Source organism: Vibrio sp. SSH13-20 (genome assembly GCF_040104475.1).
Taxonomy (GTDB): Bacteria; Pseudomonadota; Gammaproteobacteria; order Enterobacterales; family Vibrionaceae; genus Vibrio; species Vibrio harveyi.
This window is the reverse complement of the sequence record NZ_JBECOU010000004.1, coordinates 402,780-518,122: the sequence shown is the minus strand read 5'-3', so window position 1 is coordinate 518,122 and position 115,343 is coordinate 402,780. Positions and strand designations below refer to the sequence as shown.

At 45.4% G+C, this 115,343-nt stretch carries 101 protein-coding genes (1 of these 101 only partly in view); 65 read left to right on the top strand and 36 right to left on the bottom strand.

What is annotated here, in order from left to right; genetic code table 11:
* From ABMY42_RS14385 to ABMY42_RS14365, 5 genes are all read right to left on the bottom strand, one after another.
* Window positions 1–16, bottom strand: the 5' portion of a protein-coding gene (locus ABMY42_RS14385) for a MerR family transcriptional regulator (protein WP_005449888.1). It extends 494 nt beyond the left edge of the window; 16 of the gene's 510 nt are visible here — the first part of the coding sequence; the start codon lies at window positions 14–16; its stop codon lies beyond the left edge, outside the window.
* Between the two features lie 180 nt (window positions 17–196).
* Window positions 197–1,690, bottom strand: a complete 1,494-nt coding sequence (putP, locus tag ABMY42_RS14380) for a sodium/proline symporter PutP (protein WP_005449887.1) — start codon at window positions 1,688–1,690, stop codon at window positions 197–199.
* A 137-nt stretch (window positions 1,691–1,827) separates the two neighbouring features.
* A complete protein-coding gene (locus ABMY42_RS14375; RefSeq protein ID WP_349266461.1) occupies window positions 1,828–2,535 on the bottom strand; it encodes a 1-pyrroline-5-carboxylate dehydrogenase in 708 nt (235 codons plus the stop codon).
* 11 nt (window positions 2,536–2,546) lie between these two features.
* On the bottom strand, window positions 2,547–5,678 hold the full coding sequence (gene putA / locus ABMY42_RS14370; protein ID WP_274879106.1) for a bifunctional proline dehydrogenase/L-glutamate gamma-semialdehyde dehydrogenase PutA: 3,132 nt from the start codon (window positions 5,676–5,678) through the stop codon (window positions 2,547–2,549).
* Between the two features lie 400 nt (window positions 5,679–6,078).
* Window positions 6,079–6,891 carry an AraC family transcriptional regulator gene (locus ABMY42_RS14365; protein WP_005449884.1) on the bottom strand — a complete coding sequence of 271 codons (813 nt, stop codon included), beginning with the start codon at window positions 6,889–6,891 and terminating at the stop codon, window positions 6,079–6,081.
* A gap of 774 nt (window positions 6,892–7,665) precedes the next feature.
* On the opposite strand from ABMY42_RS14365, the gene ABMY42_RS14360 reads away from it, so the two are divergent.
* The gene (locus ABMY42_RS14360) at window positions 7,666–8,385 is read left to right on the top strand and encodes a helix-turn-helix transcriptional regulator (RefSeq protein WP_009696508.1); all 720 of its coding nucleotides are present in this window, start codon (window positions 7,666–7,668) and stop codon (window positions 8,383–8,385) included.
* A 68-nt stretch (window positions 8,386–8,453) separates the two neighbouring features.
* Here the strand turns inward: ABMY42_RS14360 and pdxH are convergent, their stop codons facing one another.
* Window positions 8,454–9,089 carry a pyridoxamine 5'-phosphate oxidase gene (gene pdxH, locus ABMY42_RS14355; protein ID WP_005449881.1) on the bottom strand — a complete coding sequence of 212 codons (636 nt, stop codon included), beginning with the start codon at window positions 9,087–9,089 and terminating at the stop codon, window positions 8,454–8,456.
* Window positions 9,090–9,217: 128 nt separating this feature from the next.
* Here pdxH and ABMY42_RS14350 point away from each other — a divergent pair, with 128 nt between their 5' ends.
* The 8 genes from ABMY42_RS14350 to ABMY42_RS14315 all read left to right on the top strand — a co-directional run bounded on the left by ABMY42_RS14350 (window position 9,218) and on the right by ABMY42_RS14315 (window position 20,433).
* The gene (locus ABMY42_RS14350) at window positions 9,218–11,161 is read left to right on the top strand and encodes a cache domain-containing protein (protein ID WP_349266460.1); all 1,944 of its coding nucleotides are present in this window, start codon (window positions 9,218–9,220) and stop codon (window positions 11,159–11,161) included.
* Complete coding sequence (locus ABMY42_RS14345; protein WP_050933809.1) at window positions 11,154–12,380, top strand: response regulator; 1,227 nt, start codon at window positions 11,154–11,156, stop codon at window positions 12,378–12,380. The genes ABMY42_RS14350 and ABMY42_RS14345 overlap by 8 nt, the downstream gene beginning before the upstream one ends.
* A 113-nt stretch (window positions 12,381–12,493) precedes the next feature.
* Window positions 12,494–13,885 carry an HlyD family type I secretion periplasmic adaptor subunit gene (locus tag ABMY42_RS14340; RefSeq protein WP_005449876.1) on the top strand — a complete coding sequence of 464 codons (1,392 nt, stop codon included), beginning with the start codon at window positions 12,494–12,496 and terminating at the stop codon, window positions 13,883–13,885.
* Window positions 13,886–14,000: 115 nt separating this feature from the next.
* On the top strand, window positions 14,001–14,684 hold the full coding sequence (locus tag ABMY42_RS14335; protein WP_017189818.1) for a transglutaminase-like cysteine peptidase: 684 nt from the start codon (window positions 14,001–14,003) through the stop codon (window positions 14,682–14,684).
* Between the two features lie 5 nt (window positions 14,685–14,689).
* Window positions 14,690–16,603 (top strand): LapD/MoxY N-terminal periplasmic domain-containing protein, encoded by a 1,914-nt coding sequence (locus ABMY42_RS14330; RefSeq protein WP_026000294.1) that lies wholly within the window; start codon window positions 14,690–14,692, stop codon window positions 16,601–16,603.
* Window positions 16,604–16,619: 16 nt separating this feature from the next.
* A complete protein-coding gene (locus ABMY42_RS14325) occupies window positions 16,620–18,734 on the top strand; it encodes a type I secretion system permease/ATPase (RefSeq protein WP_005450056.1) in 2,115 nt (704 codons plus the stop codon).
* A gap of 391 nt (window positions 18,735–19,125) precedes the next feature.
* The gene (locus ABMY42_RS14320; protein ID WP_349266505.1) at window positions 19,126–19,713 is read left to right on the top strand and encodes a mechanosensitive ion channel family protein; all 588 of its coding nucleotides are present in this window, start codon (window positions 19,126–19,128) and stop codon (window positions 19,711–19,713) included.
* A gap of 135 nt (window positions 19,714–19,848) precedes the next feature.
* Entirely contained in the window at window positions 19,849–20,433 is a 585-nt protein-coding gene (locus ABMY42_RS14315; protein WP_009696515.1) for a flavodoxin family protein, read from the top strand.
* A gap of 62 nt (window positions 20,434–20,495) precedes the next feature.
* Here ABMY42_RS14315 and ABMY42_RS14310 read toward each other — a convergent pair whose 3' ends face one another.
* The gene (locus tag ABMY42_RS14310) at window positions 20,496–22,121 is read right to left on the bottom strand and encodes an ABC transporter substrate-binding protein (protein ID WP_349266459.1); all 1,626 of its coding nucleotides are present in this window, start codon (window positions 22,119–22,121) and stop codon (window positions 20,496–20,498) included.
* 171 nt (window positions 22,122–22,292) lie between these two features.
* Here ABMY42_RS14310 and mpaA point away from each other — a divergent pair, with 171 nt between their 5' ends.
* Complete coding sequence (gene mpaA / locus ABMY42_RS14305) at window positions 22,293–23,003, top strand: murein tripeptide amidase MpaA (RefSeq protein ID WP_349266458.1); 711 nt, start codon at window positions 22,293–22,295, stop codon at window positions 23,001–23,003.
* Between the two features lie 84 nt (window positions 23,004–23,087).
* Here the strand turns inward: mpaA and ABMY42_RS14300 are convergent, their stop codons facing one another.
* Both ABMY42_RS14300 and ABMY42_RS14295 read right to left on the bottom strand, forming a co-directional pair.
* On the bottom strand, window positions 23,088–23,627 hold the full coding sequence (locus ABMY42_RS14300) for an outer membrane beta-barrel protein (RefSeq protein WP_005450047.1): 540 nt from the start codon (window positions 23,625–23,627) through the stop codon (window positions 23,088–23,090).
* A gap of 155 nt (window positions 23,628–23,782) precedes the next feature.
* Window positions 23,783–24,682: a LysR family transcriptional regulator gene (locus ABMY42_RS14295; protein WP_047514647.1), complete on the bottom strand. Its 900-nt coding sequence runs from the start codon at window positions 24,680–24,682 to the stop codon at window positions 23,783–23,785.
* Between the two features lie 92 nt (window positions 24,683–24,774).
* Here ABMY42_RS14295 and ABMY42_RS14290 point away from each other — a divergent pair, with 92 nt between their 5' ends.
* On the top strand, window positions 24,775–25,428 hold the full coding sequence (locus tag ABMY42_RS14290) for a CatB-related O-acetyltransferase (RefSeq protein ID WP_017818304.1): 654 nt from the start codon (window positions 24,775–24,777) through the stop codon (window positions 25,426–25,428).
* A 75-nt stretch (window positions 25,429–25,503) separates the two neighbouring features.
* Here ABMY42_RS14290 and ABMY42_RS14285 read toward each other — a convergent pair whose 3' ends face one another.
* Window positions 25,504–27,183, bottom strand: a complete 1,680-nt coding sequence (locus ABMY42_RS14285; protein WP_005450044.1) for a FapA family protein — start codon at window positions 27,181–27,183, stop codon at window positions 25,504–25,506.
* A 530-nt stretch (window positions 27,184–27,713) separates the two neighbouring features.
* Here ABMY42_RS14285 and ABMY42_RS14280 point away from each other — a divergent pair.
* The 10 genes from ABMY42_RS14280 to ABMY42_RS14235 all read left to right on the top strand — a co-directional run bounded on the left by ABMY42_RS14280 (window position 27,714) and on the right by ABMY42_RS14235 (window position 40,174).
* On the top strand, window positions 27,714–28,232 hold the full coding sequence (locus tag ABMY42_RS14280) for a sigma-70 family RNA polymerase sigma factor (protein ID WP_005450041.1): 519 nt from the start codon (window positions 27,714–27,716) through the stop codon (window positions 28,230–28,232).
* A 1-nt stretch (window position 28,233) separates the two neighbouring features.
* The gene (locus ABMY42_RS14275; protein ID WP_047514641.1) at window positions 28,234–29,172 is read left to right on the top strand and encodes a FecR family protein; all 939 of its coding nucleotides are present in this window, start codon (window positions 28,234–28,236) and stop codon (window positions 29,170–29,172) included.
* Between the two features lie 105 nt (window positions 29,173–29,277).
* Window positions 29,278–32,370: a TonB-dependent receptor gene (locus tag ABMY42_RS14270; RefSeq protein ID WP_349266504.1), complete on the top strand. Its 3,093-nt coding sequence runs from the start codon at window positions 29,278–29,280 to the stop codon at window positions 32,368–32,370.
* 179 nt (window positions 32,371–32,549) lie between these two features.
* On the top strand, window positions 32,550–33,866 hold the full coding sequence (locus ABMY42_RS14265; protein ID WP_049535171.1) for a PKD domain-containing protein: 1,317 nt from the start codon (window positions 32,550–32,552) through the stop codon (window positions 33,864–33,866).
* 149 nt (window positions 33,867–34,015) lie between these two features.
* Entirely contained in the window at window positions 34,016–35,428 is a 1,413-nt protein-coding gene (locus tag ABMY42_RS14260) for a PKD domain-containing protein (protein ID WP_349266457.1), read from the top strand.
* 206 nt (window positions 35,429–35,634) lie between these two features.
* Window positions 35,635–36,360, top strand: coding sequence for a Slam-dependent surface lipoprotein (locus ABMY42_RS14255; RefSeq protein ID WP_005450033.1), 726 nt, complete (start codon window positions 35,635–35,637; stop codon window positions 36,358–36,360).
* A 64-nt stretch (window positions 36,361–36,424) separates the two neighbouring features.
* Window positions 36,425–37,903, top strand: coding sequence for a surface lipoprotein assembly modifier (locus tag ABMY42_RS14250; protein WP_349266456.1), 1,479 nt, complete (start codon window positions 36,425–36,427; stop codon window positions 37,901–37,903).
* Between the two features lie 154 nt (window positions 37,904–38,057).
* Entirely contained in the window at window positions 38,058–38,918 is an 861-nt protein-coding gene (gene exbB / locus ABMY42_RS14245) for a tonB-system energizer ExbB (RefSeq protein WP_017818307.1), read from the top strand.
* A gap of 3 nt (window positions 38,919–38,921) precedes the next feature.
* Entirely contained in the window at window positions 38,922–39,353 is a 432-nt protein-coding gene (gene exbD, locus ABMY42_RS14240) for a TonB system transport protein ExbD (protein WP_005448827.1), read from the top strand.
* Window positions 39,350–40,174 carry an energy transducer TonB gene (locus ABMY42_RS14235; RefSeq protein WP_038898407.1) on the top strand — a complete coding sequence of 275 codons (825 nt, stop codon included), beginning with the start codon at window positions 39,350–39,352 and terminating at the stop codon, window positions 40,172–40,174. The genes exbD and ABMY42_RS14235 overlap by 4 nt, the downstream gene beginning before the upstream one ends.
* Before the next feature lie 105 nt (window positions 40,175–40,279).
* On the opposite strand, the gene ABMY42_RS14230 is transcribed toward ABMY42_RS14235, so the two are convergent.
* The 3 genes from ABMY42_RS14230 to ABMY42_RS14220 all read right to left on the bottom strand — a co-directional run bounded on the left by ABMY42_RS14230 (window position 40,280) and on the right by ABMY42_RS14220 (window position 44,616).
* Window positions 40,280–42,301 (bottom strand): GNAT family N-acetyltransferase, encoded by a 2,022-nt coding sequence (locus tag ABMY42_RS14230; protein WP_005448829.1) that lies wholly within the window; start codon window positions 42,299–42,301, stop codon window positions 40,280–40,282.
* A gap of 115 nt (window positions 42,302–42,416) precedes the next feature.
* Complete coding sequence (locus ABMY42_RS14225; protein ID WP_029790505.1) at window positions 42,417–43,391, bottom strand: ParB/RepB/Spo0J family partition protein; 975 nt, start codon at window positions 43,389–43,391, stop codon at window positions 42,417–42,419.
* Between the two features lie 7 nt (window positions 43,392–43,398).
* Window positions 43,399–44,616 carry an AAA family ATPase gene (locus ABMY42_RS14220; protein WP_005448834.1) on the bottom strand — a complete coding sequence of 406 codons (1,218 nt, stop codon included), beginning with the start codon at window positions 44,614–44,616 and terminating at the stop codon, window positions 43,399–43,401.
* Between the two features lie 1,239 nt (window positions 44,617–45,855).
* Here ABMY42_RS14220 and ABMY42_RS14215 point away from each other — a divergent pair.
* Window positions 45,856–47,826: a replication initiator protein RctB domain-containing protein gene (locus tag ABMY42_RS14215; protein ID WP_152163981.1), complete on the top strand. Its 1,971-nt coding sequence runs from the start codon at window positions 45,856–45,858 to the stop codon at window positions 47,824–47,826.
* Between the two features lie 323 nt (window positions 47,827–48,149).
* Here ABMY42_RS14215 and ABMY42_RS14210 read toward each other — a convergent pair whose 3' ends face one another.
* Genes ABMY42_RS14210 through ABMY42_RS14200 form a run of 3 tightly spaced genes read right to left on the bottom strand, consistent with a single transcriptional unit; the run spans window position 48,150 to window position 50,400 of the window.
* A complete protein-coding gene (locus tag ABMY42_RS14210; RefSeq protein WP_349266455.1) occupies window positions 48,150–48,617 on the bottom strand; it encodes a transcriptional regulator in 468 nt (155 codons plus the stop codon).
* Window positions 48,617–49,549: an ATP-binding cassette domain-containing protein gene (locus ABMY42_RS14205; protein ID WP_017818310.1), complete on the bottom strand. Its 933-nt coding sequence runs from the start codon at window positions 49,547–49,549 to the stop codon at window positions 48,617–48,619. The genes ABMY42_RS14210 and ABMY42_RS14205 overlap by 1 nt, the downstream gene beginning before the upstream one ends.
* A complete protein-coding gene (locus ABMY42_RS14200) occupies window positions 49,546–50,400 on the bottom strand; it encodes an ABC transporter ATP-binding protein (RefSeq protein ID WP_050908194.1) in 855 nt (284 codons plus the stop codon). The genes ABMY42_RS14205 and ABMY42_RS14200 overlap by 4 nt, the downstream gene beginning before the upstream one ends.
* A 361-nt stretch (window positions 50,401–50,761) precedes the next feature.
* Between ABMY42_RS14200 and ABMY42_RS14195 the strand changes: the two genes are divergently transcribed.
* Window positions 50,762–50,959, top strand: coding sequence for a hypothetical protein (locus tag ABMY42_RS14195; RefSeq protein WP_005448843.1), 198 nt, complete (start codon window positions 50,762–50,764; stop codon window positions 50,957–50,959).
* A 166-nt stretch (window positions 50,960–51,125) separates the two neighbouring features.
* Entirely contained in the window at window positions 51,126–52,184 is a 1,059-nt protein-coding gene (ribA, locus tag ABMY42_RS14190) for a GTP cyclohydrolase II (RefSeq protein ID WP_009702145.1), read from the top strand.
* Window positions 52,185–52,279: 95 nt separating this feature from the next.
* Here the strand turns inward: ribA and ABMY42_RS14185 are convergent, their stop codons facing one another.
* Entirely contained in the window at window positions 52,280–53,035 is a 756-nt protein-coding gene (locus ABMY42_RS14185) for a transporter substrate-binding domain-containing protein (protein ID WP_017189801.1), read from the bottom strand.
* Window positions 53,036–53,103: 68 nt separating this feature from the next.
* On the opposite strand from ABMY42_RS14185, the gene ABMY42_RS14180 reads away from it, so the two are divergent.
* The 3 genes from ABMY42_RS14180 to ABMY42_RS14170 all read left to right on the top strand — a co-directional run bounded on the left by ABMY42_RS14180 (window position 53,104) and on the right by ABMY42_RS14170 (window position 56,185).
* Window positions 53,104–55,029, top strand: coding sequence for an ATP-binding protein (locus ABMY42_RS14180; protein ID WP_005448856.1), 1,926 nt, complete (start codon window positions 53,104–53,106; stop codon window positions 55,027–55,029).
* A gap of 94 nt (window positions 55,030–55,123) precedes the next feature.
* A complete protein-coding gene (locus ABMY42_RS14175) occupies window positions 55,124–55,333 on the top strand; it encodes a DUF3283 family protein (protein ID WP_005448858.1) in 210 nt (69 codons plus the stop codon).
* A gap of 135 nt (window positions 55,334–55,468) precedes the next feature.
* The gene (locus tag ABMY42_RS14170) at window positions 55,469–56,185 is read left to right on the top strand and encodes a YebC/PmpR family DNA-binding transcriptional regulator (protein ID WP_017189799.1); all 717 of its coding nucleotides are present in this window, start codon (window positions 55,469–55,471) and stop codon (window positions 56,183–56,185) included.
* A gap of 83 nt (window positions 56,186–56,268) precedes the next feature.
* On the opposite strand, the gene rodA is transcribed toward ABMY42_RS14170, so the two are convergent.
* The 3 genes from rodA to ABMY42_RS14155 form a co-directional block, all read right to left on the bottom strand.
* On the bottom strand, window positions 56,269–57,351 hold the full coding sequence (gene rodA / locus ABMY42_RS14165; RefSeq protein ID WP_005428884.1) for a rod shape-determining protein RodA: 1,083 nt from the start codon (window positions 57,349–57,351) through the stop codon (window positions 56,269–56,271).
* 304 nt (window positions 57,352–57,655) lie between these two features.
* Window positions 57,656–58,666, bottom strand: a complete 1,011-nt coding sequence (locus tag ABMY42_RS14160; RefSeq protein WP_050908377.1) for a DUF2955 domain-containing protein — start codon at window positions 58,664–58,666, stop codon at window positions 57,656–57,658.
* A 10-nt stretch (window positions 58,667–58,676) separates the two neighbouring features.
* Window positions 58,677–59,726 carry an HlyD family secretion protein gene (locus tag ABMY42_RS14155; protein WP_047514603.1) on the bottom strand — a complete coding sequence of 350 codons (1,050 nt, stop codon included), beginning with the start codon at window positions 59,724–59,726 and terminating at the stop codon, window positions 58,677–58,679.
* A 119-nt stretch (window positions 59,727–59,845) separates the two neighbouring features.
* Between ABMY42_RS14155 and ABMY42_RS14150 the strand changes: the two genes are divergently transcribed.
* From ABMY42_RS14150 to ABMY42_RS14115, 8 genes are all read left to right on the top strand, one after another.
* Window positions 59,846–60,766, top strand: a complete 921-nt coding sequence (locus ABMY42_RS14150) for a LysR family transcriptional regulator (RefSeq protein ID WP_274877375.1) — start codon at window positions 59,846–59,848, stop codon at window positions 60,764–60,766.
* 84 nt (window positions 60,767–60,850) lie between these two features.
* Window positions 60,851–61,519: a hypothetical protein gene (locus tag ABMY42_RS14145; RefSeq protein WP_005383200.1), complete on the top strand. Its 669-nt coding sequence runs from the start codon at window positions 60,851–60,853 to the stop codon at window positions 61,517–61,519.
* A gap of 9 nt (window positions 61,520–61,528) precedes the next feature.
* Window positions 61,529–62,227: an ABC transporter ATP-binding protein gene (locus ABMY42_RS14140; protein ID WP_005448872.1), complete on the top strand. Its 699-nt coding sequence runs from the start codon at window positions 61,529–61,531 to the stop codon at window positions 62,225–62,227.
* Complete coding sequence (locus ABMY42_RS14135; protein WP_110414915.1) at window positions 62,215–63,483, top strand: ABC transporter permease; 1,269 nt, start codon at window positions 62,215–62,217, stop codon at window positions 63,481–63,483. The genes ABMY42_RS14140 and ABMY42_RS14135 overlap by 13 nt, the downstream gene beginning before the upstream one ends.
* Window positions 63,476–64,261, top strand: a complete 786-nt coding sequence (locus ABMY42_RS14130) for an outer membrane lipoprotein-sorting protein (protein WP_349266454.1) — start codon at window positions 63,476–63,478, stop codon at window positions 64,259–64,261. The genes ABMY42_RS14135 and ABMY42_RS14130 overlap by 8 nt, the downstream gene beginning before the upstream one ends.
* 45 nt (window positions 64,262–64,306) lie before the next feature.
* Window positions 64,307–65,653 (top strand): hypothetical protein, encoded by a 1,347-nt coding sequence (locus ABMY42_RS14125; RefSeq protein WP_349266453.1) that lies wholly within the window; start codon window positions 64,307–64,309, stop codon window positions 65,651–65,653.
* A complete protein-coding gene (locus tag ABMY42_RS14120; RefSeq protein WP_017818319.1) occupies window positions 65,654–66,676 on the top strand; it encodes a sensor histidine kinase in 1,023 nt (340 codons plus the stop codon).
* Window positions 66,677–66,691: 15 nt separating this feature from the next.
* On the top strand, window positions 66,692–67,483 hold the full coding sequence (locus ABMY42_RS14115) for a LytTR family DNA-binding domain-containing protein (protein ID WP_045371237.1): 792 nt from the start codon (window positions 66,692–66,694) through the stop codon (window positions 67,481–67,483).
* A gap of 139 nt (window positions 67,484–67,622) precedes the next feature.
* Here the strand turns inward: ABMY42_RS14115 and ABMY42_RS14110 are convergent, their stop codons facing one another.
* From ABMY42_RS14110 to ABMY42_RS14095, 4 genes are all read right to left on the bottom strand, one after another.
* A complete protein-coding gene (locus ABMY42_RS14110; RefSeq protein ID WP_005448882.1) occupies window positions 67,623–68,117 on the bottom strand; it encodes a peptidylprolyl isomerase in 495 nt (164 codons plus the stop codon).
* Between the two features lie 122 nt (window positions 68,118–68,239).
* Complete coding sequence (locus ABMY42_RS14105) at window positions 68,240–69,901, bottom strand: methyl-accepting chemotaxis protein (protein ID WP_005448883.1); 1,662 nt, start codon at window positions 69,899–69,901, stop codon at window positions 68,240–68,242.
* 175 nt (window positions 69,902–70,076) lie between these two features.
* Window positions 70,077–70,463 (bottom strand): DUF393 domain-containing protein, encoded by a 387-nt coding sequence (locus tag ABMY42_RS14100; RefSeq protein WP_009696545.1) that lies wholly within the window; start codon window positions 70,461–70,463, stop codon window positions 70,077–70,079.
* Window positions 70,464–70,504: 41 nt separating this feature from the next.
* Window positions 70,505–71,278, bottom strand: a complete 774-nt coding sequence (locus ABMY42_RS14095; protein WP_033006986.1) for a DUF4344 domain-containing metallopeptidase — start codon at window positions 71,276–71,278, stop codon at window positions 70,505–70,507.
* A gap of 198 nt (window positions 71,279–71,476) precedes the next feature.
* Between ABMY42_RS14095 and ABMY42_RS14090 the strand changes: the two genes are divergently transcribed.
* Together ABMY42_RS14090 and gltS (ABMY42_RS14085) are read left to right on the top strand one after the other, a co-directional pair.
* Entirely contained in the window at window positions 71,477–72,109 is a 633-nt protein-coding gene (locus ABMY42_RS14090) for a CatB-related O-acetyltransferase (protein ID WP_009696547.1), read from the top strand.
* 560 nt (window positions 72,110–72,669) lie between these two features.
* Window positions 72,670–73,905 carry a sodium/glutamate symporter gene (gene gltS / locus ABMY42_RS14085; RefSeq protein ID WP_050935241.1) on the top strand — a complete coding sequence of 412 codons (1,236 nt, stop codon included), beginning with the start codon at window positions 72,670–72,672 and terminating at the stop codon, window positions 73,903–73,905.
* 90 nt (window positions 73,906–73,995) lie between these two features.
* Here the strand turns inward: gltS (ABMY42_RS14085) and ABMY42_RS14080 are convergent, their stop codons facing one another.
* The 4 genes from ABMY42_RS14080 to ABMY42_RS14065 all read right to left on the bottom strand — a co-directional run bounded on the left by ABMY42_RS14080 (window position 73,996) and on the right by ABMY42_RS14065 (window position 76,773).
* Window positions 73,996–74,514 (bottom strand): RNA methyltransferase, encoded by a 519-nt coding sequence (locus tag ABMY42_RS14080; protein WP_005448887.1) that lies wholly within the window; start codon window positions 74,512–74,514, stop codon window positions 73,996–73,998.
* A 203-nt stretch (window positions 74,515–74,717) separates the two neighbouring features.
* Window positions 74,718–75,548: a hypothetical protein gene (locus ABMY42_RS14075; protein WP_069687910.1), complete on the bottom strand. Its 831-nt coding sequence runs from the start codon at window positions 75,546–75,548 to the stop codon at window positions 74,718–74,720.
* Entirely contained in the window at window positions 75,548–76,405 is an 858-nt protein-coding gene (locus ABMY42_RS14070; protein ID WP_069687909.1) for an ABC transporter ATP-binding protein, read from the bottom strand. The genes ABMY42_RS14075 and ABMY42_RS14070 overlap by 1 nt, the downstream gene beginning before the upstream one ends.
* Window positions 76,402–76,773: a GntR family transcriptional regulator gene (locus ABMY42_RS14065; protein WP_050902345.1), complete on the bottom strand. Its 372-nt coding sequence runs from the start codon at window positions 76,771–76,773 to the stop codon at window positions 76,402–76,404. Before ABMY42_RS14065 ends, ABMY42_RS14070 begins: the two co-directional genes overlap by 4 nt.
* Before the next feature lie 447 nt (window positions 76,774–77,220).
* Between ABMY42_RS14065 and gltS (ABMY42_RS14060) the strand changes: the two genes are divergently transcribed.
* On the top strand, window positions 77,221–78,447 hold the full coding sequence (gltS, locus tag ABMY42_RS14060) for a sodium/glutamate symporter (RefSeq protein WP_020195065.1): 1,227 nt from the start codon (window positions 77,221–77,223) through the stop codon (window positions 78,445–78,447).
* 244 nt (window positions 78,448–78,691) lie between these two features.
* Window positions 78,692–79,447 carry a hypothetical protein gene (locus tag ABMY42_RS14055; protein ID WP_349266452.1) on the top strand — a complete coding sequence of 252 codons (756 nt, stop codon included), beginning with the start codon at window positions 78,692–78,694 and terminating at the stop codon, window positions 79,445–79,447.
* 51 nt (window positions 79,448–79,498) lie between these two features.
* On the opposite strand, the gene ABMY42_RS14050 is transcribed toward ABMY42_RS14055, so the two are convergent.
* Window positions 79,499–80,275, bottom strand: a complete 777-nt coding sequence (locus ABMY42_RS14050) for a hypothetical protein (RefSeq protein WP_349266451.1) — start codon at window positions 80,273–80,275, stop codon at window positions 79,499–79,501.
* 659 nt (window positions 80,276–80,934) lie between these two features.
* Between ABMY42_RS14050 and ABMY42_RS14045 the strand changes: the two genes are divergently transcribed.
* From ABMY42_RS14045 to ABMY42_RS13990, 12 genes are all read left to right on the top strand, one after another.
* On the top strand, window positions 80,935–81,627 hold the full coding sequence (locus ABMY42_RS14045; protein ID WP_349266450.1) for an AraC family transcriptional regulator: 693 nt from the start codon (window positions 80,935–80,937) through the stop codon (window positions 81,625–81,627).
* A 604-nt stretch (window positions 81,628–82,231) separates the two neighbouring features.
* On the top strand, window positions 82,232–83,677 hold the full coding sequence (locus ABMY42_RS14040; RefSeq protein ID WP_349266449.1) for a TrkH family potassium uptake protein: 1,446 nt from the start codon (window positions 82,232–82,234) through the stop codon (window positions 83,675–83,677).
* Between the two features lie 63 nt (window positions 83,678–83,740).
* Window positions 83,741–84,841, top strand: coding sequence for a hypothetical protein (locus tag ABMY42_RS14035; RefSeq protein ID WP_349266448.1), 1,101 nt, complete (start codon window positions 83,741–83,743; stop codon window positions 84,839–84,841).
* Between the two features lie 170 nt (window positions 84,842–85,011).
* On the top strand, window positions 85,012–85,845 hold the full coding sequence (locus ABMY42_RS14030; RefSeq protein WP_349266447.1) for an AraC family transcriptional regulator: 834 nt from the start codon (window positions 85,012–85,014) through the stop codon (window positions 85,843–85,845).
* A gap of 459 nt (window positions 85,846–86,304) precedes the next feature.
* Window positions 86,305–87,213, top strand: coding sequence for an urease accessory protein UreD (locus ABMY42_RS14025; RefSeq protein ID WP_045455679.1), 909 nt, complete (start codon window positions 86,305–86,307; stop codon window positions 87,211–87,213).
* A gap of 77 nt (window positions 87,214–87,290) precedes the next feature.
* The gene (gene ureA / locus ABMY42_RS14020) at window positions 87,291–87,593 is read left to right on the top strand and encodes an urease subunit gamma (protein WP_009696559.1); all 303 of its coding nucleotides are present in this window, start codon (window positions 87,291–87,293) and stop codon (window positions 87,591–87,593) included.
* Window positions 87,594–87,603: 10 nt separating this feature from the next.
* On the top strand, window positions 87,604–87,924 hold the full coding sequence (locus ABMY42_RS14015) for an urease subunit beta (protein WP_009696560.1): 321 nt from the start codon (window positions 87,604–87,606) through the stop codon (window positions 87,922–87,924).
* Window positions 87,925–87,935: 11 nt separating this feature from the next.
* Window positions 87,936–89,639 (top strand): urease subunit alpha, encoded by a 1,704-nt coding sequence (ureC, locus tag ABMY42_RS14010; RefSeq protein WP_009696561.1) that lies wholly within the window; start codon window positions 87,936–87,938, stop codon window positions 89,637–89,639.
* A gap of 19 nt (window positions 89,640–89,658) precedes the next feature.
* On the top strand, window positions 89,659–90,168 hold the full coding sequence (gene ureE / locus ABMY42_RS14005; protein WP_009696562.1) for an urease accessory protein UreE: 510 nt from the start codon (window positions 89,659–89,661) through the stop codon (window positions 90,166–90,168).
* The gene (locus tag ABMY42_RS14000; protein ID WP_228558695.1) at window positions 90,119–90,865 is read left to right on the top strand and encodes an urease accessory UreF family protein; all 747 of its coding nucleotides are present in this window, start codon (window positions 90,119–90,121) and stop codon (window positions 90,863–90,865) included. The genes ureE and ABMY42_RS14000 overlap by 50 nt, the downstream gene beginning before the upstream one ends.
* 30 nt (window positions 90,866–90,895) lie before the next feature.
* Window positions 90,896–91,510 (top strand): urease accessory protein UreG, encoded by a 615-nt coding sequence (gene ureG / locus ABMY42_RS13995; protein WP_009696564.1) that lies wholly within the window; start codon window positions 90,896–90,898, stop codon window positions 91,508–91,510.
* Window positions 91,511–91,708: 198 nt separating this feature from the next.
* Window positions 91,709–92,761 carry a DMT family transporter gene (locus tag ABMY42_RS13990; RefSeq protein WP_050935939.1) on the top strand — a complete coding sequence of 351 codons (1,053 nt, stop codon included), beginning with the start codon at window positions 91,709–91,711 and terminating at the stop codon, window positions 92,759–92,761.
* A 113-nt stretch (window positions 92,762–92,874) separates the two neighbouring features.
* Here ABMY42_RS13990 and ABMY42_RS13985 read toward each other — a convergent pair whose 3' ends face one another.
* A complete protein-coding gene (locus tag ABMY42_RS13985; RefSeq protein ID WP_349266446.1) occupies window positions 92,875–93,651 on the bottom strand; it encodes an AraC family transcriptional regulator in 777 nt (258 codons plus the stop codon).
* 273 nt (window positions 93,652–93,924) lie between these two features.
* Here ABMY42_RS13985 and ABMY42_RS13980 point away from each other — a divergent pair, with 273 nt between their 5' ends.
* Genes ABMY42_RS13980 through ABMY42_RS13970 form a run of 3 tightly spaced genes read left to right on the top strand, consistent with a single transcriptional unit; the run spans window position 93,925 to window position 96,682 of the window.
* On the top strand, window positions 93,925–94,686 hold the full coding sequence (locus tag ABMY42_RS13980; protein WP_281187813.1) for an ABC transporter ATP-binding protein: 762 nt from the start codon (window positions 93,925–93,927) through the stop codon (window positions 94,684–94,686).
* 9 nt (window positions 94,687–94,695) lie between these two features.
* On the top strand, window positions 94,696–95,685 hold the full coding sequence (locus tag ABMY42_RS13975) for an ABC transporter substrate-binding protein (RefSeq protein ID WP_152441974.1): 990 nt from the start codon (window positions 94,696–94,698) through the stop codon (window positions 95,683–95,685).
* Entirely contained in the window at window positions 95,678–96,682 is a 1,005-nt protein-coding gene (locus tag ABMY42_RS13970; RefSeq protein ID WP_026000287.1) for an iron ABC transporter permease, read from the top strand. Before ABMY42_RS13975 ends, ABMY42_RS13970 begins: the two co-directional genes overlap by 8 nt.
* Window positions 96,683–96,810: 128 nt before the next feature.
* On the opposite strand, the gene ABMY42_RS13965 is transcribed toward ABMY42_RS13970, so the two are convergent.
* Window positions 96,811–97,038, bottom strand: coding sequence for a PAS factor family protein (locus tag ABMY42_RS13965; RefSeq protein ID WP_281187814.1), 228 nt, complete (start codon window positions 97,036–97,038; stop codon window positions 96,811–96,813).
* A 1,464-nt stretch (window positions 97,039–98,502) separates the two neighbouring features.
* On the opposite strand from ABMY42_RS13965, the gene ABMY42_RS13960 reads away from it, so the two are divergent.
* On the top strand, window positions 98,503–99,768 hold the full coding sequence (locus ABMY42_RS13960; protein WP_349266445.1) for a Rid family hydrolase: 1,266 nt from the start codon (window positions 98,503–98,505) through the stop codon (window positions 99,766–99,768).
* Between the two features lie 68 nt (window positions 99,769–99,836).
* On the opposite strand, the gene rnk is transcribed toward ABMY42_RS13960, so the two are convergent.
* On the bottom strand, window positions 99,837–100,229 hold the full coding sequence (gene rnk, locus ABMY42_RS13955) for a nucleoside diphosphate kinase regulator (RefSeq protein WP_009696573.1): 393 nt from the start codon (window positions 100,227–100,229) through the stop codon (window positions 99,837–99,839).
* A gap of 214 nt (window positions 100,230–100,443) precedes the next feature.
* Window positions 100,444–101,268 (bottom strand): AraC family transcriptional regulator, encoded by an 825-nt coding sequence (locus tag ABMY42_RS13950; RefSeq protein WP_281187816.1) that lies wholly within the window; start codon window positions 101,266–101,268, stop codon window positions 100,444–100,446.
* A gap of 799 nt (window positions 101,269–102,067) precedes the next feature.
* On the opposite strand from ABMY42_RS13950, the gene ureG (ABMY42_RS13945) reads away from it, so the two are divergent.
* The gene (gene ureG / locus ABMY42_RS13945) at window positions 102,068–102,691 is read left to right on the top strand and encodes an urease accessory protein UreG (RefSeq protein WP_033008130.1); all 624 of its coding nucleotides are present in this window, start codon (window positions 102,068–102,070) and stop codon (window positions 102,689–102,691) included.
* An 874-nt stretch (window positions 102,692–103,565) separates the two neighbouring features.
* Window positions 103,566–104,270: a carbonic anhydrase family protein gene (locus tag ABMY42_RS13940; RefSeq protein ID WP_199478855.1), complete on the top strand. Its 705-nt coding sequence runs from the start codon at window positions 103,566–103,568 to the stop codon at window positions 104,268–104,270.
* Window positions 104,271–104,836: 566 nt separating this feature from the next.
* On the opposite strand, the gene ulaG is transcribed toward ABMY42_RS13940, so the two are convergent.
* The gene (ulaG, locus tag ABMY42_RS13935; RefSeq protein ID WP_005448892.1) at window positions 104,837–105,904 is read right to left on the bottom strand and encodes an L-ascorbate 6-phosphate lactonase; all 1,068 of its coding nucleotides are present in this window, start codon (window positions 105,902–105,904) and stop codon (window positions 104,837–104,839) included.
* A 124-nt stretch (window positions 105,905–106,028) separates the two neighbouring features.
* Window positions 106,029–106,784: an HTH-type transcriptional regulator UlaR gene (gene ulaR, locus ABMY42_RS13930; protein ID WP_281187817.1), complete on the bottom strand. Its 756-nt coding sequence runs from the start codon at window positions 106,782–106,784 to the stop codon at window positions 106,029–106,031.
* A gap of 386 nt (window positions 106,785–107,170) precedes the next feature.
* Here ulaR and ABMY42_RS13925 point away from each other — a divergent pair, with 386 nt between their 5' ends.
* The 8 genes from ABMY42_RS13925 to ABMY42_RS13890 all read left to right on the top strand — a co-directional run bounded on the left by ABMY42_RS13925 (window position 107,171) and on the right by ABMY42_RS13890 (window position 114,232).
* A complete protein-coding gene (locus ABMY42_RS13925) occupies window positions 107,171–108,931 on the top strand; it encodes a PTS ascorbate-specific subunit IIBC (RefSeq protein ID WP_005434683.1) in 1,761 nt (586 codons plus the stop codon).
* A gap of 123 nt (window positions 108,932–109,054) precedes the next feature.
* A complete protein-coding gene (locus tag ABMY42_RS13920; protein WP_009702554.1) occupies window positions 109,055–109,531 on the top strand; it encodes a PTS sugar transporter subunit IIA in 477 nt (158 codons plus the stop codon).
* Between the two features lie 9 nt (window positions 109,532–109,540).
* On the top strand, window positions 109,541–110,233 hold the full coding sequence (locus ABMY42_RS13915; protein WP_009696581.1) for an L-ribulose-5-phosphate 4-epimerase: 693 nt from the start codon (window positions 109,541–109,543) through the stop codon (window positions 110,231–110,233).
* A 4-nt stretch (window positions 110,234–110,237) separates the two neighbouring features.
* Entirely contained in the window at window positions 110,238–111,059 is an 822-nt protein-coding gene (locus ABMY42_RS13910; protein WP_005434688.1) for a Cof-type HAD-IIB family hydrolase, read from the top strand.
* A 5-nt stretch (window positions 111,060–111,064) separates the two neighbouring features.
* On the top strand, window positions 111,065–111,712 hold the full coding sequence (locus ABMY42_RS13905) for a 3-keto-L-gulonate-6-phosphate decarboxylase UlaD (protein WP_045415095.1): 648 nt from the start codon (window positions 111,065–111,067) through the stop codon (window positions 111,710–111,712).
* Window positions 111,713–111,720: 8 nt separating this feature from the next.
* On the top strand, window positions 111,721–112,602 hold the full coding sequence (locus ABMY42_RS13900) for an L-ribulose-5-phosphate 3-epimerase (RefSeq protein ID WP_187993373.1): 882 nt from the start codon (window positions 111,721–111,723) through the stop codon (window positions 112,600–112,602).
* A gap of 183 nt (window positions 112,603–112,785) precedes the next feature.
* Entirely contained in the window at window positions 112,786–113,214 is a 429-nt protein-coding gene (locus tag ABMY42_RS13895) for a hypothetical protein (protein ID WP_005434695.1), read from the top strand.
* A 151-nt stretch (window positions 113,215–113,365) separates the two neighbouring features.
* Window positions 113,366–114,232: a phage antirepressor KilAC domain protein gene (locus tag ABMY42_RS13890; protein ID WP_009706731.1), complete on the top strand. Its 867-nt coding sequence runs from the start codon at window positions 113,366–113,368 to the stop codon at window positions 114,230–114,232.
* 126 nt (window positions 114,233–114,358) lie between these two features.
* On the opposite strand, the gene nagB is transcribed toward ABMY42_RS13890, so the two are convergent.
* On the bottom strand, window positions 114,359–115,159 hold the full coding sequence (gene nagB, locus ABMY42_RS13885; RefSeq protein ID WP_005448902.1) for a glucosamine-6-phosphate deaminase: 801 nt from the start codon (window positions 115,157–115,159) through the stop codon (window positions 114,359–114,361).
* Window positions 115,160–115,343 lie beyond the last annotated feature (184 nt).

The window sequence follows — 115,343 nt, the reverse complement described above, 5'->3', positions numbered from 1 at the left end:
GGGTTACGGTTAGCATAGTGGCTCCTTTTGTCGGTACAGACATAGCATCAGCCCTACACTGATAGACGGGTCAACACGTTTTTCACTATACCTCAGAAACTCTCTAATTGAGGTATTGGTGCGTCATTCAAATCACCATCGAGTAAGCACAAAAAAGCCCGCGACGAACGCGGGCTTTGTTTTTAATTGAGAGGAATTAGTCTAGCTCAACCAATTTCTTCTCGTATTCTTTGTGTTGCTCAAGCACTTCTTGCGCTGCACCACCTGTCAACTTACTTACAACAATGATCGCAATCGTTGAGAAGATGATGCCCGGTACGATTTCGTACACATCGAACCAACCGCCTGTTAGCTGTTTCCAAACCACGATAGTCACACCACCGATTAGGATACCTGCTAGTGCGCCGTTGCGGTTCATACCGCTCCAGTAAAGGCTAAGCACAACTGCTGGACCAAACGCTGCACCAAAGCCTGCCCAAGCGTAAGATACAAGACCGAGAACAGAGCTGTCTGGCGTCATTGCTAGGAATAGCGCGATAAGAGAAATCACGATAACGCCCACACGACCAATCATTACCACTTCTTCAGACGTTGCATCCGGCTTAATCACTTGCTTGTAGAAGTCTTCTGCTAGAGCAGATGACGATACTAGAAGTTGTGAATCCGCAGTACTCATTACCGCCGCTAGGATTGCCGCCAATAGGATACCGGCAATCACTGGGTGGAATACCGTGTTCACCAATAGCATGAAGATTTTCTCACCATCTTCTAGTTGCGTACCAGGGTGACCTGTTACCCACACTAGACCAACAAGACCAACTAGCATTGCGCCCGCCATAGAAAGCGCAGTCCAACCTACAGCGATACGACGCGCTGTTGTTAGGTCTTTGTTCGAACGAGAAGCTTTAAAACGCGCTAGGATGTGTGGCTGACCGAAGTAACCTAGACCCCATGCCACCAACGAGATGATCGCGATAGCCGATAGAGGCTCGCCTTTCGTATCGTTCCATAGCGTTAGTAGCTCTGGGTTAATGTTGTGCATGTCCGTCGCCAATTGACCTAGACCACCATCCATCACAGCAACTGGCACGATCATTAGTGCTGCTGCCATCAATAGACCTTGCACCAAGTCCGTCCAAGATACCGCTAAGAAACCACCGAATAGCGTGTAAGAAACCACACACACCGTGCCAATGATAACGGCAATGCTGTAATCCAAGCCGAATACGGTCTCAAACAGTTTGCCCCCTGCTACCAAGCCTGAGCTGGTGTAGAAAAGGAAGAATAGAAGAATGAAGAACGCAGAGATTGTCTGAATCAGTTTCGACTTATCGTTAAAGCGACGCGACAGGAATTCAGGCAGCGTTAGCGCATCAGTTTGAATGCTGTACGTACGTAGACGTTTTGCACTGATTAACCAGTTTAGCCATGTCCCCACAAGCAGACCACCTGCTAGCCAGAACGCTTCAATACCTGCTGCATATGCATACCCCGGAAGACCGAGTAGCAACCAGCCACTCATGTCTGATGCGCCTGCAGAAAGTGCCGCTGGCCATGGACCAAGGCTACGACCACCTAGGAAGTAGTCTGATGAATTGGAAGTCCTCTTATACGCGTAAACGCCAATGGCAACCATAATTAGTAAGTACGCCACAAAAGTGGTCGTGATAGCAAAGCTATTTTCTATCATTTGATAGTCCTCGTTATAATTATTTCCTTCCTTGCCTGCTTTGATATTTTGCCATCGCAGCAATACATCAAAGTAAGAGATACCAACCCGAGTAAGCTCTCAGGCTCTTTTGGTTCAGATTGGTATCACAAGTCAGGTTAGTGGGAGTCGCTTCCCAACTCGAGTAGAGTTGCGTTACCGCCCACCGCTGTAATATTTATCGTTCGAGTACGCTCGGTAATGAAGCGCAACGACAGATGAGGATCATGAGTCAATGTCGGTGACTCTAAATCCGTTTCAGAAACTAAGCCGACGATGGCACCGTCACGCTTAGCCAGTTGCAGGTTAAGCGCATGCTCAACCTGTGAATGCCCAACATAACCCACACTACGTACGTCGCTGTCTAACAACGGGGAAGACGCATCGTACGCAACCACTTGGACTAAGTTAGATGGGAAGTTTGCTGACGCCACAGCATGCTTAACCAATTGAGTAAGCTCTGTATTGTCACTACAAATCACCACGCTGTTGCCTGCAATCAGAGCACAGGTGATCATTGCAAATGTGCTGTTCAGAGCGTTCTCGGTATTTGCTAGATTGTTTTCACAAACAACCAAAGCCACACCGCGACCCGCTGCGTACAGCTCGTTAGTTTCACCCGTAGGCCCCACTAACTGATGAGTTTCTGCTAACAGAGTAGACGCTTGCTGCAAGTGGTAAGACACCACTTTGCCAACCACGCTATGCTGCTCTTCAATCGCAGATTTAAATGCCAGCAAATGCTCACATTTGTAATCAAAATCGGCCAGATTCCACTGCTCCCACGCAGAGAATGCATCTTTAAAAAACGTGATCTGATGAACCATAATGCGACTCCTTACGCCTTCTCTGCTTGAACAAGATGTTGTTTAGTAAAGCGGTATAGGTAGTGAGGACCACCAGCCTTCGGACCTGTACCCGACAAACCTTGACCACCGAATGGCTGAACGCCAACCACCGCGCCAACCTGATCACGGTTGATGTAGCAGTTACCCACACGAGCGTGTTTTTCAATCCAACGGTAAGTGGTTTCGTTACGGCTGTGGATGCCCATTGTGAGACCAAAACCAGTTTGGTTAATTTGCTCAACCACGTTTGGCAACTCAGACGCTTTAAAGCGAACAATGTGTAAGATGGGACCGAATTGCTCTTCTTTCAGAACATCAATGCCCGAGATTTCGAATGCACTTGGCGACACAAAATCACCATGCTGACACGCTTCGTCCAATTGCAATTGAGCAACTTTGGTTTGCGTGCTTGTCATGTGCTCTAGGTGAGCAAGTAGTTTATTTTTCGCATTGCTGTCGATAACCGGACCCACATCCGTTTTGTGCAGGTAAGGAATACCAACATGCAGTTCATTCATCGCACCTTGGATAAGGTTGATGATGCGATCTGCAACGTCTTCTTGAACGAACAGAACGCGCAGAGCAGAACAACGTTGACCAGCAGAAGCGAAAGCGGAACGAATCACGTCACGCACAACTTGCTCTGGCAGTGCCGTACTATCCACAATCATGGCGTTTTGACCGCCAGTTTCCGCGATAAACGGTACTGGCTTCGCGCTACGCTCGGCAAGCGTCACATTGATGCGTTGCGCCGTCGCTGTCGAACCGGTAAATGCCACACCTGCAATCGCATCATGAGACGTTAGTGCATGACCAATTTCACCACCACGACCCGGCAATAGCTGAATCACGCCCGCTGGGAAGCCGGCTTCTAACATCAATTCAATCGCACGCGCCGCAATTAAGCTGGTTTGCTCAGCTGGCTTAGCCACAACTGTGTTCCCTGCAACCAATGCCGCTGTGACTTGACCAAGGAAAATCGCTAATGGGAAGTTCCATGGGCTGATACAAACGAATACGCCCAAACCTTCACGGCTAGACATGCGTTTCACGCCATCAAAACCTTCCAATTCGAACGGCTGAAGGTTTTGTGCTTGTTTCGCGTAGTAACGACAGAAGTCGACCGCTTCACGCACTTCATCAATGCTATCGTGAATCGTCTTACCCGCTTCTTGGTGACAAATTGCCACCAGTTCAGCCAAGTTTTCTTCCATCAGATCCGCAAGCTTATCTAGGCACGCCGCTTTTTGTTCAATTGCGGTGCCTTTCCACTCTGGGAATGCAGCATCAGCCGCTTCGATTGCAGCGGAAACATGATCAAGGTTTGCGAAAGCCACCTGACCCACTTCAATACGACGATCGTAAGGGGCAGTAATGATCTCTGCGGAGTTTTCCTTGATCATGCTTTCGGCATGTTTTTCGCCGTTGATGATCGGACCCGCAGTCCACTTCTGAGTTAGGAAGCTTTCAACCTGCGCTTCAAACGGCTTCGCTTCGCTGTCGATATCAACGTTCACACCGTATGAGTTTTTGCGCTCTGGGAAAATGCCGGTTGGCATTGGGATTTGACCGTTGTGCAAGGTCTCAAACGAGGTCAGCACATCAACAGGGTGATGCGTCAGCTCTGAAATTGGACAACGCGCGTCCACCAAACGGTGCACAAACGAGCTGTTCGCGCCGTTTTCTAGTAAGCGACGAACCAAGTAAGGCAGGAGGTCCGCATGGCTACCGACTGGCGCGTAAATACGTACTGGCTGACCATAAGTGTCCATCACATGGTTATAAAGCGAATCGCCCATACCATGCAGACGTTGGAATTCGTAATCTTTGTGCTCTGCCATTACAGCAATCGCCGTAACAGTGTGTGCGTTGTGACTAGCAAACTGCGGGAAGATATTACCGCGCACGCCTTCACTCAGTAGGAAACGCGCACACGCTAGGTAAGCAACATCCGTCGCTTCTTTGCGCGTGTAAACAGGGTAGTTCTCGTAACCCGCTTGTTGCGACCACTTGATTTCGCTGTCCCAGTACGCGCCTTTTACTAGACGAAGAGGGATCAAATCACCCTGCTCTTTCGCCAGACCGTTTAGCCATACGAGTACAGGTAGTGCACGTTTCGAGTAGGCTTGAACTACTAGGCCAAACTTGCCCCAGCCTTTCACTAGGTCGCTGCGGTACAGCTTTTCAAACAGTTTGAGTGACAGCTCAAGACGGTCCGCTTCTTCTGCGTCAATCGTGATGGCAACATCCACCTCAATAGCGCGCTTAAGCAGTTGCGTTAAGGTGTCGTAAAGCTCTGTCATCACGCGTTCTTCATTCGCCACTTCGTAACGTGGGTGAAGTGCAGAAAGCTTGATAGAAACAGAAGGTGCAGGGCTTGTGTCACTGCCGTACGTTTCACGACCAACGGCTTCGATCGCCATTAGGTAGTCTTTGAAGTACTTGCTTGCGTCTGCTGTGGTCAGCGCCGCTTCACCCAACATATCAAATGAGTAAGTGAAACCTTTGTCGCGCATTGGGCGACCGTTCTTCTGCGCTTCTTCAATCGTACGACCACGTACAAACTGATGACCCATGATCTTCATTGCCTGATACATGGCTTTACGAATCACAGGTTCTGAGAATTTATTTACCAGACGGTTTACAGCCTGACCTGGGCTCTGGGTTTCTTGCTCACCAAGACCAATCACTTTACCTGTTAGCATTAAGCCCCAAGTTGAAGCGTTAACGAAGACAGAATCAGAACTCTTAAGGTGAGATTTCCAGTCAGCAACGCTTAACTTATCTTTAATCAGTGCATCCGCCGTTGCTGAATCAGGAATACGCATCAATGCTTCTGCAAGACACATCAGTAAGATACCTTCATGAGTATCTAAGCTGTATTCCAGCAATAGCGCATCAATCATCTGAATTGACTTCTTATCCGCACGGATGGCTTCGATAAGCTGGGTTGTTTGGGTCGTGATTGCCGATTTTTCTTCCGCTGTCGGCGTTGCTAGTGGCAATAATTGCTCTAGCCATTGAGACTCGTCCACCATGTACAATGGCGAGATCAGTGACCACAACTTATCAAGCGGCTGCTCGATAAATTCCGGTGTTAACACGTTCGTTGCTGTAAACATGCGTTTTCCTCAATCTCTCTCCTCGAAAACCGCTTCGAGGATCATCAATGGCTGGCAGTGTATTTTGAGCCCGAGAAGAATACTTGTCAAAAACTCCGAGCTTTTTGCTAAAAACTCGCTTTTATAACAAAACATCTACATAGTCACACGCAAATACATAATATATTGTGTTGTAAAAATTCATCTTTGCATGTCATTTACAACAAAAGCAGGCGGGTTTTGAGCAATTTCTGTTTGAATAAGAAGGATTTAGATTGCGCTTTTGTGAGGAATGGACAAAAACATTGAAATTTTCCGGAGAATTACGCAAAAAAGTTCGACTTTCCTGTGCAAAACACAAGCACAAAAAAGCCGCGACTCATACGCGGCTTCGCTCAAATAAGCAACTTGATGAGCAGTGTTAGCCAACCTGTTTCTTATACTGAGAAGGTGATAATCCTTGTAAACGAGTAAAGGTATGAGTGAAAGTACTTTGGCTTGAGAAACCGGTGAATTCGGCAATTTGCCCCAACGTTAAGTGACCTTGTTCAATCAAATCGCGCGCCATATCGATGCGTTTGCCGAGCACGTACTGATGCGGCGTAATGCCCATCTGATCTTTGAATAAGCTATGGAATTGGCTTTCACCCAAAAATACGCTGCCAGCCAATTGCGCCACGCTGATTTTGTGGCTCAAGTGCTGTTCGATGTAACGGTCAATCGCTTCCAGATCAAAGCGTGACTCTTTCCTTGAGGTTTCAAATGCTGATATATGACGCTGCATAAGAGCGATCACGGTGTCATTACACGCACGGCTAAGCAGTAAATCGTCTGGATGATTACGCATCTCTTGCACCAGCATTTGAATCAGCTTTTGAATCTGACCATCCAATTGGAAGTAAAGATGAGAGCGTTCTAGGTTATTGATTTTTTGCAACATCTCAGGATCATCGTTGGCAGGCTTTGGCATATTAAGCACCAAGATGTCTGATTGATGAATCACGCCACCGAAAGCATGATCAGAAGATGCAGTTACGATGCAACCTTGCCCCGGACCAACCAAATTGCCCTGACCACGAACTTCGAATTCTGCTTGTCCCTTTAAACCGATCACGATCTGTGTGTAAGCATGATCATGGCAATCCATATAAGACGGAAGCGTGATCAACTCTGCTGGTTTAGGCAGCATGATCTCTTTATATAGCGGGGCTTTCGGGTTATCTGAATCACTCATTTCAAACAGTCGTCTTTACACAGTCGGCTTATATCTTGGCATCATATACCTTCTCTGTTGGGTTGCAAATCTTCCCCAATCCAATCGCACAAGATCAAATCAACACGATCATTGCGCTCTACATGATCATAGTTCCGGAACGATGATCATGTAAGAGAAACTTACGGTCAATGTGCAACCAATTTTTTTAACAAAAACGGACAGATAGCCAAAATTACCAAAGATGAGACAAGCCAATAGCAAAGATCTTTGGGGTTGAAATGCACACCAATGTAAGCAACAAGGTAAAAACTACGATCGAAAGCGCGCGAAATGCCCGAAAAACAGGAGCATAGAGGGATTTCCCCCCTTACTAATATGCTCACAATTCAATACATTAGACCTCGAGCTCTAGGATGCATACGACCCTGAGCTCATCGGTATCTACTTGATACCTCTAACTTACTTAGCAGACCCTCGCTATGTAATTTAGAACCTCTTCTACACGTCGACAAGATTATATCTTGTGTTGCCAGCCCGTCTTCAGGCTGGCTTTTTTTTGTCTCACGCCAATGAAAACAATGGCATAAGCTGATAATATATCGACCATCTCACCGTATCCTGACGTTAATCATCACGCTGAGTTATCCTGATCGACCTTCTCTCTTCCAGTTCCATCTGGCGCGATTCTCGAAAGCATGATCAAGGCAGTGTTGTAATAAAAACGCGGGATAAGCGAAGTGAGAATACTGACCTGCAATCAAGCAGGCGATATGTAGCAGTAGTGAGTCCCTTGTGAATATTCCAGTCAATACCATAGAACAGTCGCTCCTTCGACAGCTACCGGGTTGTTGGGGATGCAAAGATAAAGATTCGGTATTCCGCTATGTGAATCAGGAATACGCAGAATTGATAGGCTACGATTCACCTGAAGTCTGTATAGGCAAAACAGACTTTGAGGTCGCAAGCCCTACCATTGAATGTGCAAAAGAGTTTCAAGAACAAGATAAGCACGTGATTGAAACAGGCGAGTCGCTAAAGATCCTTGATATCCACCCTTATCCAGATGGTCATTGGCGAGCGCACATTTTTACTAAGACGCCTTGGCGAGACGACGACGGCAACATCATTGGCACCATATTTTATGGTCGCGAACTTACTGATACTGCCGTCATCGAAGTGGGATATTGGGTATGCAGAGCCATCGGTGGCACGCCCAACCAGCAGTCCATCTTTCGTTTTTCTAACCTGAAACCCGAGCCAGAAAAGCTGACCTGCCGTGAGCAAGAGACTCTGTTCTTGTTGCTGTATGGCAAAAAGCCGCAATTCATCTCACAGGTCATGGGGATTTCAACCAAGACCGTAGAAGGGCATGTTGCTCGTCTGCGTACTAAGTTTGAAGCCAACAGTAAGAACGAACTTATCGACAAAGCCATGGAGGCAGGCTACGGATCGATTGTGCCGAAAACCCTGCTTAAACATCAGCTTTCTGTCGTGCTTAACGGTGAACGTTGATTCGCCATTGGGTAAACACAAAAACACCGCCTATTGAGGCGGTGTTTTTTATCTCTTTGTCAAAGCCATTACGGCGCAAGGCGATCGATGTCCCACTCGCCTTCTTGATTTGAGAACAAGAAACGGTCGTGCAGACGATGTTCACCACCTTGCCAGAATTCAATGCTTTGCGGCTTGACGCGGAAACCACCCCAGAAGGACGGCATCGGGATTTCACCCTTGGCAAACTTCTGCTTCAACTCTAGGAATTTACCTTCCAATACACCACGTGCAGAAATACGGCTACTTTGTTTGCTCGCAATCGCAGCCAATTGGCTGTCTTTCGGACGAGAAGTGAAGTACTTCATGTTCTCCATCGGCGTTAGCTTTTCTGCCACACCTGTGATGTGAACCTGACGCTCAAGTGGATGCCATGGGAAATGCAGGCTGATGTTGCTGTTGTGCTCAAGCTGCTGCGCTTTACGGCTGCCCAAGTTGGTGTAGAACACAAAGCCATCTTTATCGACGTTTTTCAGCAGCACAATGCGTTGAAACGGCATGCCATTTTCGTCCACTGTCGCGACCGTCATTGCGGTTGGATCAGTCAACCCTGCTTGTACCGCTTGCTCTAACCATAGGTTAAATTGATCAATCGGATCTGCTTTTAAATCTTTACGACGTAGGCCACCTTTTGTGTACTCACGACGAATATCAGCAAGTTCCATCTTCACTCCTTCACTCGTTTTTGTCGATTGTGCGCCCGATGATAGGGAAATTCAAGGAAAGCAAGCGAGAACCCTGATTGCGGTTTTGTGTTATGTCACGTTGTCGCAGCAGCTCACAGCATCACTAAATGCCTTTTGATAACATGGCGTTAAAAACTAGTGAGCCAATCGTGAACCTACTTAACCCCAAAGCTCTGCGCCATTTTTTATTGGTCTTGCTCGCCATCGGTCTGGTCGGGCTGATGTTGACTCATAAATACGCAACCCAGCATCAACATGATCAGTGGCAAAATAAGCTGCAAACTCAAGCTTCGCAGGTTGCACAGGAAATCGATTATGAACTGGCAAAGTTTGAACAAATCCCGAACTTGCTCAGCCATGACCCAAGATTACTCGCAGCGGTCAAAGAGGGTAAACCGTCAGAATCCTTCAATTTATTGCTCGCTGATTGGTTAGCACAAAGCCTCGCTGACACTATTTACGTGCACAATAAAACCGGTTTGGTGATCGCATCGAGCAACTATCAACAAGACGACAGTTTCGTCGGTTCTAATTTTGCCTTTCGTCCTTACTTTCAACACGCATTAAATGGGGAGAAGGCTCAATACGTTGCCCTCGGGGTTCGCTCCAATAAGCGCGGATATTTCTTCTCATCGCCACTTTGGGTCGATGGCGAAGTCGCAGGCGTAATAACAGTTAAAGTCAATTTAGAGCAACTAGAACAGCGCTTGGCACAAGACGATGGCGATTTACTGGTTGCGGGTGTGCACGACGTGGTATTCATGAGTAACTTGCCCGATTGGCGCTATCGTGCTCTGTTCCCATTATCTGAACAAGCAAAACAAGAGCTCAATCAAACTCAACAATACGGTGATACCCTTCCTCAATATCGTGGCGAGCTCACTGGGCAAAGCGGAGTCAATCAGTTTGAAAACAACCAACTCTTGGTGTCACCCAACTACCTTGCTTACGCGACCAATCTGTTTGACAAAGGTTTTCGCGTCATTGCACTGATTAGCCAACAAGAAGTCTTCACCGCTGTATTGCAAGCCGACATAGTTTATCTGCTGCTGTATGCGCTCGTGGGGTTAATTGCGTTGGCATGGTTCCAAATGCTGGTCAACAAAGCACGTCTTGCCAATGTCAATGCCAGCTTGGAAGAAAAGGTAACAGAGAGAACTTTCATCCTCAGCCAAGCCAACCACAAGTTACAACAAACCGTGCATCAATATGAGCAGAGCCAACAAGAACTGAAGCAAACGCAACAAGAGCTAACTCAAGCGGCAAAGTTAGCGCTACTTGGTGAACTGTCTGCAAGCATTAATCACGAAATCAATCAGCCACTGGCTGCGCTGCGGACTTACACCGAAAACTCGCAGCGTTTAATGACAATGGAGCGTTACCCAATGGTGGCGGACAATCTGGATAAGATGCTGTCGCTCAACGATACCATGGCCGAAGTCATTGCACGCTTAAAGGTCTTCACGCGTAAGACGGATGACAACCTACACAGTGAGGTATCGGTTCTACACGATGCGGTGCACAACGCGACACGTATTCTGAGCAGTAAGCTGATCAAACAGGGAGTGACGCTTAAAGTGCCAGCCATTGAATACGACGTAAAACTCGCGATTCACAGCGTCGAGCTTGAGCAAGTGCTGATCAATCTATTCCACAACGCAGCTCAAGCTATGGAAGGGTATTGTATCGACCCACAGATTTCGATTGCCGTGCAGTGTGACCAGAGTAACTGCGATATTTTGGTTTCTGACAACGGCCCCGGCATGTCAGAACACGCCTTAGCTAAGATTTTCGACCCGTTTTACACCACCAAGCCAGAGGGGCTCGGACTGGGTTTAACCATCTCAAAACGCATTTTGGAGAGCTATCAAGGCTCACTCAGCGCTTATAATCATGATGCTAATAGCGATGATGCTGATAGCGATGCCGATTATACCCGTCACGCTCACAACCAAATGGGTACACAATCTCAGCTATCAGGTGGGATGACTTTTGTCGTCAGCGTACCTCTCGTTTCACTTCATCCAGCAGAGGAAGACTCTCATGCATAACCCTGTTTTCTTTGTCGATGATGAGCCACATATTCGTGATGCGGTTACTCAAGCGTTATTGATTGAAGGAATTGACGTCACTTGCTTCCCAAATGCAGTTGAAGCGCTGCGCGTGATTGATCCCAATACGCCAGCACTGATCATCACCGATATCCACATGCCAGTGATGAATGGGTTAGAGTTCATGCGCACCCTGTTAGGCAAAAATAATCACTTTCAATTTATCGTATTAACTGGGCATGGTGATGTAAAAACCGCGGTCGAAGCGATGAAGAGCGGTGCGTATGACTTTCTTGAAAAGCCATTCTCTACCGAGCAACTATTAAAATCGCTCAACAATGCCGGCGATAAACTGGTCTTATTGCAAGAAAACATCTGGCTAAAGAAAGAGCTCGACATGCAAACCCATGTCGGTCCAAAAATGATTGGTCACAGTCAAGCTATGGTCGACATTCGCCGTGCGCTGATAAGCGCCCCACTCCACCAGCCGCTCATTTTTGTCGGTGAAGATGGCACAGGGCGAAGACTCGCTGCTCAGTTTGCTCACGATATCCATGCGACCGCAGAAAGTGAGTTGATTGCCGCATCCGGTGAAGACTTATACGAGCTTTCACATGAAGCATTAGACAAAACCATACATCATCTTACAGACGGTAAAAGCCATTGCAGTTTGTACTTACACAGCGCCGAGCATATATCGGAAAAACAGTGGCAATGCTTGTTTAACCACCCGAAACTGCAACGCGTATTTGGTGCTGCAAACACCGTCGACAAAGGCATTGAAAGCTCAGTAAAGATGATTCGGATGCCGAATTTGAATGAACGCAAAGAAGACATCGGTCCCTTATACAAACACTTCGTGCGTCATGCAGCGAGTCGCTATCAGCTCCAACCCCCTCAGATTAGTCTGAATGAAGTGAAGCGGATTACGGAACTCGATTGGCCAGAAAACATCAAACAATTGAGGCAGTTTGCCGAATTAAGGGCATTGAAACCGGACGCGTTTCGTATGGAGGATTGGAACAGCGAAAAAAGCATTGAAATCCAAAGTATGACCCAACGCACAGAACACTTTGAATATTGCTTGTTGTTTGATGCCTTGCAACGACATAGAGGCAGACTCAAAGAGGTTCAACTAGAATTACAAGTGTCGCGCAAAACCTTGTACGACAAACTAAAAAAACATCAGTTGGACAAAACAAAGTTCAAGGCACAGTAAATGAGGGGGGACTTACCCCTTTCACACATTTTTATTAGCTGAGTATGCTGACATGCTCCGTTAATAATAATAAGATCAAAAAGATAAACCGTCTTTATAAAACAAGGAATGTGATGAGCCGAGACAACTACAACAAACTAAGCAGCGAAGAGCTGGATTTTGTTGACGACAAAACCGCTGCATTGCTTCTAAATACGCCAAATAGTGCCCGCTTAATGCTGTGGGTGATGGTGTTATTCTTTGTTGCGGCTATCGCTTGGGCGTCGTGGGCGCAAATCGATAAAGTAACCGTAGGGCAAGGCAAGGTTATCCCTTCCTCTCAAATCCAAGTCGTACAAAACCTCGAAGGTGGTTTGGTCAAAGAGATCTTGGTGAAGGAAGGTCAACGAGTCGAAAAAGGTCAGCAGTTGTTATTGATTGACGACACGCGTTTCCGCTCAGACTTCCGTGAACGTGAACAACAAGTTGCCAACTTGACGGCTTCCGTACTGCAACTTTCTGCGTCGATCAGTAGTGTCGAAGTCAATCGCGATTTCGATGACAGCAACTGGGAACAAAATGTCGTTCTTGATTACGGAAAACTGACATTCCCACCAACGCTTGAAGAAAATCAACCTCGCCTAACGCAACGCCAAAAAGCGGAATACCGAGAAGACCTAGATAATCTGCGTAACCAAATTTCAGTTATCGACCAGCAAGTAAAGCAGAAGCAGCAAGACCTGGTTGAGATCCAAGCACGTGTGAGTAACTTGCGCCAGAGCTATCGTTTTGCCAAGAAAGAGTTAGACATTACCAAGCCGCTCGCAGATGAAGGCGTTGTGCCTAAAATCGAACTGTTGAAACTACAGCGTCAGGTGAACGACACACGCCGCGAAATGACATCCAGTGAACTGAAGATTCCCGTAATCAAATCTGGTATCCGCGAATCCATGCTTAATCGTATTGATGTTGCTCTGAAATTCCGTTCTGAACAACAAGAGAAGCTCAATAGCACCCAAGACCAACTTTCTGCGCTCGTGGAATCGGCTGTGGGCTTGGAAGACCGCGTAAATCGTACCGTTGTGGTTTCTCCAGTGACAGGCACTATCAAAACATTGAACGTCAACACCGTTGGCGGCGTTATTCAACCGGGTATGGACATCGTCGAAATCGTCCCAACTGAAGATACCCTTTTGGTTGAAGCCAAAATTGCACCGAAGGATATCGCATTCTTGCGCCCTGACCTTCATGCCATCGTGAAATTCACCGCGTACGATTTTACCAAGTACGGCGGTCTTGAAGGGGAACTGGAGCACATCAGTGCCGACACCACACAAGATGAGGAAGGCAACAGCTTCTATATCGTGCGTGTACGAACTGAGAAAACCAGTTTTGGACAGGATGCAGACTTGCCAATCATTCCAGGTATGACGGCTTCAGTCGATATCATCACAGGTAAGCGAACCGTTTTGGAATACCTGCTTAAACCAATTTTGAGCGCCAAAACCAACGCACTTAAGGAGTAAGTGTCAGCAAGGACTCTCCAATGTATATTTAAGTGTTGATAAGTGGTTAAATAAAAAGCACTTATTTCTCACTGTCGAGCCTATTGGAAGAGTACACTTGTGATGTGAGTCGAATATGCCACCCAGATTGAAGCGTAAAGTTACATTATTAATCAGCATTAGTTGTTTTTCGTTCCAAATTGGTGCCTTGAACAACAAAGAACAAAGATGGGTCGATACGGTCACTTCAGTCTATGGTGAACGCGCTGGAATGCGCGTGAAAACCTGGCGAGATAATATCGACTTTTTTAAAACATTGGAGACTCATGAAAAGCTGGCAGGCGTTAACGACTTTTTCAATCAACTTTACTTCGTTGACGACATAGACCTATGGGGCAAAAAAGACTACTGGGCAACACCACTCGAGTTTTTAGGCAGCAATGCCGGTGACTGTGAAGATTTCACTATTGCCAAATACTTCTCTTTACTCGAGCTTGGCGTACCGGATTCAAAGATGCGTTTGATCTACGTAAAAGCCATCGAATTGAATCAGTTTCACATGGTACTCGCCTATTACCCAACCCCAAGTTCAGAGCCGCTCATTCTCGACAACATCAATCCAGAAATTGTCCGAGCCTCCAAGCGTAGCGATTTGCTACCGATTTACAGTTTTAATGGTTCAAACCTATGGCTAATGAAGTCTTCTGCTAGCGTTGGAGAGCTAGCAGGAAAAGCCTCACGTTTGAGCCTTTGGAATGACTTACGCTCGCGCGAACGTAAGTTGCAGTTAAAAAAACCTAAAATTAACTATGACGAGTGAAAAACATGACCCTATATAAGAAGCTTGTAGTGGGAATGGTTACGGTCTTTATACTCTTGATGGCATCAGTATTCGTAATCCAGTTCAACACTACTCGAGACAGCTTAGAGCAGCAGCAACGTTCAGAGGTCAACAACACCATTAACACCGTTGGTTTGGCACTGGCACCTTATTTAAAAGACAAGGATAAGGTGGCGGTAGAATCCGTGATTAATGCGTTGTTCGATGGCAGTACTTATTCTGTCGTACGTCTCACCGCGTTAGATTCGGATTACCAAATCGTACGCTCGTACCCAGTCAAACCAAGCCATGTTCCACAATGGTTCATCGACTTGAACTTGTTCAAAGCGATTCATGATAAACGCGTGGTAACCAGTGGTTGGATGCAACTTGCAGAAGTTGAAATCATCAGCCACCCAGGAGCTGCTTACGAGCAACTTTGGCAAGGCTTTATTCGCTTACTTACGGCATTTGGCATTATCTTCCTAGTGGGTCTGATTGCGATTTCTTACATTCTACGTCGCTCATTAAAACCGCTGGCTGCCATCGTGAAGAAAATGCACGAGATCGCCAACAACCAGTTTGGTGACCCACTAGCGCGTCCAAAAACCAAGGACCTAATTGCAGTGGTTGATGGCATCAACTCGATGTCAGCACAAATCGAACTGTCATTTAAAGAACAAGCCAAAGAAGCACAGCGTCTGCGTGCTCAAGCTTACCTAGACCCAATCTCCAAACTAGGTAACCGCTCGTTCTACATTAACCAAGTTGACCAATGGCTTGCAGAACAAACGCAAGGGGGTATCGCGCTACTCCATGCTGAATACATTGGCGATATTTACGAGACGAAAGACTATCAACGCGCTGATGCCCACGTGAAAGAGTTGTCTCAACGTCTGAAAAACACTATCGATGTACCAGGAGCGACCATTGCTCGTCTATCTAGCGACGAATTCGGTCTATTATTCCCACACATGGATGAGAGCGAACTGCGCATTCTAGCTGACAGTATCGTTAACTGTGTAAATGGTCTGAATACCGATCCTACCGGTCTTGCGAAACCAAAAGCATCACTGGGTGTTGCACACAGTAAAGATCAGAAAACGCGCACTGAAGTGCTATCGATGGTGGATAACGCCTTGTCGAAAGCGAAAGCGCAACCAGACAAAGCGTACGGCTTCGTTGGTGGTGAAAATACTTCTAACCTTATGGGTAAACAGCAATGGAAAGCGTTGGTTGAAGAAGCGATTCACAGCGATTGGATTAAATTCCGCTTCCAGTCTGCGAAAAATACTTGGGGTAAAGTGTTCCACAACGAGGTGTTCTCAAGCATCGAAAAAGATGGCGAGACTTACCGTGCAAACCAATACCTGTTTGCTCTTGAGCAGCTAGACGCAACCAACATCTTCGACCAATACGTCATTGAGTCGATGATTAAGATGTTAGAAAGCGGCGAGCTAAAAGAGCCAGTGGCCATCAACATCGCACAAAGCAGCTTGTCTCAACCATCGTTCATTCGTTGGACCACCAGCATGCTAGAGAAGCACCCGAAAGTAGCACCTATGCTCCACTTTGAGCTTCCAGAAGCGTGTTTCATTGACCATCCGCACCATACAGCCCTGCTGTGTAACGCGATTCGTCAAACTGGAGCAGAGTTCGGTGTTGATAACTATGGTCGTAACTTCCAGTCACTTGAGTACATTCAGGAATTCCGCCCGAATTACGTAAAACTGGATTACCTATTCACGCACAACTTGCACGACGAGAAGCAGAAGTTCACGCTGACTTCGATCTCACGTACTGCTCATAACTTGGGTATTACCACGATCGCATCTCGTGTTGAAACACAGATTCAGTTGGATTTCCTAACCGAACACTTTGTGGAAGTCTTCCAAGGCTTCATCGTCGACAAGGAATAAGAAAGGTATACCAAGGATGAAAGACCCTTTACTGAACTCGCTCATTTACGTTAGCCGATACTACGGACTAGCCAACTCACCGGAAGCCCTGATTAACGGTCTTCCGCTCTCTGATGGCAAGCTTACCCCGTTTCTGCTACCAAGAGCGGCGGAAAGGGCCGGATTGGTTGCCAAGGAAAACCGTGCAGATTTAGACAAGATCTCTAGCCTAATTCTGCCGGCTATCTTACTTCTTAAAGGTGGTGATTCTTGCGTTCTCAATAGCATTAACGTTGAGAAGCAAGAAGCTGAAATCACCACCCTAGAAAGCGGAATGGTGCCTATCTCCATTCCTCTAGAAGACCTACTTGAGCAGTACACTGGTCGCTATTTTTTAGTTAAAAAGCAATTCCGTTATGACGAGCGCTCTCCCGAAGTGCTCAAAACCAAAGAAGGTCACTGGTTCTGGTCAACCTTGTGGCAATCTAAACGCATCTACCGCGATGTGCTTATCGCTTCTCTCCTTATCAACATCTTTGCTATCGCTGCACCAATGTTCACTCGCTTGGTGTATGACAAAGTAGTACCAAACCTCGCATTTGAGACGCTATGGGTGTTGGCAAGCGGTATCTTTGTGGTGTTCTTGTTTGATTTCTTGCTCAAATCACTGCGTAACTACTTCATCGACGTGGCAGGTAAGAAATCCGACATCCTGATTTCCTCTAAGCTGTTTAGCAAAGTGATGGGCATCCGTATGGAATCCAAGCCGCCTTCTGTGGGTGCGTTTGCTCGCCACTTGCAAGAGTTTGAATCCATTCGTGAATTCTTTACCTCTGCCACGGTAAGTGCGTTGATTGACTTACCTTTCGCGATTCTCTTCCTGATTATCATCTGGTTAATGGCTGGCGACTTAGTATTCGTGCCTATGGTGGGCGTGGTGATTCTGATGATTCACTCCGCGTTGATCCAAGGTCCATTGCGCCGCTCGATTGAAGAAGGTTCACGTCTTGCTTCACAGAAATACGCTAACTTGATTGAGAGCCTATCTGGCTTAGAAACGGTGAAAATGCTGAGTGCACAAAGCCAATTCCAATACCGCTGGGAAGAAGCCGTTGCACACATGGCAAACTGGAACATCAAGAGCCGTCGTATCACCGACAGTATTCAAAATGCAGCAGGTTTTGTGCAGCAAAGTAGTAACGTCGGCATGATCATTTTAGGCGTGTACTTAATTGCGAATGGGGACCTCACCATGGGTGGTTTGATTGCTGCAACCATGCTAAGTGGTCGAGCGATTGGTCCTATGGTTCAGCTTTCTTTGCTTTCAACCCGATACAACCAAGCGAAGTCTTCGATGACCATCATTAATCAAGTGATGGAAATGCCAGACGAGCAAGAAGAAGGTAAACGCTACATTCACCGTCCTATCGTGCAAGGTAAGATTGAAATTGACCGAGTAACCTTCCATTACCCAGATGCACCAGTAGCATCGATTCGTGATTTGAGCCTAACCATCAATCCAGGTGAGAAAGTGGCGATCATCGGTCGTATTGGTTCGGGTAAAACCACGCTAGAACGCTTGATAATGGGTCTGTACAAGCCAACAGAAGGTCATGTGCGTATTGATGACACCGATATTGAACAGCTTCATCACGTGGACGTACGACGCAATATCGGCTGCGTACCGCAAGATTCGAATCTATTCTTCGGCTCGATTCGCGACAACATTACACTCGGTCGTCCACTAACCGATGATCGCGATGTATTAGATGCAGCAAACCGAGCGGGCGTCACAGCCTTTACTCAATCTGACCCAGCAGGTCTTGAGCGTCAGGTCGGTGAAGGCGGTGCGATGCTTTCAGGTGGTCAGCGTCAAGCGGTAACCATTGCGCGAGCGTTTTTAGGTCGCCCACCCGTGCTATTGATGGATGAGCCAACCAGTGCAATGGATAACCGTTCAGAAATGCACATCAAACATCAGTTAGCGCAGTTAAAACCAAGTGAGACGCTGATTTTGATTACACACAAAACCTCAATGCTCGACATTGTTGATCGCGTGATAGTCATGGAAAAAGGCAGCGTGATTGCAGATGGTCCGAAGGCGCAAGTGCTTAACGACTTGAAGCAAGGTAAGGTTCGCGCCGTCAGCTAGCACTAAACCGCACAAAAAATCAAAGCCCCGTTGAACTGAGTGTTTCGCGGGGCTTATTTATTGAAGGTGAGTAAACCAAAATAGCCAAACTCTTCGAGAAGTATCCAAACCAACACAAAGCCAACAATGGCGACAAGTCCCATGATAGCCCTTTCATCTTCTTCCACACATCCCTCCACTTTCCATAGCGCAATCAACTTGTCTAGATTAGCAGCAGCGAACACAACAAAGAGCAAGGTTCATTACGTCTCAATCCGGAACTGGGATAAAGGTCAAAATTTGTTCAACATAAATCTCATTCCGCAGTGAAAATAGTTAATTACTTGCGAGTCAAAATCGGCTATAACACGCGCCTTCTTAATATTCTCGAGTTGAAGAAATGAATCATTGGATGCATTTAGAGCAAATCAGTCAGTATTTCACGGCGGGCTCTATCGGTTATAAAGTGTTGATGGGCGTCATCATTGTGATCGCTTATCGCTTGCTAAAGAAGATCGCCAACCGCGCGATTCTGAATTTGGCAGAAGCTAAAGGCGTAAACAAAGCACGCTTGAGCTTTATTCAACGTTGCTTCAACGTCGCATTTTTGTTCCTGTTTGCTTCGCTATTCGCCATCGTGACCGGTATTGGTTATGGCGATGTGTCGCTATTCCTATCGTCTATCTTCGCGGTATTGGGGGTGGCTTTCATCGCTCAATGGTCGATTCTTAGTAACATCACGGCAAGCTTTCTGATCTTCTTTGTCTTCCCATATCGTGTCGGTGACCGAATTAAAGTCGTGGACAAAGACGAAGACATTAGCGGTGAGATTCAGGAAATCCGTATGTTCCATGTGTTGATCAAGCACGACAACGGCAACCTAATCACTTACCCGAACAACTTGATGCTACAAAAAGCGGTCTTAAAACTGGCAAAAGAAAAAGCCAAGCCAGAGGAGCCAAAAACCACCTCCCGCATTTATACCCGCAGAAAGAAATAGCCCACTAAAAAGCCGATGTTTCAACATCGGCTTTTTGTTTACTCGGTTTTTTTAAACACCTTCTTGACCTCAACCATGCTTGAGGTTTTAGCCTTATTCGCACGATTCAAGATCAACAATGAAAAAGGAACCATTGTGGCTAAAATTGCGATTATTTATTTCTCTAAAACCGACGTAACAGGTCAGCTTGCTCGCGCAATTGCTGCTGGCGCTGAACAACAGGGCATTGAACAGCAAGGTGGATTTGAAATTCTCTCTCACCGTATTCAAGGCAGTGAGATTATTGAGGGGCGTTTTGTGCACCCTAACCTAATGGATGAACTTGCTGAGTGTGATGCGATTATCTTTGGCTCTCCAACCTACATGGGCAGTGTGGCAGCACAGTTTAAAGCATTTGCCGATGCAAGCAGTGAATCTTGGTGTTACCAAAAATGGGCAGGGAAAATCGCAGCCGGCTTTACCAGTGGTGGGGCTATGAATGGTGACCAATCTTGCACATTGCAATACCTACAAACGCTCGCTAACCAACACGGCATGATGTGGGTCGGCTTGGACAAGATCAGCAATTCTGGTGAGCAAAACCTTAATCGCTACGGTGTGCAAGGTGGCATTGTTGCTCAAGGTGGTGAAGATGGTCAGTTATCTCTTTCTGATCTCGCGACAGCCGAATATCTTGGCAAACGAGTCGCAATGCTAGTCAACAAGCTCTCCACCCGCTAAGAGAAAAGAAGCCCCGCAAGACACCTCTTCGGGGCTAGATTTTAGCACTGGTTGGTTAGGTGCTATTTCTTGATATAGAGGTCTTTCGAGTAAATACGACCTTCTACGTTGTTTTTGGCAAAACCACCCACCGTAGGGCGAACCAAACGCGCTTGCATGTAATAGTAAATCGGCGCGATTGGCATATCCGTAGCTAATAGTTGCTCTGCTTGGTCATAGAAACCTTGGCGCGCTTTTTCATCGGTGGCAGCCAATGCACTGTTCATCGCGCTGTCATAGGCTTCACTACTGTAGCGAGCAAAGTTACCTGACGAGCCTGAGCGCAACAGACTCAAGAAAGTGGACGCTTCGTTGTAGTCTCCGCACCACGAGGCACGCATGACATCAAAATCCCCTTGCTTACGTGCGACCAGGTAAGATTTCCACTCTTGGTTTTCTAGCTCAACCTTGGCTCCCAAATTGTTCTTCAACATAGAAGCAATTGCCACTGCAATGGCTTTGTTGGACTCGCTGGTGTTGTACAGCAATTTGAAATCCAAAGGCTTATCGTCTCCGTACCCTGCTTCTTTCAACAGTTCACGCGCCTTTGCATCACGCTGTTTCTGTGTCCATGCGCTATATTCTGGCTGAGTTGCGTCAAAGCCCGCCGTGTATTGATGAGCAAATGTGTATGCAGGCAAGTTACCCACTTGAGTCACACCATCGGTGATCACATCACGCATGATGGAGTAAGACACAGCTTTACGAACTCGCTCATCATCAAACGGGGGACGAGTGGTATTAAACGCATAATAGTAAGTACAAAGCAGAGGCACCGCGGTATAAGCTTGTGCGTATTCTTTCTTCAGCTTTTGCGCCATGTGTGTAGGAACATCTGAAGTAATATCAACCTCGCCCACGGCATAGCGATTGATCGAGGCATTTTGGTTTTCAAACGGAATATAGGTTACCTGAGTGAGGTGAGCGTCTGCGCTATCCCAGTAGTTTGGGTTCTTCTTCAGTTCAATACGCTCATTCACCACCCACTTGTCTAGCACGAATGCACCATTGCCAACAAACTGCTTAGGATCACTCCACGGTTTATTGCTGCTCTCAACCGTTGCTTTGTGCACTGGCATCATGGAGGTATGCCCGGTCATTGCGACAAAATAAGGCACCTTGCTATCCAGCTCGAAACGTAGCGTGTGTTTATCGACAGCAGTCATACCGAGATCATCCAGCGGCTTCTTACCTTCCGCGACATCAGCAATGTTTTTGATCTTGGTGAGTTTGAGATACCAAACATTCGGTGATGCCGTTTTAGGATCCACAGCTCGGCGCAGCGAATAAACAAAGTCATCCGCTGTCACAGGATCGCCATTCGACCATTTCGCATCTTTACGCAGATGGAACACAAAAGTTTGGTTATCTTCCGTTTGCCAAGATTCTGCAACGCCGGGAACGATGTTGCCATCACGATCTTGGATGACTAAGCCTTCGAACAAATCGCGAATGATGTGCATCTCGGGTAAGCCTTCAGCCTTTGCCGGATCTAGTGTCGCTGCTTCGGCATCGTTTGCACGCACTAAATGTTGTTCAGATGCCAATTGCACGCCATCAGGTAGAGAGTCTGCAAACGCAGCTGCGGACAAAAATGGGGTCAATAAAGAGGAAATCACTAACGCTGTAGAATGCTTTTTAAAATCCATATCGTTCTTCGTTCTCCTAACACGTCTTTTGAAGCAAGTACCACAATTGATAATACAAGCATTGACGAACTTTAAGTGTTCGGTTTATACCCAAGTAATCTCAAAGTGCCAGTTTCAGCAACCATAACTTGAGTGATATCCAAATACTAATCGAACAATCAGGAGATTACGGTGAGTCTAATTCCAAGAACGGAAAGAGCGGCTTTTTTAATTTCGCCGATATCATATGGAAAATCGGTGTTGGGCGCGCCATTGCTGTACTTCCCTGCGCAAGTAGAAAGTAACTCCCGAGGTTTGATTTTAGCAGGCACACACGGTGATGAGACAGCGTCTATAGCAGGGCTATCTTGCGCGCTGAGAAGTTTGCCCGCTGAAGATTTAAAGCATGACGTTATTTTATCGATGAACCCAGACGCCAACCAGTTGGGTACACGAGCAAACGCCAATCAAGTCAACTTAAACCGTGCTTTCCCCACACAAAATTGGACAGAACACGGCACCGTCTTTCGTTGGAGTTCACACACACCCGTGAGGGATGTCAAAGTCAAAACAGGCAGCAAAAAATCGCTTGAACCCGAAGTCGACGCATTAATTAACCTGATTGAGAAACGCAATCCAAAGTTCGTGGTCTCTTTTCATGAACCCCTTGCGTTTGTTGATGATCCAGCCCATTCAGTGCTGGCGAAGTGGCTTGGAGAGCTGTTCAAGCTACCACTCGTCGATGACGTAGATTACGAAACTCCGGGATCATTCGGAACTTGGTGTAACGAGCGCGCATTGCCATGCATTACGGTTGAACTACCCGCGATCTCTGCTGATCTGACAATTGAACAGCACCTAGACGCATTTATCGCTCTACTGCAGCACCAACCAGACTTTTAATTTCTCATCAAGACGTCAGTTTGCTGTTGCATACGAATAATAGAGGGGGAACTGGGGACACAAAATGCATGTCCCCTATAAGAATTAGAACTTGTAGCCAACTAGAAGGTTAGAAGTTGTTGCATCGATACCAGCAAAATCTACAACTGAGATTTGAGCATCCAACGTAATTCCATTTTGGAACACGTAACCGCCTTGCACAGCGAAACCAGTCGAAGAGTCTGAGTCACTAACTGATGTGTATGCGTTGTACACTGTCGCTTCCGTATCAGTAGCAGCTAGACCACCCAAAATACGCCAACCGCTCATGCTCTCATAACCAACCATAAGGTTTGCTTGCGAAGCCTCTACATGCGCACCTAGATAGCCGATTGATGCACTGTCTTCAACGATGGTTGGAACATAAGAACCAGCGATCACAAGACCATTGTTAAAAGTGTACGAAACACCGAAAGATACACCGCTTTCCGTCGCCGCTGTAACATTATCAAGGGAAGTCATTGCGTAGCCAATATTTACACCAAAACCAGAGCGGTCGTATGAGGAGCCTTCAATTGTTTCTGCAGAAACAAAAGTTGAAGTAAAAATAGTAGCTAACGAAAGAGCAACAATTGAACGTGTCATATAATAAAAACCCAAATATGCGTGCGATGCACTGAAACGATATTCACAAAACGTGATATTTAAGGGGGGCGAATTATAGGCAACAAGTTGCTCCCTTCAACTAAACTCACTTATTGTTACCACAACATGTTGTTATTGAACAAAAAACCACCGAATCATCTATTGTTTTTAAAAAAATCAATAAATGCTCGTGTTCGTTTCGGTAGATGTTCACGTTTAGGGTAAAGCAGGTAGAGTGGAAGTATCGCTTTAGTGCGCCAATCGGGGAGTAAAGTGACAAGTTGCGCTCGCTCTTGGGGACTCAGTTTTTCTAGTGCAAACTCATCCAACATCGCGACTCCGCAACCAGCTACTGTCGCATCAAGCATCGATTGGACAAGATTAAAGCACAACACGCTGGATAACGTGACCTTAATGTCTTGTTGAGTTTGCTGATGATGAAAGTGCCATGTATCCAGATTCAATTCAGCATTGCGATAGGTAATGTGCTCTAAAAGATGCAAATCTTCTGGTGTGTTTGGTGATGGTTTTGTCGCTAGATACGCTTTGCTCGCGAATGGTTTACAGTGTAAAGAACGCAGATGGTGTCCGACATACCCTTCAGAGGGTGAGTCGGTAAAAAAGAACGCAAGATCAAACCCAGACTCGATCAAATCGAGCGGTGTTTCAGTGAAAATCACCTCAAACGTAACGTCGGGGAACTGCTGACGAAATGCAATTAATGAAGGGTTGAGTAACTCCGCACCAAATGAGGCAGAAGCAGCAATACGTAAATGCCCAGCAACCTTATCGGTCTCCATCACTTGTTCATTAATCTGTTCCACATTTTCCATTAAGCCTTTCACTTGGTGGTAGAAACGCTGTCCATCATAAGTAAGGTTAAATTGTCGCGTGGTGCGTTGGATAAGCTGAACAGAAAGTATCGCCTCCAACTGCCTAAGTTGACGACTCACATGAGCATTGGAACAGCGCAGCTTTTTAGCCGCACCAGCAATACTTTTCTCTTCGCACAGTGCAATGTAAATCGGTACGTAACTGAGCCAGTTTATTTCCATATAGTAATTATGAATCTCTAAAATCAATCTACTGGAAATAATAGAAAGGCTCTACACTGCGCACAACTTAAATTTTTGCATGGAGAATACAGATGAACGCTTTCGATACTTGGCTGAAAGGGCAAATCATTAAAGAACATGTCACCAACCCAAACATTGAAGTGGGTGAATACAGCTACTACTCCGGCTTTTACCATGGCAAAACTTTCGAAGATCAGGCTGTTCGTTATTTGATGGGCGACAGCGTGACACAACAAGAATGGCAAAACGGCGCATATGGCGAAGTCGATAAACTGATCATTGGGAAATTTTGTTCGATTGCCTCTGGTGCGACTTTTATGATGGCGGGTAATCAGGGACATCGTATTGATTGGATTTCCACCTTTCCCTTTTCCCCAGAAGAGTTTGGCAATGGGGTACAAAGCGGCTTTGAACGTGCCGGCGATACCATTATTGGCAACGATGTCTGGATTGGCAGTGAAGCCATGATAATGCCGGGCGTGACAATCGGTGATGGTGCAGTGATTGGTGCGCGTTCAGTGATCACTAAAAATGTCGAACCGTATTCCATTGTGGTTGGTAATAATCATGTGGTTCGCCTGCGCTTTGATGAAGAGGCGGTATCGATGCTACTAGAAATTCAGTGGTGGGATTGGTCAATTGAGCACATCAAACAAGCGATGAAAATCATGTGCAGTGGTGACGTCTTCGCATTAGGTGACTACTACCGTGAACACATCGCTTAACGACTTAGCATTGGGTCTGATTTGTTAAGGCAAAATGAAGCGAAAGCCCAGATAAATGGGCTTTCGTTCCTAAAGTTAAACAGCAGCCAGATCTTCTTCTTCCAAGGTTGCAGAGACTTTAATCTCGTATTGATTAAAGCTAAATACACAGCCGCCATGGGTACGTTTGGTGGTGACTTGCTCATCACCAAATTGAACCGTCACCCGAGTAAAGACTCGGTCAGTTGCTTCAACAATATTCTCTGCTAATGCGACTTCGAAATCTTGTTCAGTTTGCTCAAGCTTCTGCTTTACGTCTTCCAAACGAGTGTTATTTTGCGCCTTCAATACTTCTATCTGCGCTTGCTCTTCATCCGTGCGCTCTGCTTTAGGGCGTTTCTTAAACTCAAGTTCCTTTCGGATAACGTCCATGGTGCCTTCTTGCGCGGATTTATACTCGTCTTTTAGATTTGCAATACGTTCCTTAAAGACAGAATAATTTGCAAAGGCTTCAACCTTGGTCGCCGTATCTCCCTCTACACCCAATTGCGAACAGGAAACCTTACTGCCCACTTTTGCATCGCCGCCACTTAAAGTGCCGTTCTTGCCACTGGCATCAAGCACGATTAAATTGCGCCCACAAACAATGTCATTGTTCATGCTATGGACAGCAAGTTCTATGTCTTCACCAGATTGCAATTCACAATATTGGGCATAACTGGCACGAATCGATGTTTTGGTGCGCACATGGCAGCTTTTTGGCTGACCATCGCTCACTGTATGACCAATGATGCCCTTAGCAACTTGAATATCCCCTTCAGCTTGTACATCGGCAGATTCAATAAAACCACCCACTGTAATTGAGCCCGTCGCTTTCACTATCATGCCCGATTCGATGTTCCCGCCAATGATGACGTTACCTTTAAATTTCACGTGACCGGTGTTTACTCCGACACTATTGAGGCAAAGTGCATTGTCGACTTCGATGGTTTTTTCTTTGATCAGTGGTGTACCTGAAACAGATGCAAGCAGAAGGTTTGGATCGGACTTGCTGATTTCAGTGCCTTTACCGGGTTTAATTGGACTGTCTTTGCCCGCTTGTGGCGGAATAACGCGCCCTTGAACGGTGAAGCCCGGGATGCCTCTGGTCGCCGGAGTGCGGCGCATCACTTCATCCCCAATATCGACAGCGATGGTTTCACCTAAATTGCGTAGATCGATTTTGTCACTAGAGGATTGACCTTCTTTCGGCTTAAGGATGCGCTTAGTGATGTCTTTAACAAGTGGCGTGAAGATAGCGTCTTTGCCTTTAACAGGTTGCTTGCCAACCGCAACAGCTTGGGTGAAGGTTTCTCCGGGTTTTAGCTGTGTACTGACAACCAACACTTTTTTCAACGCAAGTTTATTGATGCCTTTGGAAACACGAGCATGCGCGAGTGCTTGAACAATTTCAGGACCTCTTAGTCCTCGTCCGCCATAAGCGCCCGTCACATTCATGCTGGCAAGCATGTCATTGTTGGAGAGTTCAACTTCCACCTGAGCGTTTTTGATCTGTGCAATCACGATCCCTTCATAGGCTTCTGATTTACGTTCACGCGCGCAATTAATGAATCGCACCACCTCAGTTTCATCGACAAACGCTTTGTCAGCTTCCATCATCTGAAGCTGCTCAGGCAATTCCTTTTGATTTAGCTCACCTCCGAGATCCACATCTCCCGGTAAGCGGGCAAAAACCTTTGTTTTATCTTCTGACCACTCCAGGCATATCTTCCACATAACCAATCCATCTGCTACCCATCACCACCTTCAGTCTAACCAAAATCATTTTCTGAACAAACCTCTCAATTCTAAGAATCAGGCTCACATCACTAAAGCATTAACAGGCTCAAAACTCAGGTATATAAAGCATTGAGCATAAAACTCATTTCAACAAAGCCATCTTAGACAAAATGCAATTTGGTTTAGAAAAGGTCATAAAATTGATTTACCTCCAGCCGTTTTCAAGCAAAGAAAATAACGAAAAGAGTTTTCTCAATACCGAATCAACTTCGACAATAGAATATTTCTTATATAGCTCAGAAAATCTTGTATACGGTCGTTTTCTTCTACCTGTCGCGCTGGCAACACCCTGGTTTATTCACATCTTTTTTTACTTTTAAAGTCATTGATTTAGTGACGATAGTCTTATCATTAATAATTTTTATAAATTTTTCCTCTGGAACCTATTTATTTTTCTGTTATATTCCGCCAACTGTCGTAATGATAATTATTATCACTACTATTGGTTAGGGAAGGAGTATCAAATCATGGCGGCTATCAGTTCAGCAAGCGCAGCTCGTATCGGTAACATGTACCAAGAGCACCACAGTTGGTTATCTGTATTTATTAAACGCCGTTTGGGGTGTCCTGAAGCAACTGCCGATTTAGTTCAAGACACTTATTTAAGACTCCTTACCCGAGGCAAATTACCTGAAGCGAAAGATTCGAGAAGATACCTTACTCATATCGCAAAAGGTTTGGTCATTGATCTTTACCGACGTCGTCGAATCGAAGCCGCTTACTTAGAACTCATCGAACAAGAACCTGTAGAAGTCGCTGGCTCTCCTGAAGACCAAGCTGTCGTTGTGCAAGCTCTGGTCGAAATTGATGCCCTTCTGCATCGTTTACCTCTTAAAGCTCGCCAAGCACTTTTGATGCGCCAATTGGAAGGCAAGAGCTATAAAGAAATCGCACTCGCACTCGACGTGTCAGTGTCTTCTGTCGAGAAATACGTAGCGAAAGCACTGCAGGGCTGCATGATGACCATGCTGAGTGAGAACGAATAACATGGAGCAAGTTTCTCGTGAATCCATCGAGCAAGCCTCTCTGTGGATGGCGCGCTTGTGGGCCGATGACGTAACACAACAAGACAGAGATGCCTTTGATAGCTGGAGAAGCGCCCACCCTGATAACGCTTATGCGTGGCAGCAGTTAGAAGAGCTGCAAAGAAAGTTTACTGGTATTCCAAACTCCCCGATCAGCCGCCAAGTGCTTGCTCCAAAACAGCGTGGTTTGAACCGCCGACAAGTCTTGATGCTTGGTGGCCTTTCTCTTGGCACGTTAAGTTTGATGATGTCTACTCATACCTCTCTTCCCAATGGTGCGGAGTACACTACAGCGACGGGTGAGGTGAAAGACATATTACTTTCTGATGGCACTCAAATGGCAATGAACACCGCCACCCGCGTATTTGTCGACTTTAACCAGCAAGAACGACGTTTACACCTGCTTGAAGGTGAGATTATGGTCACCAGTTCTCACCATCTCACCCCTTTCCATGTCACTACTCCGCAAGGTCGAGTCGTACCAATAGGCACCCGTTTCACCGTACAAAAACGAGACGACGATACGCTAGTTTCCGTTTATGAGGGCGAAGTAGCACTCTACCCTTTACTTGGTATGGGAGCACAGCACTTGCTTGCTGGTGAAAACGCCCACTTTACGCAACGTGAAACCTCGAACATACAAAAGAATCTCAGTGACGACGCCCTATGGTTAGAACAAAAAATCATGGCACAAGGGATGCCACTCACAGAGTTTATTACGGAGCTAAGTCGATACCGTCGCGGTATTCTCTCAGTCGATCCACAGTTGTCCTCTTTGAAGCTCACCGGGGTATTCTCGACAAAAAACGTCGACAAAACGCTTTTTAACATCAGCCAAATATTACCAATCGAAATCCGCTATCGGACACCAATGTGGGTCAGTGTGAAAGCAAAACCATAAAAAAATTTACGGGTTTAGACATCTCATTCGGTGTAAAGAGCAGTTAGTAGACCGATTAAGGAAAGCAAGGTGCCGCTCCCTCAACGACGCCAAATATTGGCGATAATGATTCAAGCCAATCTAGGATTAGCCTCTCTCATCACTCCTTTTGCCGCATGGGCAGAACAGTCAGTACAGTACGATATTCCACCAGGTAATCTTGACCATGTATTAAACCAGTTTGCGGTAGAGTCTGGTGTTGAGTTTTATCTCAATGCTTCACTTTCAGAAAACCTGCAAAGTCCTGGGTTAACAGGTAACTATGACCCCGAACAAGCATTGACATTGCTGCTGGCAAACACGGGATTGAATGCCGAGAAGCAGGCTGATGGTGTTTATCAACTTTCTCCTTCCTCTGAAATGACACTCGACGCAATTCAGGTAAGAACGAGTTTTGAAGATGCTTATTATCGCGATAGTGATGGTGAGATGGCGATCTATGACGCCGATGTTGCCAGTGCCTACATGGGCAAAGAAGAAATAGAACGCTTCAAAGGCGCAAGCGCTGCCGATCTGTTTACCGGAATGGCAAATACCTTTAGTGGTGAGGCTCGTAATGGCGGTGGAAGCATTGATCCTAATGTTCGTGGTGTACAAGGTTTTGGACGAGTCCCTGTCGTCATAGATGGCACAGAACAAGGCATTTCCGTTTATAACGGTTACCGAGGCGCTTCAAACCGAAACTACATTGATCCAAACTTGATTGGTGGTCTGAAAGTTTACAAAGGCGCACAGATCAGTTCGGACGTGAATACCTCTGTAGGGGGCGCAGTACAAGTCACGACATTGGAGCCACAAGACATTGTGCCTGAGGGTGATAATTTCGGTATGGAGTTCGTGGCGGAAAGCAGCAGCAACTCAGTAAAGCCCAACAAAGCTCGCTTGCATACAGGTAAACGGTGGCAAGATGTCCCAGTATACAATGAGTTAGGCGGCGTACCATTATATGACGACCCAGAAGTACGCTTTCAAACTAGAGATGATAAAGATGACAATCCGCTAAACGGTGAGGATACAGCTTATCGATTAGCTATTGCGGGCGTAAAACCAAAAATTGAATGGCTTGGCGCGTATGCATATCGTAATCGTGGTAACTACTACTCAGGCACAAATAAAACGGGTTTCTACTCCAAATCAAGAGATGGTAGCGGTAGCGAGATCGTTGCGGGCAGAAACCCATATTTGAAACCGGAACACATTGCATTGAGCCATATCCCTGGGCACGAAGTACCAAATACATCCTCTGAGATGGAATCGTTCCTATTAAAAACAACCATTAATTTTAGCGATTACTATAAGTTACAGCTGAATGCGCGCTATACAGAGAGTACTCACGGGGAAATCCTCGCGAGTCGTTCAGATTATCGAAACAGTGACGGTCTGCCTCAATGGCCGCTAGCGAATGCCAAGATGCAAGCTTACAGCATCAAGTTTCGAGCAAACCCAGAAAGCCGCTACATTGACCTCAGTACTAACCTATGGACAACGTTAACGGATTCCAGAAGCAATACTGGCTATGGCTTTCCCAATTTTGTGAACTTTCGTAGCGAGACACCAGATATCATCATCAACACCTCGACCGTCAATCGTGATGAAAACCGTTTTGGCTTTGATTTTAAGAACAAAATGCTATTGCTCGATAACTTGGATGTCACGGTTTCCGGCAGCTACATGAAGCATGAATTGACCCCAAAAGAAGGTTTGGAATACCTCATTGATTTCTACGGTGGTCCTGTGCGCTCGGGAGAAAGAGAAGAATATAACGGAGCCGCGGTCATCGAATGGCGTCCACTAGATGCCTTTATTATCAATGCTGGCGTGCGCTATATCAGTTATGAAGCCACCGACTTTTACATCGAGAATCGCATCAAAACGGGCAATAGCGACGATGTTGGTCTTAAAGAATACAAGAAAGATGGTTATCGTCTCGCATTTCAAACCATTGAAACTTACGCCCCTGAAGAAATCGCACAAAACGTCGCGAATGCTGAGCATGAAGTTCGTGCAACGTTCACAAAAAAGAACATAAACCGAGAAATCAATCGCCTGCAACATTTGATCACCACCGATCCCACCCAAGCTGATACTTACCGTGAAGAGTTAAAACTGCGTCAAAATGAGATCAACAACTTTGATTCACTGTTAACTGCAAAGTTAGAAGAGAAAACAACGGAAGCCAAAAACAAAACCAGTTTCGTTGAGGATCACCTAGTTGAATGGCGAACCAACAGTAAAAACGAACTGGATCTTGCTAACAACCCTTGTTTGATTGCCCAAAAGAAAGACAACTTTGTTGAAGGCAGCTGTAAAACCAAAGGACAAATTGATGGCAAGGACAACCGTAACCTCAGCTACAAGAACAGCGGCAGTGGTTGGATGCCCTCTCTTACCACAACATGGCTAATCAACGAAAACAGCCGTGCGTATGCTCGATATGCAGAGACACTGCGATTCCCAAGCTTATTTGAGAGTACCAGTGGATTTTCTGGTAACCCATCAGCATCAGTACCCCTTGAACCAGAGCGAGCGAAACTCTTCGAGGTCGCGTACATTCACTACTTTGAGAACGCAAGTGCAAAGCTCACTTACTTTGATCAAACGATTGATGATGTAATGGATCGCGATCGATCCAGTTTTTCATTTGCCAATCTGGATAGCCAACGCACCAGTGGTATTGAAATCAACGGTATGTTCGATAACCAACTGTACTTTGCCGATGCGTCATTGGCTTATAACTTCCGCAATGAGGTGTGTGACAAAAACTCTGCTGCTCAAGGCTTCGTCCCAGCTCTTGTCGATAAAACCACACCATCAACAGAAACGTGTGTTCGCGGTGGCTTCACAGCAGCAAGCTATCTGGCAGCACAAGCAGCACCAGAGTATTCGGGTAGCTTATTAGTCGGAGCAAGGTTCTTTAATCAAGCATTAGAAAGCGGGTTACGCACCAACTATGTTTCTGGCAGTCACGAAGATGAACAAATTAAACGAACCGATGTAACAACATTTGATGCTTACATTAAATATGCATTTAACGAACACCTATCAGCAGAGCTTATCGGAAGCAACATCACCGATGTTTATTATCTTGAAGCTGGATCGGTATCTGGGATGCCTGCACCAGGAAGAACGATAGGACTCAAGTTAAACGGACGCTTCTAAACCTTATGAACGCCCCTTAAAAAGAAAACGCCTCACCCGAGGCGTTTTCTTTTTTCATTTTATTTTTACGGATTTCCAATTGCTATTCGGTGTAGTGGATGAAACTTCATAAAGCCCAATATAGGCTTGGTGTCCCAAACACCACCAAGCCTATAGAACCGTATATTTAGGATGATTTAATGAAACCCAACATGAAATGGACGCTTCTTGCTATCACCATTCCTTCGCTTATCGCTTGTGGTGGTTCAGACTCAAACACTGCAGATTCACATAAAGCGCCTGTATCCGTTGTCTCTGGCTACGAAACAGCAAAAGTCGGAAACAGAATTCGTGTAGATGGACTGGGTAGCTACGGTGTAGACGCCAGTATCGCAACATACACTTGGTCTATCAGCAAAAAACCACAAGGCAGTAACGTCAAGTTAAATAACGTAAATGCGGTCTCTCCATACTTCACACCAGACGTGGCAGGAGACTACACCGTTCAGTTGGTAACAAACGATGGCAAAAAAGACAGTAGCGCACAATCGCTGACTATCACCGCAACAGAAGTAAATACCAACGTGGCGCCCGTTATTTATGCATCAGAAACCTACACGGCAGCGCTTGATCAAACCCTGAAATTAGACGCGAAAGCTTACGACGCTGATAATGATATGCTCAGCTACCAATGGGCTCTTAACTCAGCACCAAAAAACACCACGATGTCGTTGAGCAACGCAAGCACCAAACAAGCAACGCTAAAAGCAAACGTTGCAGGTGAATACAAACTAACTCTAACCGTCTCAGACGGTAAAGAAGAGACAACTAAAGAGATCACCATCAACTACTCTGCCGATAACGTAGCACCGGTTGCCATGGCAGGACGAGATACCACATTCGAATTGGGTGGAACCGCAACCTTAGACGCTAGCGCAAGCATTGATGGCAATGATTCAGGTATCACGTACCAGTGGGAATTTGTGTCCAAGCCTTCGGCAAGTACTGCAGAATTGTCGGATGCTACGTCAGCAAAACCAACATTCACCCCCGATGTCGAGGGTGATTATGCGCTTGCTCTAACCGTAAGTGATGGTGCTCTAAGCAGTGAAAAAGATTTTGTTCGAGTAACGGCATCGAAAGCAGGAACAAGCGACCTCGTATTGCACTTCAACGGTGAGAAAAAACAATGGCCGTTCGCAGAGGAGGTTACTCTGAATGAAGAAATTAAAGGTGAAGCGCCCAAATACGTACTCCTAGGGTCATTAACTCTTGAAGCCGTTGGACACGATTATGAGGTTCAGCAGATCTTTGCAATGGATGCAGTCAGCCTCACTCACGACGTTAAATTAAGCGGCATTGAAGATGGTAGCGTGCTACCTGTCGGCGATGAAATAGTTGTTAAGCTTTGGTCGGCGCCAACGCAAGGAAATACTGTTACATTGTCTTACGGTTTTATGATCAAAGATCAAACAGACTTTTATGCAGGTCTTGGCTACCACTTCCAAACAAACTGATCGTCCTGCACAACAATGACACATAAAAAAGCGCGGTCTCTCCGCGCTTTTTTACGGATATTCAAATCTCATTCGGTGTATCAGATAAAGCCTTTCTTTTACCGCGCCGCGTTATGGACCGCGCTTCTAATCAATTAGGATGAACTAAGATGAGTCTAAGCTCGAAATATACTCTCACACCATTGCTATTATTACTTCTTAATGGTTGTAATGGTGGCGGTGGGAATGATGCCTCTGAACCCCAAACGCCTAACAATCACCCCCCTATTGCGATAGCTGGGATCAATCAACATGTAAAGCTGAGTGAAAAAGTGGTGCATCTCGATGGCACGGGTAGCGTCGACTACGATCAAGACTCAATAGCCTTCTCTTGGAAAATGGTATCGAAACCCTTCAAGAGTAAGGCGGAGCTCATTAATCCAGAATCCAGAACTCCGCGCTTTGAACCAGACTTATTGGGCACTTACCTTGTAGAATTGGTGGTGAACGATGGCAAAACAGACAGCCGCCCTAACCAAGTAAAGATAGAAGTCATCAGGGAAGACGAAAATACACCACCAACGATTAAATTTACCAAAGATAAGTACACCGGTAACCTAACTCAGCAAATTAACCTAAACACAAGACCTCAAGATATTGATGGCGATAAATTGTCGTTTACATGGGAAGTGTTGTCCCACCCACAAGGCAGCAATTACTCTATAGCGAAATCGACTGTGTATGATTTCAACTCAATCAAGGCTGATACGGAGGGCAATTATGTGGTTAAAGTGACTGCATTCGATGGCTTTTCTGAAGCTTCCGCTACGACCACCGCTTCCTTTTTTTATAAAAATGTACCTCCACATGCGGAGGTAGATGGTTCAATGTTTTGGGTTCTTGATAACATGAGTGTCCCATTGAATGGCACACCCAGTGGTGATGCCAACGGCGATGTACTCACTTATGAATGGCACTTCACTAAAAAACCAAACGGCTCATCCGCCGTCATCGATGATCCTTATGCTGTGCTAACTTCATTTTCGCCAGATATCCCCGGGGATTACGTCGTCAGTTTAACCGTAAATGATGGCGAGTTTTCAGATAGCCATTCTGTGGGAGTTAGAGTAAGAGCGATTTCTGAATCCCAACCGCACACCAAACTCACACGCGGCTCAGATACCACTCCTTTGCGACTGCCTCACAAGCAAAATGACGTCATCGATAAAACATCCGATACGGGTCCTATTCCTAACTATTACACTCTCGATAGCTATACTTTTGAAGCAGTAGGAAAGCCAATCACCATTACTCTCGGAAAGTATACGCTTAGTAGTAGCAGCGACGATGTAACACCAAGGATATTAGTTGGCTCTCAAAGCTACTTTAGTAAAGACCTCCAAGATAACGATGTTATTATTGTTATCCCCGCTGGTGACAGCTTAACCTTCCAACTACAAAGTCCACCGACCAACGGCAAAGTGGCAAAAGCCTCAATGGGCTTCAGCTGGAGTCTTAACGGTCCTAATGACTTTAGTATGGTTGAAAGAATTTCCACAACGATTGAATTTACCAGCCGTTAAAACACAAGCAGCTATCAAAAACGCCCACAGTTGTGGGCGTTTTGTTTTTTATTCGCTAACAATTTAAAAAATCACAAACTTATTTACGGGTTTTGTCTCCTATTTCGGTGTACTAAATGAGACCGCGTTAGTCATCTGTCGCGCGCACCGGATGCACTGGCATGGTCTCTTTCTTTAACTATTTCAATCAACAAAAGGAAGAGACAATGAAACCACTTCAACTTTCATGGATTGCAGCAGCAATGATTGGTCTAAGCCCACTTGTTCATGCAGGATTTGATGGCGCGATCAGTGATGATTCGCTTCGCCAAGTAGGAGAATCAGAAGTTTGGGTCCCATTTATTCACTCTAAAGGCAATGCAGGCATCGGTAAAACAGGTGGCAAACGAGTGGACTTTGAAGGTCTAGCTGGTGGTATTTTTGATGACGAGCGAAATGGTGTTCACACATCAGGCAGCAAACATTTTCAAGACAATTTTTACAGTTTTGTCCAAGTAGCGAATCAAGATGTGTGGTTTGGAGAATGGTACGAAGGTAAGAAAGATTCTGAGTTTAACAACCGTACCGTTTACTACGTCGGTAATGATGCAGGAACGACTGTACCAACCAGCGGCAAGGCGACCTACAACATTACTGGTATTAACAAGTTCTCTGGCGCAAACAAACTTTCAGGTACGTTTAACGCTGATTTCGGAGCCAAAACGCTAGACGGTTCAATCAACAATAGCAACCTAACGGTAAGTGTAGACGCAACGATTAATGCAGCAACCGCAGCATTTAATGGCACTGCTCAAGCTGTACAGAATGGCACAACCACGAATGGCGCTTCTCAAGGTCACTTCTTTGGTGCGAATGCTGCTGGCTTGGCTGGTATCGCCACCTTTACCAACAATAGCGATCTAGACACTGCTTTTGGCGGCGAGAAAAAATAACTCTCGATTCAATGAGTGATAACCAAGAAGCAGCCCGTGCTGCTTCTTTTTATATGGAATATTTATGGCGGTTAGAACCTCTTACACCATCGCTCTGACATTTCTGTTAGTGCCGTTGTTTTCTTTTCCCGTTGTAGCCAATGACCAAGATACGAATCTTCGCATTCAACAAAGAGATGCGCTATCAGCACAAGAAAAAGAAAAGCGTCTCCTGCAAGAAGAAAAAGAACTCGAATTACAGAGGTCGAAGCAAGCTCAGGAACAAAGCTCGTCAGATCAAAGCAACGACAACTTAGGGCAAGCGCTTTACCTAGCAGTTAAAGGAAAGCAATGGTCACAAGTAGAAGTACTATTGAACCAGTATCAATCTTCACCCTATACAGATCCTTTACTTATCCATTATGCCCAAGGCGGTCTATCACGCTATTTAGGTCGTTTAAGTGAAGCAGAGGCAGAGTACCGATCGCTTTTATCCTTATATCCGAATTTTCTTCCCGCTCAGTTAGAGCTTGCTCGCGTTTTGTTTGAGCGTAAGAAAAACCAAGACGCACACACCCTTTTCTCACAAATCAAATCTACTCTCCCTACTGATAACCCAAGGGCTGATGGTGTCAGACGTACTCTCAATGCCTTTATATCAGCACTAGAGCACAGAGATGCATGGCAAGGTGCGATCAGCTTTGGTCCAACTTTCAATGACAATCTCAATAGCAGCTCAGAAACCTATACTTGCTTAGTCCGTCATGAGACAGGAAAGTGTTTATTTGATCGAGTAACACCGGAAAAACAGAGAGCAGCAGGGTTAACTTTTAATGCAAGTGCGAATAAGCGCATTAGCTTCAAAGGTCATCATGGTATGAGTTTGCAAGCGCTGACGTATGGTTCTCGTTACAACAATCACAGTGAATACAACGAGCAAACAGCGAATGTTAGCTTTGGTTACAGCTTTCAAGACCAGCGTCATAGTATCTTGGTTGCGCCGTTGATCGAGTACAGCACATACGCAGATAAGAGTTTGTATTGGTCAACAGGTCTAAAGTTGAATGGATTCCATAGCTTAGACTCGAAAAGCGCATTGAGATGGGAACTAAAAGGCGAATACCAAGATTACCGTCCAACAAAGCTCGACTATCAATCAGATTGGCAATGGAATGCAAGCATCAACTATTGGCACCAGTTGCCACAACAATGGCTCGCATTCGGTGGCATAGACTGGACGCATAAACAAAATGATCAAGATGTACATGCTTACCAGCTCTATGGTGGTCGAATCGGAGTCGTGAAAAGCGTCGAAGGTTGGCTTGACGCTAACCTGTTTGCATCACTGCGAGAAAGGCAATACGAGGGATATAACGCCCTACTCGATGCAAAGAGAAGAGACACAGAGCAAAACTATACTGTCACATTTTCCTCTCCAAAGTTGGTTTTTTGGACGTTGACACCCATTCTAGAGTGGACTCATAAACGGGTAAACAGCAACGTTGATTGGCTGTACACCTATCAGCAAAATGAGGTGAGCGTAAAATTTGAAAAGCGTTTTTGACTCTAAAATCACGGCAAACATGCTTTACAGTGTAAATTGACCCAAATATTTAAATTTATTTTACGGATTTCGTTACTTCATTCGGTGTAGTGGATAGAGCAGGCGCGAAAAGGTTATTTGCGCCATCAGTCATTTTCACAACGAGCAATGGATAATGAATAAGCGTTTTTTTCTCCTAGTGTCGGCATCTTTTAGTCTGGCACTTCTTCCCCTTTCTTCTTCTGCAACTGAGTCAACTGGTACTTCTATAAATAACTCAGTCACCGAAACACAAATAGCACCACCTTCTAACCCGCTCATCACCCACGATTTATCCCCAATGGGTATGTACCACGCTGCTGATTGGGTGGTAAAGGGAGTGATGCTCTCACTGCTTGCCGCATCCATTTTGACTTGGGCAGTTTTTCTTTTTAAACAAGTACAACTGATGAAAGCAACACGACGCACACAAAAACTACTTACTGAGCTTGTTGATGCAGAGTCATTGGAAAATGCCAAACAGACCACTCAGCCTTTTAAAGGCGTAGAATCCTCACTAATTTCAGCAACGCAGCATGAATTGCAACTCTCTTCTCTAGGCTCTGCTTCAGAAAATGGCATTAAAGAACGCGTACAACTGCGCTTAGAAAGAGTGCAAGCTGAATTAGGGAGAAGCATGACTTCACTGACCGGCATCCTCGCAACCATCGGCTCCGTCGGTCCTTTCGTTGGATTGTTCGGCACAGTTTGGGGCATCATGAATGCTTTCATCGGAATCGCAAAATCTCAGAACACGACGCTAGTGGTGGTCGCTCCGGGGATCGCAGAAGCCCTCCTTGCCACGGCAATTGGTTTAGTGGCAGCAATTCCAGCAGTGGTCATCTATAACTACTTCACACGTAAAATTTCTGGCTACAAAGCGCAACTCGCCGATGTCTCCGTAGCATTGATGATCTTGGTTAGCCGAGATTTGGATCAAAAGCGAATGCAATCTCACCAAGAACACAACGACACAGTGCTAAAGAAGGTGGGTTAAGCCATGGGATTTAAGCCAGCCTCAGACAGCGATGATATGGTTGAGAATCATGAGATCAACGTGACACCTCTGGTTGACGTCATGTTGGTGCTCTTAATCATAGTGATGGTTGCCGCCCCATTAGCGACAGTCAACGTTGCAGTCGATTTGCCGACGTCATCTGCAGAGCCTCAGCCCCAACCTGATAAACCAGTTTATCTCACGATTCAAAAAGACCTAACCTTAGTTGTGGGAGAAAAGCACGAGACTTCGCTTGCCGATTTGAAGCAAGCCCTAATACAAGCCAAGGTTGAACCAGACACTCGGATATTTCTTCGAGCTGACAAATCTCTGAGTTATCAAGATTTAATGAAAGTGATGAATGAAATGGTCGCTAGCGGCTACAACCAAATTGCATTAGTTGGTGTAGAGCAAGCGTCGGGAGCGCCACAATGAATGCTCTAGCGGGACCATCTTTTCGTTATAGCTATAGGAAAAAACGTTTTGTTTTAACGGCTATACTACTGAGCGCCTCTCTTCACGCCTTAATAGCCATCGCTTACATGTGGACACCTGAGTATGACTTTTCCTCTCCGCCACAAGCGATACCGATTACAGTGAGTATCGTAGCACCAATGGCTGCCCCCAAAAACACGGTGAAAGCGGTTGAAAGTACAGTGCAACAAGAAGAGTTAATTCAACAAGCCCGTCAAGAGCAATCCGTAAAACATAAGCCCGAACAAGAGCAGTCTCCAGCTTTAGTCAAATCCAAACAACCGAGCACGATTGCTGCAAACACTGAAAAGCCAATAAAAACAGAGAAACCAAAACCGAACAGATCAAAACCAGAACCAGAACCAGAAAAGCAGTCAAAGAAAAAACAACCTGAAATCAATCAAGCCGCCAGTTCAAAACCTAGCTTGGAGACGAAACGTGAATCCAAACAAATCAGCGCACTAAGGCAGGGTCAGCAATCCGAAGCAGGACGAGCGGCAAAGGTAAGTTGGCAACAAGCTCTGCATGCACACCTAGAACGAGAAAAACGCTATCCAAGGCAAGCACGTCGACTTAAGAAGAAAGGGATGCCAGTGATTCGCTTTACCATGGACAGGGAGGGAAATGTTCTCGATGTAGAACTCGTAAAAAGCTCAGGAACAGCATCATTAGATAAAGAAGCGATTGAGCTTGTAGGACGAGCGCAACCGTTAGTAAAACCACCTTCAAGTGTCAAAGGCGCTCGCTTGACACTAACTCTTCCTATCAATTTTTCGTTCTAGCCAGCCTGAAAAACAAAGGAGAGAATTTACAGTGTAAACTCTCTCCTCTATCTAAATTCCTATCTATTCCACTTTACAGTGTAAATTACAAAACCGCGTATCGTTTTACACTGTAAATTTAGCGATTAAAGCTTGAAGCTCTTTGCGTATCTCAGCTTCGATTTGCTTACGTCCCGCCAATCCAAATTGTTTTGCGCACTCATTCCAATCTTTGTTTAAGAGTGACTTACTGATCAGCAGGTCAGAAACATCAACCAAACCAAATTGAAGTAACCATTGTTGAAGCCATGTCGACACAGATTCAAAGCTATTACCACCTTGAGCATAGCACTCCACCAAAGTGAGCTTCGCCTTATTCAACGAGACAGCTTGAATTGGTTGGGATAACAACGTACGCATTAAACTCGGCTCAAGTCGTGGATAAATCGCAGAAGCACTCAACGACAATAATTCTTCAAATAGATGCTTAGACTCTTCAATCCAAGACTGCTGTTGGGCGTTACAATTGCGAACCATCAAAAGTGAATAGCAGCCACTCGCAGCGTCACGCATCGTTCCAAGTCGAATCGACTCATAGCCCGAGCGTTGCCAGAACTTTATGAGTTCTTCCGTTGCACCAAAGCTGGTGGACAAATAGGAAATGTGAGATGGCGTTGATTGCTCCAGCAATGACAACATATGTTGACCAATTCCTCGCCCTTGCAACTCTGGATGAACAGCGATACGCATCACACGTAATGTAGAAAGCGCGCCGACTTCTGAGTAGCCAAGCTGGTTAATAATGGTAATGGGAGCTAAATGCCCTTTTGGACGACGCTTGCCAAGCTGGATATCTTTAATTAGATTTTCGGCAAAGTTGCCTTCTTCCACGGTTAAAATCACACCGGCGATTTGACCTTGGTACTGAGCAACATAAACCTGACTGTTTTCATCTTGCAGCAAGTGAAGTAAATCATTAGGCGCCGTTTGATAATGCGCGTTGACCAATAGCGCAAAGCACGTTTTCAATACGGAAGGATTAGAAATCAGCTCGGACTTACGGAGATTGACCAATGCAATTTCACCAAGCTCTATTCGCTCAAACGGTTCAAGCTCTGCATTCAACAAAAACGCCTCATACAGCCACGACTCTAGGTTGTCATTTGTACTCCAACGGATAGGCTGTTGAAGGTGGTGGCTTTTCATTCCTGGTCTTTGTTCTTTCAACCACTCAATAAACTTAAGCGTAAACCCTCGACCACACCCTTCATAACCATGTATCGTGCTCGAAAAAACCAAACGATGATAATGTTCCGTAATTTGCTTGAGCATTGGTACAGGGATCGCCGCAGCTTCATCCACTAACAACAAGTCACATTCCGGCATAGACGAAAGCAGCTCGTCTGGGGCAATAAATTGGATGTACCCCTGCCCTACTTCCAATCGATCTTTCTTAACTCGTTGCGCTGTTGAAAGTAATCGCAATGCATGCTGATAGATGGGTTCAACAGCTTTAATGCTTGGTGCGGTAACTAAGATACGCAGCGTCTTTTGCTTAAGAAGCTGTGCACAAGCGATACCTAAAGCGCTGGTTTTTCCACGACCACGGTCAGCAGTCAACACCAATGGACGCTTGCGGTGTCCCGTTACTACTTTCTCAACTAATGCTACCGCTTCAGTTTGTTGCTCAAACTGGTTTTCCTTCGCGCCAAATTGTACGCTCGATAGTGTCGGCAACGGAAGACTCTGGTCTATCACAGTCAGTTTTTGCCAATGCATTTGCATCCACAAATCAGCTTCGCTTGGTTGCTCTTGTTTATTGGCGATAACAAGCAGCAATCCACCGCCAACTAAAGCCCCAAGAGCAGCGGTAAAACTGTTGGCATCGACGCCTTTTCTCGCATCAAACAATAAAACATCGCACTCACGACCAAGCAACATATTGCCTTGTTTGCCAGACACACAAAAAGCCCCTTCAAGGGACCAATCACCAACACAGAACCAAGTCTGATCCGATTGATGTTTGTAAAAGTCAGCAATTAGCGCATCTTGCCATTCGGGTTCACCATAGATAGCCACGCCACGACGTTGAAACGCATCATGAGATTGAGTTTGAAGTTGAGAAAGGAATTCAGATTGAGCGAGCATTACGTATATCCGAGCATTAAACTGACGCCATGTTATCACATCTCGATTCATGGAGACTTTGCCAAATTGCAGACATAAAAAAACCGCCCGAAGGCGGTTTCAAAGAAGAAGATATTTACTTCATTTTACTCTCAACGAAAGCAAGAATTTCTTCCATCAAGCTGTCGTCAACTTTCTTCAAGTTAAGAGCAAGGTTATTGCCTTTGCGGCTGTAGCTTGCACGCCCTTTAACAAGATCAACTTTTTCAGCTTTCTTAGCTGGCTTCGCAGGTGCTAATTCTGCAATCCAGCTTTCAATGCTTTCTGTCACTTCTTTTGTCAGACGAGCAACACCTTGAGCTGTGCTACGTTGCCACAGGTAGCCTTCAGACGTACGGCATTTATCCAGCAGATTTTGTTGCTGTTCACCAGTTAGTGATGAGAATTGCTTGTGCAGCTTCACTATCGTTGGACGACCTAAATCGCCAACATTCGGGTACGCTTGAAGAAGCTCTAACGGTAATGCCGCCGCTTTTAACGCACCACTCACCAATGCTTCGCTGCACTGGAACATTTTTGCCAGTGCTTTTTGGTCTTCTGCTTCGCCGCTTTCTAACTTCGCCTGCATCTCTTTACCTTTCTCGTAGAGAGACAGTGGCTTGTGCGCGTTTGCAACATCAGAAAGGAATTTCGCGTGGTCTGTGTTGATGCCGTCACCAACGTAAACCAAGAAATCTTTGCCCGCTAAGATACAAGACATACGACGGCGGCTACCATCTAATACTTCAATCTTGCCATCTTGCGTGCGACGACCAACTGCTGGATATTGTTGACCACGTTCTTTCAACGTCACCAACACATCCGATAAAGCGTGTTCGTTTAGGAAAGATTGCTCACGAGCGTTTTCTGCAAATACGCTCGTGTCTGTCGCCACTTTATCCGCAGGGATTCGTACCAATTCAAATTGCACAGTATTCTCACCAGCGACTGCTAGTTCGATAGTTTGTGCTTTGTCTTTTGCCGCCGTTTGCGCTTCTTGAGGTGTCGCAACACGACGCTTATTGGTTTTACCAAATAATTTCGCGTTTAATTCAGACGTTTTCAATGCCATTTATTCATTACCCCTGATTCAATGACGGCCAGTTAGAGTGCAGTACGCGCTCTAGTTCTAATGCACTCTTGTGTACCGCATCTTGTGCAGTTGCGAGTGTTTTCTTACCACCTTCGAAGTCGCCTATGGTTAAGTCAAACACAGTGCTGTAGGTATCAGCACAGGTTTCGAATGCACGACTGCGAGGAATGGTAGCCATCATAACTTGGTCACCTAGAAGATAGTTCATTTCAGTTAGAACAGAAACTTGCTTCTTGTTGTCGTCTTCAAACATAGTAGGCATAAGACGAACAAACTCAAGACCGTTCCAATCTTCAGGGAACATCTCATAAACCGTTGGTAGGTGTTGGAAGAAGTTTACTGTCGAAGCCCAGTCAAGACGCTTCGCCGCACAAGGAATCAATAGCGCGTTCGATGCGTACATTGCGTTCCATACTAGCGGGTCAACGTGTGGACCGGTATCAATCATAATTACGTCGAAGTCATTCGCGATCTTGTCAATCAACTGCTCTTTCAGCAGACGAACGATATCTAGCGATGGGTCTTCAGAGAGTGTTTGCCACGCTTCTGCGTTGAACATTGCGTCTTCTGGGAAAGCAGAAATCGACTTCAAGTTCGGATATTGCGTCGGCAACAGTACGTTCTTGTGAAGGAATTCACGATCAATTTCAACACCATCAGGCACGTTACCCAACATGATATCGACAGCAGAATAGATGTTGTCGTGTTCTGCCACGCTAATTTGTGGGTTCAAAAACAGACGCAGAGAGCCTTGAGGGTCAAGGTCAATCAAACAAATACGGTAGCGTTTATCTAGGTTTAGAGCCAGACACGCCGCCAAATGAACCGCGGTCATCGATTTACCCGTACCACCCTTTTGGTTTTGTACGTTGATGATCCATGGTTTATTTTCAGAATTCTTTTTGCGTTCATGGAATTTTGGCACTTCCGCCGCATCCATTAGCATGTGCGCTTCTTCAAGCGTGATTGAATAATGGTTAGCATTATTCTTTGTAAATTGATGACCTTCCGCTTCCATCTTGCCGATAGCATCGTCTAGTTTACGACGAGTTAAACCAGAGCGGGTTTCCATCATTGCCTTAGACATTGGTGGGAAGTAGTTGTCACTACGCTCTTCCAAAACAATCTCAATACGGTCAGCTTGAACTTGTTGCGTCAGCTCTGCTAATTCCTGGAGATTTTCAATCGTTGTTTCTCTTTTCATGCCAAATTCCGTTGGAAGGATATCTGCATTTCATTGTACAGCACTACAACACAAAAACAACAAAAAGGTGCACAAGCATTTTGAATAACCATCACATAAAAAACACTCACAAACGCCAGTTTTATGATTTCACCATCAAAACATCACAAAATTTAATCAAAAACCTGCGAATAAAGTGCTTCAAACTCGACTAGATTTAAAATGTCACACTGTCACTTATTTACAATGTAAATAGCATTAATCTCGGAACGATTATAAAACAACGCTAAATTACGGATAGTGTGAGATGAATCTTATGTTGGATGATTTTCAGTGTCTCTTTAAAGAAATGGAAAAAAACCACACCTTGATCATGCATCCAGTACGTTAGAACGTATATTTAAGTGAAATGAAGCGGAAGTATGATCAAGGGGAGTTCTTGATCATACTTCCGGTACTCACACCAAAATCGAAAGCATGATCAAGGAAATCAACGCATCATTTACATTGCAGCTCGTTTTTTCAAACGGATCAATTTACCGGAAAAATGATCAAGTGAATTAACCACTCGGAAGCATGTAATTCTCAAGCTAATTTACGGAAGAATGCAGACAGACTGGGGGATAGAGGCAAAAACGAATATAAAATCACGGAACGATGAAAACAAAGCGAATGCAAAATGTAGAAACTCATCTGATGATCATGCTTCCGTTTAATTAACGCTAATCATTAATAAGAGGCACAACCAGCAAAGTAGAGTAAGTTTTCATCACATGCGCAAATAATATCCAACTCAATGAACAGAACGATAAAAAACCTCTCTCTTGATCATCGATCCGAGTGTAAAATGACAATGTTTCAATATGCAGAAACCGAAAGTTTTCCATTTGAACCGCTAGGATCTGTGGATAAGTTGTACAAACATCATGATCATCGTTTCAAGGCTGTTTTGATCATCTTTTCAGAAACTTAATGATCATGCTTACGACGTTTTGTGATCATGCTTTCCGGCTCATGTTGATCATCGTTTCGATATAATCATGATCATAGTTCCGTTAATGAACTTTTAAATATCATTATAAAACAAAAACTTACAGATCTAAAAATCTCCAGATCATTAGATCATATAATCAATTAAGATCAGAATAATCAGAAAGATCAGTTATTTAAAAACCCAAGATTTTTTCTTTATTTATGATCTGTTTTTCTTTATCCTTCGGAACCATAGCAAAACTACGGCTAGTGTGATCTGGATCTAAAATGACGGCTGATGAAAAAATTCTGATTAAAGCGCCAAGAAGCCATAAGGATGGGCACCTTTTTGAGGTACACGAATCTTCTGCAGATTGGGTAGAGCAATACCAACACTTCAAAGGGGTAACCAAAAGCATCTTGGAGTTACTTAATCTGATCTCTTTAAGAGGGTTCAGCAGCAAAGATGGTTTGGTATCTACAACTGAAATTGTTGAAGCGACAGACGGTCAATTGACCAGAGCGGCATTACAACAGCGCCTGCGTGCTGCCGTTAACATTGGTTTGTTTACTCAAACACCAGTGCGTTTTGAAGAAGGTCTCGCAGGTAAAACCATGCTGCATAAGTTCGTTAACCCGAATCAACTTATTTCAGCCTTAGGTGCCACCAGCTTAGTAACTGAAAAAGTTCGTCAAAACGAAAAGCAAAAACGTTCTAAAGCGCTAGCACAAACTCAAGTGAATAAACGTTTACTGAACGAACATGGTTTAAATACTCCGCCGATGATGAAAGATGAAGCGGATCAATTTGTTGTTTCACCAACCAATTGGGCAGGGATCATCGACCAAGCTCTCGCGCCACCGCGTACTCGAAAAAGTTATCAAAAATCCATGGTGTCGATCTCTGGCACAAAAGCAGTGATTGAAACTCGATCGTCTAAAAATATCATGACGGTAGATGATCTGATGACTTTGTTTGCTCTGTTTACTCTAACGGTGCAGTACCATGATCATCACAAAGATCAGTACCACATGGATGCGGCGCATGTTCCAAACAAAACTCCTCTGTACATTACTGATATTCTGTCGTTACGTGGCAAAAAAGACAGCGGTCCGGCACGAGATTCCATTCGTGACAGCATCGATCGTATCGAGTTTACCGATTTTCAATTGCATGAGCTGACAGGGCGTTGGCTTAGCGAGAACATGCCTGAAGGCTTCAAGAGTGACCGTTTCCGTTTCTTAGCGCGTACTATCACGGCATCGGAGGAGGCTCCAACAGAAGGTGCTGATGGCGAAATTCGTATTAAACCGAATCTGTATATCTTGGTTTGGGAGCCATCCTTCTACGAAGAACTGCTTACGCGAGATTATTTCTTCCTGTTTCCACCAGAAATTCTGAAGCAGCACACTTTGGTGTTCCAACTGTATTCATTTTTCCGTAGCCGCATGGTACGTAGACATACGGACTGCATGTTACTGAGCGAATTGAACCAGAAATTAGCGCGCAATATTGAGTGGCGTCGTTTCTCCATGGATCTGATCCGTGAATTAAAACGACTATCGGAAGGGGCTGGGAGCGATGATCATTTTGTTGTGAATCTTTGGGGATATCACTTGACGATCGAAGCGATGATCGAAAACGACAAGGTGATGGATTACCAAATCGACATCAAATGCGATGTGGAAGAGGTACTGCGTTATTCTCGTGCTCGTACAACCAACGCAGGAAAGCGCAATATGGCGCCTACACTGCCAAACCCACTTCGCAATGAGATGGTGACCAGGCAGCAGCTAGATGAGCTCTCAGGTATCATAGACGGCGAATTTGAGCCTATTCAGCGTAAAGCCCCGTCTCCACGTGGCAATTTAGGTCGCCGAGTGAAACAGAAAAAGCACTTGGTAGAGATCAATGCTGACGAGATAACCATAACTCTATCTAAATATACCTCTCCAGAGGCTCTAGAACGCAGTATAACGGCTTTATCGGCGATGACAGGGCATTCGTATGCCTCGATCAAAGAAGAGTGTTCTGACTTCATTGAGAAGCTTGATTTCTTGAGAGTAGGGGATGCACCGCTTCCATACGAGACATTAAGTAAGACAGTCGAACTGTTTAATAACCAAAATGATGTCAAACATCTCACCATTGAACGTTTGATTGCGGGCTTAGCTGTCCGTCGTAAGGTATGCCGTCAGATCTTTGAAGGTCATATGGATGAAATGGTATTCAGAGCACTTGATGAGATGGCTATCTGATATCAACCAAGCGGATACTTATCGAGTGATAAGCATGAGTAATTGATTCAGAATGTAACAATGAATTGCACTGATGGAAATCAGACTTAACTCTTACAAACCACTGACATTGCAACGCTGAGCGCAGACTAAGATTTATCCCGAATAGACAACCTTTTGTCCTTTCTGATGATTAATAGATTGGCTCATATTGTTACATTCATTCTGAATAGACTTCGCGAGTTTCTCCTCAAGAAACTCGCTTTTTTTTATCTAAAATTCCTGTCTTTTGTATCCACAAAATCCATTCGGAACAAACAAGCAACCTTGATCATCTTTCCGGATTAATGACGTAATCCTTGATCATGCTTCCTAGTTTCATTCCAATTTAACGATCGCATCAACGCAACGTGTGACTCGATCAAGCTGCTTGCTTGTTGCTGCCACTCATTTTGATCGTGCTGTTGATTGCAAAACTCCAACGCCAGAACGGTCAAATGTTGCAATCGTTTGAGGCACCAATCCTTGATTAGAAGATCGACCATCGGTTGGCAAGCCGCGTGTTCTAGCTTTGCACTGGTGTACTGTAGGATTTGAAATGCTTTTTTATGGTCTTGATGCCTAGCGTATTGAAAGACTCTTAGGCAGCCATCTAGCCAACAAGCGATGGCTTTACTCTGTTCGTCCGTTAATTCTGGACCAAATACAGAAACAGGGGCTTGATATAAGATCGCTTCTAATCTTTCTACTTGATCATGCTTCCGATTATCGTACCAATCTGAAATATGATCTTGCCAGGTAATCAAATTCATTAAGCTGCCTCAGTCCATTGTTTTACAAAGTGATTTGGTCCGATTTGATCGAATTCTTCAACGACAACACTGCTGCGATTACGGATCTCATCGGCATCTACTGAATAGTTTGGTTCACTTTCCACTAAGTTGCCAAACGGCAGATCAGGATCTGGCACCGCAGAGATCAACAACTTAGTGTACGGATGCTGTGGGTTCTTTAAGATCGCTTGAGTGTCCCCCCACTCTACGATCTGTCCTTTGTACATTACTGCGGTTTCTTCGGCGATGTAATGTGCGGTTGCAAGGTCGTGAGTGATATACAGAAATCCGATTCCAAGCTCTTTCTTCATGCGCTGCATTAGGTTGAGCACACCCAAACGAATCGACACATCCAGCATCGATGTTGGCTCATCGGCAAGGATAAGTTGTGAGCCTACCGCCAGAGCTCGCGCGAGATTGACGCGTTGACGTTGACCGCCACTAAGTTCATGAGGGAACTTGTTCAGAGTTTCCTCTGGCAGCTCGACCAAATCCAGCAGTTCTAACAGCTTGGCTGGGATTTCTTTGTCACTCTTCACCTGCTTATGAATCTTCAGTGGGCGAGTTAAGTGATGACGAATAGTATGGGTTGGGTTTAAAGAGCCAAACGGGTCTTGAAACACCATTTGGACCTTGCTGCGATAATCCTGAATCTCAGCGCGAGCGGTAATATCGTTGACGTTTTTCCCGTTAAATAGGATTTCACCATCACTGGCTGGATACACTTTGGTAATTAATCGAGCGCAGGTACTTTTCCCACAACCAGACTCGCCTACCAGAGCAAGGGTCTTTCCTGCATAAAGATCAAAACTCACGCCCTGAAGCGCGCGGAAGGTTTCTTCTTTGGCAAAACCACCACCGACTTTGAATTCCTTGATCACGTTTTTCATTTGGATGATCGGTTCACTCATGCTGGTGCTCCTTCCGTTTGCGGTTGTTTGTGTACATCGTGGATATTTGGGAATGAAGCCCATAGCTTTTGGGTGTATTCATGTTGAGGATGATTGCGGATTTCGTATGAACTATTCACTTCGACAATCTTGCCGTGGCGCATGATGGCAATGCGGTCGCACAATTGGCTCATGAGCGCTAAATCGTGGGTAATAAAGAGCACAGAGAAACCAAATTCGTCACGCAACTGATAGATTTGCTGCAAGATTTCGCGTTGAACCACTACATCAAGTGCTGTGGTTGGCTCGTCCATGATGATCAATTTGGGATTGAGGGATAGGGCAATCGCAATCACTAAACGCTGACGCATGCCTCCGGAGAACTGGTGTGGGTATTCTCCCAGACGATTTCTCGGAATGTTGACCAAGTCGAGAAGCTTCTCTGCGCGGTCTTTGGCTTGCTCGTTAGTTAACCCTTTGTGGTGGCGTAATACGTCGGCAAATTGTTCCTGAACCGTGAGTACCGGATTCAGCGAGTTCATGGCACTTTGGAACACCATCGCAATCTCGCTCCAGCGTAGCGTATTTAGCTCATTATCAGGTAGGCGAAGGATGTCTCTGCCTTCAAATAGAATTTGTCCACCAGAGATAAACGCGGGCGGCTTGTGTAGACGGTTGATAGAGAAAGCAATGGTACTTTTGCCGCAGCCAGATTCTCCAGCCAGACCAAATATTTCGCCCTTGCCAATATCAAAGCTCACTGATTTAACAGCATTGAAGTCACCGTTATCAGTGATGTAGTCCACGCATAAGTCTCTGATCTGAATAACAGGATCAGAGTGGAATGCCTGGTTCAGGTTAAGTTCACTCATAATTACACCGTACCAATACAAAAGATAATTATTATCATTATCAGGTGTGTAAGGTTTGCGAAAGATAAAACCGTCTAATCAGTGAAGTGACTCGAAAGTTGAGTGTAATAAAAAGATTTTTTTCCGTTATGGAAGTGTGAATTTATGAGGGAAAAATGAGAGCTGGATCAGCTCACTTTTCGTAGGGGGAATTCTTCAAATCTAAACGCTAAAAACGTGGTTTGCAAAAACTAAATGATGAATCTATTAAAGAGTTAATGAAAGGTCGAAAGGGGTCACATTTCCCCACTGTTTTTCTTACCTCTGCATTGGGGGTTTGCTATAGATTACCCATCGAAAACATGGTGTGTTCGGAGGAAATATGTCCATTAATTCTATCGACCATGAAGAGATGAGCAACATCGCTCACAAATGGGAACTCCCAGAAGAAGAAGCCGTTGTGAGACCCGAGAAAACCGTGAAGTCTGCCGAAGCAAGACGTCGTATTGAAGCACTTCGAGAAATCCGTGAAAGCGGCTTGAGCATCGAAGAAGCAAGGGAACTTGGCTTAATTCACTAATTCTCACACTGCGGTATAAAAACCATGGGGTAGTCATAGGGCTGCCCTTTTCATTTTTCTGATTTACAACCAATTATTTGACTTTCTTACCCTGCGTTACTAAAGCTTATATCAATAGCAATATGCTTTTTGTTGACTATTAAACAGCAACGTCAGGAGTACGATTATGGTTGATCAGATCCTTTTCTATGAGCCCGATGAATCCCACGGTTTTCTCTCCAACTTTTGCCAAGCTCCAATCAAAGTTTCCACCCAATCTTGGCCCACCAGCGAACATTATTATCAAGCTCAAAAATTCAGTGACCTCAAACTGCAAAACAAAATCCTCTTAGCGAAAAGCCCCGACGAAGCCTTTGCTTTAAGCCGTAAGTATCAGCACCTAGTCCGAGAAGATTGGGATAACGACAAACTTTCTGTGATGGCGTTTATCGTCCGTGAGAAGTTTTTGCAAAATCCTCAGCTTGCCAAACAGTTGATGCAGACAGGAAACGCCTGTCTTACCGAACATTCGCACAAAGATGCCTTCTGGGGCGATGGCGGTGATGGCTCTGGTGAAAACCATTTAGGGGAGATTCTGATGAACGTACGTGCTGAACTAAAACATGTAGAGCCATATAGTCTGGTTCGCTTTGTCGATAAAGCCAAACTGCCAACTCAATGGGGCACGTTTATCATGCATGGTTTTATCGAGAACGCGACAGGAAAAGAACATCTCGCCTTGGTGTATGGTGACCCTGCAAACAGTAAAGCGCCGCTGATTCGCCTGCATTCAGAATGCTTAACTGGTGATGCGCTGTTCAGTACGCGTTGTGATTGCGGCTTCCAGCTGAACCGTGCATTGCAAAACATTGTCGAAGAAGGCTGCGGTGTGCTGCTTTATCTGCGCCAAGAGGGCAGGGGGATTGGCTTAATCAACAAGATTCGTGCGTATCACTTGCAAGACGAAGGCGCAGACACGGTCGAAGCCAATGAACGTCTTGGCTTTGCCGCAGATATGCGTGACTACGCGTTTTGCAAAGGGATGCTGGAGCATCTTGGAATCGATGAAGTACGTTTGATGACCAACAATCCACGTAAGCTTGCAGCACTGACGAAGGTGAACATCAACGTGATAGAAAGAGTGCCACTGCAAGAGGGCAATAACCCGCATAACCAACATTATCTGCAAACCAAAGCCAATAAGCTCGGTCACATGTTCGATCCCAAATTTGTTGAACAAGATTAAGCGCTCGAACAAGATTAGTTGCAGAGATGAAATAAAAATAAAACCGCCAGCTTATCCAAGCTGGCAGTTTTTTATGATTGCTAAGGCGTGGGTGACTAGATGTATTTTTTGATGATGTCGTCGATTTTTCCTGAATTTTTAAGCTCCGCTAAGCGTTTATTGATGAAGCTCTGTACTTTTGGATTCATCTCTGGAGAGAAAGCCAAATAGATGGAGTAGTCAGGGATGATTGAACTGAAAGATTGGATCTGGAAGTCTCCCATTGGCAACTCTAGGCGTTTGATGTTGTATACCACGCGCGATTCCATTTCGACGAAGGCGGTATCACCAGGAGTTCGTTGCAGAACGCGATAAGCAGCGTCGTAGTCTTTGACGCGCATTTCATTGACGGTGCCGTTTTCAAAGAATGGGCTAAGGTTAGGATAATCGAAGCCAAGCAGCAGTACGATAGAACGACCTTGCATATGCTGCATATCGCTAAATTTGAATGGCGCTTTGCTGCTGGACACGAGTACGTGTTTTACAGTGTAAATAGGCTGTTCAGAGAGGTTTTCCGATTGCACTTTCCCCCAATTCGGGCTGCCATAAGTGACCCAGTTTTCCTCGCCGCCCGCTTCGAGTACCGAAATCATGCGCTTGAATGGGTAGGTGTGGTATTTCACTTCGTAATCGGATTCCGCAAAGATGGCACTGACGATATCAGTCACAATTCCAGAGTGTTGCTCTCCTTGCTGCTCTATTTGAAATGGGCGGGCTTGCTCAGCAATTACGTAATAATTCACTTCGCTTGCCATAGAGTATGAGCTTAAGGCCATAAAACTAAAGCCTAATGTACGTAAGAGTCCTTTCATCCTAACCTCGATTATTGTCGTGACGTGACTATATTTATAGTAGCGCAAGTTTAAGGGAGCGATTTCATATGGAGATAAAAGAGCGAGCTCAACGCCGATTTAGTATCGGAAATCAATTGATGCTGGCGATTTTTGCGTTGAGTTTAATCTTTACCGTGATCATCTCTTCGATCAGCCTTTATCGTGATTTCAACGATGATCTCGCTCGCCTAGATGTAGAACTTGAACAGGTAAAAACCAGCTACCTGTCCAGTTTCTCTGCCAGTTTGTGGGTTGAAGATAGAGAACTGTTACGCACTCAGGCTGAAGGCGCAATGCGCCTACCCTCTGTGGACTATCTAAGAATTGCCACCCCAGATGAAGTGATCTTCGAACTAGGTAGCGCATTAACGGAAGATCGGATCGAGCGTCAATGGCCGTTGAAATACGAAATGGGGACGAAAATTTATGATCTCGCCGAAGTGACGGTGCAATCAGATCTTAGCCCGATCTATCAAGGGTTATGGCAAACCTTCTTTTTTCTTGTGATCGCGGAAGCGATCAAGATCTTCTTACTCATCATTGGTGTTTTATGGGTGGCATTTCGTTTGATGGTGAAACCACTAGAGTTGCTCTCCGGTGCGGTGAGCGATTTCAGTGGCGGTCATGTACCAAGTAAAGTGACATTGCCAAAACGTTGGTTCTTTGATGAAGTGAGTTTGTTGGAACGCAAATACAACCGAAGTGTTGAGCGTGTGAAAGAACACCAAGCTGAAATCGAAGAGGCACGTGACAAAGCTGAAGTGGCAAACCGTAAGAAAAGCGAATTTCTTGCCACCATGAGCCATGAAATTCGTACGCCAATGAACGGGATTATCGGTATCGCTTCGTTGCTCGGAGATACCAAACTCGATGATCAACAAAAAGATTTCGTTTCTATCATTAACAGTTCTTCAAACTCGTTGATGGTCATCATCGACGACATCCTCGACTTTTCCAAAATTGAAGCGGGTAAGATTGAGTTAGAAACCACGACCTACAATCTACTCGATTTACTTCACGAGGTCGGGCGTCTTCATACTGTCAAAGCTCAACAAAAAGGGCTTCAACTGGTTTGTGATATCGACCCTCAGTTACCTTTAGAAGTCGAAGGGGATGTTGGCAGACTCAAACAAGTGTTAAGCAATCTGCTCAGTAACGCGGTGAAGTTCACAGAGCGCGGGCATGTTAAGTTAATGGTGTCGCAGGTGAGCCGAGAAGAGGGTGTTGCCAGCGTGCATTTTCGTGTTGTGGACTCGGGTATTGGGATTGCCAAAGAGAACCAACAAGCGGTGTTTGAGAAGTTTCAGCAAGCTGATGGCAGTACCACTCGTAAGTACGGCGGTACTGGTTTGGGTTTAGCGATTTGCAGTAGTTTGGTCGAAGTGATGGGCGGAGAAATCCGTCTGACCAGTGAACCCGGTCTAGGCAGTTGTTTTGAATTTACTATTCCACTCAATATCGTCAGTGAAAAGGCTATTTCTCCTCAGACACCAAATGTGTTCGATTTTCCGAATGGTGAGAGTAATGCCATCACTTCTGAGTGTATTAACTCAGCCAAAGACGAGGGAAAACCTTGGATTCTGGTGGTGGAAGACACGGCAGTGAACCAGAAAGTGGTACGCATGATGCTAGAAAAACTCGGAATGCAGGTGAATGTTGCCGAACATGGTGAAGAAGCGCTCCAGCAATGCCAAGCGCATAAATTCGATTTGATATTGATGGACTGTCAAATGCCAGTGATGGATGGATTTATTGCCACTGAAAACATTCGCAAGATGGATGAGTGGGGACAGCAAGTGCCGATCATTGCTTTGAGTGCGAATGTCATCAAGGAAGATCAAAAGCGCTGTTTTGATGTTGGCATGAATGAGTTTGTTGCTAAGCCGGTGACGAAAGAACGGTTACAGCAAATCTTTGAGCGATATCTACCAGACTCCTTGCAAACACGATCGAATCCAAAACAAGCAACTTGAAATTGATCAAGTAAAGTGCGTTTCACTTCTTAAAAGTCAAATCTGTGTGCTATAGTGCGCGGCTAGTATTTATTAAAGTACCTTGAGGCTGTGAATGTCGTTCAATCTATCCCTGTTGCCGCCTGACGAGAAAAACAAAGTCGAGCTTGATAAACAAGCGTCGTTTTTGGTTTGGAAGCTTAAAGAAGCAAAATCTGGTCCTGAGGTAATAGACGAACAGCTGTCTAAGATTAACGACGCTGACGAGAAAGTGTTTTTTCAACAGGCGGTCGATAAGTACAAACGAGTAATGGGTGTCGCATAAAGCGAACCGTGGCTCTGGTGTAAACCACAGCGGCGAATGAGGTTTCCTCCCCATTCCTTTGCAAGGTGAAAGGTAAAACTGTTCACTCTTTGCTAAAATCCTTCGCATTAAATTTGAATTTAGAGAGACATCCCGATGGGAAGAAGTTTTGAAGTGCGCAAAGCCTCTATGGCGAAAACTGCAGGCGCAAAAATTAAAGTTTATTCCAAATACGGTAAAGAAATTTACATGTGCGCGAAAAACGGTGGTGGTGATCCAGACATGAACTTGTCTCTGAAGCACCTGATCGCAAAAGCGAAAAAAGACCAAGTTCCTGCACACGTTATCGATAAAGCGATCGACAAAGCGAACGGCGGCGGTGGTGAAGACTACACTCCAGCACGTTACGAAGGCTTTGGTCCTGGCGGCACAAGCGTGATCGTAGACTGTCTAACAGACAACGGTAACCGTACATTCCAAGACGTTCGCCAATGCTTTGTTAAAGTGGGTGCGAAAATTGGTGTTGAAGGTTCTGTTTCTCACATGTTCGATCACCAAGCTGTATTCCAGTTCAAAGGCGAAGATGATGAAATCATCCTAGAAACGCTGATGATGGAAGATGTGGACGTTACTGACGTTGAGCTAGAAGATGGTGTTATCACTGTATTCGCACCTCACACAGAGTTCTTCAAAACAAAAACTGCGCTTAACGGTGCATTCCCAGATCTAACGATCGACGTTGAAGAAATCACATTCGTACCGCAAACGAACACGCCAGTAACAGGCGAAGACGCAGAGAAATTCCAGAAGTTCCTAGACCTTCTAGATGACTGTGACGACGTTCAACAGGTATACCACAACGGCGAACTATAATTCGGTTCATTAGTTGTAAAAAAGGCTTCCCTCGGGAAGCCTTTTTTGATCGTGTTGTTTGTCTTTTCTATCGTGACTAGCGTTTAAGTGTTTCGGTACTTGGAATAACACAGCGACATGATCACGCCAAAACAGATGCCTTGAGTCAGCATCGCCGTACCACCGTAGCTAAAGAACGGCAGTGGACTGCCCATTACTGGTAACAAGCCACTTACCATGCCGGTGTTGATGAAGGCATAGAGGAAGAAGCTCATTGCTAATGCACCGCTTACTAAGCGACTGAAGAAATGCTCAGATTGGCACGCTAGCAGCATCACACGCGCCGTAATGAATAAATACAACGCTAACAACACCACACAACCAATAAATCCCCATTCTTCTGCGTAGGTCGAAAAGATGAAGTCGGTATGGCTCTCTGGAATAAACCCTAACGTACCTTGAGTAGCATTCATCCAGCCTTTACCTTTCATGCCGCCAGAACCAATCGCAATCAATGATTGGATGATTTGGTAGCCTGAACCCAGTGGATCCGACTCTGGATGCAAGAACTGCGTTACACGGCTCTTTTGATACGCTTCCATCACAAAGAACCAAAGTATTGGTGCCAGCGTTAGAATGCTCACCAAAAAGCCGCCAATGATCTTCCAGCTCATGCCTGCAAAGAACAGTACAAACAACGCGTAAATCACGGTGAAGATAGCGCCGTCTAAGTCTGGTTGTAAGGCAATCAAGCCCGCAGGCACAAAGGTGATCAGCAAACAGAAAGCAATTTTGCGAATGTCTGGTCGCCCACCTTCTAGATGCAGCATCCACGCGATCATAATGGGAATGGAGAGCTTGATCAGCTCAGAGGGTTGAAAGCGGAAGAAGCCAATATCAAGCCAGCGCTGTGAGCCATTGGTGCTATCACCAAACAGTGCAACGGCAGCCAAGAGCGAAACCGCAACCAGATACAAATAAGGCGCTGAACGTTGATAACTGGACGCAGGAATCGACGACATGACCAAGATACACACCAGCGTCAAACCGCATCGAGCGAGGTGCTTAAATAGCATAGCTTCATTAAATCCACTGGCACTCCAGAGAGTGAGTGAACTCAATAGCATGATCGGAATGATCGCCATCAGCAATGGCAAATCAATCCTAGGGAAGAAACGCTTGTTCATCTTCTACAACCTAAAAACGCCCCAACGCGGGGCGAAAACAACCAGAACTCTGCGAGCTCAAACTATTCCGATGCTAAGAATCCAATTTGGAAATAACAGACACCACGCAAAGGTGTGCAAGAGAGGAGTGTGCGACGCCGCCTGTTATGGGTAAGCTGACTTGGAAAGTCGTGGGAAGGATAAATACACCAGGCTGAGGTTTTGCGCCACACTTTTTATAAGGTTGAAATGGAAATTGGTACAGACAGCGCAATGAAATGAGCAGATTCGCCTTAAGTATTGAGCACTTAAGGCGATGGCATGATTAGGCCTGGGCTTTTTCTGGTTTGTGCGTGAAATGGTACAACGCCCACAGCACAAACAAAGTCACGGTGAGCTCCCAAGCTCGGAGGAAGGTGCTCTCCAAGCCCAGTTCATTGCTGGTCATGTAAAGTTGAATCGGCAACATGGTCGCCAATAACGCATCGGCATGGACATCTTTGGCTGGGCCTTTCGCTTTTGCCATTGATGCGGTAATCATAAAGGCAAGCAGACCCAATACGATGGTGTAGTAACCGAACGTGGACTGATGCCCAGCCATTAGTAAGGTGAACACTACAGCTAATGCACAGCCGCCCACCTGAGTTTGAAAACGGCGGTCAACCACGTCGATAAAGCTTTTGTGTGTGGTTTGTGTTGCGGCGGCAATCACAGGCACCAAACAAAACGTTGCTGAGATGATGTCGACAATCATCAAGAACGCCACACCAAGACCAATCAACGCGAGTGAAATCGCTCGGTTCTCAAACGTAACAGGCTCTTCTTCAAATGCTGGTGGTTTGCCGCCACGTTCAACAGGGAATAGAGCTACCATGGTTTTCGCGACGACCATGGTAATCAGCATCGACAGCAAGATTTCATGAATGCGCATTGGCATGTCCATGGTGGTATGCTGAGCAAACACCACAATCAGAATCCAGTTGAAGGTTGGCATTAGCATCTGACCTTTCTTCGGCGGTGTGGTCGCTCTGCGGCGCATAAAGTCGAAGAAGAACAAGCTAATGGTCCACACCACAAACGGATGCTGCGAAAACACTTCAGTTACCACTAATGCTGCACTTGCTGCTAATAACGTAGGTAGCAAGGTGCGAAGCAGACCAAGCCAAGAATAGTCTTTGTTCTTGGTCATGATGATGGTTGGGTACAGCGCCAGATAAACTGGAGAATCAAGGTTCAGCAGTTTGCCCAGCACCATACAAATTGTCACAGTAAGGGCGACACGCAGTGCTTCATTGCGCTCGGAACGACTTTGAAACAGGCTTTCGAAGGTCCACATGGTTCACCCCCTAGTAGATGTAGCGGAACATCGCTACCAAGTGAATCCAAGCTGAGCCAATGACATCCATGATTGGATTGCCGCTTTCAACGATCACACTTGCTCGTGAACCAGAAATCATAGAAGGATCCAACTCGTTAACTGTAATGCGAGTACGCACTTTCTGTTGCTCACGGATCCAACGAGTATCATTGGTTACGCTAGAAAGCTGTCCATTAGCATTGTTGGTATCGTAAATCGCACGCTCTTGGCTGCTGACTTCACCAGTAAATACTTTGCCTGGTAGCGCATCGAAGGACACCAACACTTCGCGACCATTCGTTAGCTTATCAATGCCTTTTTCGTTGAAGTCTGCACTGATCCACGCATGAGCTTCGTCCACCAGCATCAATGACGCTGTGCCTTGTGTGATGTAGCTGCCTGATTGCAGTTGCAAGTTCGTTACCACGCCTTCGGTTTGCGCCACGATTTGGGTATGGCTTAAATCCAGCTCCGCACTGGCAAGTTTTGCTTCTGCCAACTCGATAGCTGCCGTACGGTCTTGAGTAGAAAGCTCTGCCTCAATGCGCTTCACTTCTGCGTTCGCTGCTTCCACCGCACTGCTGGCGACTTGTGTATTAGTGATCGCGTCATCCAGCTCTTGCTCAGTTGCTAGCCCTTTATTGCGAAGTTTCTGGTTACGTGTCAGTTTTTGCTTCGCGTTGTGGTATTCGAACTCGCGTTGGCTTTGGGTTTGTTTCGCTGCTGCCAATTGTTGCCATTTCGCGGAATCTGATTCACGTGCTTGGCGCAGTTCGGCTTTGGCTTGTGCCACTTTCAATTGGTAGCTGCTGGCATCGATAGCAAACAGTGGCTGACCTTTTTCAACCAATTCACCGTTATTCACCATCACATCTGTGATTACGCCAGATACCTCCGGCGCAATGGTTGCGACATTACGATGCAGTGTCGCTTGGGTGGTGAAAGGAGAAACATTGTCTGAGGTGACTAAAAAAGCGGAGAATAAAGCTGCCGCTGAAAAAACAGTGTATATCGCGTATTTATAAAAATTTTCTTTCACGTCTGTACCTAGTATTCATTCGTTATTACGCGCCGCGTTCACGGCATATTCGGGTCTCTTTTCTACGTGGGCTAGGTTATACTCATCTAAAATTGGAAAAAATAACCAATGGAAGAAGTATGAATTCCATATTTGGAAACGTTGATGATCTGTACCTGTTTTGCTCAGTGGTTGAGCAAGGCTCTCTGCTCGCGGCGGCGAAAAAGCTCGAACTGCCGGTCTCTACTATGTCTCGTCGTTTATCGGCGCTGGAAGCGCGACTAGGATTGAGATTGCTGGAGAAGAAAGGACGTGAGTTGGTGGCAACCGAGACAGGTTTACAGGCGTTTGATCAGCTCAGCAGTGCGATGTCTCAGATTGAATCCGGCATCTTGCAGCTCAATCAGCAAAGCCAAGAAGTGGAGGGGCGAATCCGATTGGTGATGCCAAGCCGCTTCTACAATGACTTAGTCGACAAGGTGGTTGAGGATTACATCAAAACCTATCCAAAAGTGACCATTGATCTATTGCTTAGCCAAGTGAATTCGATTCCAGAAACCGATCGCGATCTGGTGGTGACGTTCGATTTGGATGGTTTGGACGATATGATCGCGCGCCCGTTGTTTAAAGTAGAGCACGCTTTCTTTGTTAGCCCTGAATATCTAGCGCAAGCGGGCGGCAGCATTGAAAGCTTAGAGGATTTAGCCAAGCAAGACTGGGTAGCCAGCACACACACCACACAAGTGCCAATCTATCAGCAAGACAAGCTGGTGGACATGCTCAACTGCAAGCCGCGCTTAGTGGTCAATGACATAACCGCGGTGATCAAAGCGGTGGAAAACGGTTTGGGAATTGCGTCGATCCCATTACGCCACGTTAAGCCTGAATTGAATCTCGTGCGCGTCGCAACATCCTACAGCCGCGGGGATCGCGAAGCCTATTTGGTTTATCGTCAGCGTAACTATCAGCCTAAAGCGCTGACCTTAATGGTCGAAGCGATTTTGCTGGCTTCAGAGGAGCGAAACCATTCATCCTCTCTCAATACCATTCACTCCACATAACTGCCATTGGTCGCATGCAAAAGCAGCGTGCGATTTTCTCCCTTAATCTGAAACCATCAAATCACGTTCAACTAAGGACAGTACATGATGGTTTCTCAATCTCGCTCAATCAAAGCTCTTAAACTGGCAAGTACGTTTATCGCCGCATTTGCACTTAGCAGCAATCTGGCTCTGGCTAACCCAAGCGAGCGTACACTCAGTCAATTCAACCAAGCAGCGCAAGGTGACTCCGGCTTAGTTGATACCGTTTACGGCGAATTATCCAAACAACTCGAAGAGCAAGGCGCAACACCGGTGACCTTGGTTTACTTAGGCAGTGCTGAGACGTTGCAAGGTCGTGAGGCGTTTATGCCTTGGAACAAGATGAAGTTCACCGAGCGCGGTCTTGCCACAATCCAAAAAGGTTTGGACCTAATGGCGAATCAGCCAGTACCACTGCAAGAGCAACAACGCTTACAAGGCTTACCTGAATATCAACTGGCCACCGCCATGGCAGCCACTACCTTTACTTCTCTACCTGACATGTTCAATCACTTTGAGCGTGGCTACGAGCTGTACCTTTCTCTGCTCGATGAACCGAGTTTTAGCCAACAACCTTTCGCCGCAACGTCTTGGATTTATCGCTACGCCATTGAAGCAGCATTGCGCGCTGAAGATGTTCAACAAGCCAAAATATGGTTAGCGCAAATGGAGCAGTTGGGTGACAGCAATTTAGAAACGCAAACCGCAAAAGCGCTGCTAGCGAAATATTAGGGAGGCGTCATGATCGTTTTTAATCAACTTAGCCGCGATTACGCCCTTGGCAACCAAACGGTGCGTGCATTGCGAGACGTGTCTGGTGAAGTGTTTGCTGGCGAAATGGTGGCTCTGTGTGGACCGTCTGGCTCAGGCAAAAGCACCTTACTTAACGTGCTTGGTATGCTGGATACTCAATATCAAGGTCAGGTGACATTTGCCGGTAGCCCATACCCAACCGGGCAAATGCAGGCGGCGAAAATGCGCCGTGAAAAGCTTGGTTTTGTGTTCCAAAAATTCAATCTGGTGCCTGTGATGACGGCGTTGGAGAACGTGGCGTATCCGCTGCATCTCAACGGCTTTTCAAAAGCAGAACAAACCGAGCTCGCCACACAAATGTTAGAACACGTTGGCTTGGGCGAGTTTATTCATCACATGCCCGATAACTTGTCGGGCGGTCAGCAACAACGCGTGGCAATTGCGCGCGCCTTAGTGCACAAACCGGCGCTGGTGATTGCTGATGAGCCAACCGCAAGCCTTGATAGCCAAACTGCCAACAAGGTCATCGACATTATGAAAGGGCTCGGACACGAGCTTGGCACCACTTTTATCGTCGCCACACACGACCCTCGTATGGCATCCCGTTGTGATCGCACCATTGAATTGGTGGATGGCAAAATTACCCAAACGCACGCAAGTGTGGAGGAGGTTTCATGGGCAAGCTAATTCCTGTTTCGGTTCGTCTTGCTTGGTTGAACCTGCAACGTAATCGCCGTCGCAGTTTGTTGTCGATGCTGATCATCGCTATTGCCGTGTTTGCGTTAACCAGTGCGGGTGGTTTTGGTCTGTATACCTACGACAGTTTGAAAGAATCGACAGCACGTGACACGGGGCATCTGACGTTAACCACACCGGGTTACTTCGCCAAAGAAGAAGAGATGCCGCTGAGTAATGGGTTAACTCATGCGGACGACATCACCAAGCAATTGATTGGCTTGAATGAAGTGCGAGGCGTACAGCCACGAGTTGAGTTCAGCGGTTTGATTTCCAACGGCAACAAGTCATCGATCTTTATCGGCATTGGTGTTAACGAGCGCGAATTCGATATGAAAGGACCGTTTTTGGATGTGCGCGAAGGGCACACGCTATCCAACATTCATGCTTCGCGTTATGACCCAGCAGAGCCAGAAGTGATGCTTGGCGTTGATTTGGCGAACAACTTAAGCGTGCACGTTGGCGATTGGATTACCTTGCTGGCGACCACTACCGACGGTGCATTGAATGCGTATGACTTCAAAGTTCGTGGCATCTATTCAACAGGCGTACCAGAGCTTGATAAACGCCAGCTGTACGTACACATCAACAGCGCGCAATCGTTGTTGGGCTCAGACAAAGTCAGTGCACTATCGGTCTTCCTATTCGATACCAGTTTAACGAGCCAAGTCGAGCAACAAGTGGCTTCGGTTCTGAGTAAGCAAAAGCAGAACTTTGGCGATCAAGATATTGAGATTACGCCTTGGCAAGAACGTGCGTTCTTCTATCTCAAAGTGAAAGATTTGTACGACCGCATCTTCGGCATCATGGGCGCAGTAATGGCGTTGGTAGTCTTTGTCGCCCTGTTCAACACCATGACCATGTCGGTCACCGAGCGCACCCGTGAAATCGGCACCTTGTCAGCGCTTGGTAGCTACCCTCGCGAAATCATTGCTGGGTTCTTGCGCGAAGCAGGGTTACTTGCGGTGATTGGCAGCTTAATCGGCGCTTTGTTTACTGCGTTAGTCACCGTCTTACTGATGGTCGTGGATGTGCAAATGCCGCCACCGCCAGGACGCACAGAAGGTTACCCATTGACGATTTACTTCTCTTGGGAGCTGGTGGCTGTCGCAGGATTCGCGGTATTGATGATTTGTTTGGTTGCGGCGTTTTTCTCGGCGCGCAAAGGGGTGAACAAGCCAATTACGGAGGCACTGATTTATGTTTAATTTCAAATCACTATTACCAATTGCACTGCTGACGGTAAGCGGCGTTGCAAGCATGAATGTCAGTGCAAATGAAACAGCGCTAGATGCACAGCAAGTTGCGCAATTGATTGAAAAAGCCGACAGCTACCGCTTGCAAGATGATTCCTCCAAAGTGGTGTCACTGGTGCGCTTATATCAAGACCAAGAGTTAGATAAAACCCGCCTTTACCATGTGTACACGCGTCCAAATCGTGAATCGTTGGTGGTGTTCAAATCGGCAGTCGAAGCTGGGCAAAAGATGCTGATGATGGGCGACAACTACTGGCTGCAAATGCCAAAGAGCCGCCGTCCGATTCGCATTACGCCAATGCAAAAGCTGCTTGGTGAAGCGTCTATCGGCGACATCTCAACGCTGACGTGGAGCCAAGATTATCAAGGTGAATGGAAAGCGACAGAAACCGTCGCTGTGAACGGAGAAAGTGTCGCGGCTTATCACTTTGCTTTAACCGCGAAAACCAAAGGGGCGAGCTATCAGAAGATCGACTTGTGGTTGTCTGAGCAAGATGCGTTTCCAATCAAAGCTGATCTTTACTTGCGCTCTGGCAAACTCGCCAAGCAAGCGCAATACGGACGTGCAACTGACAACGGTGAAGACTACGTCAGTGAGATGACCTTGCTTGATAGCATTCAGCCGAGCAAAAAGACCGTTATCGAGTATCAAGAAATCGTGCCTTGGCAGCTGGATAACAAGTTCTACAACCCAAGCTATTTGCCGAAAGCCAATACGACTCAGCTTTAGCCTGAACTCCGTAAATAGAACCATGAAAACGAGCAAGGAAGTTACATGAAATCGCACCAGCCTAACCTTAACAAAAGCACCAGTTTGTTGATTGCTGCCTCATTGTGTGTGGGTGCGTCAGCCCCTGCTTTTGCCAATGACGAACTGAGTTTTGAGTGGGATTGGGCTGTCAGTTACGAAACTGCCAAGCAGCGTGACAGCGCATTTATGCAGGCGCAGGGCAGTTCTCGTGATTCACTTAATGCACTGTTGGATGTGCAAGTGAACTATCAAAACTTCAGTGGCTTGTTCGCTCTGTACAGCCAAGGTTTGTACCTCAATCAACAAGGTGAGAGTGACTGGTGGAGTGAAGCTGATAGCCAGTTGCTGATTCGTGAGCTGGCTTGGCTAGGGGAGTGGCAAGTCGGTGACACCACTCTTGATGTGAGTTTGGGTAAGTTGCGCGTGGATTGGGGCGTGGGTTATGGCTACCGACCTTTGGATCTGTTTAAGCCTTATCGACAAAACCCGGTTGGCTTAGTTGCAGAAGAAGGTGCGGGTGTGTTTTCACTTTCACACTACGATATGGCAGGCGAGTGGACGGTGATTGCGACGGATTCAAGCTGGGGGCAACAAGACCAAAGTGCACTTGATCAAGCCGCAGAGCAACAAGGTATTGGTATTCGTCGTTATGCGCTGGTGGGTGACACCGAGTATCAACTTATTGGTTATTACGATGATGTGCGCCGAGGTTTACTTGGCGCCAGTGCCATTGCCGTGTGGGATGAATCCATCGCCATGCACGGTTCCATGCTGTGGCAAAAGCAAAGTGTCGGCTATCAGTTTCAGCAGGATGATCTTTACCAACCCGTTTCAGTTGAGGAACAGGGAAGCGCATTCCAAGCTTTAGTTGGGATGAACTGGGCAAACCAAGCCGGACACAACGTGATTGCTGAATATTGGTACGACAGCCGAGCATGGTCGAAAAGCGAATGGCAGCAAGCAATAGAGCGTGGCGAATTACTCTCTCAGCTCCCTGAACCTAACAACTCTCTGTTGGCTAGCAGCGCTCTACTTGCGACAAGCTACGCCCAAGGGTTTCAGCACGCCAATATCGTTCAGCATAACGTAATGCTGCACTGGAGTTGGGATTTGGAAGCGTGGGCTGCATGGAACGGTAAAGCGGATATGGGCTGGCTAAGTGATGTAACCCCTACGTTGGATGTGATGTTGGCGCCACAAGATGGTGGTGTGATTGTCACGCAGTGGCTTAACTACCAATGGATTGATACTGGCGATCAAAGTGTAGAAGTGGAAGTTGCCGCACGCTTTTTAACCGGAGACGACCAATCTGCTTACGCACAAATCAATGATAAGCATATGATTGTTTTTAACATCAAAGGGAAATTCTAAATGTGTTCAGCAAAATCAGTGGTGAAAAGTGGATGGTCGCGTAGCTTATTAGTGACCACGGCATTTTGTCTCTTTATCGCAGCAATGACGCTTTCTGTTTGGGGGGGCTCATTCTACGTTCATGTTATGGTGAGTTTTGGATTTGGCTATTCGGCTATCTTCTTCTCATGGCTTGTCGACCGCCTGTTTCCTACCATTCCTCGTTTGGCGGAAGTGGCTATCTCGCTGACGGCTTGCTTATTGTTCGGTGTGGTAAACGCCCAGTTTTGGCTCGGAGAATATTTCGGCATCTCAGGTATGCTATCGGTTGGACTCATGGGGTTGTTATTCAGTGCCATGTGCTTTTTCTATTTCTATTCACGCGAGCAACATGCAATCGCGCAACGAGAGTTGGAAGCCATTAAGCGCGAGAAAGCAGAGCAAGATCGTGCGCTGTTGCTGAGCCAGCTTAAGCAGATGCAAAGCCAGATTGAACCGCATTTCCTATTCAATACTTTGGCGAATATCAGTGCACTCATGTCGCAAGATGTCGATAAAGCCAAGCTGATGCTAGAACAGTTAACCGCGCTGCTGCGTGCAACGCTCAAAAGCTCACGTGAAGAGCACACCACCATAGACAATGAAACGGCGTTACTTGAGGCTTACTTAGGCATCCAGCAAACCCGTTTAGGTGACCGACTCAGTTACAAGATTGAGGTAGAAGAGGGGCTAGGTAGAACCGAGTTACCGCCGATGATGCTTCAACCCTTAATCGAAAACGCCATCATCCATGGTATTGAGCCGAAGCGAGAGGGCGGCGAAGTCAGCTTACTCATTAAGCGCGAACAACAGAACTTGCAGATTGAAGTCAGAGACTCAGGTGTTGGCTTAAATCACGTGAGTGGGCACATGGGCTCTGGCGTCGGTTTAAGTAATCTCAAGCAGCGAGTTGAAGCTTTGTTCGCAGGGCAAGGGGAGGTTTCTATCAGTGAGTCTGCTCAGGGTGGCGTTTGTGTTCGCTTGCGCTGGCCAATGGAATCGTAATCAAGGAAGAAAGGAATGAATACAGGGTTTACTGCCATTATTGCTGATGATGAACCGCTATTGAGGCGTCATCTTGATAAAAGCCTAGCTGAAGTGTGGCCTGAGCTAGAGGTGATAGCCAAAGTCGCGGATGGTGAACAAGCGTTGCAAGCCATTGAGCAAAACCAACCTGACATTGCGTTTCTTGATATTCGTATGCCAGTTCTGGATGGCATGACACTAGCGCAAAAACTCAATCAACTCGCCAATCCACCTTTGATTGTGTTTGTCACTGCGTACGATGATTACGCCATCAAAGCCTTTGAACAAAATGCCGCCGATTATTTGCTCAAGCCTATCTCGGATGAGCGCCTCCTGACGACGTGTGAAAGAGTGAAAGCACGCCTTGCTAAGCGAGAGCAAGAAAGCAGTAATGTTCAGATGAGCAGCCTGTTAGAACAGTTACAACAATTATCCGCGCCACAAACGCCGCAATATCTTCAGTGGATCAAAGCGACGCAAGGGGAAGATATTCATCTGATTGCCACGTCTGATGTGTTGTATTTCAAAGCGGAAGAAAAATACGTTTCTGTATATGCCCAACAAGGACAAGGCAAAGTGCAGGAGTATTTGATTCGTACATCGTTGAAAGAGTTGATAGGGCAGCTTAACCCAGAACAGTTCTGGCAAGTGCACCGTTCAAGCGTGGTGCAAGTGTGCAAAATTAGCAAAGTAAACAAAGACTTTGCAGGCAGAATGTTTGTTCACGTTGGGGAAAACAAGCTTCCCGTGAGCCGTGCATCTCAAAGTTTGTTCAAAGGGATGTAATCGCTAGAACTGCTCACTCTTTACACTGTAAACTCGCTGCTCATTTTTTCAGCAGTAGAAACAAAAAGCGCCTAGGTCATAAGACGTTAGGCGCTTTTTTCGTTTTATAGTGATGACCTCTCCGAAGAGGCGAATGGGTTTATTCGCTGACCGTCACTTTCTCAATAATGATTGGATCGCATGGCACATCATCGTGACCAAGCTTAGAGGTCGTTTTCACTTTCGCGATGCGGTTTACGACATCCATACCCGCAGTCACTTTACCAAACACGGCGTAGCCCCAGCCTAGGTTGGTGGTTGCGGTGTGGTCTAGGAAATCATTGTCTTCCAAGTTAATGAAGAATTGTGCTGTTGCAGAGTGCGGTGCATCGGTACGCGCCATTGCGATAGTGCCTACAAGGTTCTTTAGACCACGGTTTGCTTCGTTCGCGATAGGGGCGCGTGTTGGCTTTTCTGCCATGTCTTCGGTATGACCGCCACCTTGGATCATAAAGCCGTCAATAACGCGGTGGAAAATAGTGCCGTTGTAGAAGCCATCTTCACAGTATTTTTTGAAGTTTTTTGAGCTAACTGGTGCTCGTTCTAGGTTCAGTTCAATCTCGATATCACCGAAATTGGTGGTCATGATAATCATCTGGTTTTGCCCTTGTAGGTGCTTAGTTGGCGGCATTATAGCTAAGTCGTATGAGGATAGCAGAAACAAAAACAGCGACGTTTTGGCGTCGCTGTTTGCATAGTAAATGGGTGAGGAAAGCGTTAAACCGTAAAGCGACCGACCAAGTCGTACAGCTCGTTAGCTTTGTGGTTAAGGTTGCCACTGCCTGCACGGTTTTGGTTGGCAAGGTGTGCCGATTGGCTGCTTTGTTGAGAGATCACTTCAATACGTTGTGAAATCTCTTGCCCAACTTGGCTTTGCTCTTCGGTTGCCGTTGCGATCAAGGTGTTCATGTCCATGATGTTAGCAATTGCGGCTTGGATTTCTTGCAGTGCGGCAGAGGCAGCTCGTGCTTCCTCAACCGTTGCTTCACCACGCGCTTGGCTTGAACCCATGGCTTTCACTGCTGCATCCGAGCCAGACTTCAACTGCTCAATCATTTGGTGAATTTCGCCTGTGCTGTCTTGAGTGCGACTCGCCAGTTTACGAACCTCATCGGCAACGACCGCAAAGCCGCGACCTTGTTCGCCTGCACGTGCTGCTTCAATGGCTGCGTTTAGTGCCAATAGGTTGGTTTGCTCGGCAATGTCTTGAATCACTTCTAGCGAAGAAGAAATGTTTTGTACATCGCTTTCTAAGCGAGAAATCACCGTGCTGGCTTCCGACACCTCTAGCGCGAGCGCTTCGACAGAGCTCGCTGCGGAATCAACAATGTGTTTCGCTTGCTGTGAGTTATCATCGGCGTCTTTGGCGGATTGCGCCGCTTGGTTAGCGTTGCTGGAAATCTCGTGCGCCGTTGCTGTCATCTCGGTCATTGCCGCAGCGACTTGTTCGGTTTCTTCACGTTGACCTGAAGCCAATTCGTCCACTTGCGACGCTCGCTGTGACATGTCGTTGGTCTCTGAAACCACTTCTTGCCCAACATGGCTAACACTCTTGATGATGCCTTGCAGGCTTTCAACAAAGATATTGAAGTTACGGCTAAGCTGAGTGAACTCCGGTACGCTTGATTCTTCCATGCGTGCGGTTAAGTCGGCATCGCCTTGCGCGAAAGAGTGAATTGAAGCATCAAACTGCTCAATAGGCTTCATGATGCTGCGGTTAACAAACACCGCGAAGACTGCGACGATAGCTGCAATCGAGACACAGAATAGAGCGATCGCAGTCAGTGTGGTGTTGAGAGCCTGATGCGCAGCTTCTTCCATGTTTGCCACAATGGCATCGATATCGTCAGTATAGAAGCCCGTACCCAGCATAAGATCCCATTCAGGAATAAAGACGGAGTAGCTTAGTTTCGGTAGCGCTTCGCTCTGACCGAGTTTTGGGAAGTAATAAGTCGTGAACTCACCAGTTTTGGAATTTTTGAGCAAATCCTGAATCAGGTAATTGCCTTTCTTATCCTGCAAGTTATAGAAGTTTTCCCCGATGCCTTTGGTGTTTTTACCCACTACGACGCGAACGCCTTTTGAATCGTAGCCAAAGATGTAACCGGATTGACCGAACTCCAGCTGTTTCAAGATAGGCAGAGCCTCTTCAAGTGGGGCGTTTTGAGCGAGTAGTGGCTCGACAGCGGAACGCGCCATTTGGACGTAGTTTTTGAGCTCAGCTTTTTTCATCTCCATCATTTGACTTCGAGTCTGCTCAATCTCGTGTTCGTTATAGGCAGTGGTTTGTAGGTAGGTGAACCACATCATGCCTATTGCCATGGTTAGAATTGGAATTATTGAAAGGATATATAGTCGTTTTCTGATCGTCAGATTCATAGAGACGTCCTTCTCTCGGCGCAGCGTTACAAGTGACAAGCTGAATAAGCCTGCCTGATAAAATTATTAATACTTATTGTTGTAATGCTTAGAGATTAACCGAGTTAATCAATCAGAAGTACAGGAAGTTTATAAATTTAGACTAAGGTCGTAGCATTTTTAAGCGGGATCACAATTAACGTGAACACGAACCGTTATTGCAGCGAGAAGTGCCCGTTAGCCAGTAGGAGACGCGGTAGCGGTTTTTGGCAAATTTGAGGTAAAGCCAGTCCGCAACAGGTTTGATAATGCGCCAACGCAATGGTGCATACAACCAACCGCGACCGACCAATTGCCATGCACGATGAGTCACGTCCAACCCAAGCAGCAGCTCACCCTTATCGTTGAGGGCGTGCAAAATGGTGTTGGCTTGCTCCGGATCGATCTGCGGATAATCGGCGAACGCCTCGCTGTAGATATCGACGGTTTTAATCTGCTGTTTGGAATCGCGTTGTTTTAGCGCCTTCATCTCTTTGGCGCACAAGGGACAAGTGCCATCGTAAAATACGGTCAGTTTGGTCATGATTGAGCTCATTATTGGCGGTTCTTATCCCTTTTACGCGATTATTTTTCTTTTAGTTCATTGTCTTGCAAGTAATGCAGCCAATTATCACGGATGTTGCCGTAATTGAATTGGCAGAACTCTTTGCGATCGCGTAAGTAATCTTTTTCTACTTCATCCAACAAGGCTTTGTATTGCTCTGGATCGCTGCCGTAGACCAGACACAGGGTAGAGAAGTAACGTTGCAGATCGAAACTGTGCTCATCAATGTACTCGCCAAAATCGTAGTAGTCCGGTCTGTCGTCGGATTCGAATGCGAACATGTCCGCAGCACTGATCGCCACATCGGCACCGTCATCGACGTAATCAATCAACAAAATGGTAGCGAAGTTATCAACCGCATCTTCTTCCTTGCCTAGTACCGGAATGTTTTGATCGGCAATGTAAGCGTGTCCGGCTTCGTGCAATAGCGTGTGCAGCAAAGTATCGAGCGCGCCCGTTTTCGGTGATTTACCGTAACGTTCTTGGTATTTGTTGTTGGTGAAGTAGTTGAATGATTCCAGATAGAAGGTATAGGGAATATGGATGGTGTGGGTTTCTGGATCATAAAGCGGACCGTCTTCGCCACCGTAGGTCAGTGTTAGTGGGTTATCAAACGGGAAGTAATCATCAGAAAGCTGGACAAAGATGTCGTTCACTTCACTGCTTTCAATCACTTGCGCAGCAAAGCGATCGTCGGCAGTTTCCGCTGGGCGGTATTCGATTTTAATGTTTTCGCTCGCAGACGCTGTGGCAGCAAACAGCAGCAGAGAGGCAAAGGCAGAGTGACTTTTCATTTTCGGAATCTTGTTATTTGTTTGGTTTGCTTGAAAATTATACATGCTTTTTATAGTGTGCGCGCTGGAGGGTACATTCATGAATAATCCATTACTACTGCAACCCCGCATCCAATAGGCGTTGTTGACTGAGAACGCAGCAACAACGCCACGAGAAACCGTTCCGTGGCATACATTTACTCTATTGAGGCAACTGCCATGAAAAAACATTGGTCCAAATTTCAGTACCTGCACCAAGTGGTGCAAAACCAAAACATCCACATCAAAGGCACCCACAGTTATTACAGCGATTGTTGGGATAATGGCTTCGAAGATTCTGTCGTGCGTTATCTGCATGGCGATGAAGTCAGTAAAGCGTGGCAACCGAGGTGGGAAGTCGATCAGCTCTACATCGGTGATTACGTTTGTATCGCGGCTGAAGCGGTGATTTTGATGGGCGGCAACCATAATCACAGGACGGACTGGTTCTGTCTGTATCCGTTTCTTGATGACATTGAGCAATCTTACCAAGGCAAAGGCGATACCGTGATTGGTGACGCAGCTTGGATTGGCATGCGCGCGATGATCATGCCCGGCGTCACCATTGGGGAAGGCGCAGTGATTGCCGCAAACAGCGTCGTGACTAAAGATGTCCCACCTTACACCGTGGTGGCAGGATCTCCGGCAAAACCCGTTAAGCTTCGCTTTAAGCAAGACATCATTGATAAGCTGCTCGCCCTGCAAATCTACACGTGGGATGAAGCCAAGTTCGAGGCACTTCGCGCTTTCATCTGCAGTAATGATATTGAACAGTTGATCATTGCAGAAGCAAACTATGAAAGTGGCGAATAGCACTGAAATGAGGAAAATTTTCAGCGATATGTTATAATCTCGCTCCGTTGTAACGAGAACACTTGTTGCAAGCTTGAGAATTTCCCGGGATTCGGCTCGTTCCAAACACCATGAGTCAGAGTTTTTAACTACGATGGGATACAAGCAAACCCAGATGTTAGAGCGCCACCTCGGCGCTCTATTCGTTATGACGGGAAGGAACTTTGCTCGATAGTGATGATCACATTCTGTTTAAGTAAGGGAGCCCGATAGCGGTTCAGAAAGTGTCACTCGGACAATACTCACAACACGATATCCATCTCCTGCAAGCAGTCATTTCTGTTTGTCTATGAAGAGGATAAGAAGGAGCTTAACAGGCTCCTTTTACATTTTAGGGCTTGCGAATAGCGCGTAAATCAGAACATCGCTTAACGACCGTCCCTTAAACTAGCCTAAGGCGCATTTAACACAACCTTTTGAGTATTTTCGGAAAAATATAGCGAGAAAATTTGCTATTGAGCGAAGGTTAAACTAACACTCAATCATTACGGAGGATGAAGAGAACAATAATAAGAGGCGATATGAATCATTTAATATCTGTAGGTGCACTGGAGTCCTTTTTGGTTGCGATCAGTGTGCTTTTCCTGGGGCATTTCATTAATGCTAAGCTACCGATCTTAAAGAAATTCAACATACCTGAGCCGATTGTGGGAGGCTTAATCGTCGCCTGCATCATTACTGCTCTTCATTTTAACGGTATCGATCTGGAATTCGATTTACCGTTGCAGAACACATTTATGCTGATGTTCTTTGCTACTGTTGGTTTGGCAGCAAACTACACTCAGTTGATGAAAGGGGGCGCGAAGGTATTCATCTTCTTAGCAGTCGCGTCGTTCTACATCATCATACAAAACGGTGTCGGTGTCTCATTAGCGGCGGCATTAGGGTTAGATCCACTGATGGGGCTTATCGCGGGTTCGATTACTCTGTCAGGTGGTCACGGCACGGGGGCGGCGTGGTCACAAACTTTCCAAGACGTTTACGGTTTGAATAACGTATTGGAAATCGCGATGGCGTCAGCAACATTCGGTTTGATCATCGGTGGTATCATCGGTAGTCCGGTTGCGCAGCGTCTGGTCGAAAAGAACAACATCGAATCTGAGTATGGTCGTGGTGGTCGAGATGCCAAAACCCACGAGAAATTCCCGGAGTTGGTGACGTACAACGAGTACGAAGAAGACAAAGTAACCGCGAAAAAAGTGGTTGAGAAACTGTTCTTCCTATTGATCTGTGTAACAGGTGCTAAGTACGTAGAGCAATGGGTGAGCACTTACGACATTCAATGGCTGATGATTCCAGACTTCGTTTATGCGTTGTTCATTGGTGTGATCATCACTAACTTCTTGGAAGTGACCAAGATTCGTAAGTTGGATGCCGAAACGGTCGACATGTTAGGTACGGTATCACTGTCTCTATTCCTAGCGATGGCTCTGATGAGCTTGAAACTATGGAACATCTTTGACCTAGCGATCCCATTCTTGGTGATTCTAGGCGTGCAGTCAGTGATTCTGGCTATCTTCACCTACTACGTAACGTTCAAGGTGATGGGTAGCAACTACGATGCTGCGGTTATCGCAGGTGGTCACTGTGGTTTCGGTTTGGGTGCAACCCCAACGGCGGTAATGAACATGGGTTCAATCGTTAACCGCTTTGGTCCGTCACCACAAGCGTTCATGGTTGTGCCGATTGTTGGTGCCTTCTTCATCGACATCGTTAACTTGATCATTCTACAAGGCTACATCTCGTTCCTTGGCTAGATAGATTAAGACGCCAAATAAAACAAAAGGTCACAGTATTGCTGTGACCTTTTTTGTTTCTGGCGCTTGCCAACGACGAACTTCGTCTGTCTATACGCACGCTTTCATTTTCAAGCGGTTCTTGTTGTCGCGATTAGCAAGCACTTGCTGGTGGTCATCAATCGTCCCCAGTGTTTTCGCCATGCGATCGTAAAGCACAACGTTCACCGTCGCGGCTAGGTTCATACAACCGTGAGTCGGTACGTACACCACGTGATGCGCCTTATCGACCATCTCTTGCGGCAGTGAGCCGTCTTCTGGTCCAAACACATAAATCGCGTTCTCTGGGTGAGTGAAGTGCGGCAGCGCTGTTGCACCGACCACTAACTCAACACAAACGATTTCCACATCGTCGGCAACATTAGCGGTGAGGTCTTCCATCTCAACTAATTGAATGCGTTCTTGTGAGTTCTGGGTGTCGGTCTGGAATTTTACTGCTCGGCTGTAGCGTGTGCCGTTGTAACGAACTTGCGCAGCGTCGTAGCAGCCTGCGGCTCGTAATACAGCGCCAACGTTGGTTGGACTCTTTGGGTTGTACAGTCCAATAATGGCTGTTGGCTTGGTGGTCATGGTTGGTGTTCTGCTTTTCAAAAATTCTAGATAATAGCGCTGAGCGCATTAAGCGAGGGATTATGAACTTAACCACGCCGAAGCGCTATTGTTATAGGCTGATTATTTTTGCGTTGAAGCAAAGAGAATGAAGATTGATGGTGCTGAAAATGAAAAAGCGAGGACAGTACCTCGCTTTTGATGTGTGGTTTTGCTTGTGCTTGTTAGTTCACGGTGCGGCTGAACTTGATGCTAGCTGTCCAAGCAAGCACACCGATGAAAGCGTAAATCCCAACGTTCATCCAACCTGCATCTGGAATCGCGCTGAACGGGTTTGGCGCAAGAATCGCGTGCAGTGGTAGATAGAAAATTGCTGAGAAGAAATCATCCAGGCCATAGAAGTTGAACATCGCAATCGGCATCCAGCGCAGTGCGTAAATACCAATCAAGATGACCAACAAGGGGGAGTTCACTTTCTGTGAGATTGCCATTGCGGTTAGTGCGAGCGGCAATAGCAACACGCCAGCCACTACCATTCGAAGCAAGAATTCAACCCAGTTCAGCAGTACGAAGCCCAGTGATGCTTGTCGATACAATAACGCCAACTGGTGGTCCGTTGAGACATTCAACATCCACAGCATAAAGTCCGCAGCGAAAACCAATACCGAACACACTAACGGAATCACCAATAAACCAAACATCAGCTTCACCAGATGGGTTTTCACGTCACTGACAGGCATACTGCGCCAAAACATGATACTGCCCTCTGAGCGCTCTTTACGCAGCGTTCTTGGGAAGTATTGAGTGCCAAGCAGGATAGACAATAAACCAATGCCACCTGTGATCAGCATGTTGACGTCATCGCCGAGCTCTTTGTGGATGTCACTGACATCACCGCCAAAGCTCATTTGGAAGAACATATTGTGTTGCAGTGTCGAGCTACTCATCAAGCTGACAAACAGCAGCACACCACAGGCAAACATAAATAACGGCACGCGTGTAACCAATGGGTTCTCTAGCCATTCTTTACGCAACATCGCGACAATCGATTTCATTATGCTGCCTCCTTCTGCAATGCCAAGAACAGATCCGCAAGCTTGACGCCATACACATCACCCAGCCCAGCGACTTGCTCTGCGTATTGGGACGACAGCAACCATTTAGTCGTGCCTAAGCCTTTTTGCGATGACAGTGGTTTCAGCGCTTCGATTTGTGCGCGATGCTCATCACTGGCATCGAGAATGAAGTAATCTTCGCTGATGCTGTCCATTGAGGTTTGCAGAACAGGTCGACCGTGTTTAAGGATCAGCACGTCCGTCAGTAGGTGTTCGATTTCCGATACTTCATGGCTCGCTATGATCAGCACACGCTCGTCATCGTGGAACCATTCCAGCAAATGACGGTAGAAGGTATCGCGATAAACCAAATCCAAACCAAGCGTTGGCTCGTCCAGAATCAGAATCTGCGTATTGGTCGCGATGACGACAGCCAAGTGCAATTGCACCTTCATGCCTTTCGATAGGGATTTGATACGTGCGCGCGGCTTGATGTCGGTTTGACGAAGCATGGCATCGGCTTTGCTGCGATTGAAACCTGGGTGTACGCCCTCGGTGTAATCGAGCAGCTGAGCAACGGTCATCCAGTTTGGCAGAACGTTCACATCCGAGATGTAAGACAAGCTCTGCATGATTTTGTCGCGTTGCATGATTGGCTCAAAGCCGTTGATGCGAATGGTGCCCTGACATTCGTGTGCACCGAGTAGGGCGTTAATGAGAGTCGATTTACCCGCACCGTTATGACCTAACAAGCCAAGCACTTGGCCTGCTTGTAGATCAAAGCTCACGTCATGCAGCGCTTCACCCTGCTGACGATATTGCTTGGAGACGTGTTTTACACTGACTAATGCGCTCATTGGTCACCTTCAATATGTGTTTGGATTTGTTGGATAAATTCATCAAGAGACATATCCAGACGTTGTAGTGTGTCGGCGATCTGCGGAATTTGTTGTTCAAGGAAACGGGCTTTTTCATCAGCAAGCAGCTGTTTTTTTGCACCTTGGGCGACAAACATGCCTTGCCCACGTTTCTTCTCAACCAATCCTTCATCAACCAATAACTGATAGCCCTTCATGACCGTCAGGTGGTTGATCTTCATGTCCGTAGAGACACTGCGTACCGAAGGCAAAGCTTCGCCCTCTTGCCAGATGCCTTGCAATATTTGCTGGGTGATCTGGTCAGCCAACTGACGGAAAATCGGTTGGCGATCATGCCAATGCGTCATGATTGGTTTCCTTGGCTGAGTTGGTGTTATATATATGTATAACACCTTGGCGATGGGATAGAAAGCGCCAATCTTCTTGCGCTGTTTTCTTAATCACTTTTGCCGATGAAATTTCGCTAAAGTTTGCATCAGAGTTTCACGCAAAATTTGCACGCAATCGCATACGTTTTTGCCTTCAAAAACTGGTAAAAAATTGTTCACTTCTCATAAGTTGAGAAGCGCCAAAAAAACGAGAAAATTGCGCCACAAAACTTGGTGAAAAAGTGTGTTTTTTCATTGAGTGAGAATTGGGTGAATATCCGAGTTATTGCTTTCTTATTTAATGAGAATTTAGTGGGTTTGGACCCTAGAAAACCACACGTTCAGTAGGCACTCTGACCTGCCTAAATACCGCTCAACCTGCGAGTTGTTACTCAAAGGATGAGAAAAAGGAGGCAAAGAGGTTTTATGAATCAGGTTATTTCTGTCGGTCCACAAGAGTCGTTTCTCGTCGCTATTTGTGTGTTGTTCTTGGGACAATTCGTTAACGCTAAATTACCGATCTTAAAGAAATTCAATATTCCCGAGCCAATCGTGGGTGGTTTGATTGTCGCGTGTGCGATCACCGCGATGCACTTCAATGGCGTGGATTTAGTTTTCGATTTACCGCTGCAAAACACTTTCATGTTGATGTTCTTCGCCACTGTTGGTTTGGCTGCGAACTACACCCAATTGATTAAAGGCGGCGCTAAGGTGTTTATCTTCTTAGCTGTGGCATCGGTGTACATTCTTATCCAAAATGCTGTCGGTGTCTCTTTGGCAACGGCGCTCGGCTTAGACCCGCTAATGGGCTTGATTGCCGGCTCGATTACGTTGTCGGGCGGTCACGGTACGGGCGCAGCATGGTCGCAAACCTTCCAAGACATGTATGGCTTACACAACGTACTAGAAGTGGCGATGGCATCCGCTACCTTTGGATTGGTGATTGGTGGCATCATCGGTAGCCCAGTAGCGCAGCGCTTAATCGATAAACGTAACCTTGAATCTGAATACGGACGCACCAACCAGACTCACGAACGTTTCCCTGAATTGGTGACCTATAACGAGCACGAAGAAGACCGCGTAACCGCGAAAAAAGTGGTCGAGAGCTTGTCGATCATCTTGCTGTGTGTCACAGGTGCTGGCTACTTAGAAGGTTGGGTGAGCAGCTTTGGCATCAAATGGTTGATGATTCCGGACTTTGTTTACGCGCTGTTTATCGGTGTGGTGATCACCAACATTATGGAAGTAACCAAAGTACGCAAAGTGGATGTTGAGACGGTCGATATTCTTGGTACGGTTTCGCTGTCTCTTTTCCTAGCGATGGCGCTAATGAGTCTAAAACTATGGAACATCTTCGACTTAGCAATCCCGTTCCTCATCATTCTTGCAGTGCAATCGGTGATTCTGGCGGTTTTCGCTTACTACGTGACATTCCGTGTGATGGGCAGCAACTACGATGCAGCAGTCATCGCAAGTGGTCACTGTGGCTTTGGTCTGGGCGCAACGCCAACAGCAGTCATGAACATGGGCTCTATCGTTAACCGCTTCGGTCCATCACCACAAGCCTTCATGGTGGTGCCTATTGTTGGCGCGTTCTTTATCGACATCGTCAACCTAGTGATTCTGCAGGGCTGTATTTCTTTTATTAAGTAACCTGCCTCGTTCCACAAAACAAAAGCCAGTCCTGCGAGACTGGCTTTTTTGATCTGACGTACTTCTTCTCCTGAATGAGTTACGGCGCAGGGCTTCTCTCCTTTAGATTCTCAAGCAAGTTACAGTGAAAAACCGTCAACTTCCGGTATGAGACCCAAATAAAAAACCAACGTGCTAGGGTGCAGAGTCACCATTAAGTTTGTTTGTTAAGGATATCAACCTCTTGTAGGTCTTTAGGAGATTTATGGGCCTCTTAAAACGCATTCTGGGACATTCGTGCGAGAACACGCACTATCAAGTCAACCGTGTCCAATCACACTATGTTTCTATACCTTGTGAAGCCTATTGTAAAACGACGGATGCCTGTCTGATTCACCTCTACAGGGATAAACATCAACGTTTGGCAGATCGCTTCATCAACCGCTCTACTTTTTATTACTCGGATAACGAAGATCCCAATGAACTTGTGACTTTATTGGACCTTGCTTGGCGTGGTTTATGCCCGAAGGCTAAAGTGCCAGCGGTGAGAAAGGCCATCTATGAAAAGCAACAGGAAGTACTTGAGAGTCTTCAAGGCATGGACAGCTACATCTTGCTGGTCGGTTCATGGTTGGGTGTGGAAGTCAGTAATTTCAAACGCAATGTGCAAACCAAGCATCAAGAAATGATAGAAGATTGCTTGTTGATATTTGGCGAGGAAGCGGAGGCGTTCCCTATTACGGAGGAATATGGCAGTGAGCTGTATTTTTATAAGTACCAACTGCTGCTGGATATCACGATTAGGGCAAATGAACTTAACGTAAAAAACGTCGTTGCTCGGTGCACTTTCCGCTGGTTTGACGCGATATTAGCGGGCATTTTTCTCGGTAGCATGGAGCAAGAGGTGATTGAAGAAATCTATGATATGCACAATTACCATCAGAACGTGCTTAATCAGATTTTTGAGCTGGCGGGAATCGGTTCTCTAGAGCAGTTTCTTTTAAACGTAAAGCCGGCGTAGATGTATGACAAGCGTATCAACCGAAGGTGGGGTGATACGCTTTCACAAGTTCTAGCCTTTTCGATGCAATTTCTCATAGGTTGCAAAGCTAAAAGCGCAAGCTGAGGAGATCAGATCTTGCTTGATGATGGTGACGGCATTTGCATCACTATTGGCGTAGTGTTTAGTAAAGTGAACTTCTAGCGTACCCTTGTCTCGATACCCACTCATTACCGGTTTTATCGATATCTCCTGGTTGAGTCCTTCTGCTTCGTTGGGCTCGCCTAAGCTGAGCACTTTCCCCACATATAACCTTCTATCCGATAGCGTCAGCATGACCATTTTGTCCCCTTTTTCTAACGCAGATTTAAAGAGAAAGTCATCCAGTGAGCTGTCGGAAAAGACTCTCGCATTCAGTCGCTCTTTTGGGCTTAACGTCATGTAGCGAAGGCAATATTTGATGTATGCAAGCAGAGACCAAAATACAGGCACAAGCAACATCGAAAACGTAATCATGGTTACCCAGGTGAGATTGATAACCTCTTGATTGGTAAAGGCATCAAGTTCATAGAGTAGGTTCGATGTAAACTCATAAGGTGTCTGTGCCAACAATGCGTCAGGTAACCATTTTATCGGAGCGACATGTGTGATGGCTGCGAAAAAATACGCGTAGCGATTAATGATCAAGACTAAGCCTAAGGCGATAAACAAACATATCATGCCTAGGTTTGCGCTTTTTAAGTACAGGTACTGCCCTTCATAGCGGTGCACCTTGTATCGATAGAACGGATGGATATGACAAACCAAAAAACCACTTACCAAGATTGGTAAGATTAGCAACAAAAACAACTATTTCTCCTCAACCAGTAACCGAGCTCTTTCATAAATATTGTTCGTCATTAGGTCTTGATGAACCTCTTTGGCAGATATAAACACGGTCCCTCTGCCAACGACTTTTAGTGATGTGTAAGAATGATTGATCTTTCTTGAAAGGTGTCGTTCTTCTTTCGTTCCCCAAAGACCGAAAGTAAAAAATCGAATAATTCGCTCCATACTTCCTTCGAAAATAGTGGTATATCTCAGGTGATTTAAAAAATACAAACAGAAACCTAGATAGTGTATCAACCTAGCTGTGTTATATCGAATGAGAGAATAATTAAATGGTTGTTACTATGAGGTGTTTAATAACAAGAGCAGGATTTTCTGTCTGTTTTCTATAATAAACAGCCGCTTATCATGTTAACTGTATTTTTTTACCAGAAAATACACCAATAAATACGAAATGTAGAAATACCATCATATTATTTTGAAAATATCTCATTGATTATGGCTCATGATGTTTTCAGTGGGAGGAGTGATACTCTCAGAAAAAAGCATCAGGTTACTCGCATATGTTTTTCCATCAAGTTCAATCAAAGAAAGTCACATTGAAGCCCTACCGTTCGAAAAGGAGCTTACTCGTTCGGATCTCCAATTACCAAGGGTTCATCGCCATCAATGGAAACGAAGTGTCATTGTTTAACAATAGCTTATTGGTTATCCCGGAAGGGGCGATGGTTGAGTGCGATCTGCTTAGGCTGGGGGATGAGAGCTCATTTGAGGTCGTGACTCTCAATAAGACTGACATCAAAAAGATGAAGGTGAAGCTCGAAAAGCTTAATGACCTCATCTTAAACAAAAACAAGAATGAGTCATTTATTCTGTATAAGAGTAAAGAGCTGTGCGAAATTTTTTACTCAAATAGACAACTTAATAATTGCCAAAAGCTGAAAAGCATTAAAAATATCGCATTGAAGCAGAGTATCTTTCACTTGGTATTACTGCTGTATAAAAAAGGTGTGGATGTCAGCATATTGTTTAACAGTGATTATCACATATCGTTGTCTTCTCGTTTAGCTAAGCTGTTTATGTCTGAACCAACGAAGAAGTGGACGTTAGACTTGGCGGCGAGTTGTATGTTTACCAGCCCTTCTACGTTACGGAGAAACCTCTCTAAGGAAGGGGGAGCCTTCTCGCACATTCTCAATGATGTAAGGTTAGGTATCTCCATCAACTACTTAACGTTCACGTCATACAATGTTTTAAAAATCAGTGAGCTCAGTGGTTTCAATAGCTCGGCGTACTTTTGTACGATCTTTAAGAAGAAGTATGGTGTGACGCCTCAGGAGTTCAGGAAAAACTCCAAAGAAAACAATGTTTAATGGCGATGGTTATATAGCGGCTCAGCGTTAGTTTGAGAACTGAGACCTAAAAAAGTAGATGGCATGGGTTAGTAAATCTTTATCCATGGAAGATAGAGTATCGTCATTTTTCTTGAGCAGAATGTCGAGTGAATTGATGAGTCCATTGCTCATGATGGAGCTTAATGGCAAACAAAACTTCGAGAGATATAAATCAGTGGTGGTTTTGTATAACTTGACATAAACCGTTGTTAAACATGATGTAATTTGAATTTTTTCACTGCAATTGCTCAAGTGGGATGAAAAGTCTGTGTTTATATAGCAGTTACTCGACATCGAATAACTAGGTAATAGAGGGATCTTTTTAGGTAGAAACATAAAATTATAAGTATTAAGTCAGATTGTTTTTAATCAGTTGCTTATCTCAATGTAACGAAACGATAAGAATAAGTCATTGCGCGATCTGCCTATTGTGTTTTGATGTTTCTTCTTAAGAAATATCATTATTTATATTTTTGCTCATATTATATCTGTCATTGATTAAACCTTATATATCAATTGAATTTGATTGGGAAAATTGAATAAATAATAAAGTTGTTGGTAATAATAAATGAACTGATTTTCAATGATTAGCTATAAACCAGTGTTTCTCGTTTTGGGATTCCTGTTATCTAAACTCGCATTATTTATGTATATCCCTTTTTTGATGGCTGTAGTGACAGGGACTCAAGGGGCGTTAGATTTTGGTTTATCAGCAATCATTACCCATGTAGGGGGATTAGTGTGCGTGGCGATTGGCGGAAAGACGTCACTCGCTCTCAAGGTAAAAGATGCGTTTTTGATCACCACACTAGTCTGGGTTCTAGGCAGCGCGTTTGCGTCACTTCCCTTTGTATTCATCAATGAAATCAGCTTCACTAACGCTTATTTTGAAACCATGTCTGGTATCACCACGACTGGGTCTACGGTTCTTGCTGGTCTTGATGACATGGCACCCAGCATATTGCTTTGGCGTTCGCTGCTTCAGTGGTTTGGTGGCGTAGGGTTCATCGTGATGGCTATCGCTATTCTACCCATGATCAATGTTGGTGGAATGCGACTTTTCCAAACCGAATCCTCTGATTGGTCAACAAAAAGTGCACCTCGAATGAAGAGTGTTGCCAAGAGTATTCTGTCTGTTTATCTGCTGCTGACTTTTCTTTGTGTGATGAGCTACTTGCTATCTGGCATGACTATATTTGACGCAATCAACCACGCACTGACCACAGTCTCTACGGGAGGGTACTCAACGACCGATGCTTCCATGAATGGTTTCTCGTCAATGGCTCATTGGGTGGCGATCATCTTTATGTTTGCGGGTGGTATGCCATTCATTCAGTTTGTGGCAGCAATCAACCAAAAGAGTCTGTCGTGTTTAGTGAAAGACGCGCAAATCAGAGCTTATTTTAAGTTGGTGGTTGCGTTGAGTTTGGTTGTTGCTTGCTGGTTGGCATTGAAGCTCGATTATCCGTTTATCGACGCGATTCGTATTGCGACCTTTAATATCGTTACGGTGATGACCACCACGGGTTTTGCATTGGACGATTTCTCCAGTTGGGGGAGTTTACCAACCATTTTGTTTTGCTTCATTCTGTTGATGGGTGCGTGCTCTGGCTCAACGTCTGGGGGCTTCAAAATCTTCCGAATTCAGATAGCGACCTCACTCCTTAAAAAGCAGGTTTTCCAACTGGTACACCCTTCTGGCGTCTTTACCTTGCGTTACAACAAAGCACGTTTGTCAGACAGTATTGTGCAAGGTGTAACGGCATTCGCTTTTGTTTATGCATTAACCATTATTTTTATCGCAATGTTATTGGCAATCATAGGCTTAGACCCTGTCACTAGCTTGTCCGGTGCCATTACTTCGGTGGCGAATGTCGGTCCTGGTCTCGGTTCTATTATTGGTCCTACTGGCAACTTCTCTACACTGCCAGACGCAGCAAAGTGGATTTTGAGCCTCGGAATGCTGATGGGACGCTTAGAGATCCTCACTATCGTGGTCGTTTTGTCTCCTTGTTTCTGGCGTATTTAACCTCGCCGATTTTTCCAACGCTCACTAGTGAGCTCTTCAGGTTTTTATTTTTAAATGACGATTATGAAATTGGTATTTTTTGCGAAAGAGATTCATCACTTTATCTTGCGTGTTCATGCTGTGGATGGGAGAAAAAAGAAAGAAATTAGAACGTTAAGGCAAGGCTTATGTCGCACCCTACAGTTTGAAGGCGCGGGGTTTGAGCTCTATTCCTTGTTAGAACCAACACATGATATCTCCAAGGCTCAAGTGATACGTCTGGCTAAAGATAAACTGAAAATCTTGGTCCGAAAATTCAAAAAGGAATTTGAGGAAAAAGAAAACGACACCCTTGATGCTTTAGAGAACCAAATCATTGATTATTTGTTTAACTCTGAGCAAAAGGTGAACCTAAAAGAGCTCTCTCAAAACCTCTATATCAAGGGTGTTTATGACCAAGAGATACTCGTCACCACCATGAGTCGGTTGGTAAAAAGTAACAAGGTGAATGTAACCCACACGGCTCTGGGCAGTATGTATTACATTAATTATCGCAATAACTGGGTCTACGATGGTGACAACCAATCCTACATCCAATGTAAATGTCATTATCACTGTGCAACCTGCGAGCTGAACTTGGATTGTGCCTATCAGCCAAAACACAAAATCGTGCGTGAATTCTATAAGTTGATTGATGTTGGTTTGGCTGTCGCTACGGGCAAGTTGGAGAAAGAGAGTGATAGCTTGCTTGGTGACACCATTCGCTTCTACTCGAGTATAAAAACACCGTGCGAGACAAGAATATCGGAAGGTGTGGATTACACCGTGATCAACTCAACGGATGAGCAGTTCGTTGTCATTGATAACTTGGGTGAGCCATACAGTGTGTTATTGGAAGAGTTAAATTGGTTTCGTATGGATTTGGGTAATCAATGTAAGAGCAAGCAAGAGAAGGTCGCCGTCAAAAGGCGGTTTATCAGCAACTACGAGTCAAAGCGGAAGACCAGAGATTGCATTGTTCAGTGCTTGTCGTCCATCGGCGACACTTCAGTATCGGTCGATACGTTAATGATAAAGCTAGGGTTGTTAAGACTGCCTATTGAAAAAGCGCTCACTCTGCTTGAACAAGAAGGGGTGGTCAAAAGCCTAACTGAGGCTAACACCAAGAAGTACTTGTTATGCTAGTTGAGTTTCTTGCTTTTACTGCGACCAGTTTTCTATAAGGGTAGGGGAGCGATTTAGATTTGAAGTCATATAACTTCATTTATGGATTGATTATCTATACATGTCGCACAAAGAATCGACTATCTTGCTAGTATGCTTGACAGTATATAGATGTTAATTATTTGATAGCAATGTTTTTTCATAATATTAATGCCAGCAATGTTAGGCTACACAATTACAGAACTAAAAAGACGATATTTGCCAGAGTCTCAGGTTATCAAGGAGACATTAGTATTAATGGTTCTCCCGTTCAGGAGTTTAACAATAGCTTAATTATCATTCCAAAAAACTCATTTGTTCACGTTAATATATCAAAATTAACTGAACAGTCTGAATTAGACTTTATTAGCTTAAATGATTTTGATATTGGCTTTATTAAGCAAGACCTTTATGAGTTAAACAAGTTTATCTTTGATAAGAGAAATCGAAAGTTGTGTCGTTCGAGTGATGGCGGAAATTTCTTAAAAGCTCATAACAAAGATTTTTGTGATGTCTTTTTAATGAATCGGGTCGTTGATGGGCATCGTTGTATGGGGCGGTTGAATAAAGCGCTGCTTAGACAGAGTGTGGTTGAACTTCTGATTCACCTACACCTGGAAAACAAAGACATCAATATCGTCTTAAACATGAAAAGTGACCTGTCGGTTTCTGAGAGGTTGTCCAATCTGCTTATGCGTGAACCGAGGAAGCATTGGACGCTTGAGGCGGCGGCTTTGTCTATGGCTACCAGCATTTCTACCTTGAGGAGAGGATTATCAGCAGAGCAGAAGTCTTTCTCTTGCATCCTCAACGAGGTGAGGCTCAATGTCGCGATTCGGTATCTGAAGTTCAGTAACTTCAGCATATTGAAGATAAGCAACCTGAGTGGATTTAAGAGCTCTGCCTATTTCTGCACTGTGTTTAAAAAAAATAAGCAGACCACCCCTCAACAGTTCAGAAGCCGCTTCAGAAAATCCATTGTTTAAGTTTGTCGGTTTCCGGTAATTCACTCTTATCTCATCGTTTAGCAATGATAGAAATTGTGAGTAAATTCACTGTTTATATTTCTTATTTAGTAACGCAGAAATAGTTTTAAACATTCCATTAATAATGAAGTGATGCTGACATTTATATTGTAATCTTTTGGGCAAAATGTCTAATTTAGACTCCGCTTGATTCCTGTATATTGTGTCCATTCGTTACAGCATCGATATAGAAATCCATGTAATTGTGTAAGTTTATTAATAGTGACGCTATAGGTGAAATTAAAGAAGATAATTATTAAGTATCTCTTTTTCACTAGGCGTCATTTATTACTCGTGATTTCTATTCCTATTCAGCGTTATTCGTTGAAGTTTGACCTATTTCACTCGTTACCAATGAAACGGTAATAAGCATTTTAATCCTAATTTTTTATTTAAAGGTAGGTAGAAAGGTATGTTCATATGACAGATTTCCAAACGACAACGACTGACAAAACCAATACACCTCGTGTTGAACAAGGTTTTGGTCTCAATCGTCAGTGGTTAGCGTCTTTGACATTAAAATTTGGTGCGCATGCTGAAGGTAATTCCAGTGTCACACGATTAAATACCCTACGACACTTTGGACCCTTGATCGTCCAAAGACCTTTCTATCCTGAGGGTAAAGACGGCTGTTGCCATGTCTACATTCTGCACCCGCCTGGTGGTTTGGTGAGTGGTGACGAGCTGAACTTCAACATTGGTGTACAAAGTGACGCTCACGCTTTAGTGACAACCCCCGCCGCAAACAAGCTATACAAAGCCGACCGCAACTTGGTGCCGTGGAAACAACACACCAACTTGGATGTTGAGGATAACGCCATTTTAGAGTGGCTTCCTCAAGAGTCGATTGCTTTTGATGGTTCTATTGGTGACCAAACTTGCACGATCAACTTGGGTACAAATGCCAAGTGTCTTGGCTGGGAAATTACCGTTCTTGGGCGACCTGCCAGTGAGCTGCCATTCGAAAGTGGGTGCATCACTCAACAATTTAACCTCTACCAAAATGGCAAACCGCTGTGGCTTGAAAGACAAACGGTCGACCCGACTCATCCGCGTTTTACTGGTAAGTGGGGACAAGGTGGTTCAACGGTTCACGCCAATATGTGGGCGGTGGGACTAGACGACCCAAAACAAGCCATCTTAGCACTTCGAGAGCACATGCCAGCATCCGATCGCTGGGCGGTGAGTGAGCGACGCGGCGTGTTGGTCATTCGCTATCTCGGTACCGAAAGAAACGAAGTTTGGGACTTATTCCAACAAGCGAGAGAAGTATTGCGTCCACTGCTCATTGGCATGGAACCGGTGATACCAAGAATCTGGCTGACTTAATCAAACTCGAATTATAACGCCTTATTAAACGCCTAATAACGCGATTTTATATTGAAAATCATGAAACGGAGTAAACGATGGAATTAACACCTAGAGATAAAGACAAATTACTTTTGTTCACTGCAGGTCTGCTTGCTGAAAGACGCAAAGAAAAAGGCATCAAACTGAATTACCCAGAATCTGTTGCGCTGATCAGCTGCGCAATCATGGAAGGTGCACGTGAAGGGCGCACCGTTGCAGAAATGATGAGTGCAGGTCGTGAAATCTTAACTCGTGCTGATGTTCAGCCTGGCATTGCTGAAATGATTGAAACAGTACAAGTAGAAGCAACTTTCCCTGACGGCACAAAGCTAGTGACTGTGCATAACCCGATTATTTAAGGAGACCGCCATGTTTGCAGGTGAATACCAACTAAAAGCAGATGACATTGAGCTGTGTACTGACCGCACAACGATCCCAGTGAAAGTTTCTAATACGGGTGACCGCCCTGTTCAGGTTGGCTCGCACTACCACTTTGCTGAAGCGAATCGCGCTTTATCTTTTGACCGAGAGCTTGCTTACGGTCATCGCCTAGCGATCGCCGCTGGCATGTCAATCCGATTCGAACCAGGTCAAACCCGCGAAGTGGAACTGATTCCGTTCGCTGGCTTACGTCAAGTCTACGGCTTCCGTGGCGACGTGATGGGCTCACTAGATAACAATTCTAAGTAAAGGTAACAGTAATGAAGATTTCTAGACAAGCGTATGTAGACATGTACGGTCCTACAACGGGCGACAAAGTCCGTCTGGGTGATACAGAGCTATGGATTGAGATTGAAAAAGACCACACGCACTACGGCGAAGAAGTCGTATTTGGTGGCGGTAAAGTTATTCGCGACGGTATGGGTCAGAGCCAGCGTTGTGATGAAGCAGTGATGGATACGGTTATTACTAACGTTATCATCATGGATTACTGGGGCATCGTTAAAGCTGACGTTGGTCTTAAGCAAGGTCGTATCGCAGCCATCGGTAAAGCAGGTAACCCAGACGTACAGCCTAACGTTGATATCATCATTGGTCCTGGTACTGAAATCATCGCAGGTGAGAACCAAATTCTAACCGCAGGTGGTATCGATACACACATCCACTTTATCTGTCCGCAACAGATCGATGAAGCGCTGATGAGCGGTGTAACGACCATGATTGGTGGCGGTACGGGTCCTGCAACGGGCAGTCTAGCGACAACCAGCACATCGGGTCCTTGGCACATCGGCAAGATGATGCAAGCGGTCGATGATCTACCAATGAACATCGGTCTACTGGGTAAAGGCAGTGCAAGCACGCCTGAAGCGCTTGAGCAACAAGTTAAAGCGGGCGCGATGAGCCTGAAGATCCACGAAGACTTTGGTGCGACTGCTGCATGTATTCACAACGCCTTGAATGTTGCAGATCGCTACGATGTTCAGGTTGCGCTTCACTCAGATAGCTTGAACGAATCTGGCTTCCTGCAAGATACGCTAGCTGCATTTAAAGATCGTTGTATCCATACCTACCACACTGAAGGTGCGGGTGGTGGTCACGCTCCGGACATCATTGCCGCTTGTGCACTACCAAATGTACTGCCGTCTTCAACAAACCCAACGCGTCCGTACACCATCAACACCGTTGATGAGCACTTGGATATGTTGATGGAGTGTCACCACCTAGATCCAAACATCCCTGAAGACGTTGCGTTTGCAGACTCTCGTATTCGTCGCGAAAGTATTGCCGCAGAAGACATTCTTCACGATATGGGTGTGATCTCGATGATGTCATCAGATTCACAAGCAATGGGACGTGTGGGTGAAGTGGTATGTCGTACTTGGCAGACAGCAAACAAGATGCGAGTACAGCGCGGTCTACTTCCTGAAGACCAAGATCTTGGCGCAGATAACTTCCGTGCGAAGCGCTACATCGCGAAATACACCATTAACCCAGCCATCACTCACGGTATCGCACACGAAGTGGGCTCGATTGAAGTGGGTAAATTCGCCGACTTGGTGCTTTGGAAACCAGCATTCTTCGGCGTTAAGCCATCCATCATCTTGAAAGGTGGCATGATCGCAGGCGCTGCGATGGGCGATCCAAACGCGGCGATCTCAACGCCTCAGCCAGTTCACTACCGCAACATGTTTGGCTCATTAGGTCGTGCAGTTTCAGCGACGCGCATGACGTTTGTTAGCCAAGCTGCGATGAACACAGGTCTAGAAGAAAAACTGGGTCTGAACAGTCCGCTTGTTGCGTGTAAAGACGTTCGTAACAAGACCAAACAAGACATGAAGCACAACGACGTGTGTCCTGAACTGACCGTAGATCCACAAACTTATGAAGTAAGTGCAGACGGCGTTCTATTGACGTGTGAACCAGCAACAGAAGTTCCGTTGGCTCAACGCTACCATTTGTTCTAATTAACAGTAAGGGCTTGCAATGCTTGAACTAACAAAACGATTAGATGCCAATACGGAATGTGAGGTATTCGATAGTCTTATTCTTCCTTATGAGCTGCGTATCCGAGGACGCCTGAAAGGAGTGACGGAAAAGGGACATGATGTCGGTTTGTTTCTCGATCGTGGACCAGTATTACGTGATGGCGACCTGCTAGAAGCGAAAACGGGTGAAGTGATTCGTGTCCATGCCGCGAACGAACCCGTCACGACGGCTTACATCAACGGCACGCTTCCTCTCGCTCGCCTTTGTTATCACCTAGGCAACCGCCACACGTTACTTGCGGTTGGTCAGGATGAAGACGGACGTTGTTGGGTACGAATGACGCCGGACCATGTGCTTGAAGAATTGGCACTGCTGCTTGGTGCAACATTGACGCATCATCAAGCGCCTTTTGACCCAGAATCCGGTGCGTACGCGCATGTTGGTCGTGAGCAATCTCATGATCACTCTCATGGTCACCATCACCACGGGCATCAGCATGAACACTAATACTTCTGATCGTGAAGTCGGTGATCTAGCACTACTTGGCTTGATGCAATTTATTAGCCCTGCACTTCCTATTGGTGCGTTTGCTTGGTCGCAAGGGCTAGAAAGTGCTTTTGAGCTTGGTTGGGTGAAAAACGAAGAAGAGCTTGGTGCATGGCTGGAAGGCGTGCTTGATGACGGTTTAGCGCGTTGTGAATTACCTGTGCTAGCGCGCTTGTATCACTCGTGGGCGAATCGTGATTGCCAAGAAGTGACGTTTTGGAACGATTGGCTGTTAGCGAATCGCGAAACCTCTGAGTTATGTGAAGAAGACATTCGTCTTGGTCAAGCATTAATAGACTTACTGACCAATCTTGAAATGCACCCTCAGCTGCATGTTGAAGGGGCAAAACAGCTTCAAGAGCCTGGATACGTGACCATGTTTGCTTGGGTTACACAGCTTAACCATATTCCTGTTCGACAGAGCCTGCTTGGCTTTGCATGGGGATGGTTAGAAAACCAATTGGCGGTGGCATGTAAAGCACTACCGCTGGGGCATACCGCAGCACAGCGTCTGTGTATTCGATTGCAACCTAAGCTTGTTGAAGCGGTCGAATCAGCTCTCAGTTTAGAGGATTGGGAGCTAGGTCCAACGCTTCCTGGTTTAGCGCTAGGAAGTGCAAAACATGAAACGCAATATTCAAGACTATTTCGAAGCTAATTTGCTTTAAAGAACAAAAGGAAAATTAATATGACACAGTGTTTACGTGTTGGTGTAGGCGGTCCTGTTGGTTCTGGTAAAACAGCGCTGCTACGTAAATTGTGTAAAGCACTTAAAGATCATTACAACATCGCGGTTGTAACGAACGATATTTACACCCGTGAAGATGCGGACTTCTTGCTCAAGCATGACGCGCTGCCATCAGATCGTATTCTTGGCGTAGAAACAGGCGGCTGTCCACATACTGCTATCCGTGAAGACGCTTCGATGAACCTAGCGGCGGTGAACGACTTACAATCGCGTCATCCAGACCTTGAGCTAGTGATGATCGAATCTGGTGGTGATAACTTGGCTGCGACATTCAGTCCAGAGCTGTCTGACCTAACGATTTACGTTATTGATGTGTCTGCAGGTGACAAGATCCCACGTAAAGGTGGTCCGGGCATCACCAAGTCAGATCTATTGATCATTAATAAAATCGACATTGCTGAATATGTACACGCGTCTCTCGATATTATGGACCGTGATGCGAAGAAGATGCGTGGCGATCGTCCATTTATTTTCGCGAACTTACATGACGGTGTTGGTTTAGAAGAAATTATTAGCTTTATTTTGAAAGAAGGCATGCTGCCTGACCGTAGATAGCATCCATCTTCTTTTAATATAAAAACGATATTTACCCTAGCGTCTCCCTACGCAAATTATTTAACTCTGTATTAATTAAGCCATACCGGTCATTGAGTACTGGTATGGCTTATTAATGCATATTTTTATTTTGCTAAATAACAATGTGCGTTAATTAAAAAATCCAATATTACTTTTATTTACATTCTGGGGCTATTTATGTCTGAAGTTAGAACCGAGTCCACATCTGGACCAGAGAAAAAAATGAGCAAACCACTTGCTTATATGTTTATTATGATTGGTATTTTCGCCTTAGCGTTCTCGGCAATCATGGTAAAAGAAGCAAACTTTGAACCAGCAACCAACGCCTTCTTACGTTGTCTTGTCGGCTTCTTAGTGTTGATTCCATTTGCCGTTGCAGAAATTAAAAAGAAAGGCTTAATTAATAAATCTGGTTTTGCTCTCGCTATTGTTGCCGGTATTTTCCTTGGTCTTGATATGACCTCTTGGAACTTTGCGATCTTCTTTATTGGTGCGGGTATCTCATCTATCTTGCTTAACCTACAGATCATCATCATGCCATTGCTTGCCATGACGTTTGATAAGTTTAAGCCGGAGAAAAGCTTCTGGTTCCTAGTACCGATTATGTTGTTCGGTATTGTTCTAGCCGGTGGTGTTCTAGAAGGTGGTCCATCTGAAGGTCCAAGCACCATGTGGGGCTACCCAATTGCACTAGTGGGTACGATTCTGGGTATTAAATCCGGTATTTGTTACGCGCTATACCTCTACACTAGCCGTAAGTCGGGCACACTGAACGCAGGTCGCTACTTCCAGCCGCTGATGTGGGTATTCCTTGCTCAGCTTATCCCTGCTGCGATTGTTATGGCGACGACGCACGGTTTCAACATTACCACGGGTGTTCTTGTCGACGGCAAACTGCCACTATCAGCAGCTGATGGTTCGATTGCTGGTGATGCGATTAATATGAGCAACTGGATCTGGATTGTGATCTTAGGTGTTGTTGGTCATGCGGTTGCTTGGGTATTTGTACAAATTGGTTCGGTAAACTTGGACCCAACCGTTGTCGCAGGTCTATTGCTATTAAGCCCAATTACTACCGTTCTTGTTGCACCATTTACAAGTGGTGAGTCGGTGACGCTATTGCAGTCAATCGGTGTGGTGATTGTACTCGTTGCGGTGGCATATCAGAATGGTCTGCATACTGCTGTGCTAAACAAGTTCAAAGGCGAGCCAGCGAAAGTGGAAGGCTAAGCTTCCGTTCTTATAAACATAATAGAAAGCCCAATATTAGCGTCAATATTGGGCTTTTTTAGGTTTTGTGGACTCTGCGTTTTGATTGCGTTTGTTTGACTATGTGGGAGTGATTAATACTTGAGTGTCAGCAATGATGAGCCATTGTTTTCTCTAGAATACTGCCTGAATTTTGAGGGCGTTAAACTGTACTTTCGTTTGAATGCATCACAGAAGTAAGCCGAACTACCAAAGCCGCAACGATGGCTGATCTCACTGACATTGTAGGAAGTGAACGTCAGCATATTGAGTGCAATGCCCATTCTTACGTCTAACAGCAATTGGCTGAAAGAGACGTCTTCTTTACTCAAGTGTCTTCTTAGCGTGGAAGAGGAGATGAACAGCTTGCTGGCGACCTCCTCAATTTGCCACTTATGAGTCGGATCTTGGCTTATCATCCGAGTGATGACTTCTCGCTTTGATTGGTAATGATCGGATTTGAACATTCGAACAATATCCATTTCATAGTAACTCATTGTTAAGAATATAAAAAACAGAGTCTCCTCAACCAGTAACGTCTTTAAAACGTGGTTACTTAAGGTGTCATGCCCCTCTTTTAATATTTTGAATCTGTCCTTTATCTCGAAGTTGTCACTGATAGCGTAAGAGATATTATTGGCACCAAATGCCCGCTGTGGAACTTTAGCAATCAGAGAGTCGATCGTATGGTTGGAGACAGTCAGTATTTGAACCTCAATGCACTGTGTCGGGCTCTCGCTGCGTAAGTCACACCAAACCCGGCTGTATTGAGGAATCATCAAGATAGTTGGGGAGGTAATGGCGATTTTACTGTCATTGATGGACACCAGCCCTTTGGCTTCAGAGAGATATATTATGTAATGATGTTCCACATAAAACTCTCTGAGCGTTATCGTTTTACAGTCAATTACTTTTCTATACTTCATATCTATTATCACGATTGGAAATTTAGCTATTTGATATAGTAGTTTTTCAATTAACTTTGCTATTCGTTTCACATGAATAAAGGATAGGGCTCTATTTCTAAGTAAAATGAATATATTTCTAAATCATAATTAAAAACATATTTTTTATTTTCTGTTTTTATTGACTAAGGTTTTTTTTATTTGATAATGGCTAAATATTAACTAGCAAGGCTTATTAATGTGAAAGAAGTGTTAACCATTAAGGGATTGTCACTGGGCATTAAAACGGAGTTAGTTAGGGATATTAGCTTTAGTCTAAAAGAGAAAGAGTTCTTAGCGGTTGTTGGTCCTAATGGGTGCGGAAAATCGACCTTTATTCGCACCATTATGGGAACGGTGAATATATTCTTTGGTGAATTGAGTTTTCTTGGTAAACCACTTTCGAGTTATAACCATAAAATGCGTTCAAGATATATTGCATTTATGGGGCAGAATAATACCGTCGACCCACAAATGAGAGTGCTTGATTATATTTCTCTGGGGCGATTTCCTCATTTTCACTATTCCACACGCCAATACGACAACGAATGCATTACCCGGGTGATCGCCGAGCTTGGACTGGAGACGTTAAGAGAGCAAAAAGTTGGGCAGCTTTCTGGTGGAGAGTTTCAGCGCGTCAACTTAGCGCGAGTGTTAGTGCAAGAGCCCAAGTTGCTGCTTTTAGATGAGCCGACGAATCACTTAGACCCTAAAGCGAGAATAGAGCTCCTCAAAATCGTTAAGGATAAGCAGATTACAACGATTGCCGTGTTACATGATTTAAACCTTGCCGAATACTTTGCCGACCAAGTGATGATCATTAATCGAGGCAAGATGCAGGTGTGCGATACGGTCGAAAACACGCTCAATGCTCACTGGATAAAAGATACTTTTGATTTGAATACCCTTCATTTCTTACATCCTACAACAGGAAAAGCGATCCGTTTTTTTGAAATAGATTAAGGAGTTACCGTGAAAAAAATATGCTTGATGCCGTTGTTTTTATCTGTCTCTGTTTACGCAAACACCAATGCACCGACGGAACCACATTACCCAGTCAGTGTTGAAAGCTGCGGGGACGTGTTGACGTTTGAACAAGCACCAAAACGAGCGGTATTCCAAGATCTCAATATGACGGAAATGGCGTTCGCATTGGGGCTACAACCTAACATGGTGGCAGTAAATGGTATTACAGGTTGGTATCAAGTATCCGATCAGTTCAAGGCAGACTTAGGTGATATTCCCGAAATCTCTGGGCGTTACTTAACGCTAGAACCTTTACTAGAAAAGAATCCGGACTTCCTGTTTGCTGGTTGGAACTACGGTCTAAAATTTGGCTCGGATCTGACGCCACAAAACTTGGCGCACTTTGGAGTCAAGACGCTGGTACTCAGCGAAAGCTGCGCTCACATCACTAAGAAGAAACAAGAAGCTTCTATGGAGCTGCTTTACGGCGATGTCCTTAAGCTAGGCAAAGTCTTCGATAAGAGTGATAAAGCACAGAGCTTAGTCGAGAATTGGAAAAAAGACCTCAACGAAATAGAGGCAAAGGTGGCAGCTTATCCAACCAAGAAGGTGTTCCTTTACGATTCAGGCATTGATCAGCCCTTTACCAGTGGGCGCTTTGCCATGCCTCACGCGCTGATCAAAGCGGCTGGTGGCGTCAACGTGATGGGCAACGAAAACTTTAGTTGGGGCACCGCACCATGGGAAAAAGTCGCCATTCATAATCCCGATATGATCATTTTGGTGGATTATGGTAGCTCAGATGATGCAGCGATCAACAGTTCGATAAAAGCCCTGAGTGACAACCCTCTAATGCGCCAAACGAACGCGGTGAAAAATGGTCAATTTTTGCGGTTGAAGTACAGTGAGCTGACGCCAGGTCCCAACAATGTGGTTGCCATCAAGAAGATTGCAGCCAAGCTCCATCCCGAGGCGGGTATCGTGATTAATGAGTAATTCGAATGTAAAGTTTTGGCTTGCTATCGTGGCAAGTCTGATGTTGCTATCGGTCATACTGTTCCTTTCGCTCTCTTACGGAACAATAAACATACCCTTTTCCTCGGTCTATCAGTTTTTTACCTTTGACCACGCCTCGCTACCTGCAATGACCAACGTTATTTTGAGTGAGATTCGAATTCCTAGATTTCTGCTCGCGATTTTAGTTGGTGCTGGGCTTGCTATGGTGGGGGCGCTATTGCAGACCGTGACTAAGAACGACTTGGCTGATCCATTTTTGTTTGGGCTCTCCGCGGGTGCATCGGCTGGCGTTGTTGCGGTTATTAGCCATTTCGATTTAGCGTTAGGTCAATGGTCTTTACCTGTGGCAGCATTTGCTGGGGCAACCTTATCCGCAGCTTCGGTCATCCTAGTGTTCTTTTTGCAAAAATCTCAAGGGGTTGAACGCCTGATCTTATCTGGATTGGCGGTTTCGTTCCTGTTCAGTGCCATTACTGGATATTTGATTTATACCGGCGATCAACGTTCGGCGAGTAATATTCTCTTTTGGTCGATGGGGGGACTAGGGCTGGCAAAATGGGAAAATCTACCGTTTGCCTCTGTTGGGGTTATTGTGCTCGCACTGTTTACCATGCTGCGCTGGCGTTCGCTCGATGCCATGTTGGTGGATGAGGACACCAGTAACTCACTGGGTGTAAGCGTCAAATTCCTCCGCGTGACCGTGTTTATCTTATCGGCACTCTCTACAGCCATCTTTGTCTCTTTAAGTGGCGTGATTGGCTTTGTTGGTCTCATCGTGCCGCATCTTGCGAAACCATTTTCCGGACCGAGTCATCGTTATCTATTGCCTTTATGTGCTTTTATTGGCGCGATGCTGCTCTCAGCCAGTGACTTAATGAGCCGAGTGCTGATCCCCGGTCAGGAGTTACCCATAGGTCTGATGACCTCAGCAATTGGCTCTATGTTTATTCTGTTTTTCGTACTTAGAAAGAAATAAGGCGAGATAGATCCCCAATTGTCTTAGCGGTAACTCGGTATATAACAGTCGGTCTCGCTATGTATCCAAACGGCGAGACCGACTGTTTTTGGTTAAGCGGGAGTGAGAAAGCGACTTCTCGCCGTCGATTACTTGTTGCTTAGGATGATTCTTTCCGCATCGCCAACCGCTCTGGTTAAGCTATGGTTGCTGGACAGCTGACCGGAACTTACTGGACCAAGAACATGGGTATATAGCGCTAACTGCTTCTCGAATGGCAGTTTTAGAGTGTTGTAGAGCTCCTGCCTAATTTGAACATGAGACTCTTGTGGGGTTGAGGATAAGCGTAATAGGGTTTCATGAATAACAGTCTTCATCTGTTGTTTGTCCTTTTGTTTTCTACGTTGTTAGGGCTTAAATAAAGTACCACCACCGAGCATGTGCATACTCGGTGGTTGTCGTGTTCATCAGTATTGGTTTGGACGAGATTGCTCGCTTTATCCAAGTTTTGGTGAGTGCTTCAAAGTGAAAGCACTTCTTTTGTTATGTTCTAACTCAAGAGCTTATTAATTCGGTTGATGACCGTTAGGTTCTGGTGTTGTCTGTCTTTTCTAATTTCGTTAACTAAGGTTTTTCTCAGCCTCGCTTTGGTGACTTTTAACGGAGGCATGCTCAATGAGCCCTTCACTCTGCATGAGATCGTATCGGGGCAATATATCTCACCTTTGGCTGTATTTCTTAGTAGCCAACGAAAGCAATTTGGACATAACTTATCTGTTTTCTCGTACATATTTTTTCGGCTTACTATCCGTTAAATAGATAAAAAATTAACACCATTCGAATATAAGCGAATGTTATACCCATCACTGGCGATAGACTTAAACTGACAAATAAAAACGTTATCGAAATTAAACTTGTATTTATTTGAATTTTCACAGTTGTAGAAGAGTAAGCTTGAGTCTAATTCGACAAAGACGTTGTCTTCTGAATCGCAAGAAAAGGAGGTGACATCATCAATAGAATTGAGAAAACTTAATATCTTGTTCCAGTATGTGGCATTGAAGGGCTTTAACCTAATCTCAAAGTCCTCAATCGATGAATAGTCAATCCTTTCTAAGTTCATTTTCTACCTCAAAAAAAGCCCTAACCAAAATTGGATAGGGCTAAGTTGTGCAAGAGCGGAATAAAGTTATCTGTGAGTAGGTTACTCAATTCATATGAGCGAGTGGACTCTATCAAATAGGGGGTTATATCGACAAGTGGGTGTGAAATATTTCTTATTATTTTAAAACATTATGACTTAATTGTTTAATTTATAAATCAAATGCAAGCCTTTTTCTGTTCTTCTTGGTTTCATATTATTAATGATATTAGAGATGAATTTTTGAGTAGGAAAAGGTACATCAAGGCAATGGGAAAATTGAAATGTAAAGCGTGTAAAAATTAAACATAATGCGCGCATGTTGTAATGAAGTGCGTCTAAATAATCAGCATAATCTTATAGTTTTACTTACGATGTGATTGTTTGTGAAAGGAGAGGTATGAAAATATTTAGAGGCATATTAATTGATTTAGTCATCCTTGTTGGGGTTCTATCCGGGATGATTACTTTCTCTTTAAATAAAATCGATATATTAGGAACTATTCTGATTATCACCGCTTCTTTGTTGATCTTGGCTCTATTTATCTATGGTTTAAAAGATGGATATAACAGAAACAGTTGATTCTATTATTATTCTATATTGAATTGGAATGAAATATAGCTAATGGATCTCCTTTCTAGCCTCAATGATGTTCATGTAAGTTAAATACTTTTATCATTAATTAAAGGTAACATTAAAATGACTGGCACCATTATTAAATGCTCTAGAAATACAGAAACTGCACCACTCAACAGCCATTCAACACAAAGTGTAGCGTTTTCTCACTACAACAATATCTCCGCTCAACTTCCGATTGATCCTCAAACCAACCAGCTTGTTGAAGGTGGCATTCAGGAGCAAGCCAAACAATGTCTTTTGAACATTAAAAGAATTGTAGAGAGCATTTATCATGTAATGGATGATGTCGTTAAGATAAATGTCTACTTGACCAACATTCATGACGTTGAAGAAGTAAATAAGGTATATGCGACTTTCTTTACGAACCTTCTACCAACACGCACAGTGCTGGCGATTGAGGCGGTGCCTTTTGAAGGAGCGTTACTACAAATGGATGCGCTTATTTCTAATGGAGAGGGGACAACACCCCAAAAGCCATGTGACTTGATCAAGGTGTCGCGTGATACTGATCTAGCACCGACCAATCCGATTTCTACACAAACGGTCGCATTCTCGCACTACAACAACATCTCCGCACAGTTGCCAGTAGATGCAGCGACAGGAAACTTGGTCGAAGGTGGCGTAAAAGAACAAACTTATCAATGTCTGCAAAACATCAAGAACATTCTAGAGAGCATTGATGTTCCGCTAGATGACATCGTAAAAACGACCGTTTACCTGCAAGATCTAGCAGATATTGAATCAGTAAACGAAGTGTACCGTACTTTCTTCCCAGATTCGGCGATCGCAAGAGCCGTGGCTTACATGCCTGCTCGCTCGGTTATTCAAGCTTCAGCGCTGCCAATGGGCGCAGCAGTACAAATTGATGCCGTGATTTCTCATGGTGATGGTACGCCGCCTCAAGAAGTTGAAGATCGCCATGGCATTGTGATTAAGGCAAACAACACGCTGAACGCTCCTCTTGATGCGCTGGCGACGCAAACTGTGGCGTTTTCTCACTATAACCACATTTCTGCGCAACTACCGATAGATGCGCTGAACCATGAGCTGGTTCAAGGTGGGGCTAAAGAGCAAGCTGAGCAATGTTTGAAAAATATTAAAGCGATCGTTGAGAGTATTGGTCACGTGATGAATGACGCGGTTAAGGTCAATATTCAAGTGACTGACATTGCTGATATTGATGCAATCAACGAGGTGTACGCCACTTTCTTTGATGGCGATTTGCCAGCAAGAACCGTGATTGCTGTGTCTAACATTGCGCTAGGTGCAAAAGTTCAAATGGATTGTGTTCTGTCAAACGCAGAAGGCACACTGCCACAAGTGTAATCAAATACAAAGCCATCACTCTGGTTAGGAGTGATGGCTGATGATTGGGTTTATTCGTTGGATTATCTCTACTCTATATTTCTTTCTGGTTGAAAAACGACATCTAAGATCTCAATGGTTTTCTTGTTGCCATTTGGCAGTATCCAATCGATGCGTTGACCGACAGACAGCCCGATAAGTGCCATGCCAATCGGCGCGAGTATGGAGATGTGAGAGTTATCTTTCACTTGGTTTGGGTAAACGAGCACTTTCTGAATCTGCTCTTCCTCACCAAGGAATTTAAACGTCACTTTAGAGTTCATCGTGACAATATTGTTGTCGATCTCGTGTGCATCGACAATCAATGCGCGGTCAATTTCATCTTCTAATTTAAGCAGCTCGTCACTGCAATTCGGAATGTTATCCAGTAATCGACAGATGTTGTTGTAGTCATCAGATGTAACGGTGATCGAATTAGACATAATATTTCCCTAAATCTAATTTTTATGACCCAGCCTTTGAGATGGCTTGGGTATATCGTGAAGTTTTCTAGTGCATAAAGCGAAACACCATACTCCTGAAGGACGAGAGAAAACGTTACCTGGACGCAATGATTGGTGATTTAAATGAAAAGCAAAATAGACTGAGCAGAAAGCGCAAGGCTTCACGCTCGATCTGTCATCCACTAGAGCGTTGTTAGCTCACATCATTACTTCTTGTGGAGACAAGTGACGCATCACTGGTCTTCTTAGACTGAGCTCGGAACTGTGATGGCGTTAAGTGATATTTTCTCTTGAAGGCATCACAAAAATAAGCGGCGCTACCAAATCCACAGCGGTTGCTGATCTGTGAAACGTTGTAGGAAGTGAACGTTAGCATGTTCAATGCAAGCCCCATTCTTACATCTACCAATAGTTGGCTAAACGACAGGTTCTCTTTCTGCAAATGCCTCCTTAATGTTGAGGTAGAGGTAAACAGCTGCTTGGCAACATCTTGAATTTGCCACTTTCTTTGTGGTTCTTTCGTGATCATTCGTGCGATGACTTCGCGCTTGCTTTCTTCGTAATTGAACTGAAAGACATTGAAAACATCGATACCCGACTCGCAAAGAGAGAGCAGTATGAAGTACAGAGTTTGCTCTAAGAACATGATCTTCAAAGCATCTCTACTTAAGGAGTCATACACTTCTTTGAGTAGCTGAAAGTTATTGTCCACATCCACTGGTGTTGGCAGTTGATGGGCGACAGTGTTTTTAATGAAGCTACGTTTTTGAGGCAGTTGAAGCAGTGAGGATTCGAGCATCTCATCGGTCACGATTAACAACTGAATCTGCAATGGTGAGAATGACGACTTTTGAGTCAAATTACATGACAAGCAGGTAAATTGAGGAATGATTAAGGTTGTTGGACCATCGATGGTGATTTGTTGTTCATTGATGTAAACCGTCCCCTTGGCAAAGGCGATGTTGACGATGTAGTGATACTCTACGTAAAACTCCTCAAGTTTTACGGGTTTGAACATTTCAATATATCTATATTCCACTATTGCTTATCTCATAATTGGGCTTACTACAGGCAGTAAGTTGGGCTAAAAGAAAAGCATCCATGCGACAGTACAACGCACAGTATAACGCTACTCCTTTGTTCTTTTCATAAATTCATCAAAGAAAGTGTCTTATCTCAGTAATTTGAGCTCAAATCTAAATAGGCGCTATTGATTTTTTATTTAACTTATTGAAAGTAATGAATAATGTTTTTGTTTTTATCAATCATGAAAATTAAGATTACGAGTCACATAGCTGAATTGAGCATCAATAGCACACCTGATAATAGTGTTCTTTATGCAGAGATGGTGCTTGAAGTATTTTGAACATCTTAGGATTTAGATATGAAGTCACAATGTTCAGATAATTTAGCCTGAATTATAATTCTAAATTTTATGGGCTGATATCGTAATTGAATGGTGAGGCTTTTATTGTATATTTTGCTTCGAGAGTGGTTAGGAGACATAACCTACCAGTCGAATCATGTAGACATTGTTGATGATAAAAATTGCAAACCTTCGTTATCAATATTTACGGGTTAGTTAGTCAAAAACTTCGCCAATGAGTTTGCCTAATCACTCTCAAACCATTCACAACTCAGTGCCTTATTCAATACTCCAATACTCACTAAAACAATCATCACCTATTGCTTGATGATCACCATTCAAAATCATCCTCTTGATTGGTGACTTTCAATAACGTTCGGCTTTTTCATTATTAGCCATTAAATAATTACACATCGAATTTTTAACTCCATCCATAATTTGGACAACTCTTATGCAAGAAGACTACAAACAACCTTTGCGAATTGGCGTTGGTGGACCTGTTGGGTCTGGTAAAACGGCATTGCTAGAGGTTCTGTGTAAAACTCTCCGAGATCTTTATCAGATCGCTGTCGTCACTAACGATATCTACACACAAGAAGATGCAAAGATACTCACTCAGGCAGAAGCCTTAGATGCAGACCGTATTATCGGGGTTGAGACTGGTGGTTGCCCGCATACCGCGATCAGAGAAGACGCCTCGATGAACCTCGCTGCGGTGGAGGAACTCTCTACACGGCACAAAAACCTAGACGTGGTATTTATCGAAAGTGGTGGTGACAATCTCAGTGCCACGTTTAGCCCTGAACTGGCTGACTTGATGATCTATGTGATTGATGTATCGGAAGGGGAGAAAATTCCACGCAAAGGTGGACCGGGCATTACACGCTCTGATTTGCTTGTTATCAACAAAATAGACCTTGCGCCTTACGTTGGAGCATCATTAGAGGTCATGGAAGCAGATACCGCTCGAATGCGTCCAGAAAAACCTTATGTGTTTACCAACCTGAAAGAAGGGAAGGGGCTGCAGGAAATCATAGACTTCATTGTCGATAAAGGCATGCTTGAAAAGAGATAGCATCGAAGTACGCCATAGAAACTGCTGCGTATCATGATGCATGAAGAATTATGTTTATTCGCAGTCGTTTCTATGCCTAATACTCACGATGAGTCGATACTGAAAAAAGCAGCTTTAAATGATTAAAGCTGCAAAGAATCAATAGCAGGAAAAGTAGATGATTACATCTACGGAACCAAAGTGAAACCAAACAATTGTGTAGTAACGTTTGATGAACACTATAGTATATGACTCACGTTCTGTTTCAATGCGTTCAGCTGTGGTTGAAGCTGAATCTAAATATCTGGAGCAGATTATTAAATAGTCCCTACTTCAATAACCTAATGATGTTCTTGGGTCTTCTTATATAGTCGTAAAACTCTTTTGCTTTGAGCCTACCGACTGAAAGTTCAATTTTAAGCTCATTGGCAAATAATCTTAATGTCGTTCGATTAATCATATCTTTACGAGCATTCACTTTATCTAGGTATTCATCCAAGATTTTGTCATCATAAACGTAGATATATTCATTCATAATCGTATGTCTTTTTAAATGATAGTTTTAGTTGGTCGTAAACCCTGAATTAAGAGCTTGGTTTTTTATGACGAGGTAAATTGATTGCGTTTTAGGCGATGTTCGTTTTGCGTTTGGATTATTAAGGTATAAGAATAAGGCTTCAAGCAGTTTTGCTGTGATTCCTTTATGTTGAAATAATCTAGTCTGATGGTGAAATACAAACCCTACTATTAGTTCTGTTCCAAAGTGGTTTAAATATTTGCTTAATTCATTTTGATAAATGTTGATTATGGATGTGTTTATATTTATCTGACACTGTGATGACTTTGAGGTTTTACTAATTATCTGATTTTTCTTAATTTATTAAATGAGGATAAGATGAAGAAATCACTGTTAGCGATTAGCCTTTTATTGAGCTCTGCAGCACATGCTGCGCATTGGGGATACGAAGGCGAGAATGGACCTGAGTTTTGGGGCAAGTTCTCTGAAGATTGCCAGCAAGGTAAGAACCAAAGTCCTGTTAATATTCAATCAACCGTGTTGGGTATTATGGATGAAATCAACATCAACTATTTAGGTGATGCCGTTTCTGCTATTGATAATGGTCATACTCTGCAAGCCAATGTTGAAGGCAATAACACGCTATTGGTAGACGATAAAAAGTTCACGCTTTCTCAGTTTCACTTTCATACGCCATCTGAAAACCACATCAACGGAAAAGAGTACCCGCTAGAGGCGCACTTTGTTCATGCCGATAAGGATGGCAATCTGGCGGTTGTGGCAGTCTTCTATAAGCTAGGAGATGAAAACCCAGCATTGGAGCAGTTGCTAAAGCATGACTTTGAAAAAGGCAAAACAACCAGCTTTGCACCAGTGAGCATCAAGTCTCTCATCCCTTCTAAGCACAGCTACTACCGATTCAATGGCTCGTTAACGACACCACCATGTTCTGAAGGCGTTCGTTGGTTGGTACTAAAAGAGGTTCAAACGGTATCTGCAGCGCAAGTGAAAGCGTTTATGGACATCATGGGCAAGAACAATCGTCCTATCCAGCCGATTAACGCTCGACTCATTCTCAACTAACCCATCAATGGCAAGTCGAAGTCTGACGCGGTTTACGTGCTATCTGAGATTAACGGTTGTCTAAACGAAAAAAAGGACTCTTAGTGAGTCCTTTTTGATATTAAAAATAAGAGCATACATCAAGTGGAACTCAAGTGCCTGATGGGTACTCCGTCCTTGGAGATTTGACACTTAAGCGACATCGAACGCAGTCACACATTGCACTCGGATGTACTAACCGAAACCAATTTAACATTGGACTTGTAAGCAGTACATCAAATGATTTTTGTCGATTAAAGATGCCTAAGTAGCTAAATTTTAAGTGGTTTATCTTTGGGGCTTTAGACGGATATTGTCGATATTGACCGTAAGTTAGAGCGAAATTGGCATTTATTAGAATGCTTGTAGTTGTGCACTAGTGTCTAGGGTTTTTAAGAGCGTTAGTCTCTCTGAAAGCTCTCCTACTTATTAGATAGCGAATGTTAATCGTCGCAGAAAATGCGCTCTGTATAATCTGAAGTTTCTGCAATAAAAAAGGACTCAATTGAGAGCCCTTTTGGTTTTCGCTGTTTGACGTTGCGACGGAATTATAAGAACGCTTTGTATGGCAATTCTGGTTCGTTTTTGAAGATGTCGCTAAAGCCACGGAAGTGTTGGTAGTGCATGCGACCTTTATCGGTTGGGAAGGTGTATTTGCCCCCAACTTGCCAGAAGAACGGTGCGAACTTGTATTGCAGACGGTCTTTCTTCATGTTCCACAACACTTCGATTTCGCGTGGGTCGTTTTGGAAGTTCGCCCAAATATCGTGGTGGAATGGCATCACGACATCACAGTTCAACGATTCTGCTGCGCGTAGGATGTCAGAAGACGTCATCTTGTCAGTCACGCCGCGAGGGTTCTCACCGAATGACAACAGTGCCACGTCGATTTGGTATTCGTTGCCGTGCGCTGCGTAGTAGTTCGAGTAGTGCGAGTCACCAGAGTGGTAAACCGACCCGCCTGAAGTTTCAATCAGGTAGTTCACCGCGCGTTTGTCCATGCCGTCGAGGATTTCTTTATCGTAAGATGAAGTGCCTTCTGGCAGTGTGACAAGTGCAGTACGGTCGAATGAATCCAGTACGCGGATCTTCATGTCGCCGACCTCAAGTACATCGCCCACTTTCGCGACAACACAACGCTCTTCTGGTACGCCCCAGCCCATCCATAAATCGACACACGCTTGTGGACCGATGAACTTCACGTGGTCACCACAGTTTTGCAGTACCGCTGCCGCGACGTTCACGTCGATATGGTCAGCATGGTCATGGGATGCCATCACAGCGTCGATCTCTTTGATAGCAAACGGGTCAAGCGGGAAGATAGCAGTACGTAGGTTTGGTTGCAGCGCTTCGACACCGCCCATACGCATCATTTGGTGCTGGTTCTTCATGAACGCATTCTTTTGCGTCTTTTTGCCCGTACCACACCAGAAGTCGATAGAGATGTTGGTGTTGCCCTCACTCTTCAACCAGATACCTGTACAACCTAGCCACCACATCGAGAATGTATTTGGTTCTACCACCGTATTTTCGATCTCTTCGTTTAACCAGGTACCCCACTCAGGGAATGTATTTAGGATCCAAGATTCACGAGTGATTTCATTTACTTTACTCATAGCAACACCTTTTTGTTTCACAATTTTTATTAAATTTGGGATGTAGGGAGCCGAGCGCCTTAATTTGTGGTTAAGGCACTGAGCTGAATTATTTTTATTTATTTGAGAAAGAGGCTAGGGCGCGTTAGACCAGAATGACCTGTGTCCCTTTTGCTTCTATCGCTTTGATGACCTCTGGGTTGGCGTTTTTGCCAGTGATCAGAACGTCGATTTTCTCGGTAGGACAGAACAACATGCCCGTTCTGTGACCCACTTTGGAGCTGTCTACCACGACGACGAGCTTGTCGATTTGCTCAAGCATTTGCTGCTCTGCCACCGCGGTTAACATGTCGGCTTTGTAGAGTCCGGCTTCGGTTAACCCTTTACCTGAGGTGAACATCCAATTGCCTGCGTAACTGCCAAGCGAGTTGGGCGCCGGATTTAAGAACAGTTTTTGCGAACGGTTGTATTGACCGCCAATGATGATCACATCGTCATGGTCTTCATTGATCAGGTAGCTTGCCAATGGGAAGTAATTGGTGACGATCTGCACGTCTTGTCCACATAGCTTCTGCCCAAGTAGGAAAGCGGTCGAACCGCAGTTGATGACCACGCTGTCGCCAGGCTGACAAAGCTCAGCGGCTTGCATCGCAATCAAGGATTTTTCTTCGTAATGCTCAGTGCTGTTAATGTTCAGCGGTGACCATTTTTTCTTTTCTGCTTCTACGCGTTCTGCACCGTTGCGTACTTTGCGCAGTTTGCCTAGCTCATCCAGCTTAGAGATATCACGGCGAGCCGTCGCTGGAGAGACGTTAAAGCTCTCAATAATGTGTGAGACGTTAATCGTCTGATTTTCTTCTAATAAAGACAGAATGCCATTGTGTCTTTGTACTTCATTCATACCCATCACCCTATTTGATTCAAATTCACCGAAATGTGTATCTAGTGATTATTTGGTGATTACTTGTGATTTGTTTTGATTCTATTAATCACGCTCTTGATTGTCAAATTCAAGACTGATGAAAATCTGAACCTCATCACAAGAATTTATAAGTTATTGTATTAATTGATAATTTAATTTTTGTGTGTGATCCGCTTACCATTTGTAGGGTTTTTTGGAAGGCAAAATTGATAAATATCAAAATAATCACAAATGAGCATTGCGTGATTACTTTTGATTGTTAGAGTTTATTTCGTGAGCAAAAACTGAGTAGATTCTACGACATCAGATGGAATCACTCTGACCTACATACGATTACAAATAAAAAACACTCTAGGGGTAAAGATATGGAGTTCTTGTACGACATCTTCTATATTTTTTACAGCCAAGTTATGACCAAAGCCCCACTACTACTGGGTTTGGTAACATGCATTGGCTATTGGTTGCTGAGAAGAGACGCCACCACCATCATTAAAGGTTCCATCAAAACGATCGTGGGTTTCATGCTGGTTCAAGTGGGTGCGGGCACCCTAGTTGCTGGCTTCAAACCTGTGATTTCCAAACTTTCTGAATACCACGGGCTAACCGGCTCGGTCATTGACCCTTACACCTCCATGATGTCCACCATGGAAGCGATGGGCGACAACTACTCTTGGGTGGGTTACGCCGTTCTGTTGGCATTAGGTATCAACATCCTCTTGGTACTGTTCCGCCGCTACACGGGTATCCGCACCATCATGCTGACTGGTCACATCATGTTCCAGCAAGCGGGTCTGATCGCCGTGTTCTACTTTGTGCTTGGCGCAAGCATGTGGGAAACCATCATTTATTCTGCGGTGTTAATGGCGCTGTACTGGGGTATCTCCTCCAACATCATGTTCAAGCCAACCGAAGAAGTCACCGGCGGGGCTGGTTTCTCAATTGGTCACCAACAACAGGTCGCGTCTTGGATTGCAACAAAAGTAGCGCCAAAACTGGGTGATAAGAACGACAGCGTTGACCACCTAGAACTGCCTAAATGGCTACACATCTTCCACGATAGCATCGCAGCAACGGCGATCGTGATGACGGTGTTCTTTGGCATCATTCTGCTTTCATTCGGTCTTGATAACCTTCAAGAAATGGCAGGCACTACACATTGGACTATCTACATCCTAGAAACGGGTCTGAAATTCGCTGTGGCGATTCAGGTGATTGTTGCCGGTGTACGTATGTTCGTTGCTGAGCTGTCTGAAGCGTTCAAAGGCATCTCTGAGCGCGTGATTCCAAATGCGGTATTGGCGATTGACTGTGCGGCTATCTACGCATTCTCTCCAAACGCAATGGTATTTGGTTTCATGTGGGGTGCGCTGGGTCAGTTCGCGGCAGTACTGGCGATGCTGGCATTCGATGCGCCAATCATGATCATCCCTGGCTTCATTCCAATGTTCTTCTCTAACGCGACCATCGGCGTATTTGCTAACCACTTCGGTGGCTGGAAAGCGGTGATGAAGATCTGTTTCGTGATGGGCATCATCGAGGTACTAGGTTCTGCTTGGGCTATCCACCTATTTAGCCAACACGGCACAGAATTCAACGGCTGGATGGGCATGGCGGACTGGGCGCTTGTATTCCCACCAATCATGCAAGGTCTGTCTGCATCGAAAATGTTCTTCTTCGTTCTTGTTGGTCTGTCTCTGGTTTACATGTTCTTCGCCTCTCGCAAGCTACGTGCTGAAGAAGACGCGCAAGGCACAGTAGAAATCAGTGAAGAGCCAGAAGTGATTGAAGCGGTAGAGCAAGCAATCAAAGCGAGCGACGGTCTGCGCCCAGTAAGCATCCTAGCAGTATGTGGTAACGGTCAAGGCTCATCGATGATGATGAAAATGAAGATCGGCAAATACCTAGAGAAGAAAGGCATTCCTCACGTGATGGACTCATGCGCAGTGTCGGACTACAAGTCGAAGCTTGCGAGCACGGACATCATCGTATCGTCGAAGCACCTGTCTGCGGAGATGGAACCAGGCGAAGGCAAGTTTGTACTTGGGGTGCAAAACATGCTTAACCCTAACTCCTTCGGGGACGAGCTACTCGACATCATCAATAAAAACTTTGTACCAGCAAAATAAAACAGCATGACCAAATACTTTTCTTAATGAAGAGATAAGAAACCAATAACAAACAGCGGATAACAACAGTGGTGCCGGGCTTCGAAAAGCCAAAGTCACGGCACCCAAACTGGAGATAGAACAATGGGATTAAAACAATCACTGATCGACAACAACTCAATCAAACTGCAAGCAAAAGCGTCTAACTGGCGTGAAGCAATCAAGATTGGTACGGACATGTTGATTGCCTCTGGTGCGATTCAGCCTTCTTACCATGACGCCATCATCAGCAGCGTGGAAGAGTTGGGTCCTTACATCTGCATCGCGCCTAACTTGGCACTGCCACACGCACGACCAGAAAACGGTGTGATTCGTACTGCTTTCGCACTGGTTACGCTAGAAGAGCCAATCTACTTTGAAGGCGAAGATGAGCCAGTTGATGTGTTGATCACGCTAGCGGGCAGCTCTTCAGACGAGCACATGGAAGGTCTGATGGAAGTGACCCAAGTGTTGGATGATGAAGACAGCGAAACGGGCGTGGATTTAGACAAACTTCGTCGTTGCCGCAGCAAAACCGATGTATTCAACGTGATTGATGAAGCTCTGGCTGTCACTGCCTAAGGAGAAATCATGTACAGCGAACTGAAACAACGTGTGCTCGAAGCCAACCTCAAACTGCCGAAATACGGCTTGGTGACCTTCACTTGGGGCAACGTGTCTGAGATTGACCGCGAGCGCGGCGTGATTGCGATTAAACCATCAGGGGTGGAATACGATGGCATGCGCGCTGAACACATTGTAGTGGTCGATTTAGACGGCAATGTGGTGGAAGGCAACATGAATCCATCCAGCGATACCGCGACCCACATTGAGATCTACAAAGCGTTCCCACAAGTGGGCGGCGTGGTGCACACCCACTCACGCAGCGCAACGATTTGGGCACAAGCAGGGATTGATATTCCAGCGCTGGGCACGACTCATGCCGACTACTTCTACGGCGACATTCCGTGTACTCGTAAGCTTTCACAACGCGAAATTGCCGAAGAGTACGAGAAGAACACTGGCTTAGTGATAGTGGAAGAGTTTCGTCAACGCCGCATCGACCCAATGGCTGTACCAAGCGTGATTGTAGCAGGGCATGCTCCTTTCTCTTGGGGAACTAACGCTGACGATGCCGTGCATAACGCGGTGGTATTGGAAGAGATTTCTGCCATGGCATTAGCAACGCGTTCACTCAACAGCGGCATCAAGATCCAGCCTGAGCTTTCAGACAAACACTACCTGCGTAAGCACGGTGAAAACGCCTACTACGGGCAGAGGTAACGACATGTACAAAGTGCTTGCTTTAGATTTAGACGGAACCGTCCTCACCGATGACCACAGCATTCACCCTGAGGTGAAAAAAGCGATTCAAGAAGCGCAGCAGAAGTGTCACGTGGTGATTGTCACCGGACGCCATCACACTGCGGCACGCCCGTATTACGATGAGTTGGGTCTTACCACGCCTATCATCTGCTGCAACGGCACTTATGTTTATGACTACCACAATGACCGAGTGCTCAAGCACAACTCCATCGATAAGGAAGACGCGCTGACGTTCATCGCCTTGGCGAAGGAGTTTCAGGTCAAGATGGTGATGTACGTAACCGATGCCATGACGTACTCAAACTACAACCCAATTCATTACATGGAAGCATTGGAAAAGTGGGCGAAAACCGCGCCTGAGCACCTTCAACCGAAGATCTACAAAATCGACTCGTTCAGCGAAGAAGTGCGCAATACCGAGTTCGTGTGGAAATTCGTAGTGGAAGGTTTACCAAGCTCGGTAGAACGCTTGATTGAAAACCCATGGGTGAAAGAGAAATTCAACGGCGAACGCTCGTGGTCGAATCGCATCGACTTCGCAGCAAAAGGCAACAGCAAAGGCTTAAGACTGGCGGAATACGTTTCTGAGCTGGGTTATCACCCGAATCATGTCATTGCCGTGGGCGATAACCACAATGATATTTCCATGCTCCGTTACGCCGGATTAGGCGTTGCCATGAATAACGCAGACGAGACGGTACGTTCTAGCGCCCGTTTAGTGTGCGAAACCGATAACAATAACGACGGCTTAGCTCGTCTGATACGTGAAAAAATTCAAGGATAAGCATCATGACCAAACCAATGATTCAAATCGCTCTAGACCAAACTAACCTAACTGACGCCGTGGCGGTTGCAAGCAATGTGCACAGCTATGTCGATGTGATTGAAGTGGGCACCATTCTCGCGTTCGCAGAAGGGATGAATGCAGTCTCGACGCTACGTAAGAACCATCCAGACCATATTCTGGTGTGTGATATGAAGACCACTGACGGCGGCGCGATTTTGTCTCGCATGGCGTTTGAAGCTGGCGCTGACTGGATTACGGTTTCAGCCGCAGCGCACATTGCGACCATCGAAGCGTGTAAAAAAGTGGCGGATGAGTTTAGCGGCGAAATCCAAATCGAAATCTACGGCAACTGGACGATGGAAGATGCGCAAGCGTGGGTGGATCTTGGCATCACTCAAGCGATTTATCACCGTTCTCGCGATGCAGAGTTGGCAGGGATTGGTTGGACAGACGCTGACATCAGCAAGATGCGTCAACTCTCTGAGCTAGGTATCGAGCTCTCTATCACGGGCGGTATCGTGCCAGAAGATATTTACCTGTTTGAAGGCATCAAAGCGAAAACCTTTATCGCAGGTCGCGCATTGGCGGGCGACAGAGGACAAGAGACCGCAGAAGCATTGAAAGCGCAAATCGACCGTTACTGGAACTAGGGGGCGACATGTATCAGAACCTACAACGTCATCGTGTTGGCTTGTATGAGAAAGCGTTGCCGAACGAGTTGAGTTGGGAAGAAAAACTCAGCGTGACCAAAGAGTTGGGCTTCGACTTTCTTGAGATCTCGGTGGATGAATCAGACGAGCGCCGCAGCCGCTTAGATTGGGACGACGAGACGATCTACGCCCTGCGTCACCAGTGCGAACGCTATGGTTTGCCACTGCAGTCGATGTGTTTGAGCGCGCACCGCAAGTTCCCGTTTGGTTCGGCTGATCCGAAGATACGAGAGCAAGCCGTGCTGCACATGGAAAAGGCGATCGCATTGGCGTACAAACTTGGCGTCCGTACCATTCAATTAGCTGGCTACGATGTGTATTACGAGCCAGCAAACCGTGCTACCCACTTGCGTTTTATTGAAGGGATGAAGGAAGCGGCGAAACTGGCTGAGCGTGCGGGAGTGATGCTTGCTGTTGAAATCATGGACACCGATTACCTCAACTCATTGAGCAAGTTTGAGGTGCTTAATCGCGAAGTGAATTCGCCGTATTTCACTGCTTATCCAGACGTGGGCAATATCTCTGGTTGGAACTATGACGTGTGTACTGAGCTGAAATTGAGTAAGCCACACATTACCCAAATCCACCTTAAAGACACTTATCGTGTGACGCCAGAATACAAAGGTCAGTTCCGCGATCTGGTGATTGGCGATGGTGAAGTGAACTTCGATGCCATCTTCCGCACACTCAAAGAGACAGACTGCGTTGTGCCACTGGTGATTGAGATGTGGGCGCAAGATGAACATTGGCGTGCGCACATTCAAACCGCCCAACAGCGCTTAAATCAAGCGTGTGATCATGCGGAATTGCCAAGGTTGTTTGCCGCATAATTCTCTTTAAACCGTATAAACACTTACATGCTCCGGTGCTCGTTATTGGGCACCCTTTTCCCATCGTGGGAACGTGCAGTTTTTAACCCTCGTGAAAACTGCACTCTTTCGTTTCATTGGTTGACTTACCATCAGGGTTGGCGCAAAGTTGCGCTTTGTCGTTATGAAACCCCGTTAATCTGAATGAAATTACTCCATCTGCAACTTTTCTGGTACGAAAAACATCACACCCTATTGGAGATGGAAGACCTGCCAATTCTCACCCCAGCGCAAGAACAAGAACTGCGTGAGTGGGCGAAAACACGCCGAAAAATTCTCAGCTACGAAGTGCATCAACAGCCTTGGGTAAAAGTGAACGTCGACGGTTTCTCATCGATTTTAGAGCTCAAACCAAATGGTACGCTGGTGGAAAAAGACTTGTTCAGCGAGCGTGGCTTACAGGGCTTATGGAAGGTCAGCGACGGCTTCTTGTTTATCAAAGTCATCAGCGGCGAATTCATCGTCGAATACCAAATTGTTGGTCACACCGAAAACAATGTGCACAGTGGTATCGAGTACATCAACGGCAAAATCAGTACCTACAGCAAGTTTGCCAAACTCGCGAATAATTAAGCCGATTCAATTCGATGTAGAGAAAGGAGCCAAAGTGCTCCTTTTTTGTTGTGGATAGAAAATCCCAACTATTCTTACTTCAAGCAATGAAATCAATGCGTTAATATCCAAGTCATTACCTTATTTCAAACAGTAGCAGGAGGCATGAATCGTGTCTGAAAAAATATCGACGTCGGCGCTGGCAAAAATGCGTCAGATAGAAGCCAAGCTGCTGTTTGCTGATCTGAAGCGCGCTGGCTACATCGTTCGCCAAGACGAGAAATGGATTTTGACCGAAGAGGGTGCCAAGTTTGGCGGTGAGTATGTCGATCACCCTAAATTTGGGCAGTTCATTGTTTGGCCGACCAACTTGCACATCGAGCTTGCCGCAACGTCTGGCAAAACCTACAGCGCAACCCAGTTGGGTGAGAAGCTGAAGCTCAATGCCAAACGCATGAACCAGCTGTTAAGTGAATTAGGTTGGATAAGCAAATCCGAAGAGGGTTGGAGCTTAACCGAAGCCGGAATCCGCGCTGGTGGGCAGCAGAGAACCGATAAAGAGTCGCAGAATACCTTTGTGGTGTGGCACGACGTAGTGCTGCGTAACAAGCGTCTTAAGCAGTCTGTGATTGAGTTTTTAGGTCAAGATGCCGAGTCCCATTCCACAGATAAGTCGTTTTCTAGTTTTCGCCAGAAGTTTGAAGCTAAGCATCGCACTTTAGACGGACATTATGTTCGTTCTAAAGGAGAACTGCTGATCGATAACTGGCTGTATTTGGCAGGGGTAGTACACGCTTATGAGCGTCAGCTGCCGATCGACCAAGACGTGACAAGCGATTTTTACCTTCCGGGTGGCAAAGTCTATCTGCAGTTTTGGGGCAGCGACACCGGTGAGATGTTAGAAGCGGAGCGAGAGAAGATTCGTGCGGTGTACGAGCAGCATAACTTCAACCTCATTGAGGTCGAACCGAGTGAGTTAGATAAACTCGATGAGGTATTACCAAAACGTCTGCGCCAGTTTGGTATTCAAGCTTATTAAACGCCTCGCTAACGGTAGTTTAAATTCCTACACCTTCAATCCTGCCAGTCTTTAAAAACGAAAAAACCCGTGATGACTCACGGGTTTTGTGTATTCAGCGTTTATCTTTGGTTGTTACCCGAAGGATTAGAAACCTTTGATGTTTTCCGCTTCTAGCTCAGAGAAGTACTTAACAGTTTTCACTTTAAGCTCTTGTTGTGAAGGCTCATCACAAACGATCACTGCTTTAGGGTGTAGTTGAAGTGCAGAAACCGTCCATAGGTGGTTTACGCTGCCTTCTACCGCTGCTTGTAGAGCAAGTGCTTTGTTGTGACCAGTTACTAGGATCATCACTTCTTCAGCGTCTAGTAGCGTGCCAACACCGATAGTTAGTGCGTACTTAGGAACTTGGTTGATGTCGCCATCGAAGAAACGAGAGTTCGCGATACGAGTGTCTTCAGTTAATGTCTTGATGCGAGTGCGAGAAGACAGAGAAGATGCTGGCTCGTTAAATGCGATGTGACCGTCGTTACCTACGCCGCCCATGAATAGGTTGATCTTGCCGTAAGACTTGATTTTGTCTTCGTAGCGTTGGCATTCCGCTTCGTGATCTTCCGCGTTACCGTTAAGAAGGTTGATGTTCGCTTCTTGGATGTTCACGTGGTTGAAGAAGTTGTTGTACATGAATGAACGGTATGATTCTGGGTGATCCGCAGGGATACCGATGTACTCGTCCATGTTGAAAGTCACAACGTGTTCGAAGCTCACTTCACCTGCTTGGTAAAGTTCGATCAATGCTTTGTAAGTTGCTAGAGGAGTGCCACCAGTAGGTAGACCCAGAACGAACGGACGCTCAGCAGTTGGTTTGAAGTCGTTGATGCGCTTAGCGATGTGTGCTGCTGCCCACTTGCCTACTTGTGCTGCTTGAGCTAACGGGATAAGTCTCATTTTGTGCCCCTAGTTATTGGAATTTAAGATGTCCTGAAACATTAATTCGCATTATAAAATAAGTGATGACGATCTGCTATTGTTTTAGGTCAAAATTTTGCTTTTTCTTTAACCAATGTTGCTTTTCTCAACAGTTTTCACGTTTGCTTCTTCCGATTACCCTCTTATATAGAGGGCGTTAGAC

Excerpts from the sequence above, each read along its gene's own strand:
- putP (WP_005449887.1), bottom strand. The coding sequence starts at position 1,690 with ATGATAGAAAATAGCTTTGCTATCACGACCACTTTTGTGGCGTACTTA.
- ABMY42_RS14375 (WP_349266461.1), bottom strand. The coding sequence starts at position 2,535 with ATGGTTCATCAGATCACGTTTTTTAAAGATGCATTCTCTGCGTGGGAG.
- putA (WP_274879106.1), bottom strand. The coding sequence starts at position 5,678 with ATGTTTACAGCAACGAACGTGTTAACACCGGAATTTATCGAGCAGCCG.
- ABMY42_RS14365 (WP_005449884.1), bottom strand. The coding sequence starts at position 6,891 with ATGAGTGATTCAGATAACCCGAAAGCCCCGCTATATAAAGAGATCATG.
- pdxH (WP_005449881.1), bottom strand. The coding sequence starts at position 9,089 with ATGGAACTTGCTGATATTCGTCGTGAGTACACAAAAGGTGGCCTACGT.
- ABMY42_RS14350 (WP_349266460.1), top strand. The coding sequence starts at position 9,218 with ATGCCTTTTGATAACATGGCGTTAAAAACTAGTGAGCCAATCGTGAAC.
- ABMY42_RS14345 (WP_050933809.1), top strand. The coding sequence starts at position 11,154 with ATGCATAACCCTGTTTTCTTTGTCGATGATGAGCCACATATTCGTGAT.
- ABMY42_RS14340 (WP_005449876.1), top strand. The coding sequence starts at position 12,494 with ATGAGCCGAGACAACTACAACAAACTAAGCAGCGAAGAGCTGGATTTT.
- ABMY42_RS14335 (WP_017189818.1), top strand. The coding sequence starts at position 14,001 with ATGCCACCCAGATTGAAGCGTAAAGTTACATTATTAATCAGCATTAGT.
- ABMY42_RS14330 (WP_026000294.1), top strand. The coding sequence starts at position 14,690 with ATGACCCTATATAAGAAGCTTGTAGTGGGAATGGTTACGGTCTTTATA.
- ABMY42_RS14325 (WP_005450056.1), top strand. The coding sequence starts at position 16,620 with ATGAAAGACCCTTTACTGAACTCGCTCATTTACGTTAGCCGATACTAC.
- ABMY42_RS14320 (WP_349266505.1), top strand. The coding sequence starts at position 19,126 with ATGCATTTAGAGCAAATCAGTCAGTATTTCACGGCGGGCTCTATCGGT.
- ABMY42_RS14310 (WP_349266459.1), bottom strand. The coding sequence starts at position 22,121 with ATGGATTTTAAAAAGCATTCTACAGCGTTAGTGATTTCCTCTTTATTG.
- ABMY42_RS14300 (WP_005450047.1), bottom strand. The coding sequence starts at position 23,627 with ATGACACGTTCAATTGTTGCTCTTTCGTTAGCTACTATTTTTACTTCA.
- ABMY42_RS14295 (WP_047514647.1), bottom strand. The coding sequence starts at position 24,682 with ATGGAAATAAACTGGCTCAGTTACGTACCGATTTACATTGCACTGTGC.
- ABMY42_RS14290 (WP_017818304.1), top strand. The coding sequence starts at position 24,775 with ATGAACGCTTTCGATACTTGGCTGAAAGGGCAAATCATTAAAGAACAT.
- ABMY42_RS14285 (WP_005450044.1), bottom strand. The coding sequence starts at position 27,183 with ATGTGGAAGATATGCCTGGAGTGGTCAGAAGATAAAACAAAGGTTTTT.
- ABMY42_RS14280 (WP_005450041.1), top strand. The coding sequence starts at position 27,714 with ATGGCGGCTATCAGTTCAGCAAGCGCAGCTCGTATCGGTAACATGTAC.
- ABMY42_RS14275 (WP_047514641.1), top strand. The coding sequence starts at position 28,234 with ATGGAGCAAGTTTCTCGTGAATCCATCGAGCAAGCCTCTCTGTGGATG.
- ABMY42_RS14270 (WP_349266504.1), top strand. The coding sequence starts at position 29,278 with ATGATTCAAGCCAATCTAGGATTAGCCTCTCTCATCACTCCTTTTGCC.
- ABMY42_RS14265 (WP_049535171.1), top strand. The coding sequence starts at position 32,550 with ATGAAACCCAACATGAAATGGACGCTTCTTGCTATCACCATTCCTTCG.
- ABMY42_RS14260 (WP_349266457.1), top strand. The coding sequence starts at position 34,016 with ATGAGTCTAAGCTCGAAATATACTCTCACACCATTGCTATTATTACTT.
- ABMY42_RS14255 (WP_005450033.1), top strand. The coding sequence starts at position 35,635 with ATGAAACCACTTCAACTTTCATGGATTGCAGCAGCAATGATTGGTCTA.
- ABMY42_RS14250 (WP_349266456.1), top strand. The coding sequence starts at position 36,425 with ATGGCGGTTAGAACCTCTTACACCATCGCTCTGACATTTCTGTTAGTG.
- exbB (WP_017818307.1), top strand. The coding sequence starts at position 38,058 with ATGAATAAGCGTTTTTTTCTCCTAGTGTCGGCATCTTTTAGTCTGGCA.
- exbD (WP_005448827.1), top strand. The coding sequence starts at position 38,922 with ATGGGATTTAAGCCAGCCTCAGACAGCGATGATATGGTTGAGAATCAT.
- ABMY42_RS14235 (WP_038898407.1), top strand. The coding sequence starts at position 39,350 with ATGAATGCTCTAGCGGGACCATCTTTTCGTTATAGCTATAGGAAAAAA.
- ABMY42_RS14230 (WP_005448829.1), bottom strand. The coding sequence starts at position 42,301 with ATGCTCGCTCAATCTGAATTCCTTTCTCAACTTCAAACTCAATCTCAT.
- ABMY42_RS14225 (WP_029790505.1), bottom strand. The coding sequence starts at position 43,391 with ATGGCATTGAAAACGTCTGAATTAAACGCGAAATTATTTGGTAAAACC.
- ABMY42_RS14220 (WP_005448834.1), bottom strand. The coding sequence starts at position 44,616 with ATGAAAAGAGAAACAACGATTGAAAATCTCCAGGAATTAGCAGAGCTG.
- ABMY42_RS14215 (WP_152163981.1), top strand. The coding sequence starts at position 45,856 with ATGACGGCTGATGAAAAAATTCTGATTAAAGCGCCAAGAAGCCATAAG.
- ABMY42_RS14210 (WP_349266455.1), bottom strand. The coding sequence starts at position 48,617 with ATGAATTTGATTACCTGGCAAGATCATATTTCAGATTGGTACGATAAT.
- ABMY42_RS14205 (WP_017818310.1), bottom strand. The coding sequence starts at position 49,549 with ATGAGTGAACCGATCATCCAAATGAAAAACGTGATCAAGGAATTCAAA.
- ABMY42_RS14200 (WP_050908194.1), bottom strand. The coding sequence starts at position 50,400 with ATGAGTGAACTTAACCTGAACCAGGCATTCCACTCTGATCCTGTTATT.
- ABMY42_RS14195 (WP_005448843.1), top strand. The coding sequence starts at position 50,762 with ATGTCCATTAATTCTATCGACCATGAAGAGATGAGCAACATCGCTCAC.
- ribA (WP_009702145.1), top strand. The coding sequence starts at position 51,126 with ATGGTTGATCAGATCCTTTTCTATGAGCCCGATGAATCCCACGGTTTT.
- ABMY42_RS14185 (WP_017189801.1), bottom strand. The coding sequence starts at position 53,035 with ATGAAAGGACTCTTACGTACATTAGGCTTTAGTTTTATGGCCTTAAGC.
- ABMY42_RS14180 (WP_005448856.1), top strand. The coding sequence starts at position 53,104 with ATGGAGATAAAAGAGCGAGCTCAACGCCGATTTAGTATCGGAAATCAA.
- ABMY42_RS14175 (WP_005448858.1), top strand. The coding sequence starts at position 55,124 with ATGTCGTTCAATCTATCCCTGTTGCCGCCTGACGAGAAAAACAAAGTC.
- ABMY42_RS14170 (WP_017189799.1), top strand. The coding sequence starts at position 55,469 with ATGGGAAGAAGTTTTGAAGTGCGCAAAGCCTCTATGGCGAAAACTGCA.
- rodA (WP_005428884.1), bottom strand. The coding sequence starts at position 57,351 with ATGAACAAGCGTTTCTTCCCTAGGATTGATTTGCCATTGCTGATGGCG.
- ABMY42_RS14160 (WP_050908377.1), bottom strand. The coding sequence starts at position 58,666 with ATGTGGACCTTCGAAAGCCTGTTTCAAAGTCGTTCCGAGCGCAATGAA.
- ABMY42_RS14150 (WP_274877375.1), top strand. The coding sequence starts at position 59,846 with ATGAATTCCATATTTGGAAACGTTGATGATCTGTACCTGTTTTGCTCA.
- ABMY42_RS14145 (WP_005383200.1), top strand. The coding sequence starts at position 60,851 with ATGATGGTTTCTCAATCTCGCTCAATCAAAGCTCTTAAACTGGCAAGT.
- ABMY42_RS14140 (WP_005448872.1), top strand. The coding sequence starts at position 61,529 with ATGATCGTTTTTAATCAACTTAGCCGCGATTACGCCCTTGGCAACCAA.
- ABMY42_RS14135 (WP_110414915.1), top strand. The coding sequence starts at position 62,215 with ATGGGCAAGCTAATTCCTGTTTCGGTTCGTCTTGCTTGGTTGAACCTG.
- ABMY42_RS14130 (WP_349266454.1), top strand. The coding sequence starts at position 63,476 with ATGTTTAATTTCAAATCACTATTACCAATTGCACTGCTGACGGTAAGC.
- ABMY42_RS14125 (WP_349266453.1), top strand. The coding sequence starts at position 64,307 with ATGAAATCGCACCAGCCTAACCTTAACAAAAGCACCAGTTTGTTGATT.
- ABMY42_RS14120 (WP_017818319.1), top strand. The coding sequence starts at position 65,654 with ATGTGTTCAGCAAAATCAGTGGTGAAAAGTGGATGGTCGCGTAGCTTA.
- ABMY42_RS14115 (WP_045371237.1), top strand. The coding sequence starts at position 66,692 with ATGAATACAGGGTTTACTGCCATTATTGCTGATGATGAACCGCTATTG.
- ABMY42_RS14110 (WP_005448882.1), bottom strand. The coding sequence starts at position 68,117 with ATGATTATCATGACCACCAATTTCGGTGATATCGAGATTGAACTGAAC.
- ABMY42_RS14105 (WP_005448883.1), bottom strand. The coding sequence starts at position 69,901 with ATGAATCTGACGATCAGAAAACGACTATATATCCTTTCAATAATTCCA.
- ABMY42_RS14100 (WP_009696545.1), bottom strand. The coding sequence starts at position 70,463 with ATGACCAAACTGACCGTATTTTACGATGGCACTTGTCCCTTGTGCGCC.
- ABMY42_RS14095 (WP_033006986.1), bottom strand. The coding sequence starts at position 71,278 with ATGAAAAGTCACTCTGCCTTTGCCTCTCTGCTGCTGTTTGCTGCCACA.
- ABMY42_RS14090 (WP_009696547.1), top strand. The coding sequence starts at position 71,477 with ATGAAAAAACATTGGTCCAAATTTCAGTACCTGCACCAAGTGGTGCAA.
- gltS (WP_050935241.1), top strand. The coding sequence starts at position 72,670 with ATGAATCATTTAATATCTGTAGGTGCACTGGAGTCCTTTTTGGTTGCG.
- ABMY42_RS14080 (WP_005448887.1), bottom strand. The coding sequence starts at position 74,514 with ATGACCACCAAGCCAACAGCCATTATTGGACTGTACAACCCAAAGAGT.
- ABMY42_RS14075 (WP_069687910.1), bottom strand. The coding sequence starts at position 75,548 with ATGAAATCGATTGTCGCGATGTTGCGTAAAGAATGGCTAGAGAACCCA.
- ABMY42_RS14070 (WP_069687909.1), bottom strand. The coding sequence starts at position 76,405 with ATGAGCGCATTAGTCAGTGTAAAACACGTCTCCAAGCAATATCGTCAG.
- ABMY42_RS14065 (WP_050902345.1), bottom strand. The coding sequence starts at position 76,773 with ATGACGCATTGGCATGATCGCCAACCGATTTTCCGTCAGTTGGCTGAC.
- gltS (WP_020195065.1), top strand. The coding sequence starts at position 77,221 with ATGAATCAGGTTATTTCTGTCGGTCCACAAGAGTCGTTTCTCGTCGCT.
- ABMY42_RS14055 (WP_349266452.1), top strand. The coding sequence starts at position 78,692 with ATGGGCCTCTTAAAACGCATTCTGGGACATTCGTGCGAGAACACGCAC.
- ABMY42_RS14040 (WP_349266449.1), top strand. The coding sequence starts at position 82,232 with ATGATTAGCTATAAACCAGTGTTTCTCGTTTTGGGATTCCTGTTATCT.
- ABMY42_RS14035 (WP_349266448.1), top strand. The coding sequence starts at position 83,741 with ATGAAATTGGTATTTTTTGCGAAAGAGATTCATCACTTTATCTTGCGT.
- ABMY42_RS14030 (WP_349266447.1), top strand. The coding sequence starts at position 85,012 with ATGTTTTTTCATAATATTAATGCCAGCAATGTTAGGCTACACAATTAC.
- ABMY42_RS14025 (WP_045455679.1), top strand. The coding sequence starts at position 86,305 with ATGACAGATTTCCAAACGACAACGACTGACAAAACCAATACACCTCGT.
- ureA (WP_009696559.1), top strand. The coding sequence starts at position 87,291 with ATGGAATTAACACCTAGAGATAAAGACAAATTACTTTTGTTCACTGCA.
- ABMY42_RS14015 (WP_009696560.1), top strand. The coding sequence starts at position 87,604 with ATGTTTGCAGGTGAATACCAACTAAAAGCAGATGACATTGAGCTGTGT.
- ureC (WP_009696561.1), top strand. The coding sequence starts at position 87,936 with ATGAAGATTTCTAGACAAGCGTATGTAGACATGTACGGTCCTACAACG.
- ureE (WP_009696562.1), top strand. The coding sequence starts at position 89,659 with ATGCTTGAACTAACAAAACGATTAGATGCCAATACGGAATGTGAGGTA.
- ABMY42_RS14000 (WP_228558695.1), top strand. The coding sequence starts at position 90,119 with ATGATCACTCTCATGGTCACCATCACCACGGGCATCAGCATGAACACT.
- ureG (WP_009696564.1), top strand. The coding sequence starts at position 90,896 with ATGACACAGTGTTTACGTGTTGGTGTAGGCGGTCCTGTTGGTTCTGGT.
- ABMY42_RS13990 (WP_050935939.1), top strand. The coding sequence starts at position 91,709 with ATGTCTGAAGTTAGAACCGAGTCCACATCTGGACCAGAGAAAAAAATG.
- ABMY42_RS13970 (WP_026000287.1), top strand. The coding sequence starts at position 95,678 with ATGAGTAATTCGAATGTAAAGTTTTGGCTTGCTATCGTGGCAAGTCTG.
- ABMY42_RS13965 (WP_281187814.1), bottom strand. The coding sequence starts at position 97,038 with ATGAAGACTGTTATTCATGAAACCCTATTACGCTTATCCTCAACCCCA.
- ABMY42_RS13960 (WP_349266445.1), top strand. The coding sequence starts at position 98,503 with ATGACTGGCACCATTATTAAATGCTCTAGAAATACAGAAACTGCACCA.
- rnk (WP_009696573.1), bottom strand. The coding sequence starts at position 100,229 with ATGTCTAATTCGATCACCGTTACATCTGATGACTACAACAACATCTGT.
- ABMY42_RS13950 (WP_281187816.1), bottom strand. The coding sequence starts at position 101,268 with ATGTTCAAACCCGTAAAACTTGAGGAGTTTTACGTAGAGTATCACTAC.
- ureG (WP_033008130.1), top strand. The coding sequence starts at position 102,068 with ATGCAAGAAGACTACAAACAACCTTTGCGAATTGGCGTTGGTGGACCT.
- ABMY42_RS13940 (WP_199478855.1), top strand. The coding sequence starts at position 103,566 with ATGAAGAAATCACTGTTAGCGATTAGCCTTTTATTGAGCTCTGCAGCA.
- ulaG (WP_005448892.1), bottom strand. The coding sequence starts at position 105,904 with ATGAGTAAAGTAAATGAAATCACTCGTGAATCTTGGATCCTAAATACA.
- ulaR (WP_281187817.1), bottom strand. The coding sequence starts at position 106,784 with ATGAATGAAGTACAAAGACACAATGGCATTCTGTCTTTATTAGAAGAA.
- ABMY42_RS13925 (WP_005434683.1), top strand. The coding sequence starts at position 107,171 with ATGGAGTTCTTGTACGACATCTTCTATATTTTTTACAGCCAAGTTATG.
- ABMY42_RS13920 (WP_009702554.1), top strand. The coding sequence starts at position 109,055 with ATGGGATTAAAACAATCACTGATCGACAACAACTCAATCAAACTGCAA.
- ABMY42_RS13915 (WP_009696581.1), top strand. The coding sequence starts at position 109,541 with ATGTACAGCGAACTGAAACAACGTGTGCTCGAAGCCAACCTCAAACTG.
- ABMY42_RS13910 (WP_005434688.1), top strand. The coding sequence starts at position 110,238 with ATGTACAAAGTGCTTGCTTTAGATTTAGACGGAACCGTCCTCACCGAT.
- ABMY42_RS13905 (WP_045415095.1), top strand. The coding sequence starts at position 111,065 with ATGACCAAACCAATGATTCAAATCGCTCTAGACCAAACTAACCTAACT.
- ABMY42_RS13900 (WP_187993373.1), top strand. The coding sequence starts at position 111,721 with ATGTATCAGAACCTACAACGTCATCGTGTTGGCTTGTATGAGAAAGCG.
- ABMY42_RS13895 (WP_005434695.1), top strand. The coding sequence starts at position 112,786 with ATGAAATTACTCCATCTGCAACTTTTCTGGTACGAAAAACATCACACC.
- nagB (WP_005448902.1), bottom strand. The coding sequence starts at position 115,159 with ATGAGACTTATCCCGTTAGCTCAAGCAGCACAAGTAGGCAAGTGGGCA.